Source organism: Dyadobacter sp. SRI_021 (genome assembly GCF_057586235.1).
On record NZ_JBYCZM010000001.1, the window covers coordinates 978,968 to 1,094,310 of the forward strand.

Sequence of the window (115,343 nt, forward strand, 5' to 3'; positions counted from 1 at the left end):
TGAGTACATCTTTCAGTTTCTTATTTCCCTTCTTAAAGTCCCGCCATGCATAAGGAGCCAGGAAAACCGTAGCGAGCAGCATGGGCAGCCACACGGTGAAATAAGGCCCTACCTGATCCTGCGTGAGCTTAATGCACGTAAAATGGAACGACCAGATCAGGTTGCAGAAAAAAAGAATGGTCCACGAAAAGAATGCCTTCTTCATGAATGCGCGGTCAGGGTTTTTCCGGTTTGATATTTTTGGAGTGCCTGCTGGTCGAGCATAATACCCAGCCCGTGACCCTGCGGTACTTTCGCCGCTCCGTTTTCAAATGCAATCGGGTCGGTCAGCAGATCGTTCACCCGCACCAACTCTCCGAAAATATCCGACGGGATGATACAATTAATGCTCGCCGCCGCGATATGCAGGCCCATAGTTTCTGATATGCCCAAATCCACCTCTGACCCTCGCCAGCATAGCTTGCCTTCCAGGTGCGCGATCTCCGCCAGCAGCACGCAATTGTATGCCGAACCATTGAAGTTGTAACCATCGGCCGCATCCGCGCGCACGAACGTGATCATGTCGCGGATGTCCTGCGTGTACGGGAGCGAAATATGGCGGTAGAGTGGTATTCCAAGGTGTTTTTTGAGGTATTTAAAACCTTCAACATCCGCATGCCGGATCGGATCTTCGAGGCCCAGCATCACGTCCATCTCCACCCCTTCCATCAGTTTCATAGTCGTTTTCACATCATTCCAGCGCTGGTTCGGATCGAGCAGGACCTGAATGCCGCTGCCGCATTGCTTTTTGATTTCCTCTGTCCAAAGCCGCACAGGATCCTCATCGGAGCATTTGAATTTGAATACCTTATGGCCTTTCTGCATCGCTTCGAATGCTTTCTGTGCCGCGTCCTCCGGCGTTCGTCGTCCCGTCCAACCCATGCAATCGACCGTATCGCGGTAGCTTCCGCCGAGCAATTGGTACACTGGCACATGCAGCAGCTTTCCCACGAGGTCGAGCACGCAACTTTCGAATGCCTCATAAATGCGCTGGTCGGTTACGGGCAGCCGCCGCCAGTTCAATTTCAACACATCTTTCCCCAGAAACTCGCGCAAAGCTTCGCGGATAAGCTCGCCGGCAGCGCTCCGGTAGGTCTCGCCTACGCCCGTGAGCCCGTTCGCGAGGGTCATTTCGATGATCCATTTGGGCTGGTTCGCAAACTCCGTCCAACTTTCACCCGTCAGGAATTTTTGGGCAAATGCGGTATCCTTATCCAGTACGGTTTCAGAATTAAGACTTCCGGGTTTCGCCGGTACGATTACTTCCGTAGCACGGACCGATACAATTGTTGTCATTTCTGCGCGTATTTTTCAGCCAGTTTCCGGATATCGTAACTGAAATCGATAAATGCTTTTTCCCAGGCTTCGGCGCTCTCCGGCGTATAAGGGTAAAATCCGTGCGCATTGCTCACGCCTTTCGCACCCGCAGCTACGAGTCGCTCCATCATTTCGGGGGGCGTCTGCCGGTTGTCGAGATCCGGGAACAGATCCTTCATCACGGTCAGATAGGCGGGAATGCCGGTCAGGTCCATAAAGCGAAACGGGCCGGCGAATGTGATCCAATACCCCAGGTCATTGCGCAGCGAACGGTCGACATCCTCGACCGTCGCATAGCCGTTTTCCACCAGATTGAATGCCTCCCGAAGCATGGCGTACATGATACGGTTGGTGATAAACCCGCGGATATCCTTTCGCAGCAGCGATGGCTCCTTGCCCCAGCTTTCGGCCAGTTCCACGATTCGCGCTGCATATTTCAGGTCCGAGTCTTTCCCGCAAATCACCTCCATAAACCGGGTAATGTGGGCCGGCTCAGCCCAGTGAATGCCCAGGAGCCTTTCGGGATGCCACAAGCCGGCCTGCAAAACCGACACCGGTATCGCCGACGTATTGCTGCCGATAATGGCGGTGTTGGAAAGTACAGTTTCCAATGCATTATAAACGGCCTTTTTTGCCTCCACATCCTCGGTAATCGACTCGATCACCACCTCATGGCCGACCAGTTCCGCGATATTGGTCGTAATAATGATGCGCCCGGCTACCGTTTCAGGCGATTCTTTCAACATGCCTTCATCGTGAAGTTCCCTGAGATAGGCCAGAATCCGTTCGCGGGCAGGTTTGGCCTCACTTGCATCTTTTACCAGCGCAGTAACCTCGTGTCCGGCCGCCAGCACGCAGGTAGCGATGCTGCATCCCATCAAACCAAGACCAACGGTACCGATACGTTCTTTTAATGTCATTGTTATGGTGCAAAAACCGGGTGCTTAAATTAACCTATCAATGCAATGGCGTCGATCTCGATCTTGATGCCCTCCGACAATACCGATTGCACGGTGGTGCGGGCTGGCAGAGTGCCTTTGAAAAACGAAGCATAAGCCGCATTGTAGCGGTCAAAATCATGGATATCCGCCAAATGCACCGTGCATTTCATAATATCGTCAATGGTTCCGCCCGCCGCTTCCACAACCTTCTTTACGTGGTCGAGCGTGAGCAATGTCTCTTCTTCGATGGTACCATGCTTCACCTCGCCCGTAGCGAGGTCCAGTGGCCCCTGTCCGCTCACGAACAATAAGCCGTTCTTCAAAACACCGGCAGAATAGGCGCCTGTGCTCACACTTTTATCGGGATGCTTGATTTCCTGTTTGGGCATATGGAATGGAGCAATAAGCAATAAGCAATAAGCTTTAAGCATTAGGCTTTAAGCAACTGATTATAATAATTGAACAATTCTATTTCTAGAGACTTAATGCTTATAGCTTATAGCCTAAAGCCTCTTGCCAATCCCCCACCCCGCAAATGCATCCAGGAACGCTACCAACGCCTCCGTCGCTTTACCGATCAAATGCGCTCCTTTTTCGGCGGTTGCCTTTTGCGGCTCGCCGCTGCTACCGTTGCTGGAAATGTAGGCTGTCTGTTTAAAAAGCGTTACGCCGCGACTGGGCTCGTCATCTTCCCAGGGGATGTAGCCGTTGCTGGCCGGGCGTTTGGCGCGTGCTGCTTTTTCCAGCCAAACCTTTTCCGGGAAAAGGTGAAGCATCATACTCGTTTCGTACTCGCAGGCGTGGCTCAGCGCGGGGCTTTCCATGGGCGCTTCGCCTGCAAACGGCTTTCCACCTAGCTCCCAATAGGTTACCAGTGCTATATTGGCCGCATTAGCCCGATCAAGATCACTACTGAGCACCGCTAGCGCCTGCTTCACCGGCGTGATGTTACCCCCATGGCCATTTAGCAGTACGATCCGCCGAAAACCGTTTTGCAGCAACGAGTCGACCACATCCACAATGACCTGTGTGTATAATGCCGGTTTGATACTGATAGTCCCGCCGAATGACAGATGGTGATGACTTGAACCGAATGGCAACGTCGGGCACAATAGCACCCGCCCGGACAGGGATGCCTCCGCGGCGCCCGCGAGGTGCTTCACAATATCCGTATCCGTCGACACTGCCAGATGCGGCCCGTGCTGTTCCGTCGCACCGAGCGGGAGTACCGCTACTGCGTCTTGTGCGGATGCACAGATCGATGGATAGTTCAAATTGGCGAATAACATAGCTGGGTTTGGAACAGGTATTGATCAAAAGTATTAATTAATTTTTTGTTTACAAAATTTAAGGAAAATAGTTTACAAAATTCGAGGCAATAATTTTCTATACTAACTGTTCTCAAAAAGATCTTAGAACGAATTCCGGAAGCGGCTGCTTTTTTCTGCTAAAAAGATTTAAAAATCCGGCTTAAACAACGCTTCAAACGACTGATCAGCCACATGATCGGACTTGTTTTCAATGCGGTAACCGATCACTTTCAACGAGAGCTTCTGCCAAAGCCCATTCTCGACATCGAACCTGCCCAGCATGGTATTGAGCCTATAAGACATATATTCCGAACGCCAGGCTTCCGAATAAGCGGTTTTCAGCTCACCGGCCTCGTCCATAACATCCACGAGCAGGCCGTGGCATGGATAAACGAGGTCATAAGCCACAAAATCGTTTTTCTTCCTGCCCAACATCGACTCGTTCCAGCGGTCGCAAATGGTTTTTGCCCACAAAAAGCGCGTCGCCGAAAAATGCATCAGCCTCGCGGTAACGATCATCGAATGGATGAATGCCGTATCCTTCGGACTGCATTTGACCAATGCGTTGATCAGCTCAGCCTGAGCAGATTCGCTTAGCCTGCGCGCATTCCGGAACTCGGCCGCATGTTCATCGGTATTTTTGAGATAATAAGGCAAAAAAGGGTTCGACCAGCTTTCGATAATCGTTCCGCGCGGCATACCATTGGTATTCCTGCCAAGACATTTATCCAGGGCCTCATTGGAAGCCGCCAGGTCATCGAATGCTTTTTGCATTTCTCCCGCCACCTGCGGGTACATCACACGGCTGTACATCTCCGTAAAACGCTTTTTATCAGGCACCTGTCCCTGCCAGGCCCCAATGCAGCCATAAGCCATAAAAAGCCACGACGCCCGCACAAACGGCTCCACGGGATCCGTCCATACCGAATGTATGAATCCAAGAGCCCTATGCTTCACACCGGCTTGGAGGCAGAGGTCGATATTATTGTAGGTATAATCGGCGTCAGGGTAAATGTGGCCCCAGCCCGATACGGCTGGTTGTATGAAAAACGGCTTCTGTTCCTTTAAAATCGGATTTAAATATCTATTAATCTCTACCGTATCAGGCTTATACTCCCACAAAACCGGGATTACTTCCGCAGGGATCTTTTGGATGATATCGGGATAATAATTGTTCATATCGGTCCAGGCCAGCACAGTTTTACCGTACTTTTTCAGTTCCGCCTGAACGAAACCAAGCTGCTGCACCCAAAGCTCTTCCGAGTTAATGCGGGCATCCTTCTCATCTGCAATGCGCTTGGTCTCCCAGGTTTCATCAAAACCAACATGGATGAACGGACCATGAAAAAGGCTCGCATACTGGCTAATCCAATCTTTCAGCAGAGCATTCGTCTCCGGCTTGCGCGGATCGAGCTCGTGGCCATATTGCCCGATCGCCAGACCAGCATATTGCTCATTCCGCAGCAGTTCATGCAAATGCCCGTACAAATTCAGGAACGGCACCACATCCATGTGGCGTTGTTTGCCATATGCGATAATCTCCCGCACCTGCGCCTGCGTGTAACCCGAGCGGTACGCGATGTTTGGAAAACCCTTCAGCTGAATACTAACTTCATTATAAAAGTAATACTGATTGGTTTTCCACCGGGCCAGGAAGTCGATCTGCCGTTTGATTTCCGCGACGGTCGGCAAGCCTCCGTGTGCGAAATCCATCATCACGCCGCGATAGGTCAATGCGGGCTTGTCTTCAACAATTACTCCCGGAATAAATGCAGTTTTACCCTGCCCCGTTATCAGTTGCCGCAATGTCTGCACGGCATAATACAATCCTGCGGACGTCTCCGCTTCCACGCGCACACCGTTGCCCGAGACCGTCAGCTTGTAATGCTCGCGGTTGCTCTTGCCATCCCGCTCAGAAACTTCCGGCAATGCCCCTCCTTCCTTTCGTACCGCCCATTGAAAGGTCGCCGAAGCGGAAGGAGATGCATTTTTAATACCCATTCCCGTACGCTCGAACACGGTGCTTTTTAATTCCTGTAATGCAAACCGCACCTCCGCATTGGCCGCCGTCGGCACCGCGACGGTCAGCAACGATACCGGAAATTTATCTTCCGAATAGCGCACCATTTGCGGCTGCGGAAACAACACAGGCACATTTTGAGCAAAGACAGATGTCGCAAACAGGCAGGCAATCAGCAGGCGAAGAAGCATCTTTCTAAATTTTTGAACAATGAGTAAACTAGTCAGGACGTCAGGGAGTCAGGTATTGTGATGCTTTCCTCCAAATAACTACAAATGACTGCCCTCGACTACAAATGACCACTCCTGACCACAATGACCACAAATAACCAACCTTGACCACAAATGACCATTCCTGACTACAAATGACCATCTCCTGACCACAAATGAATACACCTGACAATATTAATTCTTGTCCCACCAAAGCGGCGTAGCGGCATTATCAGGCCCGCCAAGCATTTTCACAGCCTTTGCCACCTCGTCGGCATTGGTTTGCTTTTCGGTATCCAGGAAAGGCATCCGGCGAATGAATGTACCTTCCGGCAGGTCAGGATTTTCGCTGTGGACAATCGGATAGAGCTTTGGAAGGCCCGTTCTGCGCACCTCAGCCCAACCTTCCATACCATCCGGGAATAATGCGAGCCATTTCTGCTGCGCCACCTGCTTACGCTGCATGCTTTCAGAACCACTCCATTTTACAGGATAATCGTTTACCGCAGGCGAATTCATACCATCTTTTGGCGCTATTGGAACCGCAGTATTGGCAATATATTTAGCGATAGCCGCCTGGTCGGTCACGCCCCACTGGGCCATCGAAGCCTGAATGCCTTTCTTATAGAAATCCTCGGCAGTACCACCCATATTCCAGCCATTGAGCGCACCTTCCGCACGGAGGAAATAGGCCTCTGCCGCATGGAGGATATTCTGGGGCACATTATAAGTGGTTTTCCAATCGCTCCCTACCCAGGTAGCCCAGCGTGTGCCCATATTGGAATTGAACAACCTGGAATTGATGTCGATGATTTTTTCCGAAGTGAACAACCCATTCCGCACGCCCTCGTAAGTACCTGTCGAGACCGACGGCTGGAAGTAAATTGGTAGCCGCGGGTCTTCATAACCCTTCAAAATCGACTCCATGGAAGCACTCATGCGTACATCGTCCCAGCCCGCCGTCACGGCCAGTCCGTTGTATTCGGCATAGGTTGTGGTTGATTTCGGCATATAGGCATCGTCGGCAATGTCGGTAATCACCCCTGCCGCCACCGCCGCCTCGGCCTGCTGCTTCGCCATCTCCGGGTTCACTTTGGATATCCGCAATGCCAGGCGCAGGCGGAGGGTATTGGCAAACTTCATCCAGGCCGTTGCGGGTGCTGCATTCTTGTTATAAACCAGGTCATAAGTACCAAACGGTTTTTCGCCGGAATGTGATTTAAGGACCGTCGAGGCCGCATCGAGCCGTTTGAAAAAATCATAATAAATAGAATCCTGGGGCGTGTAGGAAATATACCGTTTGCCCGAAGCTGCGTCGGAATACGGGATCGGGCCGAAATAATCGGTGATCCGGTGGAACATCCACACCCACCAGATATTCGCCAATGCATTCTCGGCACTTTGTGTTTCGGTACCAGCCATGATCGTTTTCAGTTGTGGTGCGGCAGCGGTGTACACCGGGTTCCAGCAGGCAGGCATCCAGTCCTGCCGGATCACGTACCGGTCTGTCGGAAAGGAGTGCGCGGCTTGCGATAAAAACTGGGAGTATACCGATGCAATTGTACCTTCCCCGACCTCGAAATTGTCGGGGCTGAGTGTAGGCGTCATCAGCGCATAGGCGAACATGAACGGGTATTCCTTGCTGCCGACACTGCTGATCTTGGTCGCATCGGTGTTTAGCGAATCGAAATTGTCGGTACAGCTTGTGAGAATGGCCGCTACTAGGACCAGCGACAACATTTTCGTTAGTACTGTGCTTATATTTTTTATCCTCGTCAACATAATAAGTTCTTTTTAGAATGATAGTTTGAGGTTCAATCCGATGTTTCGGGTCGATGGCAAATTGAAATACTCGATCCCCTGGTAATTGCTGTTACCGAGGCTCATTTCAGGGTCGAAATCCATTTTCCGCTTTCCTATCCCGGGGATGTCGAGGATCGCATTGCCGCGGTACAGGAAGAAAAGGTTGCGCGCAACGACCGACAGCCGCGCCGCACTCAGGAAACCAGGCAGATTTTTGAAATCATAACCCAGGGACACCTCGCGCACACGCACATTTGTAGCATGATAGGTAAAAAACTCACCCCATGAATAATCACCCTGTGCCACGGTTTGCCAGAATGTCTCGGCGTTGATCGCCTTGGTATTCGGCGCTCCTTCGGCAGTCACACCCTCTACCACCCATGAGCCTGCGTCACGGTATTTTTCGGTGTCGATACCGGTACCATTGTAGGCCATTTGGGCAGCTGTACCCGAGGTGATCACACCTCCGAACTTACCATCCACAAGGATATTCAATGCCCAGTTTTTGTAATTGAAGTTATTGCTGAAACCGGCCGAGAATTTCGGGTTATAGTTTCCCAGCTTTTCATCGCTTTCCGTTTTCACGGGGACACCTTTATCACTGACTACATACTTACCATTTAGCGTCTTCCATTTATATCCATACAAATCCCCGAAAGAACCACCTTCCACTATCAGTGGGGTCGCTGTCCGAAGGCTTGTAGTCGAACCAAGATACAGTCGCTTAACTCCGTCGTACAACGCAACCACTTTACTTTTATTCAATGCATAATTAAGCCCTACGTTCCAGGTAAAATTCTTTGCAGCAACCGGCTTTACACTCAATACCGCTTCAAATCCCTGATTCTGAATATTTCCGGCGTTCACATTCAATGTGGAGTAGCCAGACGACGCCGGCGATGCGACCCTGATCAGCTGGTTTTTAGAATTGGTTTTGTAATAGGTCAAATCAACACCCAAACGGTTGTTATAAAACCGCCATTCTGTGCCAAATTCTACGGATTGGGTCAATTCGGGCTTCAAATCCGCAATCGCTTTGGTACTACTGCTCGCGATATAACCCCCAAAACCGCCACGGATATAAGTATACGTCTGACCCAACAGGTAAGGATCGGCGTCATTACCCACTTTCGTGAACGACCCACGCACTTTACCCAGATTTACCCACTGCGGCAATTTGACCATCTCGGAAATCACCGCCGACAAACCGACGGAGGGGTAAAAATACGAATACGGCGACGGCAGCGTACTCGACCAGTCGTTCCGCGCAGTGAGATCGAGGAAGAGGTAGTCGCGGTAGCCGAACTGCACCGTTCCATAGACCGACTGCAATTGTCGTTTCGCCGTCGCAGTTTCGGTTTTGAGCGTTGTGGCGTAACTCAGGTCGTATTTGTTAGCAAAACCGAGCCCGTCGGCCGCATTGATCCGGTGCCGCATGCTCCGGTTCAGTATTGAACCACCCAGGTTATACGTCACCTTCAAATCCGGCGCAATGTTGTTCGTACCGGTCAGCAACAGGTCCGCATTTCGTTCGGCGATGTAGTCATTTCCCTCCGAATAATACCCACCGGGTTGACGAGCGTAGTTGACGGTATTATTGGCATACTTCTGTGTGATAAAATCATTATAGCTATCCGAGCTCACCCGTCCCTGAACATTCAGCCAGTCGGTCAGTTTGTATCTCAAAACAAACAATCCGGTAACGCGGCTGCGGTTTTCGTCGCGATGCGTATTGTTGATCGTCCAGTAAGGGTTCATGTACACGGCATCAGGACTTGTCCAGAAAGTGGGCGTTTCCACGCCTGTAACGTCCACTTTCTTATACGATTTAAGTGTTTCAGGATCAACACTCCGTGGCATTCGGTAAGCATTTGCAACCACCATGCCATCGCCTCCCACACCCGGCTTGTTGAAAATATTCTGCAACATATAAGTCACCTTCGCATCCGCTGATAGCCGGCTGGTAATGTCATAGCTGAGCCGCGCATTGAAGGTGTTCCGCGACAGCCGGTTATGCGGCACAATACCGTTGATGTAGCTGTTGGCATAGGAAAAATAGGACTGTACCTTTTCCGAGCCGCCACTTACGCCTACGGAGTTGTTGGTCGAAATCGCAGTCTTGAAGAAATCCTTGATATTGTCGGGATAAGCTTTGAGTGAAACAGTATTACCCGCCCAGTCCTTCACACTCTGGCCAGCAATGCGGGCACCCCAGCTTCCGTTGGTGAGCGTGGAATAAGTGCCGTCGGACCCCTGGCTGTAAGTATTCTGCAACGACGGCGTCACCAGCGCCTTATCAAACGTGACACCGGAATTCACATTCACATTGATTTTACCGCTTTTCCCTTTTTTGGTCGTGATCATAATGACGCCATTGGCAGCGCGGCTGCCGTAAAGTGCCGCGCCCGCCGCGCCTTTCAGCACGTTAATCGACTCGATATCATCGGGATTGACACTCGACGCACCATCGCTCCCGCTATGCCCGCCCGCGTCGTAGCGTACCTGGCCCGCGGGCGTGGAATTATCGATCGCCACGCCGTCTACGACGATCAGCGCATTGTTTGAGCCCTGGATCGAGCGATTACCCCGCAAAACAATCCTTGTAGCTCCCCCAGGGCCGTTCGCGGACGGTGTGATGGTAAGACCGGCGATTTTCCCGGAAAGTGTATTCGTAAAATTTGCGTCACGGACCTCATTTACCTGGTCGCCGCCTATTTTCTGGGTCGCATACGTGAGTGTTTTCGCAGCCCGTTCGATTCCGAGCGCAGTCACGACGACTTCCTGCAAGCCCATTGCGTCGTCCAGCAATGTAATCTCTCCCAATGCGCTCTGGTTACCGATAAGCACTTCCTGCGTCTTCATTCCGATGTACGAAATAACAATCGCCACAGCACTTTCAGGCACGGTTATATCGAAATTCCCGTCTTTATCAGCGATAGCTCCTAATGTAGAATGCTTTACCACGATAGATGCTCCGGGAACCGGTGCACCTTTCTGATCGATGACTTTCCCTGTAATCTTCTTACTCTGTTGCGCAAAGGTCTGACTGAAATGCGCTGCCAAACACAGCATGCATATCAACAGCAAAAGGGTCTGCAAGCGGTTACGTAAACGAAACCGCAGTAAAGGAATCTCCGAAGGGAGGGATTCCGGGAATTTTAGAGATTTTTTCATAAACAAAGATTTCGGAACAGTAATGGGTTTAATAGGGCAACAGAAACCACCCATCCCGGACGGGATAAGTACACAAGCAGTATTCGAAATAATGTTAACAAATATATTATTTTTTTGTCAACAAAAAAATTTAGAAAAAATTATTGTTCTGCGTTTTCAGCAAATGATCTATCGCAAATGCAGTGACCCGCCGAATGCCTGCCGACAACCACCCTTTTCAGCAGAAAATCCTATGGCGCAAAAAAAGCCGGTCTCCTGTAAAGGAAACCGGCCTAAAGAACTACAATATGCGTTTTGAAGCAACTAGGTCAGGTCGATTGATGCCACTTCGCCACGTATAAGATGTTTCAAAAGCGCCTCTTCCGCACGTTTGATATCGCGATCTTTAATGCCCGCCACAATTTCACGATGCTCCTGATCGGTAAGTTCGTAATCGTCCATATGCGTCTGGGTTTTACCCAGCTTTTGATGAAACAAGGGGATATTACTAGCCTGATATAGCTCCATGAGCCTTTCATTACCAGCACATTCTATCAAAGTTTCATGAAACTTCACATCCGCCTCGCACGCCCCTCCGAAATACCCGCGCTCAACCATGGACGAAAAGTCATCACAAATACGATCCAGTTCTGCGACCTGTTCCGTTGTGACTTTCTGAATGAGCAGCCTCAATGCACCTATCTCCAATATCTCGCGGAGTTCCCGGATCTTGTGGCTGTCTTCAAGGGTAAGGGTCTTCACAAAAAAGCCCCCCTTTTCCCCTTGCACGATCAGTTGCTCACCAAGCAGCCTGGTCAGGGCCTCTCGAATGGCCATCCTATTGACATCCAGCTTTTTAGACCATTCATCCTCTTTCAGTCGCGTCCCTGATGTGAGCTGATTGGAGAGTATCTTCTTCCGCAGTTCCGTATATGCCCTGTTCGAGAGTGAGTCTTCCTTCATTTTAATGTAAACAAAAATTCAAAATTTAGTAAACTAAAACATTTATATAAAGGTAAGCAATATTCATAACTTCTATATGTGCATACAATCTATGTACTTCTATACAGATTTAAGAAACTATTTCTGTTTTAAGCCATTTTTATCGTATTTTACTCATCAGAACTCAGCCTCAGGTTACAACTAAGCCCGACCTTGTCCATCCGTATCCACTCACTATTGCTGTTAGCTTTGACGCTTTCCATGATCTTGTCTGGGTGTCTGCGTGAAAAACGACCAAACAGGTCGGCGAAAGTGTACATCGAGCACAAGAACGGCAGGTACACCGTTATAAGAAACGGAAAACCTTACAACATCAGGGGCGCCGGGGGGGAATCCCATTTCCGCGAACTCCATGAAGCGGGTGGAAATACCCTACGAACCTGGGACACCACGCATCTCGCTCAGATTCTCGACAGTGCACAGGCACATGGCCTGGCGGTTATCGTAGGGCTTCCGCTTCCCAATAGCGGCGACATTTCTTTTTACAACAATCCTGAAATTACTAAAACCAGATATCGGGCATTGCAATCGGTTATCAAACGGTTCAGAAACCATCCTGCGGTACTGATGTGGTGCCTGGGTAACGAGCTCGACTTTCCTTATAAATGGACTTATGGGGACTTTTACGACTCGTTTAACGCGCTTACGGACATGATCCATCGCGAGGATCCGGACCATCCCGTCACCACTACGATCCTGAATTTCAACCCGAAATATATTTTCAACATCGGGCTGCGCTGCCATATCGACGTGATCTCGTTTAATATTTTCAGCAATCTTCCATTGCTTCGTGAAGATCTCGCCGATATGGCCTGGTTCTGGAAAGGTCCGTATATGCTGCTCGAATGGGGGATCAACGGTCCCTGGGAGGGCACCGAACAAACGGCCTGGGGCGCTTACATCGAGGATACCAGCAAAAAGAAAGCTGACATTTACCAGCAACGTTACCGGCAACATATGCCGGTGGAAGATCCCCGGTTTTTGGGAGCCTGCGTCTTCTTTTGGGGAAACAAACAGGAAACTACACACACGTGGTTCAGCATATTCGACGAAGACGGCCATGCTTCAGAGGCGGTCGGTACGATGCAAGGGATCTGGACAGGCCAACCCTCGCCGGTTATTTATCCCGAAATAAAATACATGCTGCTGAACAACCGGGGCGCACGTGACAACATATTGCTCAACCCGTCGGCCTCCGCATCTGCGGAAGTGCTTCTCTTCAAAGGGCACAATCGTATACGGTCGATCCGTTGGCAAGTATTCAGAGAAGATTGGTATCGCGAAAATCGGATCAACAGCACCCGAAAACTGGAACCCATCGCGACGGCCGAGAACTCCGGCCAAAACTTACGGCTTTCGTTTGCAGTCCCGCAGGAGGAAGGCCCGTACCGGCTTTTTGCCACAATTTACGACCACGCCGGAAACTTCGCTTCATGTAACACTCCTTTTTACGTCGTAAGTCCTCCATGAAGCAAGCATTATATGTAAAGCCCCCCACCCGCAAGCAACTGATCATGCTCCGGCTGATGATTTTCTTCGGACTAGTGTCGATGGGATTTTTCCTATCCAGTGTCCTCTCCGAGGCCGTCAGGGGCTACGCGCCATTGTACTGGATGCTCGTGATCACATTTGTTTTCACCTGCCTGAAAGTGTTGCATGAATGGTACCATTACCTGTTCATTACCGTACCGCCCACGCCGCCGCTGACGCGCCGGTATACGGTCGATATTTTCACCACTTTCTGTGCCGGCGAGCCGTATGAAATGATCGTCGAGACACTGACCGCGATCCAGGCCATTACCTACCCGCATGAAACCTATCTGTGCGACGAAGCCGACGACCCTTACCTGCGCGATGTATGCGTACAGCTGGGCGTACACCACGTAACGCGCACCGACAAGCGGAACGCCAAGGCAGGAAACATCAATAATGCATTGAGTATTTCAAAAGGAGAACTTTGTGTCGTCCTCGACCCCGATCACGTCCCGTTTCCCGATTTCCTGGACCCGATCGTCTCCCATTTCGACAACCCCGAAATCGGTTATGTACAAATTGTGCAGGCCTACAAAAACCACGATGAAGGATTGATTGCCAAAGGTGCAGCGCAGCAGACCTACCAGTTTTACGGCCCGATGATGATGACCATGAACCACTATGGAACCGTGCTTGCGATTGGTGCCAACTGCACTTTCCGACGAACGGCGCTGGATTCCATAGGCGGGCATGCGGCCGGGCTCGCCGAAGACATGCACACATCCATGCAGCTGCATGCAAAGGGCTGGAAATCGGTGTACGTTCCGGCGGTGCTCGCGCGGGGATTGGTACCTTCCACACTCTCGGCCTATTATAAACAACAACTCAAATGGTCCCGCGGGGTATTTGACTTGTTTGTCCACGTATATCCGAAACTGTTTTCAAAGTTCACGTGGGCTCAGCGCATTCATTACGGCACCATTCCGCTGCATTACTTGTCGGGCTTCATTTTCCTGATCAACTTCCTGATCCCCATTCTGGCACTGGTGCTGGACGTGAGCCCGATGCATTTCGATCTTACGGATTTCCTTCTGGTCAGTCTGCCGATGGTCTCCTGTGTCATTCTGATCCGGCATTTCGTGCAATGGTGGGTTATGGAGGACGGAGAACGGGGATTCCACGTAGTAGGCGGGCTATTGATGATAGGAACCTGGTGGATATTCATCCTGGGCGTGCTGTATACGATTTCAGGCAAGAAAATCCCTTACGTACCCACACCTAAAGACGGCAATGAGGCCAATAACTGGCCACTGAACGTTCCTAACTTAGCTGTCTTGGGTGTCTCGCTGCTGGCAATCGTATACGGTCTCTATCAGGACCTGAATCCCTACAACCTCATTATGGCCGGCTTCGCAGGCCTGAATTGCTTCTTCATGTGCTTCACGATCGCGGCAAGCCGGCAACAGCAGATCCGCGCATTTTCGGGCTCCTCACCCTCATTGAACACCATGACCAAAGCTATTAAGGAGTTGAAAGGCAATTTCTGGATCCTGCGGCGTCGCATTTACAGCGGCGTCCGAACCTCTGCATTCCTGATCACGGTGCTGCTTATCAGCGTCATCATTTATTTCCGGCGCTTTAATCCCAAACTGGAATATAGTCTGGCGGCAGCCAGGGAAAATCAGGCATATGCACTCAGCCTCACGAAGCAAAAGCCTGGGCGGCTTCCGGATTTACCTGCCCTCTTTCGTGCCATGGGCGTGCGTGAGCCTGATACAAGCGGCACACACTCGCATAAGCCGGTTTTGTTTTTTGAAGGAACGCGGGGTGTGAACTATACCAAAGGACACAATTGGTCGCGGAGATACCCTGCATTTACGAAACATGAACTCCAAGCCGATCTAAGGCAAATGCAGAAAGCGGGTATCCACGCGATCCGGCATTTTGGACCTGGTATTTATGATTACAATGTCCTTATGGCAACTTCCCGCGCGGGGATCGGGGTACACTACACTTTCTGGGTGCCCGAAACGCTCGATTTCGTAGACGATCCCGGTGGTGCCGACGATCTGGCGAATGAAATATTAATGACGGTAAGCCGGCTTCAAAGTCAAAAACACATTGTTTCCTGGAACATCGGCAATGCGGCTATCCAGCGCCACCGGCGCTCGGAGCATACCGGGGAGCAGAAACAGTATTTATATTGGTTAAAAAAGGTCAGTGCTGGGATCAAAAAGATCGACGGCTCGCGCCCTGTGACGGTAGATCTCGAACTGAATCCCGAAACGCAAAATCTGGCATATCTCGTCAAACGGGTTGCCCCGGCCATCGATGCTGTCGGACTTGTTTTGACGGACGTTGAAAAAAAGCCGGATGAGTCCGCATTCCGGGAACTTACAGTGCCATTCTATTTCAGCTACATAGGTGCGAATGCATTTGCTGGTGCCGGAGAACGGCGTGCAGGAACATTCATTTCCAATTGGCAGGATGAGAAGATATCTGAACAAGTAAGTTTTGATGGCCTGCACGACTATGCGGGACGGCCAAAGCGCTCACTTCATGTGCTGGAAGCAATTTGGGGCAACCAAAATATGCCGCAGCCCGCCCCTCATTTCAAAATCCTGAAGCCCGCATTGGGCACCTTCGAGGGCTCCGCACTGGATTACCACGCAATCACCCTGCAAAATGATCAATGGAAAGTCGTCCAGGAGCCTGCAAAGGGCACGCAGTTCGAATGGAAACTTGCCAGAACGGACGGCTTCAATAACCCGGTCGAAATCATGGACGTGGGGAATGGCCCGCGGTTGACCTTGACTATACCTAAGCACCCGTCACTTTACCGGTTGTATTTGTACGTAGTTCAGGCTGGAACTGTCAATGCGATTATTGAATCTCAGCTCAATACGCCATTAGAACCAAAACAAGGGCCTCGGAACCCTTAGCGATTCGAATCCAATGCCTCAACAAAACGATTGAATGTAGATAGGCTGATTCCCCAATCCGGTGCTGGAATATCACCCCATACTTTCGGATTATCAGCGAGATTGAAGTAACATACACCGACCACTTCCTTGTGGTCTGCTAACACGGCCGCGGCTTTTTCCAGCCATTCGGATTGAAAATCTTCCGGCCCTTTCACGCCGAATTCCGTGATAAAGATCGGCTTTGATGCCAGACGCACACGCCATACCTTACGGTTGAAAATCGCTTCAAAGGGCTCCTGTTTCGTAGGGTCAGTAATATTCTTATCCGGCAGGCCGTAAATAGCGATGCTTACCAAATCGACTACGTCGTTACCAGGGTACCACTCCATGGAGCCCCGGTCACCGGCGGGTCCCCACACTTTCTTCACATTTTTAATACCTTTTCCGAATTCCATAAAATACCGGAATGCCCGGATATACAAAGCCGGATCCTGACTTTGCCATGCATACCGATGGATAGGGATTTCCATTTCATGCGCAAAACGAACGTAAACCGGACGGTTAGTCTTTGAAATTGTATTAAACAGTGATTTGAATTCCTCATCATAGACTCCCGAAATCGTATTTTTCAACACCGAAGGATCCTTCCTGACCTTGCCATCCCGCCAGGGCTCCACGCTGACGATCACCTCATGCCCGCGCCTTGTAACTGCTTCAAAGTCCCTGGCAAAAGCACCCGTTTGGATGTTACCCAAATCCACAAACAAATGCTCGACATGCACGTCTTTGGAGCCCGTAAGTGCCAGGCGGGGATCGTACACCCCCAAAAGCGGCATGGCATTCGCTGGCCTCCCCGCCGGCTCGTTTGTCACGTACTTCTGAAAAAGAAATCCGGAATCTGGCTTAATCCCCTTTACAGCTTCTCTCAAATCAACTCGCAACGCATTCACAAGGCTGTCGTCGCCGGAAGCAAAAACCCAAACCGGTTTGCTCATAAACCGGGTCCGGATCAGTTTCCTCCTGAGTGCAGTCCGGCGGTCGGGGTCCGGCGGAAAGGCGGTCGCCGAAAGCTCACTCTCCCCATTGACGGAGATTCCGACGGCATCTATTACGTCATCTCCCGGCCAGTATTCTTCCGTCCCGGGATAACCGGCCGGCGACCACATAACCAGGAGCCCGGGCTTTACATTCCGACAAATCTCGGACACATGCCTAAACGCCTTGATATAGTCAGCCGGAGATTGGTATTGCCAGGAGTGCCTTTGAACCGGCACTTCCATATCCGGATCCCAACGCAGATAAATGCGTTTCTTGTCGGGCAACAGGCTGCATAGCGAACGCAGGGCGTCGTCGAAGTCCCCGTCCCTGACCATACGTAGCGCAGCTTTCTGCCCGGCCACGACAGTCAATAGCAAATCTTTGTCCGCAGCGAGGTCTTTTAATGCGGCTGCCAGTGCCGTATCTGCCGTATTCGGATAGAGCTGAATTGAAATGTGTTGAAGCCCCGGCGTGGTTACGCCCAGTGAGTCGGCCCGGTTGATATAACCTACCGGCTGCTCTGCAAAAGCAGCATTCAATACATCCGAGGAGTATTTGCCGGATTTTGAAAACGGAGAAAATCGCATCCAATAAAACGCGAATGCCCCGATCAATACCAGCCCTGCGGCTGGTAGGAGAACGCCTTTTGCCTTCATGAAACCCTGAAAAAATGCTGCGGGCTTAAGTTAGCAAATTCGCCGGATCGTAAAGCATAAGATAGAGGTAAGTACATAAAAAAGAACCGGACGATGGTCAGCCCCTAGTGTTTCTGACCATGCCCGGTTACCAGTGTGTGTTACTTATTCCCTACTTAGTGCTTTGCATGAAAGCTTAACCGTTTCCTAAACCAGCTCACTTTCATATTGAAAGCCGATGTGTGTTGGCGGATGGCTCAGGATGCGGTTAAATTCGGCAATGGCCTGGTTGATCTGACGCTGGGTGATGCCGCTGTATTCCATCAGAAGAACTTTGGCCTGTTGTGCGCTGGACCGCTTCATTTTCCAGTATTGAGGGTGATTGACCCCGATGGGAGTGCGGAAGTATTTTTCTTTAGGTTCGCGGATTAAAATCTCGCAATCGGTATCACGCTGCGGGCTGTCGTGGAGGAAGTAACTTTTTACAACGACTTTGACCTCCCTGCCGCTTTTTAGTTGGAAAATTTTCTCGTGAATCATGACTTGTCTTTTAAGTATTAAGGATCGATGAATATTGCTGAACTGCTGACGATGTTTGCGGGGCTTCCTTAAAACTTTCATACCAGCAGCGCCTGTAAAACTTTCACAAACTTCGCCGTAGCGAGGGATATTTCAGTAAAATGATTAGTAAACGGTCAATTCAATGATCCTCCGGTAACAACCTGATTAAGAGGCAAGTAAATTTACGTATTTCACTAATCCACAATATGCCCCACAAACTGTGCCGTATTGTCCAGAATCTTCCCGCCCCGCCTGAAGCCGAGTGCGCACGCCTCACCGGCATAGAACACTCCAGCCTGGTAGGTGTAGCCGCCTGCGTCCATCGGAAGAGTGACATATTCCTGGTAAATGCGTGACTGATCGTCGTATTCGCCCGCAGCGGTTTCCAGCACGCCGCCGTTTTCATCATGGATAACCACATTCGCACCCTCACGGCCCAGCAATACCTTGCTCACCGATTTTTTATGCAGCAGCACCTCGCGTTCCGTTTGTAGCAGCAATGGATGGTATGGGTAAAGATCCCACAGGATTTTCAGAATATATTTAGACTGGAACAGCAATGTATAGGCAGGATTCAGCACCACTGCCTTCCTGTTTTCGACGATTTCCGTCAGCATTGCGGCCAATTCCGGTTCATCTGTGCCGATGTGCTCCCAAGGCACCAGTTTGAACCAGAAATCAAACCGTACGAAATGTCCGTGTTGCGGCTCCTGGTAGAATATTCCCTCGCCATTCGAAAACTCCACGTCGTCGATATAGGCGAATTCTACATCGAAGCCGGCTTCTTTCGCCGCTTCCATCAGTACCGCCACATTGGTATCGTCCTCGGGATAGCCGCGCATCGCGGAAAAGAGCATCGATGGCGTCAGATCGCTGTTTTCCTCCTTTAAATAAACAAACTGCCCCACCAGGGTTTCAAACAGCGTGTTAAATTGCTTGGATTCATCCATTCCGTTCATCCGCAAATGCGCCCATTGCACGACGGCCGTTTCGGGAATGCAAGTAGCCGTATCCGCATTGAATTCGATCAGTTTAACCGGTTCGTCGTCAAATCCGCCAGCCAGATCAAAACGGCCATACAGATGTATCTGCCGGTCGTCGCTCCACGAGAATTTGATTAGTTCGACCAGGTTTTCGGGAATACCCATTTCGCGGAAAAGGTTGTGATCAATGGCATATTGTCCCGCTTCGATCAACATATCATATAAGGTACCTGCAGCCTCGTAGTAGCTTTCGGCTTGTTGCTCGGCTACGACCACCATGTCGTTCACTACGTACGGAGCTGTATCCGTGCCAAGCGCCCAATCCCAACCGGCTTTCTGTAACGCAGCTTGCGGCGGATTGGACAATGATTTCAACTTCACCATATTTTAAGTTTAAAGTTTAGAAGTTCATTAGTCTACGAGTAGGATATAAAAGCTCATAAAATTCAATCTCATGAACTTTAAACTCATAAACTCTGAACTCTCCTAGCCGCCACTTCTTCCCGACGACCTTCCGAAGAAACCTTTACGGCCTCCCGAGGGCCTTGTTGTCACTGTCCGTACCGACCGGGAACTTTCGACACCCAGCGTCGCGCTGCGGGAGCTTGCCCACGCGCCCGGGTTGGCGTAAAACGACCTGCTCCGCTCCATATCCATTCTGTCGCGGTAGTTGTTCATATAAGAATAGGACGAGTTACGACCCAGCAAATAACCCATTCCCCCATACAGCAACATGCTCGAAAGTCCGCTGTGATAGCCCATATGCGGGTTCGAGCGGATTTCCTGGTCGATCAACGCCTTGGCTGCCATCGGGTTCAGCGTGTCTTTATGGCCATCGAGGTACGAGACGATCGCCACGGAACTGTCGGCCGGGACGTTTTCTTCACTGATAATCTTAAATTCTCCCGGGCTTACCTCCCTGATATGCGACCGGATGCCTTTACTGTAAGTTGTTTCTTCATAACTATATTCCGATTCATCATCATTCGAAGAACAGGAAACGAGCGCCGTCCCCGACAGCAGCGCCAGCGCCAATGCGCCGCCCATGCCGATGTCTTTTACCTTTTTGATAAAAGAACCCTTTCGTAACTGTGTCATAATGTTGATTTTCTATTGAGGATTTCTCAAAAGTAATGCATGAAAACGGCCGTTGGCTTATGATTCGTGCCAGTGGCGTTTCCGGTGGATATCCTACCCTGTGGACTTACAGGCGGCAAAAAAATGGGAGCATAACCGGCAGCTAACCCAGCTATGCTCCATGCATATTAATGATTAAAAATATCAGGCCTTCTTCGCGATTTTCTCGATAGCGCCTACCAACTTATCCAGGTCGCTGGTTTTTGTGTACACGTGCGGCGTCACGCGCACGCAATGGATGTTTTCCCAATTGATCCCGACGGTATGTATTTGATAGTCCTTCATCAACTTGCCATCGAGTTCCTCGGGTTTCATGCCCTCGATGCTGACGCCGGCGATCGCACAGGAAAATTCCGGTTTCAAAGAGGTGTGGATTTTCACTCCAGGGATTTGCGCAGCTTTCTCAGCCCAATATTTTTTGAGATAATGAATGCGATCCTGCTTACGCTTGTTACCAATGCCTTCCTGGAAGTTAATCGCCTCGCCGATCGCCTGTTCGATCGGGAAGCTGCGCGTGCCGAGCGTTTCAAACTTGCGGATATTACCGCTTTTCGGCTCGCTGTTACAAAGCAGCGGCCATATTTTCTCGATTTTATCCTTTTTGATCCACATCATCCCGCTTCCCACCGGTGCACTGAGGAATTTATGCAGACTGGTGCCGAAGTAGTCGCATTCCAGGTCGGGAATTTTATAATCCAGCAATCCGAATGTATGCGCACCATCGCAAACCACTTCGATCCCCTTGGCATGTGCCATTTGGGAAATCTCCCTGACCGGCATAATCTGCCCGACCCAGTTGATGATATGCGTTACGTGGATGATCTTAGTCCTTGGAGTAATAGCGTCGGCGTATGCTTTTACGATTTGCTCCTTGTTTTCAATGGGAAAATCAAAAGAAAGCTGCTTGTACACGATGCCGTCCCGCATCTGGCGCTGTTTCCAGGCTTGTACCATATTCGGATAATCCTGCAAAGTACCGATCACCTCGTCGCCCTTTTCCAGTGGTAGTCCGAAAATAATGGTATTCAATGCCTCCGTGGCATTGCGATTGATCGCGATTTCCTCGGCATCGGTCCCGGCCAGCTTGGCCAGGCGCTGGCGAAGCGGCTCGCGGCCCTTGTCCATAATGCGCCACATGTAATATGACGGCCCCTGCGCAGCGGCTCTGTTGTATTTGTCTAAAGCTTCCTGCACTACAATCGGCGAGGGAGACACTCCGCCGTTGTTGAGGATAATGATTTCGCTTTTGCTGGCGGTGTAAGCGTCCTGGATCACCGACCAGTATTCTTCATTGCTTTCACTGGCGGGGTTCCAGAGTTGTTCTGCTTCGAGGAATTGCTCGGCGTGGAGCTGATTGAAAAGGCTGTTGATCCCGAAAGCGCCCATACCCAAGGCAGCACTCTTCCGGAAAAAGGAACGGCGGTTGTTCATACAATTTTGTTTAAGGAATAGTAATGGAGTGAAGTACAATATATTGAATATCTACTTCAATCCCAATTACTCAGCCCCTAAACCGTCCCTCACAGCCGCTTCTTTCAGCCATTCGTAGGTATTGGCAGGCATGGGCAGCCCGTCGACGTCGAGTTGCAGGAACATCAGATGCAAATGGGTGGGTGAGCGCTTCTGGTAGGCATTATAGCCGGTGCGCCCCATTTCTGAAATCTTGTCACCGGCATTTACCCATTGCCCCGGCTGGACCTCCACGATATTGTTATGGGCATAATAGAAAAGGCCGTCAAGGCAGGGATCGTAAATCCATATCCAGTTGCCGCCACGGTATTCGCTGTCGTATTTCCAGCTGGTTTCAGTGGCCACTACGAGGCCCGAGGTGAATGCGAGCACGTCGATGGGCTGCCAGGTTCGGTCGTCGAGCACGTCCTGGTCCTTGTCGCGCACAAACAAATCGTGGGCAGGATGGCTGCCGGTCACATTCATATCGAAAAGATCAAAGCTGTTGGGCCGGTAACCACGTCCTCTCGAACCCACCGACTCCCTGGCCGTATAGCCTTTGATCGGATAAACGAAATAGGATGAGTCGATCGACCGGCAGGTGTCTCTTCTGAATTCCGCCCGCAGACTGCGCATAACCGCCCCGAATGCTGCGCGTGCCGAATCGGGTGTGATCACATTATCGCGGATATCCATCTGTATCTGATGGAAAGTCCGGCAGTATTCTGCAATTTTATCGGAAGATTCACTCTGGTTCGTCAAACCAGCCACACAAATCACCAACACAATCCCGGCAATTCTTTTAAATGTCATCAACAATGCGTTAATCAACCCCTTTTTTTTCACTTAAACCCTGTTTTTGAGGAACGATAGCGAGAAGGCTCACTAATAAAAAAGCGCTGCAAAGGTATCCGTTCTATGTTAAATAAATGCAGAGAAGTTCTTTATTGGTCAAACACTAAAATCAGATTACAATGCAAAAACGTCGTTTTGGACGAACTGGCTGGGAAATCAGCGAAGTAGGTTATGGAATGTGGGGACTGGCGGGCTGGACAGGCTCCGACCGCAAGGAAACGGACGATTCCCTCGACCTGGCTGTCGAATCGGGTGTCAATTTCTTCGACACTGCCTGGGGCTACGGCGAAGGCCTGAGCGAGCGCATCCTCGGCGAGCTGATCAAACGCAATCCCGACAAAAAGCTTTACGCCGCTACCAAAATACCGCCCAAAAACCGCCAATGGCCCTCACGCCCCGAATTTGCGCTGAAAGACGTATTTCCGGCCGATTACATTGTGGAATACACCGAAAAAAGCCTTCAAAACCTCGGTACCGAGCAGATCGACCTGCTGCAATTCCACGTCTGGGAAGACGCCTGGGCGGAAGAGGACGAATGGAAAGAAGCCATTCAAAAACTAACCAAAGCAGGAAAAGTAGCGGCCTGGGGTATCAGTATCAACCGCTGGGAGCCGGACAATGCTTTGAAAACGCTCGAAACCGGCCTTATAGATGCCGTACAGGTGATTTACAACATTTTTGACCAGGCGCCGGAGGATAACCTCTTCCCGCTTTGCCGCAAGCTCGATATCGGCGTGATCGCCCGTGTGCCTTTCGATGAAGGAACGCTCACTGGCCTGCTGACCAAGGAAACCAAATTCCCGGCCGACGACTGGCGCTCCACCTATTTCGTACCCGAAAACCTGAATGCCAGTGTGGACCACGCCGAAGCATTACGTGCCGATATTCCAGCAGGCATGACGATGCCCGAACTCGCGTTGCGTTTCATCCTCAATAATCCGGATGTGCACACGACGATTCCGGGCATGCGCAAGCTCCCGCACGTACGCTCGAACGTGGCCGTGAGCGACGGCGTACGGCTCGATGCCGCGGTGGCCGAAAAAATGAAAGCTCACCGCTGGGACCGCCGGCCTACCAAATGGTCGCAATAGTTATTTAAGCAAAAATGCCTTCCCCATAGCAGGAAGGCATTTTTGCTTTTTAACACTTTGAAGACCCTTACCGATACAATTTTGCGTCCACCGAGAACCGCCCCGGACCTGTCAGGAACAATGTAGCATAAGGAAAGAGATACAACAATGCGTGTTCTTTCATATCAAACGGGTCTTTGGCATGCACGATTGTAGCCACCACCACCATCGTAATGATCAGCGGAATGAGCGCCGCGCGGGTCCCCAGCCCGAGGATAATGAGGATCGAGCAGCCGAACTCGGCACAGATTGTCAGGACATAAGACAGTTCCTCGCCTATCCCGATCGGGTCGGCAAATGAATGATCGCCTCCAAGGAAGGTAGTGAGCTTGGCGTAACCATGCGTAAGCATGAGGCACGACACCCCCACCCGCAGGATCAGCACCGCCCAATCCACCGAAGCCGGCAGTTTAGTCGGTTTCAGAAATCGTTTGAGCATAGTGAGTCAAATTGGTTTATAAAGGTTTCCGCAAAGGCAACAACCAATGCCGTGCCGAAGATAGTTTCCCGAACGATTCCCTGTAACCGAATTTTTAATTTTTATATATCAAGTTTTATTTTTAGGTTTGTCTAAATTTATATTCAGATACAAGTAAATTAATAATTCGGCCATACTATGAAGCTACGCTTACTCCTGTTGTTCAGCTGTTTGCCATTCGGTGCCTGGGCGCAGTTTTCGCTTTCGGGGACGATTTCACTCGAAGGCCAGGCCGATCCCGCATTCGGAGCGTCGATTTACATTCAGGAATTAAAAACCGGCACCACGGCCGACACCGCCGGGCATTTCCGGCTTACCGGCATTCCCAGGGGTATTTATACCGTTCGTGTCAGCTACGTTTCATTGCCAACGATCACCGAAAAAAACATTCGGATCGACCGGGACGTGAGAAAGGATTTTATCATGAAATCGGGCGCTAATGCGTTGGAAGAGGTGGTTGTTACCGGTACTATGAAAGAGGTTTCAAAGCTCGACAGCCCGGTGCCGGTCGACATCATTACTTCCAAATTCATTTATAAAAACCCGGTCCCGAGCATTTTTGAAGGGCTGAGTTATGTGAATGGCGTACGGCCGCAACTGAACTGTAACGTCTGCAACACGGGCGATATTCACATTAATGGCCTGGAAGGGCCTTACACCATGGTACTCATCGACGGCATGCCGATGGTAAGCGGGCTTTCCACTGTTTACGGGCTTTCGGGGATTCCCAACAGCTTGATTGAGCGCGTGGAGATTGTGAAAGGGCCTGCGTCTACGCTATACGGTTCAGAAGCTGTGGGCGGTTTGATCAATATTATTACAAAAAACCCGTCCAAAGCGCCGGTATTCTCCGCCGACGCTTTCAGTACCACCTGGCGAGACTACAATGTGGACCTTGGCGTAAAGTTCACTCCCGGCGCTAAAAGCAGTTCTTTGCTGGGTGTCAATTATTTCAATTACCAAAATCCGGTCGATAACAACAAGGACGGCTTCACCGATCTCACCCTTCAGAACCGCATTTCGATCTTCAACAAATGGTCGTTCGACCTGAAAAACAACAAGCAAGCCAATGTGGCCGCGCGCTACTATTACGAAGACCGCTGGGGTGGGCAAATGCAATGGAACCGTTCCTACCGCGGCGGCGATGAAGTTTATGGTGAAAGCATTTACACCAAACGCTTCGAGCTTTTGGGGAACTACCAGCTTCCTTTCAGCGAGAAAATCACGCTCCAGTATTCTTTCAGCTCCCATAACCAGAACTCGGCGTATGGCCACGTGCCGTTTAATGCCGACCAGAAGATCGCATTCGCACAGTTTTTGTGGGATAAGGAGATCGGAAAGCACAGTCTGCTGATGGGAACGCCGTTCCGCTACACCTTTTATAATGACAATACCCCCGCGACCCGCTACTCCGATGGCCAGGACCACGCCGATAAAATATACCTACCGGGCATTTTTATTCAGGACGAGTTCAAAAGCGGCCCGCATTCCATTCTTTTGGGTGCGCGGTACGATTACAACAGCCGGCACGGAAGCATTTTCACGCCAAGGGCTGCTTACAAGTACAAATTCAACCAAACGGACGTAATTCGGTTGAATATCGGCCGTGGTTTCCGGATCGTGAACCTGTTTACCGAAGACCACGCCGCATTAACGGGCTCTCGTGAAGTCGTTTTAAAAGAGGCATTGAAACCCGAACAAAGCTGGAATGCGAACATCAACGTGGTCAAGAAGATCGTAACCGGCAATTCGTTCATCGGAATCGACGCTTCGGTATTCTATACCCATTTTACCAACCGCATCCTGCCTGACTACGACACCAATCCGAACGAAATTATTTATGACAACCTCGATGGCTACGCGGTTTCGAAGGGAATCAGTATGAACCTTGATTTCAATTTCCCTTTCCCGCTGAAAATTATCGCCGGCGGTACTTATATGGATAACTTTCAGCAGGAAAACGGCGTGCGTTTCAGACCGGTACTGACCGAGAAGTTCACCGGAACGTGGTCGGTTTCCTACGAAATCCAGAAAGCAGGACTCTCATTCGACTACACCGGGAACATTTACGGCCCTATGCGCCTGCCACTCCTGAGCGAAGACGATCCCCGCGCTGCAAACTCGCCGGTATGGTCTTTGCAGAATATCCAGGTAACCAAAAAGTTTGACAACGGGCTGGAAATTTACGGGGGTGTTAAGAACCTGCTCAACTTCACTCCGCCTGCCAATTCGATCGCACGCGCGAATGATCCGTTTGACAAAAATGTAAAATTTGACGAGCAAGGACAAGTAATTGCAACACCCGACAACCCCTACCGGCTAACGTTCGATCCATCGTACGTATATGCGCCAAATCAGGGCATCAGAGCGTTTTTAGGGCTGAGATATACGCTCAGATAGATTGATAGTATGACATTAAAAAATGTCGCATGAAATGTTATTATATAACTTTTCAAAGATTAAAAACATTTAGAATATTGATATTCATTGATTTGAATAATTTTTGATTGTATCTTTGAGCCATCAACCAATTAACACTACAAGTTATGGCATTAACAAAACAGTTTGTAAAAAGTAAGTCTGTTTACAAAGTGACGTTTACAGTTCCTGCCGAGGCGGCCTCTGACGCAAAGAAAATTGCCCTCGTAGGAGAGTTCAATGGCTGGAACCCCGAAGAAGCGATCGCATTGAAAAAACAAAAAGACGGTTCATTCAAAACCAGCCTCGAACTGGGAGCCGGAGAATATCAGTTCCGCTACATCCTAGACGGCGAGAAGTGGGAAAACGACTGGGCAGCCGACAAATATGTTCCTGCCGGCGTAGATGCTACCGAGAATTCGGTGGTGGTACTTTAAAATTGGCTGTCGGCTGAAAGCAAAAAACGCGACGAGTAGCTTCTACTTGCCGCGTTTTTTATTTTAGTGCTTAACATTAAGTCTGATAGCCGACGGCCGAAAGCCGAAGTCCCTATATCGCAAAACTATCACTCTCCACATAAGCCCTGATCAGCGCTTCCTCGCCTTCTTTTCCTTGCTTGGAGTTTCCGTGTTCCATACCCATGATGAACGACTTGCCTTCTTTCTTGCTGCGGTCGTAGATGTATTTGAACACGTTTTTGTAGTTGATCTCACCGGTTGTCGGCTCTTTACGGCCAGGCTCGTCGCCGATCTGGAAGTAGTCGATTTCACTCCATGTGCGGTCGATGTTGTAAATCAGGCGACCTTCGTTTTTCTGCATGTGGTAAATATCGTACAGGATCTTGCACGACTTGCTGTTCACCCCGCGGCAGATTTCGTAAGTCTGGTCCGAAGTTCTCAGGAAGAGGTTGGGCGAATCGCTCAGCGGTTCGAGCACCATTACCAGCCCGTGTGGTTCCAGGATTTCCGCACCACGGCGCAATGCGTCGATAACGTTGCCTGTCTGCACGCCGATCGGCAGGTTTCTTTCAAAATCACCCGGAACGACCGTCATCCATTTCGCATTCACACGCTTTGCTACCTCTACCGCTTTTTTACAGCCATTGAGAAATATATCGATATATTCCTGCTTGCCTGCGGCCAGAGTATTGGCCCCATTCCCTCCTTTATCTACTACAAACACGCCCATTTCCATTCCCAGACGGCTCATTTCTTTGGCAATGGCTTCCTGCTGCTCCACCGGACGGCCCATCATACCGTTATCTTCCAATGCCATGAAACCCTGGTCTGCCATAAATTTAAGCTGGTCGATCAGGTCCTTTCCGGCGCTGTTCTGAAACATCCCGAAATGGGAAGCATATTTGAGCTTAAACTTGTTTTTGGCCGTAGGAGCGGCGCCCAATGCATCTCCTGCTGCGATTGCGGCACCAGCCAAACCAAGGGTAGATTTTACAAAATTTCTGCGGAGCATAAATGTTTCGATGTTTTTGTTACAGATTGTAAAGATGTACAGTCCGGAAATATACCCCAAAATTGCCTCTCAATCTTCGTTCTACTGGTTTTTTCTGCGTTTCCGTCGCTCCTTTTTACCACTTTTCGGCTCCTCCGCCGGGGCGGCTACCGCTTCTTCCACAGGCGGTTTGGGTAAATAAAGGGCCAACTGCGCCTTGATCTCTTCCCGGAACGCATTCTTCACACCTTCCAATGCTGCTTCTTTCACCTCACCGTCGATCTGTTCGTTCCTCAGCAGCTTTACTACCGCTTCCTCTCCCGGCCAGCTCGCGCCCAGGTAGCGCGCCGCATTCTTCCGCACGCTCATCGGTTCGCCGGCATTCAGCAATGTCGATCGTAACAGGTATACCGACTCCGAGCTACCGACCGTCTGTATCGAAGCCAATAATGCCGACTTCTTTTCGTCATTCATACCGGCCAACTTTTGGGTGACATACGAAATCCCGGCCTGTTCGAGTAACAGCGCGCCCGCATCACGGCCGATCACTTCGTCGGATTTACTCAAAGCCAGTTTCAGCAACCGGTCATTTTCCGACTCCAGCTCGTAGCGGGTCATGAGGTCAATGTAATGCTCGGTTCCGTAAGTTTCGTCGAGAAGCTTGTTCAGCGCGGTCAGTCCCTGTTGCGAGTTGGTTACAAATGATTTATCCAAATGCAGCAACGCCAGCTTACTCACTTCGATCCGATCGGAAGAGGGGACATTCAAAACACTGAGCAGGGCCTGCGTTTTCTCATAACCCGCGTGAAAAAAGTCGAACGAGCGGAAATAGCGCAGCCTGCTTTTGAAACTCACGGATGTATCGGCAGCCAGCTCGCTCAAATACGGAATAGCCTTGCGGGTACGTGCGAGCCAGATAATGTCCTTTCCAGCGTCGCTCAACCAGGGTTTCGCTCCCTGCCTTTCGAGCCAGGCGGGAAATATTCGTTCCCATTGATCGTAAGCACCAATGCTCAGCGCTTCCACGGTCCAGCGGTCGTTACCTTTATATTGCTTGGCCAGTTGAAGCCATACGTCCAATGCTTCGTAGGTGTGGTTATGGTTAATGGCCAATGCGCATTCACGGCGCACCTGCGGATCGCGGTCGGAGGTGAGACGCTTGATATACTCTGTCGGATCGCTGTTGCGCTGGCGTACGGCGCGTAATGCGGTAATGCGCAGGTTCGGGTTCAGCTCACGGAAAGCGATATCAAGGTTACGGTAGTTGAAACCTTCGATGCGGTTCAACACCCATAATGCGCGGGCCCGTAGCTTTGGATTACCATTATATAATCTAAAAAGTTCTTCCAGAAATGGTTCTGCCGCCCAGCCGTGCTTCACACAGGCATTCCAGGCCAGGTAACGCTGCGATAAGTTGGGGCTTTGCAATGCTTTTACCGCCTGCTCGGGGATCGACAAGTCGTATACCGGTATTTTGTAAGGTATGCCCGCCGGCGCCACACGGTAAATGCGCCCCCGGCTACGGTCTTTCATCTTGTTAGAACCCATTACCGGATCGTACCAGTCGGAAATGATCAGGGAGCCATCCGGAGCTACGCAGACGTCCGTAGGCCGGAACCATTTGTCACGCTTGCCTTCCAGCACGGGCAAGATGCCGGTCGATTTATAACCTGCCCCCTCATTCTGCACCGGAAACGCGCTCACGTAACCCTGACCGGCATCGGCAAGTAAAATCTGGTCCCAATAGCGCCGTGGCAGCAAATCGCCTTCATAAATCGTCATGCCCATTGGAAAACCCGAACCGGTTTCCAGCAAATCGGGCACTACGCCGGGATCATTCTGATGCCAGTGGCGGCGCGGGATTTCATCTTCGAGGTTGGTACGGTTAAGGCGCCAGCTTGCACCGGTCATTTCATCGATATACCCGAAATTACCATTCTCCATCACATAGGAGACCCTATCGGCCCCATTACCGGGTTCCTCCTGGTCCGACTGCCACATGGTACCGTAGCTGTCCACCGCCACTTCCCAGCCATTCCGGAAGTTTTCGGCCATGATCTCCACCTTGGTAAAATCCTGTTCGCAGCGGAAAACCACACCTTGTTTATATTGCCTGAAATCAATTGGCCTTTCGTATTTATCGAGCAGCGGGCGATCCTGCCCGTCTACCAGTTGCCGTCCTGCATTACCAAAGTTGAAATAGAACTTACCATCCGGGCCGAACACAAATGCATGCACACCCGCGTCATTTTGCAAGCCGCCAATGCCTTTGAAAAGAATCTCTTTCGTATCGGCCTTATCATCGCCGTTGGTATCCGTGAAAAGCCACACATATGGGCTTTGTGAAACAATCGCCTTATTGCCCATGACCCAAATTCCCAGCGGCGCATTGAGCTCCGGGCCCTGGTAAAAGACCTTGGTAACATCCGCTTTACCGTCGCCATCCTTATCCTCCAAAATCACAATCCGGTCGCCCTGCCCGAGTTCCGATTTGCCGTTTACAGCAGGCCGGTAATTGTACGCCTCGCACGCCCACACACGCCCACGATGGTCGACGTCGATATTGATTGGATTAATCACATTAGGCTCCGAAGCAAAGAGTGTCGCTTCCAGCCCTTCGGCCGCTTGTACACCCGCAACCGCGTTACGCGAGAAGCGCCGCTCCGTCTCTGATAATGCCGCATAGGCACTATCGGGATTAACAACTACTAGTGAATCAGCAACTTGACTAAAACCTTGAAATGAAAGGGAGGTAAAAAGAACCGCAGCACACCACGCAGATCTCACGATAAGAAATTGTTTCAAAACGAATTTTTGATGATGCAGATAATTTCAAAAAACGTTATAAAAATACCTCCTATTTCGGGAAATAAGAAATGCAGTTTCGGAAAAATGTAACCTTTCGGCGATTTGAAGTAGCTTGATTTAAAACTGGAAGGTGAGTAAATTACGTTACGATTTACATGCACTATCAGTATTTATGAAAGAAAAAATCAGGCATTTGATTGCCGAGAAGCTTCTAAAAAAAGGCGAGGCTAAAATGTCACTTCGTCGCCTGATCCAGATCGATGGCGCCACGAACGAGAGAGTCAACCGGCTTCTGGATTATATTAGAAGCCTTGAAGAAGACATTGAAATTCTGGAAAAGATATTAAAGCAATTAAAACAATGACCGAAAAGCGATGAAAAAGGAACAGATTATACAGGCATTGTACGATGCAAACACACTGGACGCAATCGAAAAAGCAGGCGATGATTGGTCAGCTTTCTATCAAAATGCGTCCCCGGAAGACAAGGAGTATCTTGCCAATGGCATGAGGCAATTCGCCGACGATGTAATTGAAAAGTCAAAACAATCAAGCTTCGAGGTGCAAAAGGTCCTCGCCGAATTCGAAGCCATGAAACTGGCAGAATCCCAACACCAATAATCGAAAATAGGAGCCTTCCGGCTCCTATTTTCGATTTATCACTTCTTCTTTAAATTACTCAGATAATCTACCAAACTCACCAACTCTTCCGTACTCATCGCATCCTGCAAGCCGGACGGCATCATCGAATCTTTGAGCTGCTTGATTGACTTCACTTGCGACATTTTGTATTCCTGCGTCGAGCCGCCCGGGAATTTGAGGATCAGGTCGGTTTCGGTTTTACTGGAAATGATACCGGAAACAACGGTACCATCCTTCAAAGTCACTTCAAAGCCTTCGTAGCCAAAACCAATACCCGCACTCGGGTCTAAGATGGCTGCATATTGGGCCTCTTTCGGGAGCTTGCTTCCGATTTCAGAGAGTTTTGGGCCGAAATCCATACCTTCGCCATTCACCTGGTGGCATACCGAGCAATAGGATGTAAATACTTGCCTGCCTTTCGTCAGATCGCCTTTCATTGCTACCAGCTCTTTCACTTCCGGGTGTTTCTTGGCCGCTACGGCCGCGCCGTCCAGATATTTGGCGGCTTCCAGTTTGACGGATTTCCGCCAGGCACCGTTAAGGCCTTGTACGGCAGCAGTTTTTGCTTCGCCGGTCAGTTTTCCTTCTTTGAGCAACACCAGCACCTGGTCTTCACCGCTCATGGTACCGCCTAACGATTTCGCTGCAGTTATCTTTTGGTTTTCCGAAAAGCCGCCTTCGGTAGCTACCTTCCTGAGTATATCAAGCGCGTCTTTACTTCCGACAGATTTCAATGCGGTCAAAACGGCGATACTTTTGGACTCGTCCTGCCCTTTTACCACCTTCCAAAGCATCGGCGTTCCGCCTTGCTTAATCAGCTGCGACGCCGCTGCCGATCCGGCACGGCTATTCGATTGCTCCTCGGTCATCGCCAAAAGCCGCTGATTTTCGGATGAAAGCTCATATTTCGCAACGAGTTCGAGGTAAGCCTGTGTTCCATAAGTAGCATCGAGCATTTTTTTCAATGCGGCCATTGCTTCCGGTGTCTGCTTCACAAAGGCGGGGTCGAGGTGGCGCATCACGAGTTCGTTCACCTTATCCTGCTCTTTGCCGGTTCCATTCGTAAGTTTCAGCAGTGCCATCGACTTTTCGCGACCCGCCGAATTGAAGTCGAACGCACGGAAGTAGCGTAATCTGCTTTTCAAATCGACCGTAGGATCACCCGCCAGCGAAGCCAGCAGCTGCACAGATTCTTTCCCGCGCGAGCGCCATACAATATCCTTGCCCGCCTGCGTGGCGATCGGGTTAGCACCTGCTTTGCCGAGCCATGCCTTGAAAAACGAATCCCATTGCCCGTCGGCACCAATCCCGAGGGCTTCGAGGTACCAGCGGTCCTTTCCGTCATATTGCTGCGCAATGGTAGCCCACAATGCAGGGGCTTCTGGTGATGGGTTATGGTGCAAAAGCAATGCGCATTCGCGGCGAACCTGCGGTTCCGCGTCTTTTACCAATACCTTGATATATGGCAGCAAATCGAGATGCTTCGACTCAGAAGCGGCACGAAGGCCGGCAATACGGATATCGGCATTGGGATCCTTAATGGCCTTGTCGACGGCTTTCTTCGCGGTAAATGGCCATTTACTAAGCAACCACAACGCCCGCGCACGCATGCGGGGCTCCGCATCTTTGTCCGCAAAAAGTTTTTCCAATGTCGGCGCAGCCTTAACACCCATTCCATTCAAAGCTGTCCATGCATGGAAGCGAACGGACAGGTTGGGGCTTTGCAATGCTTCCACGGCGCCTGCTATTGTCGTGAAATCGGATTTCGGGATACGGTAAGGTGTATTCACGGGGGCAATCCGATAAATGCGGCCTTTACCCTGGTCACCCGCCTGGTGACCTCCTACCGCCGGATCGTACCAATCGGCAACGAGTAGGGAGCCGTCCGGCGCTACGCAAACATCCGACGGACGGAACCATTGGTCGCGCTTGCCGTCCACAATGTTCACGATTTTAGCCGAATAACCTGCTCCGGCCTTTTTTACAGGGTACGAACGGACTACATTATGCCCGGGCTCGCAGTGGATCATCTGACCCCAGAATTCCTTGGGAAGTAATTTTCCTTCATAAACGATCATACCCGTCGGCGAACCAGATCCGGTTTGCAGCAGGTTCGGCACCACGCCCGGGTCATTCAAATGCCAGTGACGGTAAGGAATCGAGTCTTCCATATTCGTGCGGTTGGCGCGCCAGCCTGCACCGGTCATTTCATCGGTATAGCCATAATTGCCGTATTGCATTACGTAGTTGATACGGACACCTTTGTTGCCGTCGTCGTCATTGTCCGACTGCCACATGGTACCGTAACTGTCGACCGCCACTTCGAAATTATTACGGAAGTTATTTCCGAGTACTTCAATATTGGTAAAATCAGGATCGCAGCGGAAAACCATTCCTTGTCTCAACTTCGAGAAATCAATCGGCTTGCCATCCTTGCCCACCACGGGATTACCCTTGCCGTCGAGCAAGTGGTCGCCTTCATTTCCAAAATTGAAATACAACTTACCATCCGGCCCGAATACGAATGCGTGCATGCCGTGGTCGTGCTGGTCACCACCAATACCTTCAAAAATGACTTCTTTTTTATCAGCTTTCAAATCGCCGTCCTCGTCCGTGAAAAGCCACACGTATGGGCTTTGCGAAACAATCACCTTGTTACCCATTACCCAAATACCCAGCGGCGCATTGATTTCCGCCCCCTGATAAAAGACCGTGGATTTATCGGACTTGCCATCGCCATTGGTATCTTCCAGCACCATAATGCGGTCGCCCTCATTTTTGGTGGGGTTACCATTGATCGCCGGACGATAGTTATACGCTTCACAAACCCAGACCCTCCCCAAGTGGTCTACATCGATATTCGTCGGATTCGTGATCGTCGGCTCTGATGTAAAAAGCGTTGCTTCCAGGCCATTTGCCGTCGTAAGCCCCGCTACGGCATATTTCGACGAACGCTTTTGGGCATCCGTAAGATCTTTGTAAAGCGTGTCGGCCGAAGCGGCGTCAATCGTACTGGGGTTCGAACGCTGATAAGAGGCGACCATCAGACCGGCCAGCAAGCAACCAGTTGGAAAGAGGATAAGCGATTTTTTGAAGTTCATAGGTAAATCAAGCACTTTTCGGCCTTGAATCAGAAAGCATTAGCCTGATCAAAACCTATACGTGTCATTTTTACAATAATAATTTTAATTACGTCTATAAGGGACCACCTACTTATATTTACTATCATGAAAACGACTTTTTTTTCCTGCCTGGCGCTGTGCGTCGCCGCTGAAATTTCAGCTCAGAATATCCTTCCTGCAGAAGTGCAAATCAAGACGGCCGTCATGGCTGCGCCGTCCGACAAGCAGGCAGGGGCTAAAGTGTACGGCTACGCGGCAGACGGCACATTTAAAATCCTGCGTGAAGGCAGCAACGACTTCGTTTGCCTGGCCGACGATCCCAAAAAAGAGGACATTAGCGTATCGTGCTACCTCGCCGACCTCGATCCTTTCATGGAGCGCGGGCGTGCACTGGCAAAAGAGGGTAAAAATCAGAAGGAAATTTTCGACATCCGCGAGAAGGAGGTGAAGGAAGGAAAACTGAAAATGCCGAAGCAATCGTCTACATTATACGTCTTATCCGGCTCAAAGGATAATTACGACGCAGCCGCCGGCACCCTCAAAAATGGTTACCTGCGATACGTGGTCTACATCCCGTTTGCGACCGCCGAAAGTACCGGCCTGCCACTGAAACCGGATGTTCCGGGTATGCCCTGGATTATGGACCCGGGCACACACAGGGCACACATTATGATCAATCCGCCAAAACCCTGAAACAGGGCTCGTGAGCACCGTTAAATAACCAGTTTCAAGAGATTGTTAATTAGCGGCACTGTAAGTGTTGTTTATATCGATTTTCTAAATTTACTTTGAAACACAAAGTACTTTTAAATATCGAAATAATGGAACCGTTTACAGTACATGACTCGCAGGGACCGAACCTGCCCGAAACGGCCAGCAATACCGGAACGCAAGGTATCCGCCGCTATGATCCTGACTACGGAATAGGGCTGGGCTGCCTGGTGCTGGACTTCCTGGTATTCTATTATACGGTCGTAGATTCCTTGCTGGATGGGGCCTTTATCATTCCATGGAGTGTGGCTGTGCTTTATTCAATTTGGCTCATGAATGCCGGAAAACTGCGTTGGTTCTGGAAAAAACAACGCATCGAATACCTGCATCACCGCCTGCTGCTGGGATATGTGTGGCTCGTTAGCTGTTTTGCCTTAAACCGGGTTATGCCCATTTTCAGCCCCTCGGCCACCTGGTTGATGTTCGCCATCGTCATTGCAGCGGCATCGGCTATCCTGCTTACCTGGGAAGAGTACCTGCCTCTCCGGCTCAAATTCGTGCTTTTCGCATTAGTGGGCTGTTCCACGGTAATTTGGGGGTATTATGCCTTCATCCTCACCCCCTACAATGTGCTGGGTGTACCCGGTTTGCTCCTGCTGGGAATATCCATACACTGCTTTGTACCGCTGCTGCTTGCAATCAGCTATCTCCGTCTAATTCGCCACCGATGGCAAACATTCAAGCCGGCAATATTAACCGGCATCATGATACCCATAGCTATTACCGTTTATTTCTCAATGCGCTGGCATCGGATCAGCATCTCACTTCAACACCAAGCTAATGTTGTAACCACACGACCAACGGGCGATCTGCCCGACTGGATAATACTTGCCCGGCACATACAGGATGACTGGATAACACGTCGGGTGGTCATGGGCAAAATGGTTTACCAAACCGCTCCGACCACCCTGTTCTCAGTGCGCCCTGCTACCGATATTCTGGTGAGACATGATCCGCTCGTCCTGATAGCCTCTTTGTTTACCCCGAATCTCGATTTAGGAAACGCCGAACGAGTAAACATCCTGAATGTGCTCTACGATACCCGCCACGAAACCCAGGAAAGATTATGGTCTGGTAGCGAACTCCGCACGGCCAATGTGCTCACGCAGGTACGCATTTACCCGCGCACGCGGGTCGCTTATACCGAAAAGACGATCAGCATAGTCAATCATTCCAGCTCATCGTTCCAACAGGAGGAAGCTTTGTATACATTTTATCTGCCGGAGGGGTCGGTGATCAGCTCTCTTTCATTGTGGATCAATGGTGTGGAGGAAAAAGGTTTGCTGGCCTCGCAAAGCAAAGCAGATTCCGCCTACAAAACGGTCGTTGGGGTGGAATCACGCGACCCATCGGTAGTACACTGGCAGGAAGGCAATATCGTGAAAGTGAAGGTTTTCCCTTGCACGGCCAAAGAGCACCGTAAATTTAAAATTGGTATAACGACTCCCCTGAAATTGGATGGATCACAGCTGGTTTATGAGAATATCTGGTTCAAAGGTCCGGGGGCGGAAAATGCTGCTGAAACCGTTCGGTTTGACTATCCAAAGGAAACACGTGCTCTTCGCCTTCCATTCGAGCCAAGCAGCGCCTTTCCGGGCGTTGTCATTCATCAGGGGAAATACCAGCCGTCGTGGCGGGCCGGTTTCGAAATAACACCGGTTGCGAGGGAGAGTTTCGCATTCGGCGGGAAGACCTACACGGTGGAGCCACTTCATAAAACAATGGAAAAATTCAATGCAAAAGCTTACTATCTCGATATTAACCAGGCGTGGAGCAAGGAAGAACTGGACATGCTATGGGCGTTACTAAAAAAACGTCCTGTTTTTGTAGCCAATGAAAGTCTTATCAGGCTCTCCGAAGCGAATAAAGACGAGCAGTTTAAGGTATTATCCCAATTCAATTTTTCCTTATTCCCGGTGCAGGACATTCCCGATCCGGAAAATGCATTGCTGATCACCAAATCATCGGTGGTGTCGCCTAGGCTGCGCGACCTCGCAAATACGCCATTTTCAAAAAAACTGAGCGAGTATGGCCCACGCGGCCTGCGCACTTTTGTTATCGGCGGCGATGCTTCTCTTTACATGAAATCGCTGAATGAACTGGGCATAATCCGTGCCGAACAAACCGATTGGAAAGCAGTGCAGCGGATGATTTCGCAAAACCAGTTCCCTTCCGATCCCGAATCAGATTCTTCGGTTGTTGCTATCGAACGATCCGGCATCCTGATCCGCGAAACTGATGGCCGGGCATTAGGCCAGGCTCCTGATCATTTACTCAGGCTCTTTGCCTATAACCACATCATGAAACAATTAGGCGGCCGATACCTCGACCATTCTTTTCAAACCGACTCTGTTTTCAATGCAAAACTGATCCGAGAGGCCGAAACTGCGCATATTGTAACCCCGGTTTCCAGTATGATTGTGCTTGAAACCCAACAGGATTACGACCGATTCGACATCCGGAAGAGCAAGAACAGTCTTGACAACGCTACCTTGAAAATGGCAGGAGCGGTGCCTGAGCCGCACGAATGGCTGCTCATCATTCTGTTCTGCACGATTGTCGGCTATTTTACATTCCGCCATTATGTTCACTAATCAATATACCAGGGCCGCTTTTCCAATGGCCTACCTGTGCATTTTCAGCACCTTCTTTATGCATGGCTATCTCAACGGGGATGCCACATTCTGGATGGGCTTTCTGCTTATTCTGCTGCTGTTGCGTAGCACTCCACCCGGCGAAAAGAGCTGGCGGCTTGCACCCCTGGTTGCCGTAATGGTTTTGATTTGCTGCATTCGACAGGAACTTTCATGGCGCTTTCTATTATTGGTTCTGGCATCGCTTTTTGCCATCGAAAGCCTCTTCGGAAAACTGAATGGGCAGTTCTTCATGGTCTTGCTCATTATCTCCCCGATTTTCAAATATGTGTCGGAGATTTTCACTTTTCCGATTCGTTTACAAATTTCCGCCCTGGCCGGCCGGATATTGAGGGCGGCACACTTCCCGGTCACGGTGGACGGGAACAGCATTCAGCTTAACGGCTCCGAGTTCACAGTCGATCCTGCCTGCATGGGCCTTCAAATGACGGGTTTCGCCTTGCTGGTGGTCATTTTCCTCACGGTTCATTATCAGACGCAGGTCCGCCGGTCCCTGCCTCCTCTATATCAGGTACTGCTAGTGCTCCTCGCATTTGTGTTGAACACCGCAGGTAACTTTATGCGCATCATCCTGCTTGTAGCATTGCACATTGCCCCAGCCAAAGCTCTTCATGACGTTACCGGTGTCGTTTGCCTGGCAGTTTATGTAGTAGTTCCGTTGGTCTTAATTGTCCGGCACACACACAGGCGCTGGGGTAAACCGGTTTTTGCAGAGCATACAACCAAGGAAAATCATTCGCGATTGCTGATACCAGGCCATTGGGCACTGCTGGTTATCTGTGCATTCTTTTGTTTTCAGAAACCAGTCGTGAATATCAGATCATCCAAAGCCTCCCAAGCAGTTGCCCGCGAGGGTTACGCGATGCAGCAACTCCAAACGGGCGTCACGCAGTTCAGAAACGAACACGCACTTGTTTACATTAAACCAATTCCTGCATTCTACTCCACAGAACACAGCCCTGTAACGTGTTGGACGGGCTCCGGCTACCATCTGAGCCGCATCTCCAAGAAACAGATCGCGGGCACGGTAGTGTATGTAGGTAGGTTGAAAAAAGGTAATGACGAGCTGCTTACCGCCTGGTGGCTATCCGACGGGCAATATGCAACAATCAGCCAGGTGGATTGGCGCTGGAAAAGCCTGACCGAAAACAGCCATTTTCAACTGGTCAATGTAACGGCTGACGATCCGACCCAACTCGATACGGAACTAAAACGATGGTTACCGGCGATTTGAGGGTATATTGACCCGAAAAACGTCTTTTCGAGAAAAAAAGTCAGGACAATCAATGAAAAAAACAGCACGTATCCTTACCGTTTTCAGCCTGCTCGCATTATCAGTTCCATCTATGGCGCAAACAGAAACCATGAATCTTTGGCCGGAAGGCAAAGTCCCCAATTTTAAAAAGAGTGATATAGAAGAGAAATCAGTTACCGACGCACAAGGTATCCTGCGCATCAGCGGCGTAACGGTCCCTACGATTGCAGCATACATTGCCCCCAAAGAGAAAGCGACGGGAGCAGCAGTGATGATCTGTCCCGGCGGCGGTTACGGCATACTGGCCGCTTCGCACGAAGGCAGTGATTTTGCCAAATGGTTCAATGAGCGCGGCATTTCAGCATTTGTGCTGAAATATCGTCTGCCCAATGAAAAAGCAATGGCCCACCAACACGAAGTCCCGTTGATGGACGCTATGCAGGCTATGAAACTAATCCGCCAAAATGCAGCCAAATGGGGCATCGACGTAAACAAGATCGGTGTAATGGGTTTCTCTGCGGGCGGTCACCTGGCAGCTACGCTTTCGACGCATCACAATATGGGCGAAAAAGCATCTGCGGATGGCAAGCCAAACTTTTCGATATTGATTTACCCCGTGATCTCGCTCACACCCGCCCTCGCGCACGGAGGTTCGCGCGATAACCTGCTCGGACCTGAAAAATCGGACGAGCTAATCAAATATTACTCAAACGAATTGCAGGTTTCGGATCAGACACCGCCCGCGTTCCTCGTTCACGCCATGGACGATACGGGCGTACCGGTCGAAAACAGCATCGAATATTACCTGGCGCTGAAAAAGAAGAAGATTCCTGCCGAAATACATTTGTACCCGAAAGGCGGCCACGGCTACGGCATGCGTACCGAAGGTAAAGGCTCTCTTGCCAACTGGCCTGCTGCCATGGAAGGCTGGCTGAAAGCGATGGGATACCAGAAAAATTGACCTCGGCGACGAATTAATCCCTAGTTTTGAAGAAAAATCAACGCTAGGGATTATTCAGTTTATGAATGCTTTCAACCGCCTGGTGATCAGCAAGCGATCACTCCTCTTTATTGTACTGGCCATTGCCGTCTTTGCTACGCTTCAATCGGTATTCTCCCATCCCAAAACCTTTGCGAACCAACCGCAACTTTACACTACCTACAACAACTACGTCATTTTCAAGCAGTCCTTCTTTCACTTGATCGAGGGAAAAAACCTGTACAGATGGCATGTCGACGAGCACTGGGACCTGTTCAAATACAGCCCGGCATTCGCACTCGTTTTTGGCATACTTTCTATTATGCCCACATTTGTCGGCCTGTTTTTCTGGAACCTGATCAATGTATCGGTGCTTTTCTTTTCGGTTTATTTTCTTCCCAAAATCGATTTACGGACAAAGGGACTGATGGTTTCTTTTATGCTCGTAGAACTCCTTACCGCCACGCAAAACGAACAAAGTAACGCCCTGATCGCCGGCTTGCTGCTTTTTGCATTCGGTTTTCTGGAAAGGGATAAATACTGGATGGCCTCGCTGTGCATCGTGTCGACGATCTTTATCAAACTATTCGGCATTGTTGCCCTGGCATTGTACCTGCTCTATCCGAACAAACTCAAACTGGCCTACACGACCGCCGCATGGGTTATTTTGCTTACCATATTACCGATCGTCGCTGTAACGCCCGAGCAATTTGTGGTGCTGTATAAAACCTGGTGGAAGCTCCTCGCCGCCGACCGCGACTTTTCCGACGGCCTCTCCGTAATAGGCTGGTTAAAAATCTGGTTCTCGCTGAATGTGAATAAAACTTACGTCAATCTCGCCGGAATGGTTCTGTTCTGCCTGCCGCTACTCAAAATCAAATCATACGGCAACTTTGTTTTCCGCGCATTAATGTTGGCTTCGGTACTGGTGTGGGTAGTGATTTTCAACCACCGCGCCGAATCGCCGACATTTATCATTGCCATTGCGGGCGTGGCGGTATGGTACTACATGCAGGCGCCAACGAGACTAAACTATGCGCTGCTCGTGCTGGCATTTGTATTCACCACTTTATCGCCTACCGATCTGTTTCCACCATTTATCCGAAACACGTACTTCTGGCCGTATGTCGTGAAGGCCGTGCCCTGCATTCTTATCTGGGGAAAGATTATCTATGATCTGCTCTTTACCGAACTGCTTCCCCGGCCAATAGAAGCGGAGTTGACATCATGAGGTAATTACAAAAAAGCGTTACAGGAACGCTGCGGCGACATCCTGTAACGCTAAACTAGGGTGACTTGAATTAATTCACACCTAAAAGCGTGCGGTTTACTTCACGCACTTCTTTCGTAGACAGATAAATGCTCTTAACGATTTTCTCGTAGTCGTTGGAAATTTCGAGCGTATAAACGCCATCACTCATTTCATCAAACTTTATTTTCCGGCCGGTTTTCGTAATATACTTCGGCACGAATTCCTCGTGAAGCAGATTTCCCTTGCTGTCCATCAGGCGAATCGCCACTTTTTCACCTTTCTCTTTTTCCATCATCACATTCATCGACATCGTGTCGCGCACGCGGTACATCCCTACGCGAAACTTTTCACAAGTGTTGTTTTTACATTCCGCTTTCGGCGAAACAATCGGATCGGCCTGCACCTGGGCAGCGACGGTAAATAATGCGAACGTAGCAGCAACGGCGGTTTTTAAGATGTTTGGCATGGCTCTTGAAGGTTAACAGATTGGTAAGTTGATTTCGAACCAATGAGGTAACCGATCAGGCCATTGTTGCATACAAAGTTTAGACGGTAAAATAGGAGGTTAAGCGGTACTATCCTCCAATTGCAGCGTCCCGGAGAATCATTGAGGAGTTCTTTGTGAAAATATCCGTTCCTATGGGTATTGGTTTTTAGTATATTTGGAAAAGCCAAACATTCCAGACCATGTCGATAACCTATCATATCAGGATCAAAAAGGAATATGCTGCTTCGGTCATCGAGGACTTGCAGAAGATGGACGCGGTTGAGATTATAAAAGAGACCAACAAAGAAATTGTCCAGGATTGGCAAAAGACCGAAGTAGAGCAACGCATTGAAAAGTATCGCAACAATCCCGAACTTCTGATTGATGAACAAGAAGTCTTTAAAATGTTGGACGCCGACTAAATGGCTTTTTACAGACTGAAATTTACCCCGGAAGCATTGCAAGACATTACCAACGCCTCGGAATATTACGAGAAACAAAAGATAGGCCTTGGAAAACGGTTCCGCATGCTCTTAAAAGACAAATTGATGATGATTAGAGAGTCGCCATTAATTTATGCATTGAGATATGCAGACGTGAGATTTGCCTTGGTTGACTTCTTCCCTTACAGCATTCATTTTAGCGTTAATCAGCGAAATAATATTGTCCAAGTTCACGCGGTATTGTGCCAGTATCGCGATCCTATGAAATTTTGGAAAGGATTTGGGGATTAGCCCCCAATCGCAATCATCTCCCTATTCTGCTCATATTCCGTCTTGGCTTGCTGTTCGGAAAAGCTGGCGTGGCCGCCGTGGGCGAAGTGCTTTTTTTGGAAATGTGTGTAAATGAGCTGGCGAACATCTTCGCCCTTGCGTAATGGTGTCAGGAGATCCACCTCGGATGTGTCGAAAAGGCAGTTTTTGAGCTTTCCGTCGGCGGTGAGACGGATGCGGTTGCAACCTTCGCAGAACGGGTGGGTTACAGTGCCAATAATGCCGAAAGTACCGGCGCCGCCATTTGCCTGAAATCGACGGGCAGTATCGTGCAACTCACCAGCGACTGGCTGGAATTCAAACTCCTGACCAATACTGGCGAGCAGATCCGCATAAGAAACGATTTTGGACAAATCCCATTGATTACCCTTGAAAGGCATGAATTCGATAAAACGGACGTGCAGGTTAGGTTCCGTGAGCGTCATCCGCACAAAATCATTGACCTCATCATCATTCGTTCCCCGCATAACCACCATATTCAATTTCACCACAAAGCCTTCATCGAGGAGCAAGCGGATGTGGTCCAATGTTTTGCCAAAATGATCACGCTTGGTAATGGACCGAAATCGCTCTTCTTGCAGCGTATCCAGGCTCACGTTCAACGAAGTAGCCCCGGCTGCTTTCAATTCCGGTATGTACTGATCTATATAAACGGCGTTGGTAGTCAGCGTGAGTGAAGCAGGAAGCTTGCCGAGATCAGAAATGATTTCACCGGCATCCTTGCGGACCAGCGGCTCCCCCCCGGTAAGCCGGATTTTCTCTACGCCCATTTCCACAAACAGGCCTGCCAGATAAGCGATTTCATCAGCCTGCATGAGCCATTTGGAAGGCATGAATTGCATATCCTCCTGTGGCATACAATAGGTACAACGAAGATTGCACTTATCCGTCAGTGAAATGCGCAGATAAGTATGCTTGCGACCAAATGTATCTACAATAGGCAATGCCATCGGTTGTTGCTAATCGTGTTTTTTACCTTCTAAAACATTAAAAACGTGCAAAACATGCGGAAAGAGCGCATCAATGTATTCTGTTACGCCGCCGGTGCTGCCAGGCATGGTAATGACGAGCATTTCACCAATAAAACCGGCCGCTGACCGCGACAGCATCGAAGTCGGGACGCGCTCCTGCCCATACTGGCGTGCGGTTTCGGCAATACCCGGGATTTCCCGGTCAAGCAGCTCCGAAACTGCCTCCGGCGTTACATCGCGGGGCGACAAACCGGTACCGCCGGTAATGAGTACCATATCATATCCTGCGCCTTGCAATGCATGTAATTTATTCTGAATGCCCGCTTTGTCGTCGGCGATGATGCTGTAATCGCTAACTTCCAGTTTGAAGGCTTTTAGTTTTTCGATAATCCTCTTGCCGGATCTGTCTTCGCCGATGCCATTTGAAATACTGTCGGAGCAAACTACCACCGCGGTTTTCAAGCCTTCCGGCGCGGGTTTGCGGTCGCTTTTCCCTCCCTTTTTTTCCAATAACCGGATATTCCGTATTTCCACACCTTTATCAATCGGTTTGAGCATATCGTACATCGTAAGTGCCACTACTGACGCCCCGTGCATGGCTTCCACCTCAACGCCCGTTTTGTATATTGTTTTAACTGTCAATTCAATAACGATTGTCAAATCTTCAATCCGATATTGAACTCCGGTATATTCGACGGGAATCGGATGACAGTCAGGCAGCAAATCGGGCGTTTTCTTGACGGCCAAAAAGCCCGCCGCCTTGGCCATTTCAAAAACATCGCCTTTCGGCACACTCCGGTTTTGAATCGCCTCCACAGTCTCCGGCTTGCTCACCTGCACAATAGCTTGCGCTGTGGCAATGCGGAGTGTGTTGGTTTTATGGGTAATGTCGACCATTTATGATTTTGAATGATTGAATGATCGAATGATTGAATGATTAAATTCCTTTTATTCGGTCATTCAATCATTCAGTCATCCAATCATTAATTAGTATTCTCCTTCCAGACATGCTGCCCCTCGCCCACCAGCTCCTTCCCAAAAATGGGCACATTGGCTTTAATTTCTTCCACAATATATTCCGAAGCCTCGAATGCCGCCTTGCGGTGCGGGGATGATACGAACACAAAAAGGCTGATCTCGCCCGTGGGCACAAGGCCCAGGCTGTGGTATATGTGCATACACGTGAGCTCAAATCTGGCAAATGCTGCCTCACGGATGTCGTGGAATGCCTGCTCTGCCATTTCTTCGTAGGCCGTGTAGTCGATGCCCGTTACGGCACCGCCTTCCTTCTGGTCTGCGCGAATTTGCCCAAGAAAGATCGCGTGCGCACCAATACCCGTTTTGGACTGGTGGCTCGCTATCGACTTCGCGACAAAATCGGGGCTGATCGGCCCCTGAACAAAGACCTTTTTGGTTTTATGTGCTTTTTCCATGTCCTGCTGTTATCCTCCCGCAAACGGTGGGAGCAATGCGATCTCCGCCGGGGTTTCTATTAAAACAAAATCCTCCGAAATTTTCTGGTTGACCGCGATCTTGAATTTTTTATCGCGCATAGCGGGGTACTTGTCCAGCACTTGCGCACGGAATTGTCCTACCGTCAAACCGCCAGCCGTATTCCAGACTTCGTCCGACAGCCCGGCAGTCTCCGCCAGCATTCCAAAATATTTGACTTGAAAACTCATTGGTACCTTATATCCATTCGATTCAATAACCCGTATCCGGTTCGCAGGGTTCAGAGCGGAAGTAAATGTACCTCCACCAGCTCGTCCGCTTCGACCCTATTTTGTGACACAGGTAGGTAAATAATTGCATTCGCAACCGCAAACGAGCCTATTACGAATGATTCCTGCCCATCGAGCGATACCACTTCGCCACCTTCCACCCGCGCTTTCAAAAACTCATCACGCTCGCCGTCGAAACGGTAAGCGTGCCGTAAAGGCAGTCTTACCGACCTTAGGAACGGCTCTTTACTGCCCATTATTTTCTTCAATGCAGGTAATACATACTCATAATAACAAACCAGCGACGACGCAGGGTTACCGGGCAATGCGAAAATCAGCTTTTCACCTTTTTTACCAAACAAAAGTGGCTTACCGGGCTTTTGTCTTACTTTGTAAAAAATCGTCTCGGCTCCCAACGCTTCCAATGCTTTACCAACAAAATCGTAATCGCCTACCGAAATCCCGCCCGAAGCGAGAATGACATCGTATTCTTCCAGCAACGCTCCCAATGCCGCTACCGTAGCATCAAGGTCGTCCGAAGCGTAGCTTATCGCAACCTCGACAATCCCCGCTTGCTCCAATGCAGCTTGCAGCATCGCGGAATTGGACTCATATATCTTCCCGGGGACCAATGCTTCCCCGGCTCTCAGCAATTCATCACCGGTAACCAATAAACCAATCCGCGGCTTGGCGTGTACAGTTACCTCATTCACATTCATTCCCTTCAAAAAACCGACGGCACCTGGTGAAATGAGCGTCCCCGTGCGCAATGCGACCGCTCCCTGAGCTATCTGCTGCCCTGCCCGGCGGACATTTTTGCCTTCGGCAACCGGAAATTCATGGATTTGTACGGAACCGCTCGCCAACGAGGTATTTTCCTGCATCACCACCGCGGTTGCACCATCGGGTACGGGCGCCCCTGTGAATATGCGCACGGCAGTACCTGCGTTCACAGCCGGCAAATCGGCCTGACCAGCCTTCGATTCCCCCACGAGACGCAGCGATGTCCCGGCTTCGGTTACATCGGAATGCACAATTGCGTATCCGTCCATCGACGACTGCCTGAACGGCGGAAGCGCTATCGGCGAAACCACATCAGCCGCCAGATAACTGCCTATGGCCTGTTCCAATGGTATTTGCACCGCTGGCAGCGTTACGGTATTTGCAATAATTCTCTCTTTTGCCTCGTTGACTGTGACCATATTTCAAAAAATACCATACAGAAAATGCAAGTTAACACATTAGCGAGTGCAAATGGAACAGTTTGAAATTGTCGTCCGAAACGCGACTTTGCCCAACAATTGGCGACATTTTCTACAATAATACCATTATCCCCACAGAATGCAGCTTTGTAACCAACTGACCATCAATAGGTAAAACTTATACTAAAAAGCCAGCCTCTTGCTATAATTACATTCAAAGCAGAAGTTTGCGTTTTGTGCTAAGCGCCTTTTACCAATTAAAATTTTACGTTCTGTCCGCCTGGCGCAGTTTTTATTCAGGATCACTTGCCGGAGACAAAACGTGACGTTCTTATTTTTGTCCTAGAATTACTTTCATCAAACCCCTATAAATCAGTTTTTTACCCCAGATTAAAATTTTATTTATTCAATACCGTTATCTTTGCACTTCGGCCCAGTGCCTAAAATGATGTTTCACGAAATACAAAATGCATGATTAGACTTATCTTTATGGCCTTCTCAATCGCGATATTCGGCAAGGGTCCGGTGAGCGAGGTGGAGGTGGAAAAGAAGGAGCTGAAAGAAACAACCATCATTGATTCAGATCTTCTTGCTATTGACTTCTGTGGCGAAGCCGTTCCTTTATCAGAGCTTCGAATCGCCGAGCGATATCAAAACATGATCAGAAATTACGACAATCCCACTTTTCGTAAGCTGATGACCACAACGAAAAAGAGGATGCGGATCATCGAACCCATTCTCGAGAAGTACGGAGTACCAGCCGATTTTAAGTATATTCCTTTGATAGAGAGCGCTATGAAAGATGAGGTCACTTCTCATCGCGGCGCAGCCGGATACTGGCAACTGATGCCTTCTACGGCAAAGTCTCTCGGGCTGGTTGTAAACGAAACCAGGGACGACCGCAAACATTTGGTCAAATCGACCCACGCGGCAGGCAAATACCTCCGCGACCTGTATAAACAACTGGGTTCCTGGACATTGGTAGCTGCTGCTTACAACGCAGGCCCGACGCACATCCAAAACCGGATGGATTCGCAGAATAAAGATGATTATTTCAAACTCCGCCTCAATTCGGAGACTGCGCGGTACCTCTATAAAATCCTCGCTGTAAAAGAATGGTTCTCCAACCCCGAAAGAAGCCGCGAATGGGGCAGCGGTGATGTGGTCGACCGACTTTCTGCCTTCAAGATCGAGCAGAAAAAAGCGGCAGCATTGGCAAAGGCCGAAACTGAGCCCAAGGCAGGGTCATAACCTCCGTTATTTTATTTGAAAGTTCATAAGAAGAAAAGGATACATTATCCTTTTCTTTGTGTTAGTATAGGAAGGGCACAAAGCTGCCCTGCTTATTTTTCATACCTCTTTAATACTCACTTTTGACATGACAAAAGCGGAAATGATCACTGACAAGGGCACAATGCTCATCGAATTCTACGATGAAGATGCTCCTAACACTGTGAAAAACTTTGTTGATCTCTCTAAAAAAGGCTTTTATGACGGTGTTATTTTTCACCGTGTAATTCCTGACTTCGTGATCCAGGGCGGCGACCCTACCGGTACCGGCCGTGGAGGTCCTGGCTACAAAATCGATTGCGAACTCACCGGCGGCAACCAGTACCACGACCGTGGCGTGCTTTCCATGGCACACGCTGGCCGCAACACCGGCGGTTCACAATTCTTCATCTGCCACAGTCGCAATAACACTGCGCACCTCGACAGGAACCACACCTGCTTCGGTCGCGTGGTAGAAGGCATTGAAACGGTTGACCTGATCCGTCAGGGTGACAAGATCCAGAAAATCACGATCATCGAAGAGGCGTAAGCACTCGATGATTACTAACAAAAAGGGGGCGGAATTGACTTCCGGCCCCTTTTTATGCTACATGACGGCTATCTCACCAAAAATGGCCGTACAGGTAAGAAATAATCGCAATGACCACGATAGCACCGGTAACGAAGCCGCGATGCGGCATAAACATCGATGCATCGATAGCGAGCCCTTTTTTCTCGTCAGGCAGTAGCAGACCGAGAATAACCATTACCACTACACATATCAGGAATACAAGACCCATCCGGTCGAGGAACGGAACTTGCGTCCAGTCGGCAAACGGGAAATAGTTGTTGTGCATCGCGAGTGCGATCAGGAACCCGCCCACGATCGCGAACAATGCGCCCGCGGAATTGGTACGTTTCCAGAAGAAGCCCATAATGAACGATGCGAAAATCCCCGGCGACAGCAGACCTGTCATCTCCTGGATAAATTGGAAACCACCTTTTTTATCGATGCCCATATATGGCGACACGACGATCGCGAGGATCATCGAGATCACTACCACCGCACGACCAATGCGTACGAGGGTCTTCTCGTCGGCGTTTTTACCAATGTAGTTTTTGAAAATATCCAGGGTAAAAATCGTCGAAATGCTATTCGCTTTACCGGCCAGGGACGCCACTACGGCAGCTGTCAATGCGGCGAACGACAGACCTTTCAAACCGGTTGGAAGCAAGTTCAAGAGCACCGGATAAGCCTTGTCTGCATTAATCACGCCATCTTCACCGAGCATTTCCGCCTGGAACATGCCCTTGCTGTACAATGCATAAGCTGCAATACCGGGCAATACCACGATCACCGGCATCAACAATTTCAGGAAAGCAGCGAAAAGGATACCGTTACGGGCTGTCTTCAAATCTGCTCCCAGGGCGCGCTGGGTAATGTATTGGTTACAACCCCAGTAGTTCAGGTTCACGATCCACATCCCACCGAGCAATACTGCCAGGCCAGGCAGCTGCATATAGAATGGGCTGGATTTAGGAAAAATCATGTGAAAGTGATCGTCGTGATTTTCACGCATTACTTTGAAACCCTGCGCGATACCTTCCACACCTGCATTGTCAGACACCAGGTTAATCGCGAGATAGGTCGTAGCCAGACCACCGATCACAAGGAAGAAAACCTGAATTACGTCTGTAAAACCGATCACCTTCATCCCGCCGATTGTAATTATAATGGCGAAAACCGCGAGGGCGATCATACAAAACTGGAAATCAAGCCCCGAAATCCCTGAAACGGCCAACGCTCCCAAATACAGGATCGACGTGAGATTCACAAGGATGTATAATGCCAGCCAAAACACCGCCATAATCAAGCTCACCGATTGGTTATATCGCTGGCTAAGGAACTGGGGCATGGTGTAAATCTTGTTTTTGAGATAGATAGGCATAAAAAAGACGGCCACTATAATCAGTGTTGCCGCCGCCATCCATTCATAAGTCGAAATTCCAAGACCCATCGAAAAGCCGTTTCCTGACATCCCGATAAACTGCTCAGCCGAAATATTCGAAGCGATCAACGACGCGCCGATCGCCCACCAGGTGAGGGAGCCTTCTGCCAGAAAGAAGTCCTTTGTTGATTCAACCTTTGATTTTTTCCGCTGATAAATCCAATAACCGTAACCGGAGACTACAATGAAGTAAAAGAAGAAAACGACATAATCCAGTGTTTGTAATTGTTGCATTTCAAATAATAAAATAGATGAATGAATGAGATTGATCAGTTTAGATTGAAACGTACATTATTTTCAAAAAAAAGTGCAAAATCCGAACGGGCGTGCCAATATTCCATCCCGTTTTAAAAAGGAGCGCATAAATATAGCCTGTAAGCACCTATTCGTAATGCTTTACTCTGATATTTTCTTTGAATCTTTAAAATGGTGTGGACTCATCAGCCCGTATGCTTCTTCAAAAGGGGCTCCGTTTTGCATTTTTGTGATAAAACACTGCAAACCAGCTTCTCTGCGCAGCAACAGCCAGTAGGAAACTTCCATTCCGGCGGTCATGTAGGCACTCATGACGTGCTTTTGTCCTCCTCCAAAAAACTCCCGCATGGTGGAAATGTCTTTAAGTAAAAGCAGGTCGCGACCATTGCGCGTATAGTAACGCCACTCGTACCTATACGCGCGGTAACGATCACGCGGCTCAGTTTCGCTCACAAAGCGTCGGTCGAGCATCAATGCCAGGCCTTCGTTGAACCATTGGGGAATGTCGTTCGTCGTACGCCACCAGCCGATGCGTTTCAGCAATTCGATATGGCTCATTTCGTGGGCAATCACGTCGGTATTCATGCCCTGAGCACTCAGGATCACATAGGAACTGCCCCACGGTGTGCCGATGCTGCACCCGGCGCCTTCGGTGCTGCTGCAATATTTCTGGTATTGCTGCGGGGTTTGGCAAATGATGATTTTCGGACTGGACTTTCTGCCTTGATAAAAGGAATCAATGCGAGCTTCGGCGAGCGCGATAGTGCTTTTGAGAGTTTTGTGTTTTTTCGGATTGATATCCGGGCTGAAATAAACCTTTTTATCTGTTGACTTGAAGTTGGAAAATGCGATGAGCTCGCAGTGGAAGATTTGCGGATAGAGGAAAAAGAGGCTACCCAACAGGATGATGAATCCGGTCAGAAGGAATCTGATGAGTTTCCGGAGTGGGTTCAAGGGGTATGTTTTTTTGCCACGAAGAACACGAACCTACACGAAGGACAATTCGTGCCTTTTTCGTGCCTTCGTGGCAATTTAATTCTTAATGCTTAAAGTGACGAACCCCGGTAGTTACCATCGCAAGCCCATTCGCATTGCAATAATCCACCGAATCCTTGTCACGAATAGAACCGCCCGGCTGAACCACCGCAGTAATACCTGCATGATGCGCGATCTCCACGCAGTCTGCAAATGGGAAGAATGCGTCCGAAGCCATCACCGCCCCGTTCAGATCAAAGCCAAATGCCTTGGCCTTCTCGATCGCCTGGCGCAATGCGTCCACACGTGAAGTTTGGCCGGTACCGCTAGCGAGCAATTGGTTTTCTTTTGCCAGAACGATGGTATTCGACTTGGTATGCTTGCAAACTTTCAATGCAAATTCAAGGGCAGTAACCTCGCTGGCAGTAGGCGCCTTCTCGGTAACCGTCGTAAACTGCGCCGCAACTTCGGTTGCAAGGTCTTTATCTTGTACCAACACCCCATTCAAAATAGTTTTGAACATAATTTGTGGCAATACCACATTATTACGCTTCAACAAAATGCGGTTCTTTTTCGATTTCAAAAGCGTTAATGCCTCTTCATCGTAAGCCGGGGCGATCAGGATTTCCATAAACAGCTTGTTCAGCTCCTCAGCAGTCGCCAGATCAACTTTTGTATTGGTAATAACCACACCACCAAATGCAGAAACCGGATCGCAGGCCAGCGCGTTGTCATAAGCTTCTTTCGCAGTTGGCGCGGTGGCGATACCACAGGCATTGGTATGCTTAATGATCGCGAATGTCGGCTGAGCGTCAGCGAACTCGTCGATCAGGCTTACGCACGCATCCACGTCCACGAGGTTGTTGTATGAAAGTTCTTTTCCGTGCAGTTTGTCGAAAATGCCTTCCAGGTCGCCATAGTACTTAGCGCTCTGGTGCGGGTTTTCGCCGTAACGGAGTGTTTGCGAAGTAAGTTTAGTGAAATCGAAGAGTTCCTTATCCGTTGTTTCTTTTCCGGATGTGAAGAAGCTGTTGATCGCGCCATCGTAATGCGACGAAACTCCAAATGCCAGACCTGCATAGTAACGCCGGTCTTCGATATCGGTAGCGCCTGCTTTTGCATTCAAAAGCTCCACTACCTCCGCGTACTGACTGCGGGATGATACGATGAGTGTATCTTTAAAATTTTTCGCCGTTGCGCGGATCAGGGAGATACCGCCTATGTCAATCTTCTCGATAATGTCCTCCTCGCTCGCGCCGGATGCCACCGTTTCCTCGAAAGGATAGAGGTCCACCACCACCATGTCGATGGCAGGGATGTTGTATTGCGCTGCCTGTGCTACATCGCCTGCGTCGTCGCGGCGGTATAAAATACCACCCATAATAGCAGGGTGAAGCGTTTTAACACGCCCGCCGAAAATCGAGGGATAACCGGTCAGCTCTTCGGCAGCGGTCACGGGAATGTTGAGATTTTCAATGAAAGTCTGAGTTCCCCCGGTGGAGTACAGCTTTACGCCGTTATTATGCAGGAGGCGGACCAAAGGCTCAAGTCCGTCTTTGTAATAAACAGAAATAAGCGCGGATTGGATTTTTTTAGACATTGTGCAACGTTTGCTCTAAGATTACAAATTCGGGATTTTGCTTACATTCGGCATTTCGGCTCGTCCCATGTTGAAAAATAAACCGCAAAGATAGCCGAAAAATCAACGAAACCGGCAGCGGAACAGACGAAAATCAAAACGTTATCATTCTGAAACCAAGTTTAAAAAGCCAACACTATGAACCTAGACCTGACCGGAAAAACAGCACTGGTATGCGGGAGCACACAGGGCATCGGGCTCGCAGCCGCCGTTGAAATTGCATTACTGGGCGCAAATGTGACCCTCGTGGCCCGGAACGAAGAAAAACTGCGCGAAGCCGTCGAAGACCTGGACACCTCGCTCGGCCAGCTCCACCGGTATGTGGTAGCCGATTTCGCTGACCATGAGGCCGTGAAATCCGCCATCGAAAACTACCTCCGCCTCTGCCCGGATGTCCATATTCTCGTTAACAACACCGGTGGCCCCTCAGGCGGTCCAATCATTGAAGCGGAAGCCGACCAATTCCTGAAAACTTTTCAAATGCACGTGATCAACAACCAGTTTCTGGCACAATCGGTGGTGCCGTCGATGAAAAAGGAAGGTTTTGGCCGCATAGTCAACATCATTAGCACCTCGGTAAAGCAGCCAATCATCGGTCTCGGGGTCTCCAACACCATCCGAGGTGCCGTCGCGAGCTGGGCCAAAACGTTATCGCTCGAACTCGGGCAATATGGCATTACCGTCAACAATGTATTACCCGGCTACACTGAAACAGCACGGCTCGACTCGGTGCTGGAAATGCGAAGCAAAAATCAAGGCAAAACCAGAGAGCAAGTCGCCGAAGAACTGAAAGCCGGCATTCCGATCCGGCGGTTTAGTGAGGCTAAAGAAGTTGCCGCGGCTGTGGCGTTTCTGGCCAGTCCGGCAGCGGCGAGCATTAGCGGGGTGAGTCTGGCGGTGGATGGGGGAAGGACGGAAAGTTTGTAACTATCCAAGATGATTTAGTATTTAAGTATACTTTAATATATTTGAATGCTAAATCTCCCCTTATGACTCGACCTCTTCTCTTAATCTTAACTGTATTGCTGTCAATCAATGCTTTATGCCAGACAGATTCCGTATTTCTGCATGAAAATCCTGAACCTGTTTTAGGCAAAGTCTTAATTAACCATAAAAGCGGGAAAGCAAGTGTAAAAGGTGCCGGTCACACGACTGCTACATTTCTTTTCAATGAGATCCGCAGAATCAGGCTGGGCAATGGCGGAACCTATATAAGTGAGAACCCGAAATCCCAGGTGCAGCTGCTGCTATTGCTTGTTGAAGGAAAGTTCAGCCTGCTTTTTAACGAGAAGGAGCGGTTGTACTATGTGCGCACAAATGATTCGCTGCTTGTCATTTCACAGGCACATTTCAAGCGGGCATTACCGCTAATTTTTGGGAAGGAGCTAACCGACGGATATTACATCAAATCCAACACTGCGCCCAACTACACCGCTAAATATCTTAAAAAGTTGACTTCCTACGCGAACATGCTAAGCCATTCATCGGAAGTCATCCATGAACAAACCATCAATCAATTTAAGGTACGGGTGAGCTTAGGGCTCCTTGCCGGATTTGGCTACAACAGGACGGCATTTGATGTGAGGGCAGGCGACATCGGCGGCAGAGTAGTTTACAAAAAGTCTCCCTATATGTCTGGAACTTCAATGCCTCTCGGGCTGAGCCTGGATATTGCGCTGGCCAAAAGGATGAGCATTCGGTTCGACGGGTATCGGAACAATCTTTCGATCCAAAACCTGAATATTAACGACTTTGGAGATGCTCGAATCGCTTTTCCAAATTATCTGCTGCACCCCGAACTCTACGACCCCAGCCTGCAACTGACTGAGTTATCTTACAAAACCTGGCAGATTGATATTGCCGGAAGCTATACAATTATCCGCCCCGACAGAAGCAAATTAACACCATACTTGTTCGCAGGCCCAAGCATTGTCAGGCTGAAGAGTGCGGAAATGGGGCTTTCCACACGTTACCGCGAGACAGAAGATGCGCCGTATAACAGGATAACAGGTTATGTTTTACTCGACCGGCCTGTTCATATGATTGGATTCAACGCCGGCCTGGGTGCACAATACCATACGGGCAAACGATGGACATTCCGATTGGCGGTCAAATTCGTCGGCGGTATTTACACGAAGATTTCTCATACCAGGATGTCTCCAAAAGTCAAAAATGAGACTACCAAACCCGACAATACCTGGAACTTCGGGGGTAACGTTTTTTCGAATGTATATGATCAATACACCCGAAACCTCAGCGTCAACGGAGGCGCTTATTTCCGGTTATAGATATTATTTTTTCTCCTTAATCACCATCAACCTGTCATCGTTACGCGCGGCCACAACCGCCGTACCAGTTTTCAGTTGAATGCGCTTTGACCGCTTCACTTGCCCACGAACTTGCAGGCCATTAAGCGGCTCGGGGGCAAAGTTGCAGTTCCCTTTGTTGATAAGCACCGTGCCGTAGTCTGCATCGTAACGGCCCATTTGAATATTGCAGTCGTAAAAATTACCCATCAGCAGTACGTCCGGCAGTTTGTCGCCGTTGGCGTCGATGATCTGTGCATCGTAGAATGGCCCCCATTGCGCACGCCCGGGCAATGCGCTCATCGTGAAATTTCCTTTACCGTCGTTTACGAGAATCGCATTATGAAAATAATCGGCCGCGAGAATTTGGGATTTCTCAAGTTTATCAGCTCCGACAATATCAGCGAGACTGGCTTTTGCAAACTCGGTAGCATAAATGTACTTTTTCCGGATTACAGGCATTTGCTTCTCCATTTCCATTTTCGTGGGAAAAAGCGCCTCCTTACCATTCAGAAACGTGGTCAATAAAGGTTCCTTACGACCGTTGCCATCAAAATCATTGATGTACATTTTCACTGGTTCCTGTGCCGAGGCTTTCAAACGACTGTTAAGGCCCAGGTTACCCGCCAGAATATCCAGGTCGCCATCGCCGTTAAAGTCATAAGGCATCGCGAAATTCCACCAGCCTTTACGGTCGGTGAGCACTTTCTTCTCAAATGCATTACCGCTTCTTTCAAAAACACAAATGCCGTCCCATTCCAGTGCTAACACAATGTCCTGCTTACCATCTTTATTCATATCCGCGAGTCGCGCGCTGCGTACATAGCCGATTGTCGCCAATTCGGGTGCATACCGGGCAGTGACGTCAGAAAACTTACCGGTACCATCGTTTTGAAGCAGGTAGGAACGTGGTTTTTCTCCGTAATTAAGCGGGACAGCCCTCCCACCGATGAAAAGATCGACGCGACCGTCGCCCGTAAAATCAAAGGGGACAATGCAAGAGGCGGTCACGAAAATGTTGGTAAATGCATCCTCTTTCGGCGTGAGGTTCCCTTTACCATCGTTTAGGTAAATGCGCGGCCTCTGGTAGGGTGAGTTGTTGCTGAACTCGTTCCCCCCTGTTGCCACCACAAGGTCGGGGTGCCCGTCTTTATTCACATCGGCCCACTCTGCATCCACCTCCTCATAAGTGCTATCGCTGATGAATGCAGGCTGCTGCAATTCCGTGAATCTCCCGGCAACATTCTGGACAAACAAATGGCTCCGCAGCATTTTCGACGAGCCGACATAAATATCTTCGAGGCCGTCGTGATTAATATCTGCAACTGCTATCGCCGGGCCTTCGGCCGTTACTTCGAACGGGATCAGTGAATTCCGGTCAAACTCAATGAAATTATTCTCTTCGTGCCGGAAATCCAGTCCTAGCTTACCTGAAATGTCTTCAAATGCAAAAGCCTTGCTTTCCTTGCTCTGCCTGAATGCGGCGTAGTCAAAAACAGGCAATCCTTGTCTATAAGTAATGGATAACGAATCGGTCAAATCCTCTGTCTTAAGAACCTGATAACGATTATCCGGCCAGATCACTACCATGGAATCAATCTCCGCCTTCTCACCGAGCCCTATGTTCAAGGGCACTTCCATGCTCGACTGAAACCCGCGCACCGGAAATTTCTCGTAGCTCAGCACATTATCCTTTTTAAACACAAGACATTTCGCCCCGATCGCATTCAGATTTCCTTCTTTGCCTTTAAGATACAGGCGCAGAAAGTCGTGCTTCAACTTCTTGCTGTTCAGATTTTCGTAAACAAAAGCCTTCTCATTGATATTGTTCGTCACAATATCCAGATCGCCATCGTTGTCCAGGTCTGCATAAACAGCTCCGTTGGAATACGATATTTTATCATTTTTGATATTTGGGGCCAAATCATCAAACGAAAGCGCTCCTTTGTTACGAAAGAACTTATTGGGCAACTTGATTTCCGGCAGCTTGTCGGCCAGGCCGGGGTCATTTTCATCGAAATTTTTGTTGCGGATCTTTTCCTGTACCACGTCGTCGGATACGAACTTGATGTAGTCTGTGTCGTTCATCCGCTTCGGAATGCCATTCGAAATGAATAGATCCTTCAAGCCATCATTGTCAAAATCCGCGAACAGCGCCGCCCATGACCAGTCCGTCGCATGCATGCCTGCGAAGGCTCCAATCTCGCTGAAAGTGCCGTTTCCGTTGTTGAATTGCAGGTTATTCCGCGCAAACTGGTAGTTATATCCCTGTCGAATCTTATATTTGAAAATACTGTAACTATCCTCCCCTTCTGATTTTTTCAGGATTTCGTAGTCGGAAGGAAGCATATCCAACGACACGATTTCCGGCAACGCATCATTATTCAGATCGCCAATATCGACGCCCATCGAAAACTGGCTCGTGTGCATCAAAGCTGAATCCGTTTGATCGCTGAAACGACCATTTTTCTGATTGATATACAAATAGTCATTCTCGTGGAAATCGTTGCCAATGTACATATCCGGATAGCCATCAAAATTGATGTCGCCTACCCCGAGACCCAACCCATAGCCCAAAGCTGAGCTGTGAATGCCCGCCTCCTTCGTGATTTCTACGAACTTGCCGTTCTCGTTGCGGAACAATTTATCGCCCGCGAGCGGATGTACAGTGTCTTTGAATAGATCGCGCCGCCCGAACGTGCCGTTCTGATGGACCGAATGGTTGAGTTGGAACATATCCAGGTCGCCGTCCAGGTCATAGTCGAAAAACAATGCCTGTGTGCCGAAAACAACCAGATCGAGGCCGTATTCCTTGGATCTTTCCTCGTAAACAGGAATGCCTTCCGGCGTGATTCTCTGGCATTCAAATAGCAGGTTATGGCCTTTCATATTCTCAAAATCGCCAACCTGACTAATGTAAATGTCCAGCAAACCGTCCTGGTTAATGTCCACCACGGAAACCCCGTTGGACCATCCCTTATCCGCCGAAAAATGGGCTTTTGCCGTTACATCCTCGAATTTCAAGCCCGAGCGGTTCAGGTAAATGCGGTTAGGTTCCTGATTGCCGGTAAAGCACAGGTCTATCAAGCCGTCGTTGTTCAGGTCACCGGCACCGACACCCCCTCCATTATAGAAGTACATATAATAGAAGATATTGAAATCCTTCGTCGGTTTGAGGGTGTTGGAAAAATCGATCCCCGTGCGCTCGGCAGTATGCAGCTCAAAATCATAATCAACCGGTTCCTCTTTTCCACCGCAGGCGAATGCTAGCGCCGCTAAAAAGACCATCCGGCACTTTTTCAATATCGAATCAAATGAATGAGGATTCAGCAAAACGAATTACAGTTTGTTGATTTTAAATAAAACCGGCGCGGCATTGTTGACAAGATTAATGAGGTAAGGCTGTCCCGCGATTCGGATCGGGCTGATTTGCTTCACTTCGCCATCCAGTGCGTAACCGCTCTGAACGGCCTGTAAAACCTCGAATTGCATATTGCCCTTGTTGATCAGCACATTGCCCCGGCATGCATCGAGGCTTCCAAGCTGCGGAATAAAATGCGTGAAATTGCCCCCCACAATGAGGTCAGGCTTACCATCATGGTTTACATCTTCGCTTTGAATCGCATTCAGGCACGAAAACTGCGCCATATAAGGCAATGCAACGAGCTTAAACTGCCCCTTGCCATTATTCATTGCGACGGCAGATTGCAGGTAAGTCACCGATTTTTCCACCGCTGATTTCAGCAGATCTGCCGGGAAAAGTTCTTGCACAGTGAGCACTGCGTACTCCGAATGTTTAATGCTCTTCTTTTTCAGAAACGGAAACTGGGTAGTCATTTCACGTTTCAGTAACACAGGCAGGTCTTTGGAATCGACCGTTTTGGAAATGACTTTCTCGATCGTACCATTTTTGTTAAAGTCGTTAATCCAGATTTTCAGGGGCGCATCCGCGTTCGCTTTGAGTGAAAAGTTCTCACCTATGTTGCCCAGGACCAGATCCTGGTAACCATCGCCGTTGAAATCACCCGTTTTGAGCGCGCCCCAGAAGCCCGAATAACCTTCAAGGCCAGTGGCAATCTTCTTAAATGCACCGTTTGAAAACTTGAATGCCGCAGGCGCCATCCAGTCGCCTACTACCACCAGTTCCTTCTGTCCGTCTCCATCGACATCGACCCATGCTGCGTCGCGCACCATTCCCACTTTGGCCAGTTCAGGCGCGATCGCTTTTGCTACTTCTTTAAAAACACCATTCCCATCGTTCTGATAAATGTAGCTCCGGGGACTGGAACCATATTCACGCGGGACGCTCCGACTGCCGACAAACAAATCGATATCACCGTCGCGGTCGTAGTCTTCGGCGACGATTACCGCCGTGTTCATCGCATTAGGCGGTAATGCGCGGTTATTAAGCGTAAAATTACCTTTTCCGTCGTTCAGGTACAGGCGTGTGGGTAGGTCGGGGCTTGACACAAGGCTTTCATTGCCTCCGCTTCCGACCACGAGATCACGGTCGCCATCGCCATCCGCATCGAAAAACAACGCGGCAGTGTCCTCAAATCCGGCCAGGTCGCTGAATACCTTTTGCGGTGATTTTATAAACTGCCCCCCTTTTTGGAAATACAATTGCCCACCCTGGCCTTTACCACCGCACACATAAATATCATCCAGTCCGTCGCCATTCACATCACCAATTGCCGCCTTCGGGCCCTCCTGCGACAGCATAACGGGGATATTCCGCTCATTATAAAAATCCTCGTAGCGATTTTCCTGGTGTGGCAGAAGCCCTAGTTCCGCAACATTGGTGAGCAATAATGGCCGAAAAACGGGTGGCATTCCGGATCCAAGTGATGCATCTTTAATTGAAAAGGCATATGTTGTATCCACCGACAGACTAACCTTACGAGTAGTTTTCCGATCAGGCCAGACGACGCGAACAGAGTCCACCACATTAATTTGTCCTAAACCAATAGTCAGCGGATATTCGGTACTTGACTGGAAACCACGTGCAGGGTTCAGCTGCTTGCTAAAAATCTGGTGCCCGGCGTACACTTCAATTTTTGAACCGATCGCATACGTATTTTTCCCTTCTCCGCTAAGCTTGAATTTAATGTAATGATGATTTTTCTTTTTAGTTTCAGACTTATTCCGATAAACAAAACACGTCTGATTCACATTATTCACCACGAGATCAAGATCTCCATCATTGTCAAGATCTGCATACGCAGCACCATTGGAAAAAGACTTTGTACCAAAACCAAATTCTTCTGCTCTTTCCTTAAATCGCAGATTTCCCTCGTTATGAAAAAAATTGTTCGCAATCGGAGTGGAGGGCATTCTATCGATGATGTTCTGCATTTGTTGCCGCTCGCCGGATAACACCATTTTTTGAGTTACTTCATTTGCAAAAAAATCGATAAAGTCCTGATCAATTACATCATGTAAAATTCCATTACTTACGAATATGTCAGTTTTGGAGTCATTATCGGCATCAAACATCAATGCACCCCAGCTCCAATCGCTTGCAGCCAGTCCTGAGTAATGAGCAATTTCGCTGAATGTCCCGTCCTGGTTATTGAATTGCAGGCTATTTTGCATGAATTGGTTATGAAACCCCTTCTCCTTTTTTAAATTCAGGATATAATGGTTTTCAAAAGACGTAGTGGTTCTAAGCCTGTATTCATCCAGCGGAAGCATATCCGTAACAAAAATCTCGGGATAGCCATCGTTATTGATATCGGCCATATCCGCTCCCATGGACGCCATGCTCGTATGTTTAATCCTTTTTTCCAGTTCTTCCGAAAATGTCCCGTTCTTTTGATTAATGTATAAATAGTCTCTTTCAAAAAAATCATTGGAAATGTATATATCAGGATAATTATCCCCATTTATATCACCCACAGTTACACCCAGTCCGAAACCAATCAGGCTACCATATATTCCCGCTTCTTCACTTACGTCCGTAAAGTTTCCATTGTCGTTGCGTAGTAGCTTATCACCTCCGCCTTTCAGATAATCTTTTACAGGCCAATCCTTCGCCCTCAAGGCTCGATTATTGGCATAGTTGAGAGTATTCACCGGAATAAAACTATTGTTCAAAATGTAGGCATCTAAGTCTCCATCCAAATCATAGTCAAAAAAGGCTGCATGTGTTGTATAACCGGTTTCATTAAGTCCGTACTTCTCCGCGCACTCAGTAAAAGTCAAATCGCCATTATTAATATAAAGCGCATTCCCTTGTTGGTTAACAAATTTGCGGTAACCTGCATTACAAACATAAATATCAAGCAAACCATCCGCATTAACATCCACCATTACAACACCTGTACTCCATTTTGATGGCTCCGCAACACCTGCCTTCTCGGTAATATCTTCAAATTTCCAGCCTCCTTTATTCAGATAGAGCTTATTCTCGCCCATATTTGCTGTAAAGTAAATATCTTGTAGGCCATCGTTATTAATATCACCGACAGCCACCCCTCCCCCGTTGTAAAAATTGCGATAATTGAAAATATTTACTTCCTCAGAATCCTCGACGGAGTTTTCAAAATCGATTCCCGTATCAGACTTCGGGACCAATTCAAAAAGTACTTGATCATTTTTTTCTTTACATGAAACTAATGTCAGTGAGATCGGCAGGAACAGTCGAACAAAAAATTTACTCAACGGATGCATCAGAGAATGAAATATCATTAAAAAAACAACAAATACTGTTGAAAACCTGAATTACTGAAAGTCCTCCCATTTCATGTCGAGGAACAAAACATTTGGTTGTTTAAATACGATTGAGCCGCTAATATCCATAAGATTCCTATCAAGCTCGAATCCATTGTACTTTCCGCACTTTCCGTTAATCTTCATAATCAGCCCATCTTTGGTCAGCTCCGTAATTTCAATTGTCCCGCTCGACATCAAATAACCCTCACCAATTCTGTTTTGTTTGTCAATAATTCTACCAATCATGAAGCGGCAATCATTCCGGTTAGCCTCCAATACTTCATATTTCATCGGAAATTGCTTGTACCACTGCGGGGCATAAAAACCAAGCATGATTTGCCCTTCAAACTGATCGGAGATATTGAGACTAAACCGATCTCTTTCTACTTGAATGTTTCCGCCGAACAAGCTCTCATTGGAATAAAACCACTTTCCACCGATTTGAATAGAAACCTTCGCCTGATTTCCTTTCAAAGTACCTAATACTTGCTTCTCGTCAGGCGCGCTCCCAACATTACCAGAGCATGAAGCAATAAAGGCAATAAAAATGCAAAGACTTAATAACTGAATCCTCATATATAAAAAATGAAAGCAAAAATACTCACAGAGAGTATTTTTGCTTCTTATTTATTAACCTGACCAGCTTACTATCCTAGTTATAACCTGGATTCTGAGTAAAATTCGGGTTTGAGATAATGGCGGTAGATGGGATCGGGAAAAGCACTGTGTGCGGCTCCTTTACGATAGCCCCTTCACCATTAATATACTTTTCAAATCTAATTTCGACTGTTCTTTTGCCACCCTCCCAGTACATCTCTCTTCCGATTTCATCAAAAAGACCGTCTAACGTCAAAGTAGTCAAAGCTTTTGCACCTCTCGCAGTTCTCAGTTCGTTAATCAATTTCAACGCTCCGGCAACATCACCGCTTCTGAACATCGCTTCCGCCTTCGCGAGATATACTTCTGCATAGCGGAGCAAAACGTATTCGCCCGCAGTTGCCGGGTGATATTTAATTACACGAATACCTTTTTCCGTGGCTGCGCCAGTTAAAGGAACATCTCTTGTAAACACCAACGGTTTTTGCGATCTGGTATCGATCACATCCTGGATTTTTATCTTGCCAGCAGCATCTTTCACATAAACACCGTCGGCGTCTTTAACAGGCCCCCTTTGTTGACCGATCAAAAACCCTTTTCCAAGCCATGAATACTGAGAACCATCCTCCGTCGGCTTTACACCTTTCCGGACATCGCCATCCTCAAATTTATCATAGAAGTCCGCGAGCGTCGTAAACCCGTTCCATCCGCTGGGATCCTGGCTGTAATGCAGTGTCATCATCCAACGGTTTTCCGGTGTACCTTCGATACTCACGAAAATCACTTCCGAAGCCGCCGTTTTTGAAAAGTTATTGAAATAATCCTTTTCGAGAGCATAGCCATCTGCCGTAACGGCGTCGGCATACTTGATTACTTTTTCCATATCCGCTTTATCGAAAGCATATGGCCCCTCAGGTTTCGCCGATTTGTACACTGCTTTATTAAGATACAGCCTGGCCAGCAGTGTATTTGCAGCAGCCTTCGACGCAACGCCATTTGTGGCAGACGGACCTCGCTTCGACAAATTGGGAAGCGCTTCTTCCAGATCCTTAACGATAAAATCGAATGCTTCCGACCGCGTCATTACTTTGGGATTCACATCTACTCCATCCGTTACATTTCTGAATGGAACTTGTCCCCAGAAATCCATAACATGAAACATGTGAAACGCCCTCAAAAATTTAGCCTCAGCCGCCTGAGCCGGTGTGGGATTTGATGCTATAATTTCAGTTGCCTTGTAAGCACGCTGGTTAAGCAAATTCCAAGATTCTCTGATCGCCTGGTGAGTAGCGTCCCACGAGTGAGAATCCAACGTCCTCCATACCCCGTTATCTCCCCAGTCGACTCCCCGGGTCGGCGGGATCATCTCTGCCGACGTGTGCTCGCCAAGCGCATAGATGTTATTTTGGTCGGGATACGTACCAAGATCCTTGTAAGCAGACACCAACAAAATCGCAGGATCACCGGGAGTAAAACCGGCCCCGGTTGCTTGGAGAATGGAATCTTTTTCTTCCGTAACCAAATCGGTGCAAGAGGCAAAAGACAGGGCTGCAATGCCGGCAAGTACTAATCTATATTTTTTACTTTTCATAAGAACTGACATTAAAATGAGATGTTAGCACCAATAGTCCACGTTCTGGCCCTTGGATAGGAAGTGTAATCGATTCCAAAGGAAGGAATGTCATTCAACTGTTTGTTTGTGCTTACTTCCGGGTCCTGCCCACTGTATTTAGTAAATACCAGTAAATTCTGACCCGTAATATACAATCTTAGGCTTGAGAAAATTTTGTTTCCCGACAACGCTGGCAATCGATACCCCAGCGTCAGGTTTTGCAACCGAACAAAGTCCCCTTTTTCCAAGAAACGTGTTGACACATCGGGATTATTTGAACCGCTCTCTCCATTTCCTATCACATCTTTCGTCACATTACGTCCACCTTGGAATGAACCGGCAGTGAAAAAGGCATTGGCAGTATTGGAATAAATATAGTTGCCGAACACGCCGTTGAAAAACAGACTTAAGTCGAAGTTCTTATATCTCAAATTATTAGTCAAACCACCAGTAACTTTCGGCAGGGGGCTTTTTCCATTTTGAAATTTTTGAACATCGCCCGAGGGAGGAACGATATTGATCCCATTCTCGTCAAAGCCTACAAAGTCTCTGACGAAGAAAGCGAACAGCGGCTGACCTTCCGCGATGCGTTGGGCAAATGCGCCCGAAAGCCCTTGTCCGTTAATCTCACCTGTATCGTAGGTACCCTTAAGGTTCTTCACAAGGTTCTTATTGTAAGCAACATTAAATAGAACTTCCCAGGAAAAATCCTTTTGATCCACGACCGCCGCGTTAAGGCTCAGTTCTACTCCCCTATTGAGGATATCCGTATCAAGATTGGACCATGTAAATGGAGTAGACGCCGGCTGAGCTGCAACAACTTTAAATAGGAGATCACTTGTATGCTTTTCATAAAAATCGATACTTCCGGACAATCTGCTTTTCAGAACCGCAAAGTCGAGACCTATATTAAGTGCTTTGGTAGTTTCCCATTTCAAGTCAGGATTTCTGAACGAAACATCATTAACCCCACCACCATTGATGTCGCCACTCGTATTAAATGACCAATCTCCGTATCGCTTTCTCAGGTCATACAAGTTATGAGGAATCTCCTGATTACCTGTTATGCCATAACCAACTCGCAACGCCAAGTCGGTGAATACCTCTTTGGGTGCGAAACTCTCCTCTATCAACTTCCATTTAAAGGCTCCTGATGGGAAGTAACCGTATTTATTATTTCCCCCGAACTTGGTGGAGCCGTCTACACGAAGTGTACCGGTAAACAAATATTTATTACTGAAACCCAAGTTGACACGTCCAAAGTAAGATTGCAGTTCATCCTTGGTTGACGATGAATTTTGGATAAGTGTTCCGTCTTTCCCGCTGACAACAGAAGCAAGGTTATTAATCATCAAATCCAGGTCACTGGTTTGAAAATTATACGCCGCAACATTCTTGGTTGCCTTCTCGAAACTCTGGTAAGAATATCCTGCCAGTGCATTCAAAGACATCGAACCAAATTCCTTATCGTAAGTAAAGTAGTTTTCCCACAATCTGTTGTTTGTTTCTATATCCCGCACATAAGCACGACCCTTACCCGCGTTTCCTTCAATAATCAAGTCTCTCGAATACGCTGATTTCCTGCTGGAAAATGATTGATCGAAACCTAGAACCGTTTTGAATTTCAATCCTTTCACGATTTCAAGTTCCGCGTTAATGTTGCCCAACGCACGCAAAGTATTGGTGTTATCCCTGGACATATTCAGGAACGCCAATGGGTTCGGTTCTGTCTGGCCGGGCTGGTAATATTTACCATCCTTCATGATGGGATTCGTGGGATTCGTTTTGATCATCCCTCCGAGCAGATCCCCCGTAAATCCGGAATTTTCAGAGATGGGAACTCCCTTGTCCTGCGTATTTGCCAAATTAAGATTACTCCCAATCGTAAGACGATCCTGAATAAATTTTTTTGTACCGTTAAATCCTATACTATATCTTTTAATCCCTGACTTCTCAATTATCCCGTTCTGGTTGAAGTAGCCAAGAGAAAAACGGTAGTTTCCACTCGCATCTCCCCCTCCGTAAGAAAGATTATGCTGATTAGTGAATGCAGTCCTTAGCAGTTCCTTCTGCCAATCGGTTGCCCCCCCCGCGTTTTGACCGCCCGCAGCCACGTATTCCTCGGCAGAAAGCAAATCATATTTTTTGGTTATTGTACTTACTCCCAGAGAGTAGCCATAATCCAGCGTCCCTTTACCTTTACCTTTTTTGGTTGTTATAAGTACAACCCCGTTTGCTCCTCTCGAACCATAAATCGCTGTGGCCGACGCATCCTTGAGAATGTCTATACTTGCAATATCGTCTGGATTCAGAAAATTCAGCGGGTTTTTGGCAGCCTGCCGTCCAACCCCTGCTGCATCTCCACCTCCCGAAACATCATCTCCGCTCAAAGGGACACCATCTATCACGAACAGCGGATTGTTTCCTCCGCGCACGGATGTCGTTCCCCGAATCCTGACGTTGATCCCCCCGCCCGGCTCTCCGCTTGACTGGGATATCTGCACCCCGGCCACGCGCCCCTGCATCAGTTGTTCAGGAGATGTCACGATACCTTTCTGAAAGTCTTTCGAACCCAATGCCGAAACCGCACCGGTCGCATCTTTCTTCTTCACAGTTCCGTACCCAACCACCACAACTTCCTCCAACGCTTTCACGTCTTCCGAAAGCACCACGTCCACCACCGATTTGTTGCCTACCTGCACATCCTTCGTTTCGTAGCCAATAGCGCTGAAAGTGAGGGTTGCATTGCCGGGAACGCTGATCTGGTAGTTTCCTTCTACGTCAGTATTGGTACCTTTTGTGGTTCCCTTTACCGTAATTGTCACACCGGGAATACCTCCGGTTTTTGCGTCAGTAACTTTGCCGGACACATTTACGTCCTGTGCCAGCACTTTTCCGCCGATACCCACTATGGCGAACAGCAAGGCAAAAATTCCGACATTGAAATAGAATGGTCTTGTCTTGCCGCGGGGGATACGTACACCCGGGAGCTCATGCTGACGAAGTACATGAAAGGATAAATTCATCATAGGTTAGATATTAATTAGGTCAGATTGCTAGCCGCTTTGTATTATTTTGACATCACTTCCATTTTTAGCTCGGTAAATCCTCTTAGAAGCCTCAAAAGGTACTTTTACTGAACTTTTGTTTGAAATAATATAAAATAAACATCGCCACTTGTACAAAATAATATAAAATGCTCGGATAATGCAATACAAACCAAGCAGATATCCACCCCGAAAATGATTTAATTTCGAACAATAGTTACATATCTGTTTTAAGTCCAAATTAAGTATTTGAGAAGTACAAATACAGGCACATATGCAGCTATTTTTAATTCCGATTTAACCGCTTCACGCCACTTAGCCAACATTTTGCTGGACTTCCTTCACGGTTGTGCGTAACTTTGAGTCCGTTATTTTTCCAGTTAATTGCATTTATGACATCCCCGTCTCCAATATCAGATGCAGATCTGAGTTTGCTTGCACAAAGCCTCGAGGGTGACCTCTTCTACGACAATACCATGCGGACGTTATATGCAACCGACGCATCTGCCTATCGTGAAATGCCGCTTGCCGTCGCTATCCCTCAATCGATCGGCGATCTCAAGACCCTCATCTCGTATGCCACGGAAAAGAAAGTTTCGCTGGTTCCCCGTACTGCAGGCACCTCGCTCGCGGGCCAGGTAGTAGGTAACGGTATAATAGTAGACGTTTCGAAAAATTTCAATAAGATCCTTGAAATAAACGCGGAGGAACGCTGGGTACGCGTGCAGCCGGGCGTCGTGCGCGACGAGCTGAACATGGCCCTCAAACCCTATGGACTGTATTTTGGGCCTGAAACCTCCACCGCCAACCGTGCGATGATCGGCGGGATGGTTGGAAACAATTCGTGCGGTTCTAACTCGATCGTATACGGAAGCACGCGCGAGCATTTGCTGGAAGTAAAGGCGATACTGGCTGACGGCAGCGATGCGGAGTTCAAGAAGGTGAGTAGCAGCGAATTGCAGTCGCTCCTGAGCGATGCCCGCCAGAAAAACGGCAGCGCTTCGCTCCTGGATAAAATATACCTCAAAACGGATGCCATCCTGAACTCGCCGGAAAACCAGGCCGAGATCCGGAAAAACTTCCCTAAGCCTTCGGTAGAGCGCCGTAATACAGGTTATGCCCTCGACATGCTCCTGAACATGGAGCCTTACACGACGGGCACAGGTGCCGACAAGCCATTTAATATGTGCAGTCTGATCGCCGGGTCGGAAGGTACACTGTGTTTTCTTACGGAAATTAAGGTGAACCTGGTGCCGCTGCCACCGAAAACGCAGGGCCTCGTGTGCGTGCATTGCGACACGATCGACGAGGCGTTACGGGCGACCATCCTAACACTCAAATACGGCCCGCAGGCAGTGGAACTGATCGATGAATATGTCCTGGAATGCGCCGCTACCAACGTGGAACAGCGGAAAAATGCATTCTTCGTCAAGAACAAGCCTGACGGAAAGTTTCCCGCGATCCTGGTCGTAGACCTTTCCCGCGAGACAAAGGAGGAAGTGGAACAGCTGGCTGCCGATCTGGAAAAAGAATTCAGAGCAGCAGGTATTGGCTTTCACTATCCGTTACTGTTCGGTGATGATACCAAAAAGATATGGACGCTGCGGAAAGCCGGGCTGGGCTTGCTGGGCAATATCCCCGGCGACGAAAAGGCGGTTGCCGTAATCGAAGACACGGCGATCGACGTCTACGATCAGCCCGAATATATCCGTGAATTCAACGAGATATTGAAAAAACACGGGATGTCGGCGGTGCATTATGCGCACGCAGGCTCGGGAGAACTGCATTTGAGGCCGATTATCAACCTCAAAACCAGTGAAGGACACCGCCAGTTCAGGATGATTGCGGAAGAGATTGCGGATTTGGTGAAGAAATATGATGGCTCGCTCTCCGGCGAACATGGCGACGGCCGCCTACGCGGGGAGTTTATCCCTAAAATGGTGGGCCAGCATAACTACCAGCTTTTCAAGGACATCAAGAAAACCTGGGACCCCAACAACATTTTCAACCCGGGCAAGATCGTCGACACAGCGCCGATGGACACGTTTCTCCGGTACGAGGCCGATCAGAAAACGCCCGCATTCAAAACGAACTTTCGTTTCTACGACCAGGATATCCTGCAACACGCCGAGCAATGTAATGGCTCTGGCGACTGCCGGAAAACGCATTTGAGCGGCGGCACCATGTGTCCGAGCTTCATGGCAACGCGCAACGAAAAGGACACCACCCGCGCCCGTGCGAACATCCTGCGTGAGATGCTCACGCGCTCACCTAAGGAGAACCGTTTCGACAACAAGGAGATCAAGGAAGTCTACGACCTCTGCCTCGCTTGCAAGGGCTGCAAAGGAGAATGTCCTTCGAATGTGGACGTTGCGAAACTGAAAATGGAGTTTTTACAGCAATATCATGACGCCAACGGTATCCCCCTGCGCTCATGGCTCGTTGGCAACTTCTCCAAAATGACCGGCCTCGCCAGCTACGTTCCATGGGCATACAACCTGATTTTCAAGAATGCGCCACTCCGTAAAATTGCAAATACGATCGTAGGTTTCCACCCCGAACGCACCATGCCGCTGCTGCACAGCACGACATTGAAAAAATGGTATGACCAACGGAAGAAAAGCGCTCCAAAATCGGAGCGGAAAGTCTACCTTTTCTGCGATGAGTTTACCAATTATAATGATGTAGAAATTGGCAAAACGGCTATTCTCGCATTGGAAAAGCTCGGTTATGAGGTAACTATCCCAAATCATGGGCCTTCCGGGCGGCCGCAGCTATCCAAAGGCTTGCTGAGAGACGCAAAGAAAATCGCCGAAGAGAATATCCGCATGCTGAAAGACCTTATCTCACACGACACGCCGCTGGTCGGCATCGAACCGTCGGCGATCCTCACATTCCGCGACGAATATCCCGATCTGGTCAGCGATGAACTGGTGGAAGACACGAAAAAGGTCGCTCAGAATGCATTGCAGTTCGACGAGTTCATAGCCCGTGAAATCGAGCTCAAAAACATTACGAAAAATCAATTCACAAAAGAAAAACGGCTCATCAAGCTGCATGGACATTGTCAGCAAAAAGCCATTTCGAGCGTAATACCGACGAAAAAAATGCTTTCGCTGCCCGAAAACTACACCGTACAACTCATTCCATCGGGATGCTGCGGTATGGCCGGCTCATTCGGATATGAAAAAGAGCATTTCGACATTTCCATGCAAATCGGTGAGCTCGTACTCTTCCCGACCGTGCGGCAGCAGCCGGAGGAAGTGATTATCGCCGCCCCCGGTACCAGCTGCCGCCACCAGATTCACGACGGAACCGGCCGCAAGGCACTGCACCCGGCGGAAATCCTTTGGAATGCATTGGTTTAACATATTTGGAATGCATATAGCAAATGGCCGGCAGACGTAATTTGCCGGCCATTGCTTTTAGTTGGAGATAAACGGCGCTTTCCGCAGCCAGGTATCATCTGTTAACTGATCGATCATAAAACCGGCAATATCCGCGGCGTCGATCCTGGATCCGGGCGAATCGGTTGCGCTTACCCTCACTTCTGCGCGGTTTCCATTGAATTCAATGTACGGCACCCGCACCATGATCCATTCGACGCTACTTTCCGCCAACACCGAATAGGATTTCTGGCGATCATTATGAATGGCCGGAAACGTAGTACGCATCCACTCGGTCGCTTTCGCCGTTTCTTTACTCTTCCGGTCTGTTGGCGTATCGACATTCAGTCCAGCCAGCACAACATACCGCACCGGTCGCGTGCCTATGGCATTCAGTACATTAATACTCGCCTGGCTCGCGACTAGCGGCTCGTCCTGTCGCTGTCCCGCTGTGTTCAAAACAGCGTCGCAGCCTTCCAGCAGTGCGTCCACAGCCACCGGATTGAGTACGTCGCCGTGCACGATTTCAATCAAAGGACTTTGAATTGTAAATCGCTCAGGATGCCTGAGTAACAATTTCAGCGAATAACCCTTTTCAAGGAGTTGATTGACAAGATATTGACCTGTACGGCCTCCGCCGCCAATCACCGCTATTTTTTGTATTCTTTCCATTTCTCTCTGATAAAATTTGGATGTAGCAAACTACCCCGAACGAACAGCCCGGGAGGATCACAGAAGAGCGGGGCTCAATTCTGTGTTGAAGCGGTATTTTATCAGGAGATTTTAATGTGGCAAAGGTAAGTCACAGGCCGAAACAAGCTGAAAAATACAACTAGAACTTTTCAAAATACGACTTTTTAGGAATAGATTCCCAAAAAGTCGTATTTTTTTAGGAATACATTCCCAAAAAGTTGTTATTTTAAGAAAACACAATGCCGCTATGGTCACACGAAATCTTCAAACCATACTTGAAAAAAAGTTATATGACGGCAAAGCCATTATCCTGACAGGTGCCAGGCAGGTGGGCAAAACAACATTACTGCAAAGCCTTTTCGGCAACACCGACGACACACTTTGGCTAAACGGTGACGAAGCGGATGTACGGGCGTTGTTTGACAATGCTACCTCTACCCGACTTAAAAACCTGTTTGCCGGAAAGAAAAACATCGTCATCGACGAAGCTCAGCGTATTGCTGACATTGGTGTAAAATTAAAACAGATCACCGATAATATTCCCGGAGTTCAATTGGTGGCTACCGGAAGTTCTTCTTTTGAACTTGCCAATAAAATCAACGAACCGCTTACCGGTCGGAAATGGGAGTACCAAATGTTCCCGCTTTCGTTCGGTGAAATGGTAAATCACCACGGCCTGATTGATGAACGGAGGCTGCTGCCTCAACGGCTACTTTACGGGTACTATCCTGATATCGTCAATAACCCTGGCGAGGAAAAGGAGATTTTGAAACAACTCTCGGATAGCTATTTGTACAAAGACATATTGACTTGGGAGAACATTCAGAAACCCGAAAAGCTGTTGCGTCTGTTGCAAGCACTCGCATTCCAGGTAGGATCTCAGGTTTCTTACAATGAACTGGGAACAATGTGCGGTCTCGATAATAAGACAGTTGAAAAATACATTAGCCTGCTCGAACAGGTTTTCATCATTTTTCGTCTCAGCTCATTCAGTCGAAATTTGCGTAACGAGCTCAAAAGCAGTCGAAAAATCTACTTTTATGACAACGGTATCAGAAATGCTCTGATCGCCAATTTCAGCCAGCCAGAGCTGAGAACCGACATTGGAGCGTTATGGGAAAACTTCATTATTTCGGAACGAATAAAGTTTGTCAACTACAATGGAATTTGGGCAAATCAATATTACTGGCGCACCAAGGAACAAAATGAAATCGATTATCTGGAAGATATCGATGGTAAGCTGCATGCCTACGAATTCAAGTGGAGCTCCAAAGCGAAGGCTTTTTTATCCAAAACATTCAGTAATGCCTATCCCGGCAGCGAGTTTAAAATTATCCATCCCGGCAACTTCGACGAATTTATTCTCTAATTCCTCCCCCAATTAATATTCATCGTAGTCCCTATCCGAAAAGCAGTATGTTTATACTTAAACCCTTCAAAACTATTTACCACTTCCAAGCGAAGGGGAAAGCGGATGCCAATATCCAGCCCATACCCTAGCTCCCCATAATTATCGGAATCCGGCGTGGCGAGATAGTGCAGCAAGAAGTTCTCCTTCACGCCCAGAATGCGGAACCAGGGAATTTGGGTTAGCAGAAACTGACGCAGTTCGGTGAGTAGATGGGCTTCAAAAAAATTATGAGAGGTGCTGTATTTGTAATAATCCAGCATCCGGAATGTACCAACAGGATCGCCAAACTGGAAGAAAAAGCGGTTGCCTGCAAAATGCTGGTAATCGGGAAACTGCAGACTGTCCCGGTTGAGAAAACTCCCCGCGGCAAGCTTATAACGCAGGCGGCTTCGGACACCGATGTCGAAGCCATGCTCAATGCCGACGCGGACAAAATCGAAATCGACATCACTGCCCAATACATTGCGGATACCCTTCCGGTAACCAACCGACAGTTTCGGCGAATCGTCGTCATAATACGAGGTCTTGCCACCGCGGGTGCGGTACTTTTGCCAGGGCTTGTAGGAAGCCGCAATGCCGACGGTCAATGCCTGGTGGGGACGCATGGGCGTAGGCAGAGTTTTCGCATCCATCTCCGTCTCGACGTTGTAGGGAGCGTTGGAAGTATATTCGCGCCGTTTCCAGTCGATCCACCGGTACGGCGACGTCTTTTCGAGGTTCGGTAAAGCCGAGCGGTCCGCGTACTCAACGCTCGCTTTTATTTCGAAATGCTCATTTTCCCGGCCGTTTTTGAAATCGATCCGCAAGAAATCCTTTTGATACTCTTTAATAAAATTTTGCTCCAGAAACAGCGTCGTGAATGTGTTCAGCAGCGGATGCATCGGGCTCTCTCCATTAAACTGCGCAATACCCCGGCCGCCTGAAACGCTGATAGTGTTACGGGCCCAGCTATAATCGCCCACTCCGGTCACGAGCAGCTTATTGCGCCCAAACGAATACCGAGTCAACCCTCCCAGTGACCATTCCTGATCACTCTTGACAACTTCTGACTTCCCACCACCATTACCACCAGTCTTGTTGCGCCCGCCCGAATGCCGCAGCTTCAGTCCTGCCCCATTCAGCACCAGTCCCTCTACCGTATTCACCTGCACACCCGGCAATGGCCCGATGTAATCCAGTCGGTAAGGACTCTCCTTTCCGAAGCGGAAATTATGCCCGGCAAGCAGATCCCCGACACCAAATTTACCCTCTTTCTTCGGTTTAAGCGTATCACCCTTGCTCGCTTTTAAGCTATCTTTCTGTTTTTCGGAACCTTCATTCACAATCACCAGACTATCCAGCCGTGTATAGCTCTTCACCTCCGATACGGTAAGCGGTACGGTCCGGAGGGAATCCCAAAAAGCCATACTCCGTTTATTAGCCATGGAATCCACCTGCGTAGAATCCTCGCGACTCATTTTCAAGTCTACATCCTGGCCTTTCTTCTTCTTTTCTTTGAGCTCCTGCTTTTCATATTCCTTCATCATTTTTCGCAGGTTTTTAGCCGAAAACTCCTTCTGCCTGCTCACTATCTGCTCCATATTCTGCGCTTTGATCTCCCGCCCGGTCAATCGCACCTTTCTTGCTTCCTCAGCATATTTCTTGTCGTCGATCACGACAATATCAGGCTTGAAGGTAGGGTTAATTTTGACATTCGTGAACGACTGCGAAATGACGAAATCACCTTTCCCCTTGAAACCATAAATACCTCCCTCCACATGAAACTGTTGGTTAACCGGCATCCAGACACCCTGCACGGGGCTGTATACCTGCTTTATATTGAGCCGAAAACCTGTATTCACCGTCTGCAAATCCAGACTGTAAATGCTCCATTCACCTTCGATGATCTGGATTGTGCCACGGTACACCCCCTCCCCCCAATTGCGGGGTGTCACTTTGATTTTATTCACTTCAATGCCATTCTCGCGGAATGCGCCCAGGTATTCGAATTTATAATAGGCAAATGCACGCGGCGAGAGCGGCGAAACAGCTTTCACCACTTCCGGCTGATAGAAGCTCGCCAGCAAGTACATATTCGGATCGGCGATGTTCTTATCCATGCTGCTGCGCGTGGCGATTACCCGCTGTTTGTACACGTTAGGCTGCCGGAACGTGACCTCTGAGACCGTCTCATTCAGCATCGGAACGCCCTTTTTGAAATTGGCCTCCTTCTCCATTTCCTTCAACTCCTTTTTATAGAGGAACTCCATGGGCAAATCCGTGACTACAAACGACGATTTGGAATACACTTTGGCCGTGTAGGCATCCACTTGGAGGAAATGGTAACGGCTTTTAGCAATAGCGCTCCGCATAATCGTGTACGCCGGGTCCTCATCCCGGGCACCAATGCGCACTTCGCCCAGGCTGAGTGCCTGCTCCTCCATCGTCAGGTCGAAGGTTAGCATTTTATCCTCGACGGTAAAGCCCTTTTGCCCGGTTTTGTAACCCAGGTATTGAAAGATTACCTCATAATATCCGGGCTTCAAATCGAGCTGATAACGGCCTTCCTCATTCGAAATCGTGCTGATGCTCGTGCCTTTGACAATGATGGCAGCAAAGGGAAGCGGCTCCCCTTTTTTGGTTTTGATAATACCCTTCACCCCGCTGGCGGGCGCCTGTGCGAAGGCAGTAAGGGATGTTGTGATGACCAGATAAAACGTGAGCAGGTACTGTTTGAGCATACGGTTTTCAGCAAGTCGGATGAATGTCTTTGTATCGGCTAGATGCTTTTAAAGATAATCCGGTTGCTTTGAAAAGAAAATCCGCTCATCACATAGTTACAAATCCGAAAACTCCCAGGCGCTTTGGTAGGCGTTCAGCCCTTCGGCATAGGCGACGAAATCTTCGTAAAAAGGCAATACCGAAAGCGTTGCGCTATCGCCGATCACGACGAGTTTCTTGCGCGCTCGGGTCATGGCCACGTTCATCCGGCGAATGTCCGCGAGGAAGCCGATCTGCCCTTCGGTATTGCTGCGGGTCATGCTGATGTACACCACATCCCGCTCCTGGCCCTGGAAGCTATCGATGGTATTGACGGCTATTTTATCCAAATAAGGTTTCAGATCGGGTGCGTGTGCGAGCTGGTCTTTGAGAATATTGATCTGCTCTTTGTAAGGCGAAATAATGGCTATACTGGGAAAATCCTCTGTTTTAGCATTACGCTGCACAAATTCCATCGCCAGTTGCGACAAATGCCTGAAAAGAAACGCAGCCTCTTCCGGGTTCGTCGAGCTCGTACCTTCCATCTTTTCATCAAAACCACACCCGGCGGTATCGATAAACGCCAGCGGTGCCTCGCCGTCGAACAGCCCACGGCTCGCCACCGATTCGTGGGCTTTCAGTTGATTATTATAAAACACTTTGGAAGAATAACCCATGATCGCCTCGTTCATCCGGTACTGCTCTTCCAGCAGCACCACGGATTCGGGGTGCAAGGCGACGCATTTTTCAAGCAAAGTAGTGGCCAAACCTCCCTTCGCGGCGTCTTCCGATTTAATGGTCGGAGGCAGCTGCAAATGGTCGCCAGCGAATACCACTTTCTCGGCTTTCAGGATCGGGATCCAGCAGGCAGGTTCCAAAGCCTGCCCGGCCTCGTCGATCACGACGGTTCGGTACTTCATATTCCGGACAGTGAAATGGTTCGATCCCACCAACGTCGCTGTCACCACCTGCGTTTTGGTCAGGAGGTCGTCGATGATGTATTGCTCCATGTTCGCGACGTCCTTCATAATGCGATGCGCCTCGTCGAACAATGCCTTCCGCTGGTCACGCTCGGCTTTCCCGAAATGGCGCTTGTACTTATGCGCCATGTTTTTGTATTCGTTGGCCTGCTTTTTCAATGCCTTAATATCCTTCACACTCGCATGTGAGGACATTTTGTTATCCAAAGTCAGCGCCGATAACCGCTCCGAAACACGCACCGGATTTCCCACCCGAAGCACATTCAAGCCTTCCTCGCTCAACTTCTCACTCAGCAAATCCACCGCGGTATTGCTCGGCGCGACCACCAAAACAGGCCTGTTATCCTTTTTGACCAATGCCTTGACCGCCTGTACCAAAGTAGTGGTTTTCCCCGTGCCCGGGGGCCCGTGCACGATCGCGAGCTCCTGCGCGGAAAGGATATTCTGAACGGCGCGCTGCTGCGATGGGTTCAATTTCGGGAGGTGAACAGGGTAAATGTCCTTATCAAAGGCCGGAGCTTTCTCCCCCGTCAATACTTTAATCAAATGCCCCTCTTTTTCCGACGAACCAATGGAATCTGCCGCCTTCAATGCGGCCTGCATTTCGTCATAACTATTATCATCGAAAAGCAGGTCGATCCCCAGCTTACCTTCGCGTGACCATTCGGGCAATTCGTCGGTTCGCAATGTGATTTTCAACCTGTTACCTCCCTGGTGCGAGATCACCCCCTCGACCCGGTCTTTTTTGGGCTCATGATTACTGAACAAAACGGCCGGCATTCCGAAACGCAGTTGGTGCGGCAAATCCTGGTGCGTAGTACGTTCCACTTCTACGGTGAGGTAATCACCGCGGCTCATTTCCTGGCCGCGAATGGCAATCGGGTACCATGCCAACCCGGCGGCACGGCGTTCGGAGACGGAAGAACGTTCGATCAATCGCTGGTACGATTGCTTGTCTTCTTCCCTTTCTATTTTGAGTAATTCGAGTAGTCGCTTGAAGTAATCCATTTACAAATTAAATAAACCGGCCGCTTAATGCATCACACCGGCATCTGCCCCCTGCTGCACGTCCACTTTGTTGGTGATAAACCGCCTGCCCACTACCAGCACGATCAGCGCCAGCGTAGCCGACCCGGCCATAGCACCTACCATCGGAATGATCGAAGGCTCTTCGAACAGACTGATCCCAATGGAAATCAATGTACCTGCTCCCATTTGAAATGCGCCCATCAATGCCGACGCACTACCCGCATTACGTGTGAAGGGCGCGAGCGAAAGCGCGGCCGCATTCGGGTACGTGTAACCCACACAGCAAAGGAAAAGGAACAAAAATACGAGTGTGGAAGTAAGCGTCAATGCCCCGTTTAAAGCTGCGGCAAGAAAGGCAAATCCAATCACAGCCTGGCATATCAACGCCACATTGATAACCTGCTCGGAGGAAAATCTTCTCAACATGAGCGTATTAACCTGCCCCGAACCGATAAAACCAACAGACAGGAACGCGAAAATCCAGCCATACACCTTGCCATCCACGTGAAATACCTCCATGAACACGATCGGCGAACCTGAAACATAGGCAAACAAACCTGCGAATGCTACGGCACCGGTAATAGAATAGGTGTAAAACTGCGGCTCCCGGAGCACTTCCAGGAAGTTCATAATAATCGGCCTCGGTTTGAGCGAAAGCGTTTTGTCGGGCTTGTAGCTATCGGGCAGCCATAATGCAGTGGCGGCGAAAATGGCTACGCCCATAACGGTCAATATCACAAACACGGCATGCCAGCCGAATGCGTCGGTAACATAACCCCCGACGGTCGGTGCGATCATCGGGGAAAAACCTACAACCAGCAGCAAGAGCGAGAACACCTTGGCATTTTCACTCACAGGGAAAAGGTCGCGTACCATGGCTACTGAAGCCACAGTCGCTGCACAACTGCCAATAGCCTGGATGATGCGTAAAACAATCAGTTGTTCTACACTCGTAGCGACCGCGCACCCGGCAGATGCCAGAATGTAAACGGCCAAACCGATAAACAGCGGCTTCTTCCGCCCGAACCGGTCAAGTAACGGCCCGTATAGCAGCTGCCCCAGCGATATTCCGACAAAATATCCCGACAATGTCTGCGAAACTTTGGCAGCGGTGGTATTTAGATCACGCGCAATAGCCGGAAACCCCGGCAGGTACATATCGATTGAAAAAGGGCCAAGCGCAGTCAGGCTCCCCAGAATGAGGATCAGAAAAAAATAAGTCTTTTTGGACATGAAATTTTGTGGTGTGGAGAAATTCGGTGTCTGGGTAACACGTAACGGCGCGGGAGGGTTCGGCCACAGCCCACAAAAAAGGCCCCGGTATGTGCCGGGACCCTGCTTTTATTTTCATGGCAACAGACCGGAGATCATGCTGCGACCCAATTGAGTTTCTTCTGCACCTCTTTTTCGCTTTCGCTTACCGCATAGGGCACCTTGTTTTTCAGGTAAATGATGCAGCCTTGCCCTTTTTTATTGGGAGTAATTTTAAGAACGTCTTCTCTATGGATGATAATATTAATGAGCTTTTGCCCAAGCAATTTGAAAGTACCTTTCTGTACCATGTCCTTCTAAATGAAAAAAGTTAATGCTTATGCAATTCCACTAATCGAATCTCCCGATTTCAGATAGAGCAGGAAATAGTCCTTTGAAATAGGGAAATAGCCAAGGTCGGTTCGGTTACTTAATTGTAGAAAATCAGCCACTTCTCTCTGCGCTTCCGATTCAGATCTGGCACCTGTAACGGTAAGCACTGCGCCGGGTTTCAAGCTTTTCGCTGGGTTGTTACCTAGTGTCGCTACCATAGTTATATCCGATTTAAGAGTTAGTCTTGTTGTGAAATTGTTTCGGGAAGCAGCTATTAAAAAGACATGCCAGATTCCCGGGCACAACTAACGTATAAGGATAACTTGGAGAGGCCTGCGTGGTAACTTTCAAGGAATATAGAAATACAAACGATTGATTACAAGCATTTTGTAAATTTCTACAAAAAATTTATACAAGCTATCGAAATAGTCCCATCAAGAATGTGCCGGCTGTCCGTTTTTGAGGAAATGTTATCAATTTGATCGTACCCGTTATCGGCATTTCGTACCAGGCTTCGGAGAAGTTGCCTGATTATAGAATCGTTTCAGTTAGCACGCACCAGGCTTCGAAGAAGCCAACTGTTTATAGAATCATTGTAGGTCATGGCTCCCTCGGAGCCTCCTGCATACAACCACGGTATTGCGGACACTAAAGGAGGCTCCGATGGAGCCGGACAAATGCATTAAATCCAGATTTGCTATAAACAGGAGGCTTCTCCGAAGCGCGATTTCCGAATTGCCGGTACTTGCCACGCTGCCAAGGCACGGATTTTGCTCTTACCGCATTTTCAATCAGTAAGCATTATGAGAGCAATATGGTCCGGGGCCATCGGGTTCGGCTTGGTGAATATCCCCGTCAAACTTTTCAGCGCTGTCCAGGCGAGCGAACTCGACCTCGATATGCTCGACAAAAAAGACCACGCGAACATCCATTTCCAGCGCGTCAATGCCAATACAGGCCGTGAGGTGAAATGGGAAAACATCGTCCGTGGCTATAAGGTTGAGGACAACTATGTAGTGCTCGACGAATCTGATTTTGAAAAGGCGAGCCCTGAAAAATCCAAGATCATCGAAATCGCCGAGTTTGTTGAGGAAAAGGAGATCGACAGCATTTACTATGAAACACCCTATTATCTCCAACCCGAAAAATCGGGCGCGAAACCGTACGCATTGCTGCGCGATGCTTTAAAGAAAACGGGTAAATGCGGGTTGGGCACGTACGTCCTGCGGAACCGAGAGAGCCTCGTGCTCATCAAACCCCAGGACGATTTGCTGATCCTCAACAAAATCCGGTTCGCCGAAGAAATCCGCGACCCCGATGAGCTGAATATCCCCGACGTAAAGATCAAACCTGCCGAAATGAATATGGCTGTGCAACTCATTGAGCAGCTCACGACTGAATTCGACATTACACGCTACAAGGACACTTACAATGAAAAGCTGCTGAAACTGATTATGGCCAAAGCCAAAGGCAAAAAACCGGCTGCTACCAGAATGAAGGTCGTGCATTCGAAAAGCCGTGACCTGATGGCTCAGTTGAAGGAAAGCCTGGCCGCACCTAAAAGAAAAGCATCATGAAAAAGAAAGCGGAGATCACCCACCCCGAGAAAATTTACTGGCCCGACGAGCATATTACGAAAGGCGAACTCATCGACTACTACCGGAATATCGCGCCGTATATTCTACCTTATATGAAAAACCGACCGTTATCGCTGCGCCGGCAGCCCAATGGCATCAGGGATAACGGCTTTTTTCAGAAAGACGCCGGCGATTCGGTGCCGGATTGGATCAAAACGGTTGAAATACTGGCCGAGTCGACCGGAAAAATGGTGAATTACCACGTTGTGAACGACGTGGAAAGCCTACTGTACGTCGCCAATCTGGGCTGCATAGAAATGAACCCGTGGAACTCGACGGTCAACAAACTCGATAACCCGGATTGGGTGGTAATGGACATCGACCCATCGGACAAGAATACGTTCGACGACGTTATCGACGTGGCATTAACTATCAGGCAGATCCTCGACGAAATGGGTATCGAAGGCTTTTGCAAAACCTCCGGTGCCAGCGGAATGCACGTTTATATCCCATTCGGCAAGAAATACGATTACGACCAGGCGCGTGACTTTGCCGAAATGCTCGCGCACATGGTAATTGAGCGCCTGCCCCAAATTACCACGCTCGAAAGGTCGCTTTCGAAACGTAAAAAGAACCAGATTTACGTCGATTACCTGCAAAACCGCATCGGGCAGACGCTCGCCTGTGCGTACAGCGCCCGCCCGAAACCCGGAGCGACGGTCTCCGCACCACTGGAATGGCGTGAGGTTCAGCACGGTCTGAGCCCAAAGGACTTTACGATTAAGAACATCTTCGACCGGCTGGAACAAAAGGGTGACCTGTTCAAGGGAGTGCTGGGCAAGGGCGTCAACCTCAATAAGGTATTGCAAAAATTGTCGGTACCCGCGCAGGATTAGGAGATGATTTGAAGGTGTGCTTATTTTAACCCTTCAAATCAAAACCAATACCATGCGCCTAATCCCTACTCAAAAGAACCTCGGCACGGCGTTGCTGATTGTACTCCTCATTGCCCCATTGTTATTTCTGAATGGCTGCTCGTCCGGAAAAAAGGACGGAGACGACGCCGACTCTACCAGACGGCCGGTCGTGATCGGCTATGTAGGCGGCTTCCACGGCTTGCTGAATACCAGTAATATCGAGGCCAAAATGCTGACGCATATCAATTATGCATTCATTGATATTAAAAATGGAAAGGCGTTTTTGAGCAATGAGAAAACCGACACGACCAATTTCCGGCAGCTTAACCTCCTCAAAGCCGACAATCCCGATCTGAAAATCCTGATCTCGATCGGCGGCTGGGCATGGAGCGAGAATTTCTCCGACGCTGTACTGACCGACTCCTCCCGCAAAGTATTTGCCAAAAGCAGTGTTGAAATCATCAAAAAATACAATCTCGACGGTGTGGATATCGACTGGGAATATCCTGGTCTGCCAGGTGAAGACGGCAACGTTTTCCGTCTCGAAGACAAGCAGAACTACACCGAAATGTTCCACGCGATCCGTAATGAGCTGGATCTGCTGGAAGAGGAAACAGGCAAGAAAAAGCTGCTTACCACTGCTGTGGCCGGTTGGGTGGAGTTCCTGAATGCTACCGAAATGGGTAAAGCCCAGCGTTACCTGGATTACGTAAACCTGATGACCTACGACCTCTTCCAGGGCGACACTGCTGTTCATCATGCGAGCTTGTACCCTTCCAAAATCTACAAAACGGCCAAATCGGTGGATAATGCTGTAAAAGGCTTCCATGCGGCGGGGGTTCCGATGGAAAAACTCGTGGTAGGTCTTCCATTCTACGGCAGGATGTTTACGGTTGCCAAGTTGGAAAAAGGACTGGGACAGAAACAGATCAAACAGCAATACATCGACGGCTATACCTACATCAAAGACAGCCTGGTTAACAAAAAAGGCTACAAAGAATACCGCGACACTGTGGCGAAAGCACCTTACCTGCTGAATGCGGAAACCGGCGATGTACTAAGCTACGATGACGAGGAGTCGGTAAGGGAAAAATGCAAATATGTGCTGGCCAACAAGTTGGGCGGGGTGATGTTCTGGGAGTATGATTCGGATCCCAAAAAGTACTTGCTTAACGAGATTGACAAGTCATTAAAGTAACATCTTGCACCTGGCTAGCTGAGCCGGCCAGTCAGGTGGCCATCTTGCCGCTTGGCTAGCTGAGCTGGCTAGTCAGGCGGCCATCTTGCCGCTTGGCCAGGGGTTGAAACCCCTGGTTGGAGGATATCGTGCGTGCCGCTGGCACTGCCTTTTTTGTGTTTGATGTTTTTTGTTCTAAAAGAGCGTCCAGCTGTTGATTTCGTGATATCCTTCGGTTAATGCGCCTATTCGGAACCGGTTCACATACTCATGTGCGTAGCGTGTGGGCTCGGGTAGGCGATGCTTTCTCATGCATTGGAGCGCGAGGGCGAGGCTGTCTTCGAGACTCATTTGATGGCCTGGCGAAATGAACACCGGCTTTACGTTATCTTTCGTCCTTACCGCGTAGCCGATCACATCTCCCTTATCGGTTACGGGCGTGTATTCGCCCTTGAAATTGCCCGGCTCGGCGTATTTCCCAGCGAGTTTTTTCTTGGCGCAGCCCATGGTGACTGCGCCAGTAATGACACCGAAATGCGAAGCGATACCCATTCTGCGGGCGTGGAGAATGCCGTTTCCGTCAAACATGATAACATCAGGTTTCACTGGAAGTTGCTCATAGGCTTTCAGAATCGACGGAATTTCCCGGAATGCGAGATAACCGGGTACATAGGGAAATATCGTGCTGCTTTTCACCAGCGAATAGGCAATGGGCCGAAGTTCAGGGTAGTTGAGCACCACTAATCCGGCGTAGACGGTTTCACTATAAAGTGCAAGGGAAATGTCAGCGCCTGCGATCGTTTTGATGTCTTTTCGAAATGGTTCCAGGTTTAATTGCCCGCGAAGCTGCTGCTGAACAAGCGTCGCTTCGGAAATAGTAAGCTGATCGTAATTTAGCTCCGGCGTGATCACCATACGGTTCAGTGAGTCTGGCATGATGCTTCGTGGTTGTATCCAAAATCTATTTTCCATGGCGTTCAAAAACCACGCCACCTTCATTTGGAAACAGAACAGCCCATTATCGTGCCGACTTTTTGCTCACGCTGGTCAGCGTCAGATAACCCAGTACACCTGAGAGGATCGAACCGGTGAGGATCGAGAATTTCGCCTCCGCCAAAACCAGAGCCTCGCCAGGGAACGACAGCAAGGCGATAAACACCGACATCGTAAAGCCGATGCCGCCCAGCATTCCTACACCGATAATATGCGCCCACCCTGCCCGGCTCGGCATGCTGCTGATACCCAATTTCACCGTCAGCCAGGAAAGCAAACTGATACCCAACGGCTTACCCACTACCAATCCGAGAATAATCCCCAGCCCAAGTTTAGTAGTAAGCCCTTCAAGCATGCCCGATTCGAAGGTAATGTTGGTATTGGCCAATGCAAAAACCGGCATGATTACAAAATTCACCGGCTTCATCAGGGCATGCTCCAGTTTTTCGAGTGGCGACTCCTGGGCGTCGGGTGTGGTCGGAATTGCGAAGGCTGTGAGCACGCCAGCGATTGTGGCATGTACACCCGAGTGATGCACAAAATACCAGATAAACACGCCCGGAATAAGGTAGGCCGCCAGGCTCTTGACGCCTGCACGATTCATCACCAGCAATCCGCCGAAAATAGCCCCCGCGTAAAGCAGGTAGTTATAATGCAGCTCGGAGGAATAGAAAATGGCGATCACCAGAATGGCCATAAGGTCGTCGACAATAGCGAGAGCTGCGAGGAAAATTTTGAGCGAAGGCGGCACCTTGTTCCCCAGCATGGTGATAATCGCAATGGCAAAAGCAATGTCCGTCGCCATGGGAATACCCCAGCCGGCAGCGGTGGGCTCGCCCTGATTGGTTAAAAAGTAGATCGCCGCCGGAGCCAACACCCCTCCTAATGCCGCAAAAATGGGTAACGCCGCCTTTTTAAACGACGATAACTCACCCTCGACGAGCTCCCGCTTGATCTCCAATCCCACAAGCAGAAAGAAAATGGCCATCAGCCCGTCGTTGATCCACAAAAGCGCGGGATAGCGCAAATGGATGCTTTCGGTATGAAAACCCAACTCCGTGTTGAGCAGGTTTCCGAGCGCGTCCGCAAGGGATGAATTGGCGATTATGAGCGAGATGATCACGCAAATGATCAGTATCGCGCCGCCCAGCGACTCCGACTGTACAAATTCCTTGAAAGGTTTGAGGTTGATGATTTTAGCCATACCGGCAATATAGCAAATTGCGGCAAAACGTAATTAAACAAAATATTGTATTTTTCAAATAAAAACCATCTTATTAACATGTTGGATAATATTTGAATATTTCAAAATACAAGTAGACCACAAACGCCATTAAATCACTCATCAACAATAAAAACCATTCACATAACCGTTTGATCATTCATTGAATAAATATAGAGTCATTCATAAAATACCATTTATATTTGCATCATCAAATAAGACAAAGACAAGAATAAAAAATAAATAGAGCTATGAAAACTTTGATCACGACCTTCGTTAGCGTTGTCGCATTGACCAGTTCAGTTGCATTTGCAGACGACAATAAATCAGCTAATACAATCAAGAATGCGTTGCCAGCGTCAACCCCGGTTATAGAGACACCGGCACCACCGAAAGCGACTAAAGTGAACCCATATAATACGCAAACACCGGCTCAGAAAGCAGCCATCGTGGAGCTTAAAACGACAAAATAGGTTTTAGTAAAAATTGAAAGGTGAAATTGAGATGTTAAAAAGGAGGGCACTTGCACCTCCTTTTTTTTATGCCCTTTCAGCAATAATCAGGCCGCAGCAAACGGCGTACCGACTTTGGAAGCCGAACGCCCCGACCGGTATTTATCGAAGTAGATATTGCTGGCAGCGAGCAACAACAGCCCGAGACAGAATTGCAGGTATGAAAACTGCATCAACACCCGCGACCAGCTCAGGTCTTTCATGAAAAATTCCTTGTAAAGCAGCAGTCCTACGCTGCCCATATAGCCGATACTTTCGCAGATGTATACAAAATACCCTGCATTCGCTTTGATGCGATACAATGCGATCATCCGCTCGAAAACGACTGTCTGCAGCACAGTATAAGCCAGGAACAAGCCCAAACCCACCATCAGCATCCAGTCGAAACCACTAATCACCGACTTTTCGAACAGCAACGTCCCTACGCCGATCAGGGTAATCCCTGCAAAGAGAATGAGGTAGGTGAGCTTGAAGCCCGTGAGGTTGTCCCGCACAAATGCCAGTCCGCCAATGATTACCAGCACTACGATACCCGTGATCATTTCGGTGGTGGTGAGCACACTGCTACCCCAATGCGAATCGATCTCGTTCCAGATTTCGATGGTAAAATTGTCGCGGAAATCGCGCACTACTACCAGTGTGGCGTAGAAAATGACGAGACAAATAATCGGGAAGCCAAATTGCCGCATCACGAGCCGCTTGTCCGCGCTCGTCATAGGGACGCGCTCTGTACGCAAGGCAATGTCTTCGGCTGTCGGCTTGGGGATCACCGAAAGCATCCATACGAACATCAGAAACAGCGGCAGGAAAAGCAGTCCCATAAAAAACGGCATCCAGAACTCCGAGATACCGGGAAATAAGCCGTGGACTTCAATATAGGTCGTTTTGAGAATCCCCGACGCCACCACTACACTTATATTCAACCCCATTGCCAGCATTTCGGTAAACCGACGCCCCTCCAGAAAGCTGAACACCACGCCATAAACCATCCCGAGCGGCAAGCCATTCATGAACATAAAAACGAAATTGTAGGGATACGGGACCAACCCGAAACAGAGCAATGCAAGCTCGGCAATGAGGATCAGCCCGATCACCAGCTTGACCCGCGCATTATGCTTTAATTCAGAAATCACTTTAATCCCCGCAAATTTGGAGAGCGTGTACCCCGCCACTTGCGAAATGATCAGAATTGCCTTGTAACTCACCTCGCCGAGTTCGAGCCCCTGGTAAAGTCCCGCATTAAACGGCTTGCGAAAAGCGTACATGCAGAAATAAGTCCCAAAGGAAGCGACAACCGCCCAACTGACAAAAAACGTATTCGATCGCGTAAGTGCTTCTTTCAGGCGCATATGGTTAAGTGTTGAGTTTTCTATACCAAAACCGAAGCCGTTTCGATGGCTTTTTCCAGAATCTGCAATGCTTCTCTCAGTTGCTCGCGGGTGATAATGAGCGGCGGCGAAAGCTGCACCACATTCCCTTGCGACACCTTGAAGCTCAAACCGTTTTTCAGGCATTCGTACATCACCGTTTCGGCTTCCTGCACAGCCTTTTCCTTCGTCCCGCGGTCTTTCACCAGTTCCACGCCCCATAGTAGACCGATACCGCGCACCTCGCCGATAAGCGGATATTTGTCTTTCAGTTTTTCCAGCTCCACACGCATAAATTCCTCATCGGCATTCACTTTGGCAAGCAGGTCGTTTTGCTCGATAAAATCCAGCATTGCCAATGCCGCCACGCTCCCCAGCGGGCTTTTCTCATGCGTGAAATGTCCCAACGAAACACTCTGCGCCACATTATAGCTATCACGCGCCACGATGGCGGCCATCGGCATCACACCACCTCCCAACCCTTTACCCAGGCACACAATATCCGGCTCAAAGCCGTAATGCTCGAAGGCAAACATCTTTCCCGTCCGCCCGAATGCGATCGGAATTTCGTCCAGAATCAGGAGCACTTTATGTTTGGTGCAAATCTCCCGTACACGCTGCCAATAGGCTTGCGAAGGGATCTGTACATCGGTATTACGGATAGTTTCAACCACAAAAGCACCGATATCACCTTCTTTTTCAATGACATATTCGAGATAGTCGGCATAAGGAACGTCGCCGTTTCCGGCCGCAGCAAACGGACCGCGGTAAGTCATTGGCGGCGGAATGCGCTCCACACCGGGCATCAGCGGCCCCATATCTTTCCGGAAATCGAGTTCGCCACCTGCAGAAATGGCATCCAGCGAAGCGCCATGAAACGAATCCCAGAGCGACACTACCTTATGCCTGCCCGTCACGATGCGGGCCAGTTTCAAAGCCATGCTGATCGCCGATGTGCCTCCCGGTGCAAAAAGTACTCGATTGAGATCTCCGGGCATGAGATTACCAAGCTTTTTGGCCAACTCAATGGCCGGAATATTGGTATACCTGCGCGGTGAAAACGGGAGGATATCCATTTGCGCTTTCAGCTTTTCGATCACATAAGGATGCCGGTAACCAAGCTGGTGCACATTATTACCGTGAAAATCCATGTAGCGCTTGCCCTGCACGTCGGTCAGGTAAATGCCTTCGCAGGAAACGAGCACATCCAGGCAGGGCGTCGAAAGCGACTGATGGAGAAAATACTCCGCATCTTCGTGCAGGTAGCCCGACGTTTCGGAGTCGCTGATGACCGCATACCAGTCCTGACGCGCGGATGATAAATTAATGTCGCCTTCCGTTCGGTTGTGTACAGCTGCCATGCGCAGGGTTCAGGGTTTTATGCTTTGAGCCAATTTACGGTTTTTCGCCGAGCCAGAGGTTTTTAGGTTCATCAAACCCATTTAAACCCGGCTTCACCGGACGACCGATCCACGCATAAGGCTGCTCTACTCCCAGCACAAATGCGATCGTCGAAGCAAGGTCGTAAGTATAAACTTGCTGTTGAATGGAATAGCCTTTCTTTACACCGGCCCCATAAAATACTCCTGCTATCTCCGCCTCCTGCGGTGTTGCGCCGCCATGACCTTTGCCTATTCCGCCGTGGTCGGCCCAGAGGATTACCAGCGTCTTTTCGGCAATGCCGGCATCCTTAATGCCCGCCAGAATTTTACCGATCAATGAATCCGCCTTCGTAACGGACTGATAATACGGCACTGAACCATGGCCGTCGTGATGGCCGGCGTGGTCTACGTGATCGAAATGCACGAAACCCAATACCGGCTTTTTGTTTTTGATATACTGAATAAAATCAGTTGCAGTAGAATCTTCGGTTGAGAAGTGCTTGTCGTAATTCACCGCATTCTTCTGGAATAATCTCCCGAAACCACTCCAATGGTATACTGCACCAATTTCAGCATTGGGCTTTGCTTTGTGTAAAATGCTGAAAATCGTCGGGAAGCGGCCGTCGGCCTCCTGCACGATGGGCGGGAGCGTATGTTTGTCCAACTCCCAGTCATTATTGATAATCCCGTGCTGCTCCGGGCCTGCGCCCATGATCATCGACGCCCAGTTCTGGCTGCTTGCAGAGGTAAGCACCGTCCGCACGTTCCATTTCACCGCACCGTTGGCCACCATCCGGTCGATATTCGGCGTTTCCGCCTTTTTGATACCATCGGGACTCAATCCATCGACACCAATCACAATGACGTGTTCAATACCCGTCGGCTTTTCGTCAGACCCGGCCTGTCCCGACGAAGCTTCTTCGAACCGGGGATGAAATGCAGTCAGCAGCAATGTGGCCGCCAGCGCACAGGAAATTTTTGCAAGCATATATCGGAATTTAGGATTGGTAAGTTCCACCAACAACTTCATCGCAAAGTCCAAACGAAAGGGTCATGCCGTTTCCACCGAGGCCATTGATGATCGTCACGCCGCTTTCCGGCTTTAAAACAATCTCCGTGGCACCATTCGTCATCTTAGGATAGATCCCGTGCCAGCTCTGGAACACTTTCGGCGATTTAAACTGCGCGAATGTACCCAGGTAGTCGAGGATCATAGTATTGATAAACTCCCGGTCGAAAGGATCGAAAGTGAGCGCATATTCATGCGAATCACCTACCGTGATCTCACCCAGACCGTTTTGCGACGCCATGACATGAATACCCCATTTGAGGTATTCGGCATATTCGCTTTCATACCGGGCCTTCAGGCCGGGCAGTGACGCCGCCGCTTTGAACCCATGATAGTGAATGAAAGACAATCCCCCGCATAGCGCAGGGCCAATGCGCCAGTCGTCAGGCTGCGCTTCAAGGCGCATCATCTGCAACTTGCATTTGATCAGCGGTGCCGCCGAAAACTGTTCGGGGTAAAGCGTTTCAAAATCCTGGCCGCTGCAAACGAAGATCTCGTCAGCAGACCAGCTTTTCGAACCCGAAAACACAGCAGGATAGGTCACCTTCGAAATCGCTGTATTCCAGGTAAATGTAACACCTAATGCGGCAGTAAGGTAACCGGGAATTGCCGCAATGGCTTCACGCGGGTCGACGATCATTTCATCCGCCGAATACAACGACCCCAGCAATCCGTCAGGATTCACAGCCGGCGATTTCGCGAGCGTTTGTTCTGCATTCAGGAAACTCACAGGACGATAAGGGCTAACCTCCACAAACTGCTGGATCACTTCCAACTCATCCTGTTGGTAGGCCATATGCAGGCTTCCCGCTTCTTGTGACCAGCATTTCGCGCCTTCCAGCACCTCTTTCCAGATGCTTTTAGCGTGCAAGGCCCTCTCATATAATGTACCTTCCGGCTGGCCGATCGGCCATACCATCCCAAAATTGCGGATGGATGCCCCCACGGCTTGCGAAGAACGCTCGATAACTGTTACCTGGTAACCCCTTGTGGCCAAAGCCCTTGCCGTCGCCAACCCTACTATCCCCGCGCCGATGACAATCGCAGATTTGCTCATGCTTTTAAATCTGATATGAATGTGAGTGAATGAATCTTAGACAGCCATTTCGTGACTGGCCGAGATGATGCCCGGCACTTCGGCGATATCGTCAATGATATGCGTAGGCTTGTAAGGCAGCAGTTCCTCGCGGGTAAATGCGCCGGTCGTAACTCCGATCACATACTTGCAGCCTGCATTAATCCCTTCGTTGATATCTACTTCGGTATCACCTACTTTGGCAACACACTCGGCCGATGTAACTCCCAATTCAGCCATGATTTTACGGATCATGTCAGGGTAAGGGCGCCCGTAAGGCACTTCATCGCTGGCTACGAGGCAATCGATTTTATCTTTCCAACCTAGCCGGCTCACGATCACATCCGCAATGTCGCGGGAGAAACCGGTATTCAGTGCAATTTTAACACCTCGCCCGCGGAGCGCGGCAAAAGTCTCTTCCACATGCGGCAGCGGTGCAATTTCGGTGGTCGTTTGATAGAACGCGATCATCCCGTTCACAAAATGGGTATGAATGGTATCCACCAGTTCCGCCGTAATCTTCGACTTGTCGGACTCGCGCACTTCGAGCATCATTTTAATTGCCAGCGGCTTCTCGTAACCCATCAGCGGGTTCACATGCTCGATCGCGATCTCATATCCCTGCGATCGCATCGCCTGCTGAAATGCAATCCCTACAAAATTTTTATCCTTGACAGTCGTACCTGCCATATCGAAAACTACCAGTTCTATCGACATCTTACTTGGTATAATTGGTGAACTAATACTAAACTTTGTCATAAGCCATGTCTGCCTTTTGGCGGGAAGGCTATTCAAGCCAAAATGTTTAGCAGAATTTAACTTTCATATTCCACCGACCCCAAAGCAACATTGGTTTACAGCTGAAAAATACCGCAAATCCCTTTAACGAACAAGCAAAAGTTAACTAATATTTAAAATTAGGCATAACAAAACCTCGAACACCGCAAAGCTAGTGAACTAACCCCGATTAAAAGTTAAGTAAATGTTAATTAATATTTAACAAGAAGAATATCCTGAAAAGGCTATTGAGCCTCGTTGAAGAAGTAAATAACGAGCAGTACCGCCTCGTCACAGTCACTGCATTTGAGGTTGTGCAGTTCGTTCGCATCAAAAAACATGGAATCGCCCTGATTCAGGATGTATTTATTTTTCCCAACGGTATATTCCACCGCGCCTGAAAGCACATACTTAAATTCGAATGCATTGGTACGCACCATCGGCCGCTTCGCGTCCTTTTCGAGGCGCAGCAGCACCACGTCGATATGATTATCCTTGAATTGCTTGCTAAAAATGCGCTGATAGAAGTACCCTTTTGCGTTTTCTTTAGTAAAAGGTTGGTACTCCTCCTTCCGTCGGACCAGCACATTTTCGCCCGGCGCAGTGGAAATGATATCCTTGAAAAACACGTTCAGGTCAATATCCAATGCCTTGATCAACCCCAGCATCACCGGTAGCGATGGAATCGTCCGGCTGTTTTCAATCTGGGACACAAGGCTTTTCGTCACGCCCGCTTCGTCGGCAATCTCCTGAAGGGTAACTCCCTTACTTTTCCTGATTTCCTTTAATTTGTTGCTGATCTGAAAAAGAATGTCCTCCTGCATAGTGCTGAGCGTGATAAGGGATTAAGTTCGTTGGATACAGGTACAAAGTAAATCCTAATTTTGATCTAAAAATAGAAAATCTCCCGGTTGCGGCCTCCGGGAGATTTCCATACTATACGTAAAAAGCCATCATCGCGTCACATGAGCAAGTCCGTAACCGGTTTATGGCTGAGACTTTCCTTTACCTCTTTCATCAACGCCTCCATCGACAACAGCGTCGCCCGATGCAAGTTCGGACCGAAGCTCACACGTGCTACACCGAGTGTTTGAAGCACATCCAAATCAGGCGCATCACTTTTGGCAATTACATTGATAGGTACCTTCAATGCATTCACCAACGTCTTGAGCGTCTCTTCCCCCGTCGCGAAGATCGGGTAAATGCCGTCAGCACCCGCTTCCAGGTACGCCCGCCCGCGCTCGATCGCCAGTGCCAGCTTTTGGTCTTCCGACAATTCGGGATTCACGAGAAAAATATCCGTACGGGCATTGATAAACAGCCTCGTATTTTCCCTTTCTGCTACCCGCCCGATCACTTTCAGCTTCTCCACCTGCTCACCCACCGGCAGCAGTTCATGCGTACGCACATCGGAATCCTCGATATTGATACCCGCGACACCAGCGGCGATGAGGCGACGAATATTCGACCTCAGCATTTCGTTGTCGGCTGCATAACCCGCTTCGATATCTACCGTAACCGGCACGTTTACCGTTTTTACGATTTGAGCTACAATGCCCAGCAGGAAATCAAACGGGATCCGCTCGCCATCCTCGTAGCCATGGGCACGCGCAATGGCGGCACTAGCCGTAGCCACTGCCGGATAGCCCAGTTTTTCGAGCAATACTGCGCCGGCAGCGTCCCAAATATTAGGCAGCACGAGCATTCTCCCACTATGATGCAGCTTTTTGAGCAAATCGGCTTTTTCCGACTGGCTGCTCATCTGGATAGGGCGACTGTTAAACATAACTCTCCTGAGGATTAACCGCCACCTGGTCGGTGATCATGATACGATTCCAGGCGCTGATCGCCACCACACCCATTACCACAGCTTTGGTATATTCTTCCCCGAGCAGGGCTACTGCCCGCCCATAGACCTCGTCGCTCACACCCTGGCTGATGAGCGTCACTTGTTCGGTGAGTGCCAGAATTGCCTTTTCTTCTTCCGTGTAAATATTCGCCTCTCGCCAGGCGCTTAACATATAGATACGCTGCTCGCTCACGCCCATTTCGCGGGCCTGACGTGCATGCATGTCCAGGCAAAACCCGCACCCATTAATCTGCGAGGCGCGGATTTTGATCAGTTTGTAATGCACTTTGTCGAGACTTGTGGAAGCCACGTACTTTTCAAGTTCCCGCACGGCCGCGAAGGCCTTTGGGGTTAGTTCACTGGTTGGTTTGCGGTGGGACATAGCTAATGTTGAATGAGTGAATGAGTGAATGATTGGATGACTGAATGAGGGAGTATAATATTCAGTCATTCAGCCATTCAGTCATTCAAAATTAAAATCCACCCGGACTACCTCTGTGATCCATTCTAACATATTTTGAATAGTCCAATATCCGTCAAAAGCCGGTCGCTTCGAAATTAAAAAGCGATTAATTCGAGCTCCCCGGAAACTTTCACCGTCGCATCTGTTATTTGAATTTTATAATATTACACTATGAGCCATACTGAATCAATCCAGGAATTCTACCGTCGCGTACCACAAGCCAATCCAACGGACTTGTCGCTGAACAATGCCGGCATCGGACATTTCAATGTATTTGAGAGGAATTCGTGCTATAAAAAGACGCCGTACAGCCGCCGCGACTTTTATAAAGTTTCGTTCATTATAGGCACGGGCCGCCTGCATTATGCCGACAAATGGATCGAGATAGACCGTCCCGCATTGCTTTTTTCTAACCCGATGGTGCCCTACTCGTGGGAAGCGATCTCGGAATCGCAGCTGGGCTGGTTTACCTTATTTACCGAAACGTTCGTCCATCCCACTGAGCGCAAAGACTTTTTACAGGATTCACCGCTATTCAAAATCGGAGCGAATCCGGTGTATTTTGTGAATGAACTGCAGCAAAAAGAGCTTTCCCTGATCTTCAAAAAGATGATGGCAGAAATCGAATCGGATTACCAGCATAAATACGGCATGCTGCGTAACTACCTGCACCTGATCATCCATGAAGCCATGAAAATGCAGCCGGCCGAGACATTTGAGCGACAAATCAATGCTTCGGCCAGGATCACTTCATTATTTATGGAGCTGCTCGAACGTCAATTCCCGATCGACACCCCCGAGAATGCATTGCGCCTGAAAACCGCCAATGATTATGCCCAAAGCCTCTCGATACATGCCAACCATTTGAACCGCTCGGTTAAGGAAATTACCGGAAAGACCACCACGGAGCACATTTCGGCACGCATTACCAAGGAAGCCCAGGCGCTGCTCAACCATACCAACTGGAACGTGTCGGAAATCGCTTACAGCCTGGGCTTCGAATACCCTGCCTATTTCAACATTTTCTTTAAAAAACAGACCGGCCTCACCCCTGGAAACGTACGCGCAAAGGCTGTGTGATTTTTATAAAGATCTGTTTGAAAACTATAAAGCGACACCCGCCGCTCAAGAGTAGCTTTGTACCATCAGGATTATCCTGAATACTGCATTATCCACCCGGCCATAAGCCAATAGCCAACAAACAAATGCAATACAGAAGCCTTGGAAAAACAGAAGAAAAATTATCAGCCATCGGATTAGGCTGCATGGGCATGAGCTTCGCTTATGGCCCCACCGACGACACCGAGAGCATTGCCACGCTGCACCGCGCCCTCGACCTCGGCATCAATTTTTGGGACACCGCCGACATGTACGCCGACGGTGAAAACGAGAAACTGATATCACAAGTGTTGGTACCGAACCGCGACAAGATTTTCATAGCCACCAAATTCGGGTTCCGCTACGGCGACAAGACTGGCACACCCCGCAACTCCGCCGGCGCCTACTTCGACGGTTCACCCGCCTGGATGAAGGTCGCCGTGGAAAACAGCCTGAAAAGGCTGAAAATTGACACCATCGACCTTTATTACGCCCACCGCGTTGATCCGAATGTGCCTGTGGAAGAAATGGTTGGTGCCATGGCCGAGCTGGTGAAGGAAGGCAAAGTCCGTTACCTGGGTCTGAGTGAAGCTTCCGCGGCATCCATTCGCAAAGCCCATGCCGTGCATCCGATCGCCGCATTGCAAAGCGAATATTCGGTCATTACCCGCGATGTGGAAGGAACGATCCTCGATACAATCCGCGAGTTGGGCATTTCGCTGGTCCCTTATTCACCATTGGCCAGAGGGCTCGTCACCAATACACTGAATACAGAAACACTTGCAGAAAGCGACTTCCGCCGCACCTTGCCACGGTACCAGGGAGATGTAGCCGATAATAATGCCAAACTTGTAAGCGGCTTTGCCGAAATCGCTGCGGACAAGCAATGCACGCCTGCGCAACTCGCGCTTGCATGGGTGCTCGCACAAGGCGACGACATTATCCCGATCCCAGGTACTAAAAAACGCAAATACCTGGAAGAGAACGCCGGCGCACTCGAGGTAAGCCTTTCAGCCGAAGACCTGAAAACCATCGACGCCCTCATTGCCCGCTACCCCGACACCGGAGCAAGGTACAGTGAAGGCGCCCTGAAAATGGTTAATCATTAAATAGTTTTCAATGAAGGATCGTAAAAGGTTCTCCAAAGCGCTACGGCTTCCTCGACCGTCTCGGGCGGGGAAGCCAGGTAGCTTTTAATCTTAGCCAGGTTCTCGGAGTGCGCTTCCTTCGCTGAATATTTAACCAAATTCACCAGCAGCTTATCGATCTCGGTAGTATCGTTCCGCCAGTTTTTGCTGTATTTCCCGAACCATTCTTCGTTCAGAAAAACCACTCCTGAATACCGGTAAACGTCCGAAAAGCCGAACGCATCAATCACAATCGGCTCAGTGGGCCATTCTGCATTCAATTCTTTGTCGCTGTATCGCTCGCGACCGTCGCCGAGGAGGGCGATAAACCTGTATGTTTTTACCATGGTGACAATTATTTCCGCTCAATATATTTCGCCGGATTTACTGCAACAAGTGATCGTGTAAAAATTGTTATACCTGTCCCGTGCTCTTTTCGGGGATGATTGTGACAATGGGAATGTTAGCTAATTTTACGCCCATACCAAGGAATAATTGTCAGATGATCCGAATTTCCCAGCTCCCGCTCATACAGAACCCCGGCCAGTTTTATGCCACGGAACATATCCTGCTCGTGGATGTCCTCCTCGTAGGCGACGCACCACGACAGATGCGGGAATATATCAAAAACACCCACGGAGGATTTATTTACGATAAAAAGACCTACATCCCGATCACATTGACGGGTACGCCCGAGAGCCTACTTGCTAACGCGGGCAAACCGATCGTTTTCAAATTTGACCGTGGCTTTGAGAACCATTACCATTTCGACGGTAACCTCAATGCCCTGCTCTGGCATAAAAAGTTGTACAACATTTCATCGCTTATCGACCAGTCCTCAGTCCAGTTCGAACGGGAAGAAGATTTCATCATACAACGCTACCTGACCGGCTACCGTGAATACGTCGAACCCGAAACCGAAGAAAAGCTCCTGTCCATTCCGGTGCAAAGCCCTGCTATCGGGTTAAAAGCAATGAGGGGCTTGAAGCCTGTCAGGAAGGATTCCGCCGGTGCTTAAAGCACCTTCTTTTTAATCGCTTTCCCCCAAAACTCGCCCAGTACAGCGACACCATCTACGTTGGGATGCAGGTAAAACACGCCCTGCTGTCCATTTTCGGGCTTGAAGAGTTTGAGGTAATGTTTTTTGAAGTATTTAAATGCTTTGGTATCCCCTTTGAAAACACGTCCGGGTTCGGTGGTTTTGTATTCCCTGATCAACGCATCGAGCTCCGGAACATACGTTTGAAGCCGCTCCAACCCCTCCGCCAGATATTTTGACCGATTATAGGTATTGGTGCTGTACCAGATCGGGTGATGAATGATGACTTTGCTTCCCGGATACCGTTTCAGCAGCTCTGAAACGATTGTCTGCATATTCTTTTTATAGCTTTCCTTTGAAACCGGCGAGCCGTTTGGACCTTGTATCGCACTGTCATTAGTCCCGAGCTTCATCGAGAACAATAGCTGATGGTCTTTTTTGAGATACAAACTATCGGCAGCGGTAGTGGCTAGCGTGAAATACTTGCCTGTCTCCGGGAGCCAGTCTACCGTAGTGGAACCGCTGCGCCCGACGTTCGCGTACAAGACGTCGTCGATGCCCTTTTGTGCTTTCAAATAGTTGACGGCGTGTGTAGGTGGAGGAAAACCGTTGTCTCCGCCCTTACCTTGAGTAATGCTATTGCCGATAAAGACAATGCTCAGCTTGGCCTGGGAGAAAACGTTGAGGGAAGTCAGGAGAAATACAGCAGCAAGTGTTAGAATCTTCATTGAATATGCCGGATTGAGACTTATAAACTTTTCGGATATGTTTAAGAAAAGACCGGCACCGCAAATACTACCGAAAAAAACGGCTATCATTTTACCAGCACTTTCATGAGTTCTGTCAGGCTGACGGAGAACGGCAGGCCGGATGCCCGGTTGGCGCGGTAGCCGGGAAGCCGTGTCACATCCCAGCGCATCCCCGCAAACTCCGGCTCAACTTCCGGATCTGTGGCATACACCAGATACAATTCCCGGGAGGGCGCCGGATATCCCTTTTGTATCAAATCTTGTTTAGAAAACAACCTCGGCGCCCTGTTATGCAGCTTGAAGAGCATACCCGACAGCGGCTGGCCCGGTCCGTGCAGCAGCAGATACCGCGCATTCACTTCGGCTACGCCCAGTGACAGCGACCCGCTTCTGGCGCCGGTGCGGAAATTGTACAGATTGTGCGTTCGGATCCAGTTGAGATGCTCGCCGTTCTTGTAATATCCGACCAACACAAAAGTTTCGTCGGGAATCAGATCACGGTTTTTACCAAACGCTTCCGGCAGCAGCTCTCTCATATCCGCCGATGCCTGATTGTTGTAAATATCAAAACTACGGAACGCAACTTTTTCACGTTGCGAAGCCCGGTTCTGAAAATGCGCTACGACGTCGAGCAGAAAGCGTTTCAGTTCCTCGCGGCCACTATCGGTTTTAGAGGGCCGTATCGCGAATGCGCCCAGGCCCGGAATCAGTTCATGGAACCCTTTTCTCTTGTAAACCTTCCCATCTGCGCCCGGGTAGAGCACATATGCGCCCGCAGTCCGGCGTATGGCGTCCTTATAGCTATGCATTTTTAACAGATCGTCCCGCGTGTGATCAGGTTGAGGCTCACCCGAAGCGAGCCGTACCTCATCTTCTCCAAATACGCCCGCCACCGATTCTACCTTATATTTGGCATCAAAATGAATGTGCACGATTAGTTCCTCGGTTTCGGCCTGGGCCTGCGTAACGCCGGCGGGCCAGATCGACAATGTAAAATCCGGCCGCATTCCGGTGGTCCAGCTGCCGGCCTGCGGATAATCGTTGTGCCCGGAAAAAGACCTGTTGAAACTGAATTCCACATTGAGCTTCCGGGAACCAGCATCGAAAACACCACTGACCGGCAAATGATGACCTTGTTTGAGTTGCAACCCCAATCCATTTTTCGTTGGCTTCACCAGATTACCTATATGCGCCGGTTCTATGGCAAATACACTTTTTACAATATCAAGCAGTTCGAAAAACAGCCAGTACTCGTACAGCACGGCAACATCCTTTTTCCCTGCATGATACACATCGTCGCCACCGCGCCAAACCAGTCGCGCAGCCAGATCGAACATCAGCCACACCCGCAGGATTTGTTTATACCCTTCTTTCCGGACCAGGCCAGGACCATTCAATACAAGTCGGACCGGCTTTCCTATCTCTTTAAACAACGGGGCCGAAAGCATCTGATTCAAATGGTTTTCCAATACGGCAGCCTCGTGCCAGAAGCGGCTACGCTCCGGCGCAATCCGCTTAATATGGTTCACAAAGCCCGCAAAAACCTCCAACGCGTGCTTTACGAAGCGGTTTTCGGGCGTATCCAAGGAGTCGGTTTTCGAACCGACCGTTATCCGGGAGGGTATCGAAACCATTCGTTTTTTAAGGATATGGTGATCCGAAAGCACAATGCGATTGCCTCTTTTTCTCAGCTGATTTAGAGTACTCCGATCAGCGCGCCCAGCGTTTCGGATATCCTTTTCTGCTTCTTGCCCCTGCCATTTCATGATCGGATTCCGCACTATTTTCTGAAATGCTATTTCAAACCTCCGGCTCATGAGCACGGCATTCACGAATGCAAACCGCTGGTAGAGCGTCTGCGGATCGGTCTGGTAGTCGGGTGTGAAGGGATGAGTAACGGGCGCGTTGTAGTAGAACAACAAATCGGTGCAGTGCTCGGTGATTCCTTCCAGCATCAGGCGATAGTCGGTTCGATAGCTGGCTTTTTTAGAGCGGATTTCTACTTTTATTTCTCCGCAACAGGCGTTATCCGAAAGCCGCAGCACTTCGATCGTCAGCGTACCTACATAAACATGCGGTGTAAGCCGTCCCATTGCCAGATTGATGCGGGAAGGTACCACGGCTGGTGACGACCGAAGCACAAAATCACCCAGCACCTCATATTCATAAAAACAACCTTCCAGCAATTGGATACGTGCCTCGCCATGCTCAAATGCTTCCCATTCGTCCAGTTCAAAAATGGTCGGTTCATTGCGTTCTTCGGCGATAATGTGCACCGAAACAACCCCGTCGGTCGTTTCGGCGCTTATCAGGAGCTCATTCCCCTCCATCAGGCTTCCGCAAAACTGGCGAAGCCATGATCGATCAGGTTTCTGTAAATGCGCCTGATTTTCTCCAATGCCGCCGGGTAATACACCTCTTCCGGACCCAATAAATCTTTCTTACCCGCCAGGTAGTCGTCCAGCAGGTCCGGATCAGCCAAACAACGCTTGCCTAACGCTTTCAACACGGGTTCCAGCTTCCTGCGGGAGCCGTAGATTTTAGGTAAAAGCTTTTGCATCAAAGCCGCGTCCATCACTTTCTGCACCGGCCATTTGGCCCCAAGTTGGTGGATCACCCCCGCGAACCGCAGGATTTCGGCAGCACTCCGGTAGCCGAATTCTGCTCCCGCCGGCTTTAGTATTTCAAACAATGCCAGCAATTCATCGGAGAGCTGCGCCCGAACCGGGCTTTCCGGCACACTGTTGCGCGCCATAGCCACGAATGCCTCGGCCACATCTGCCCCATTTCCCGCGAGGCTGCCGGCGGCAGGGATTGGCCCGGATTTCAGAAATTTCTGCATTTCCTCTTTCAGGATACTGAACTCGATCACACTGGCCCGGTCGAGTACCTTGGGACTGAACATGTAAGTCGTTTCATCAATATTCACCGTTCCAACGATAAACAAATTGGGCGTTACCCGAACGCGCGGCGGCACCCCACCGGCAGTTTCATTATGCAGACGGATGGGCTCACCCGACTCCATTCCGCTCAGAAAATCGGCAAAATACCGTTCGACATGGCTCAGGTTCATTTCATCGAGGATCAGGAAATACGGTTTATCCGCATTGATTTCGGCGGATATCAGCAGATCTACGACGCCGCTTTCGGGCTTTACGTATTGTCCAGGTTCGAGCGCATTCGGAAAGCCCAGGAGTGGCTCACGGTTGGTCCAATCGGCTCCTACCGGCACCAGACAGATCTGATCTTCCGTTTCACAAATCCATTGTGCAAATGCATGCGCCAACCGCGTCTTTCCGGCACCTGAAAGGCCCGTCAGGATTACAAATGGCTTTGCTATGAGTGCCGCTGTAAACCGAAGTACGAGCTCCGGATCGATTTGCAGGCCGCATTCCAACGCCATTTGATGAAATGCCTGATAGTCAAACTGCGGGTGCCCGGTTATGCTGCCCGAAAGGGTAGCCTTATAAATACCCAACATCTCCTGTAAATCCGCCTCAACTTGCTGTTTATCCAGATCCGCAACTTCATAAACCCGGAATACGAACGAGCCGCCGTATCTTGCCGGCTTGCCCAGCCCATGCCTTTTAAAATAACTATTGATCGTTTCCGCGTCGGATTGCTGCCACGGTATTTCGGGAGAAAGTGTTTCGCTTACGCCAAAGGCCAATACCAATAACTGTTGGCTTTTGTAAAAAAGATAGAATGGATAAATGCCATTGCTGATGTGCTGCCCGGGCGCCAGAAATGCGATCCACGGCACCCGCGCAGGATTGCCTTTTCCAAAACTGATCTTGATTTTGAGCCCTTCCAGCTTGCCAGCGAAGTGAGAGGTTTTGAGGTTTTCGGTCTGGCATTGCGCCAGAAAGCGGGTGAGCTGTTCGAAAAATTCCATGAAATAGTGTGTTAGGGAACCAATCATTCAAGTGGCTTAAAGATGAATGATATTTTGTTCTCTCCCAAACGCATCCGCCCTTTCAGACGAATTTATAACCCTGGTTATTAAGCTGATAGAGAATCAGTCACACTAATTCATGAATTTCCGGAAAAGCCAGATCAGCAGGTTCAGCAAACCGCTGAGGAGTAACATGGTGGTAATCGGGAAGTAGAACCGAAAATTTTCCTTTTCAACACGAATGTCGCCCGGCAACCGGCCAAGCCAATGCAGTTTGTCGCTGAGAAAATACACGACAACACCCACCAGTATCACCAACAGGCCAATGATAATGAGATATTTACCCGTTACCTGAGACATTTTATTCGATATTACCCAACGCCAGATCAATATGCGCCAGGTGATGTTTCACATGCCATACCGACATCGCCAGTGCCTGCCTCTGATCGAGCCAGAACCCGCGGACGGGGTGCAAATAACGACGCGCGAATTGTTCGTCGTTTAACGTTCCCGCAAGGTAGGCGTAACGGGCATGCGTTCCTTCCAAAATGGCCAAAGAGGCCTCGATGGGCACATTCAGGGAATCGGGTGTAAAGGCCCAGGCGTTCATATCGATGAGTGTTACCTCATTATAATCCGGTTCGGTGATCGCCTTTTTCATCCGCAGGTAATGCACAAACTGCAAGTCGGCCACGTGGTGAACAAGCTGCCGGATATTCCAACTTCCCTCCCGATATGTTTTCAACAAATCCTCATCCGAGAGGTTCCCGACCCGCTTTCGGTATTCTTCCGGAATTTCGGCAATAATGCGTATGAATTCGCGGACTTCGTCGCCGGAATAAGCCTCTTTCAACGCAACAGGGCCAATAGGATAGCGGCGATCGGTCATACGCTCTTCTTTCTTTTCGATTCAACAAAGAGGGCACCCGCGATCAACCCTATAAGCAATAGCGAGCTCACAAGGTCGATTTTACTACCCACGGCCACTGATACTGGCTCGAAACGGAACTTGATCGTGTGTTTGCCCGCAGGTACACGCAGCGCACGCAACACGTAATTGGCCCGCAACATATCCGCAGGTTTGTCGTCGATCGTCACTTTCCATTCGTTGCGGACATTGTAATAAATCTCCGAAAACACTGCCAATCCTTCCGCGTTTGAGTTGGTTTCATACACCAGTTCGTTCGGTTTGTAGGATACCAGGCTGATTTTAGCCGTCGAGTCGGCACCTGCTTTAAGGCCTTCCAGTTTGGATGCAAAACGCTGGTCGATCACGGCTTCCGTACGCAGGTTCACCGTGCGCAACGCGGCCATTTCGGCATCCGCATTCGGCACAACTTTAAAGGACTTCACAAACCACGCGTGGCCGTAGGCCTGCGGGTTGGGCTGCGCAACTTTGTTACCTTGCTGGTCCGGCGTGATGAAATACTTGGCATTCAGCATATTCAGCACTTCCATATTGGGCTTTTCGGTAAAGAACTGATTTTCAAAAAGCTCCTGGTAGCGGCGCATTTTGGCAGCATGATACCCGCCCAGCGATTTATGAAAATAAGATGCCTGTGCGCTGTTGAACGGCCCTCCCTGAGAAGCCACGTCATACACCCGATAGTCCGGATCGGTATCGCGGAGGATTTGCTCGTCGGCCGGCGACGGGGTAGTAACACTCTGAGCCACGTAAGCGCTTACAAAGTCATCGTTGTTGAGGTACCTCTTATCCACTCCGAATAAATCAAAAATAACCAGCACAAGCAGCACGCCGTAAAATACTGTCGATTTGAGCTTATCCTGGGCATAGAACCATACCAGCCCTGCGGCCAATGCTATGAATATCAATCCACGGATCGCATCGCCCTTCATGAGGCCTTCACGGTCCTGGATGACAGCATTCATGATCTGTTGACCAAATGCCTGATCTTGTGCCATTTGTGCAAACTGCTGTGAGAACTGCGCATCGTTAAGCCCTTTGAAGCTGAAAAACAACCCCGGCAATAATGCCATAATCAGCATCAGCCCTCCGGTAATGGCTGTTGATATCAGGAAAGGCTTCTGTAATTCTTTTGCAGTAATCTTTTTTTGAGCTATGGTCACCAATGCTAAAACGCCTACGAGCACCATCAGAAGTTGTGCCAGCGAGATCACCATCGTCATCGCCCGGAACTTGTTGAACATTGGGAAGTAATCGAAAAACAGGTAATTGATACCAGCCAAACTCTTTCCAAGCGCCCAGATCACGTAAAGCACAATCACCCCCGCAGCCCAGTATTTCAATGGGCTTTTAACAATAAACAACCCAAGCACAAACAGGAAGAATACAATAGCGCCAATGTAGTTGGGGCCACCCATAATCGGCTGATCACCCCAGTAGAGCGGCAATTGCTGAACTATGTTCTGAGCAGTAGCAGCGTCAACACCGCGACCTGTAAGCGTTTTGTAAGTTTCGGATGTATTCGACAGCGGACCGTACGAAGCACCTCCGTACGCGTTCGGAATCACCAGGGTAAGCAATTCCCCCACGCCATAGCTGTACGTGAATGCGTATTCTTTATCCAGCCCGGTGCCCTTTTTAGCAGCAGCATCCTTGCCCGTTGTCGTAAGCTCCGATTTCCCGCGGATCGTTTCCTTGGTATAGTCATAAGCGTTCCAGAGCCTCGTCGTGTGCGTGCCAACGGCAACAACCGCCGCCAGGGCAAGCCCTCCCAGGATCATCACCAGGTCTTTTGCAAGGCCTTTTTTAATCAGGGTGATACTTTCCATGATTACCAGGATTATGATACCAATCCCGAGATAGTAGGTAATCTGCACGTGGTTGGCATACAGTTCCAGCGAAAGGAAAAATGCGGTAAGCGCCGCTCCTGCCAGCCAATTACGGCGAAATGCCAGTATCACACCGGCAAGCACGCCCGGCGCATACATGATCGCGATCACCTGCGAAATGTGCCCTGCTTCCAGGTTAATGACGTTAAAACAGGAGAATGAGAATGCCACCGCGCCTATTGCCGCGAGCCAGCCGCCCGCCCCGAGTACCAGGAACAGCACATAAGCGCTCACCATGCCGATCAGGAAATAGTTGGCCGGTGCCGGGAGCAATTTGTTCACCGCCTGCCCGATTTTGGTGGGAATACTGGTAGGATAGTCGGCCGAGACAAGGTAGGCCGGCATCCCGGCGAACATGCCGTTGGTCCACCACGACCGTTCACGGGTTTGCTTATAGTAATCCATTACCTCCCGCGCACCGCCCAGCGCCTGGATCTCGTCGGTTGCGCTGAGTTTCTTGCCTTGCAGCACCGGTGAAACGTAAGCGACGGACAAGATCATAAAACCGATGACAGCTACCAGGTGTGGCCAGAGACGTTGCCACGAGAACAGATTTTTCATTTTGGTAATATTAAGCTACGGGTTGATTTCGGATGAAAGCGGTACCGCACACGGCCCGCCTTAAATATGACTTTTCAAACAGTAATAGTAGCAACGAACGTCGGTTAAGGGATATTAAATTTCCATTAACCGGCGCAAATATAGGAGTATTGGTATATGTTTGAGATGCTAAAAACGAATCTTGTTCCGGCATTTTTTTAACATAATTAAGAATCAAGGCATATATTTTAAGAAAATACCGGATAAATTTGCGGAAATTGTGCCTTTAAGGTTCAATACGGAGCTGTACATAGAAAGATTAGAAGTAACCCGAAATTATTAAATGAAACGAATTGGAGTTTTTACCTCAGGAGGAGATGCCCCTGGTATGAACGCCTGCATCCGGGCGGTAGTACGCGGAGCATGCTACCATGGTATTGAAGTATTTGGAATCAGAAGAGGATATAGCGGAATGATCGCAGGAGATGTCTACAAGATGGAGTCTCATTCGGTCAGCAATATAGTTCAAAGAGGAGGTACCATCCTTAAATCAGCAAGAAGCAAGGAATTTATGACTCCCGAAGGCCGCAAGAAGGCATACGACAACTTGCAGGCACTCGGAATCGAAGGACTGATCGCCATTGGCGGTAACGGTACGTTCACCGGCGCGATGATCTTTGGCAACGAGTACGGTATCCCTACCGTAGGCGCTCCCGGAACGATCGACAACGATTTGTACGGAACCGACTATACCATTGGTTTCGATACCGCCGTGAACACCGCATTGGACGCGATCGACCGTATCCGTGATACTGCCAGCTCACACGACCGTATCTTCTTCATCGAAGTAATGGGCCGTGACTCGGGTTATATCGCTATCCAGTCGGGCATTGCAGGTGGTGCGGAACTTGTGATGGTTCCCGAAGTCCTGACCCCGATCTCGCAGGTTGTGGAAACTCTGAAACAGGGATGGAGCCGTTCGAAATCATCATCCATCATTATCGTGGCGGAAGGCGATGAAGAAGGCAGCGCGCAGGAAGTAGCCGATAAAATTAAGGTGCAGGTGGATGAGAACGCGGACATCCGTGTAACCACACTGGGTCATACCCAGCGCGGAGGAACACCGTCTGCTTACGACCGTATCCTGGCAAGCCGCCTCGGATTGGGTGCATTGGAAGGCCTCATCGCAGGACAAAAGAATGTAATGGCCGGCATCATCAACAATGAGCTGGTTTATACGCCTTTCGAAGATACTATCAGACTTCCCAAGCCGATCAACGAGGATTTGTTGAGAATGGTGAAGATCCTGAGTGTATAACACAGGTAAGATCTAGCAGTAACCCACTGCTTTGTAGGCTACATACCCTACGATTTCATGCCATAGCATGCAAAAGTAGGCAAAAGCCTCGGGGTCCGGCACCAGTTTATGGATGAAGAACCGGTTATATCCCCCACGAAAGTCGGCCGGGAAGGGGTCAGTTTTGATCCCCATTTTTTCGAAACACCCGGCCGACCGGCGCATGTGAAATGCGGAGGTAATCAGCAGGTATTTTCCGGAAGGAAACATTTTATTCAGGATTCGCCCCGAGTACATGGCATTCTCACGCGTGTTGCGCGCTTTTTCCTCGAACAGGATATCTTTTGCCGGCACTCCCCAGCTTACAAGCAGCGACGCCGCCTGGCGTGTCTCGCCCAGCCTCCGGGTCATCAGCATTTCGCCGCTCGTTCCCGTAATCAATATCTTTCTGATCTTGCCGTGCTTGTAGAGCAGGTAGGTTTGCAGGAGCCGGTCACCATGGTTACCCATTGCCGGGTGGTCCTGCCTTGGTGTGCTCATCGTGATCAGCCCGCCGGACAGCAGAATCCCGACGTCATAAGTCTTCTTCACCTCAGCCAAATTGACGAATTTGGGCTCCCACGCATTGATAGCCTTCGTAACCAGGTACGAGTTGGATGCCAGCGCAAACGCCACGATCACGAAACCCAACGCCAGCTTCCGGCGCCGGTTGCTTTTGGTTAAAAATGAATAGATAAGTATAAAAAACACAATGCTGAGTGGCATTATGAGAAAGTCGATCGCTTTGGACAGAAAATAAAACATTTGAATAAGAACCCTGCCGATGTTAACGTTTTGAAGTTAATTTTACAGACTTCAAACTTTGAAATAATCCAATAAACAGCTTTAAAGCAAACTTTTCATAGCCTGATGAGAGATTATACCCGCACTTACCTTCTGCTGCTGCTGGCCGTTTTCGGCCTTTTTTCCTCCGCTTACTCCCAGGGCTACCGCATCGAGGCTACCATTAAGGGATTCCGTGACTCGTCGTTTGTGATCGGGCATTATAATCGGAATGCCACACAATTCGTACCCAAAGACACGGCCAAGGCGGATGCCAATGGAAAAATCGTGTTCGAAGGAAAAACAGCGCTACCCGGTGGCCTTTACGTGATCCTTTTCCCCGGGAACCAAAAAATGATCGAACTAATCTATTCCGGTAAGGAAAACAATATCGCGCTCGAAGCCGACTCTGCCGATGTGAATACCTCCATCAAAATAACCGGCTCCAAAGAAAACGAGCTTTTTTACAACTATCGAAAAGAATTAGCCAAAGGCAGCAAGGAGATCGAAGCGCTCAGCAAGCAAACGACACCAGAGGCACAGGCGCGTATCAAGGCAATCCAGGAGGGATTTGGCACTTATCGTAAGAAACTGCTGTCCGAAAACGCCGGAACTTTCACATCGCAGCTGCTCAAAATGTCGGCCGACCCCGAAATCCCCACGGCTCCGAAATTAGCCAACGGTAAAACCGACTCGATGTGGGTTTTCAACTACTACAAGGCGCACTACTGGGATGCATTCGATTTTTCGGACCCGCGGATCGTGAATACCCCCTTCTTCGAGCCTAAAATAGAGCGGTACTTTAAAAATCTGGTAGTCCAGGTGCCCGATTCGATTATCAAAGATGCCGACCTGATGGTGAAGAAGGTTTCGCCTAACAAGGACCTGAAAGCCTGGACAGTATTTTACATTACCAACCAGTACGAAAATCCCAAAACCGTAGGTACGGAGGCAGTTTGGGTATATATGGCCAATAAATATTACCTCTCCGGCGAAATGGGCGTTTCGGAAGATGTAAAAAAACGCATTGCCGAAAAAGTAGCAACGATGAAGGACTTGCTGGTAAATAAAACTTTCCCGGCCCTGACCCTCACCGATCCTAACGGCAAAAAAGTTAGTGTCCAGAGCATTGATGCCAATTACACCGTGCTATTCTTCTTCGCCCCTACCTGCGGGCACTGCAAGGAAGCGTCCCCAGTGCTGAAAGCGTTCTACGACAAAAACAAGGCCAATGGTATCAAGGTAATGACCATTTCGACGGAACATAATATCGAGGAATGGAAGTCCTTCGTGAAAACGTATCACCTGGAAGAGCTCATCAACGGCTACGATGCCTTGAACCAGATCGACTTCAACCGGAAATTCGATGTCGTGACAACGCCGACGATCTATATTCTGGATAAAAACAAAAAGATCATCGCCCGCAAAATGCCTGTTGAGCAGCTGGAAGACTTTTTGAATTACTACCAAAACAAAATGGCCAGAAAACTCTGACCATTTTGTTAAGCTCCGATTTCCATATCACTTAAAGGAATGCTACGCAAATGGGCAATTTCACGGCAATGCTTTCGTGCTTGAACGTGAATTTGCCCGTTGCTGCATTTACATCATACACCACTAGGTTGTCCGATCCCTGATTGGCCACGATCAGGTATTTGCCTGTCGGGTCTATATTGAAATCACGTGGCGTAGCGATGGATTTCGTTTGCTGGTCCACCATCTCCAGCTCACCATTGCCCAGTATCCTGAATGCAGTGATCGAGTTATGGCCGCGGTTGGAAACGTAGACAAACTTTCCGTTCGGGTGCAGATGCACGGCAGCGCTTGTGTTCATAGGTCCCGAATAATCCGCGGGGATCGTGGGATAAGTTTTGATTGCTTTAATCACCCCTTTTTTATCGATCGAGCAGGCCGTTACAGTAGCATCGAGCTCGTTGAGCAGGAACAATCGCTTGCCCGAAGGGTGAATGACGAGATGGCGCGGCCCGGCGCCTGGCTTACCTGAAAAAAACGGCTGTGCCGCATTAGGCGTAAGCTTTCCGGCATTAGGATCGATGCTGTAATTCATCACCTTGTCGCTTCCCAAATCGGTTACATACACAAATTTACCATCCGGAGTCGCTGTTGCGAAATGTGCGTGCGCCTTTTCCTGGCGTTTGGCATTCGGGCCAGTGCCGGTATATTGCTCTTTATAAACGGGCGCGCTCAATTTCCCATCGTCACTAATGTTGTAAGCCGAAAAACTTCCGCCGCCATAGTTGGAAACAAAAGCCATTTTGCCTGCCGGATGCACCGACACGTGGCATGGCCCCATTCCTTCCGAGGGCTGGCTATTCAGAAATGTTAACTTTCGGTCGGGCGCTATGGCATATGCCGAGACTTTGTTATCTGACCCGATCGCGTAAATGTGCCGCTTGTTGGGTGAAATGGCTACATAACCCGGCGCGACAGACTTGTTGACGGTATCGATGAGCGTAATCTGACCCGAGGCAAGGTTCAGCTCGCAGCGGGTGATCGAAGAATTCGCTCCCTTATCCTGCGTACCTACGTAAAAAGTAATGTTTCTGTCCTGTGCAAAAGCTTTGAGGCCCGCCGAAAATAATATAACGGATAACAGCAGTTTTTTCATCGTTTGAGTTTAAATGAATCCCTTCAATGCTTGGGAAAGAGTACCCAAAGGCTTTTTTAATGTTAATTTGCCGGATAAGTATCATTAAAATCAAACCAGAAGCCATGAGCACAATTACCTGGCAGGAATTTGAGCAGGTCGACCTGCGCGCCGGAACGATCATTCAGGCCGACGATTTCCCGAAAGCGAGAAAGCCGGCGTACAAGCTACATATCGACCTCGGCCCTGAAATCGGTATTAAACCAAGTTCTGCACAAATTACGAAACGGTACACCAAAGAACAGCTAATAGGCAAACAGGTGCTTTGCGTGGTGAACTTTCCTCCGAAACAAATCGCCGATTTCCGTTCCGAGGTCCTTACAACCGGCTACGTGCTACCCGATGGCGAAGTGATCCTCACAAGCCCCGATTTCCCTGTCCCAAACGGCACACGCCTCGCGTAGAGGCCTGTTTCCATGAATCTTGTAAATCACAGCCAGAATTGTGTAATGCGGCCGGCAGCGTTGGATTTTATTTTTGTATACCAATTCTGAAAGACTATGGAAACGATAACAGATATAAAAAAAGTGACACTCCCGGTCACCGGCATGTCGTGTGCGGCATGTGCCGTGAGCGTGGAGTCTATGCTGGGTCACACTAAAGGGATCACAAATGCGGCGGTAAATTACGCCAATCAGTCGGTATCGGTATCCTACGATCCCGATCTCGTCGACCTTCCCGATATGGACCGTGTGCTGCAAAGCATCGGTTACGGACTTATCATCGAAGAAAATGAGGAAGACGCGATTGCGGAACAGGAGAAAATTCAGCAGGAGCATTACCAGAAACTGAAAAACAAGGCCATCTATACCGGCATACTCACAGCGCCGGTGGTAGTATTGGGGATGTTCCTCATGGACTGGAAATACGCCAACTACATCATGCTGGCCCTGACAATCCCGGTCCTGTTCATTTTTGGTCGGGATTTCTTCGTGAATGCATGGAAACAGGCGCAGCACGGCAAAGCCAATATGGATACGCTTGTTGCACTCAGTACCGGCGTTGCATTTCTTTTCAGCACATTCAATACATTCTTTCCTGCTTTCTGGCACGCACGCGGCCTACACCCGCACGTGTATTTCGAAGCCGCGGCGGTCATTATCTTCTTCATTTTGCTGGGTAAGCTCATGGAAGAGCGCGCCAAGTCGAATACTTCCGATGCGTTGAAGAAACTGATCGGCTTGCAGCCCAAGACCGTCAGGGTATACCGCGATGGCGCCGAAATAGAAATCCCGGCGCGTGAGGTAATCCTGGGCGACGAAATCATCATCCGGTCCGGGGAAAAAATCCCCGTCGACGGTAAAGTTTTCAGTGGCAGCTCCTTCGTCGACGAGAGCCTCATGACCGGCGAACCGATCCCCGCCGAAAAGAAACCCGGCGACAGCGTCTTTGCAGGAACAATCAACCAAACCGGCAGCTTCACATTCATTGCCGAAAAAGTGGGCAAACAGACGGTTCTGGCGCAAATCATCAAAACCGTGCAAGCCGCTCAGGGCAGCAAGGCACCGGTTCAGCGCCTCGCCGACCGCATTGCCGGGGTGTTCGTACCTGTCGTGATCGGTATTGCGATCCTTACCTTCATTGTGTGGATGGTGTTGGGAGGCGAGAATGCCATTACGCAAGCGATGCTCACGGCGGTCTCTGTGCTGGTAATAGCTTGCCCATGTGCGCTCGGCCTTGCTACACCTACGGCTATGATGGTAGGGGTTGGTAAAGGTGCTGAAAACAATATCCTGATCCGCGACGCCGAAAGTCTGGAAAAGGCTTACAAAGTAGATGCCGTAATCCTCGATAAAACAGGTACGCTCACCGAGGGACGTCCTCAGGTAACCGACTGGCAATGGGTAAGTTCGCTCGTTGATCCACAGACACATCTGGCAGCTGTGAAGGCACTTGAAGCACGTTCTGAGCACCCGCTCGCGCAAGCTATCGTGCAGTACATTGAAAACGATGCAAAAATCGATGTCTCTGACTTCCAATCCATGACGGGAAGCGGGATACGCGGCACCGCAGGCGGTCGCGAATACATCATCGGCACGCTCAAATTTCTCGAAAAAGAGCACGTTCGCATTGCCTCCGAGCTTCAACCTGCCTATGAACTACTCACAGCGCAAGCTAAAACCGTGATCGGAATCGCGATCGACGGGCAACACGCCGGGCTCGTCGCCATCGCCGACCAATTGAAACCGACCTCACGCGAAGCCGTTGAAAAACTACATGCACAGGGCATTGAGGTGCATATGCTCACAGGCGACAATGCGCAGACAGCCGCAGCTGTGGCTGCACAAGTCGGGATCGACAGCTATCAGGCGGAAGTGAAGCCGGATGATAAAATGCAGTTTGTCAAAAAGTTGCAAGCGCAAGGCAAGACCGTTGCAATGGTCGGTGACGGCATCAACGACTCCCAGGCCCTCGCGCAGGCGGACGTGAGCGTAGCCATGGGTAAAGGTTCCGACATTGCCATGGACGTAGCCAAAATGACGCTTATCACCTCGGATCTGCTGGCATTGCCCAAAGCCTTGCGGCTATCCCACAAGACCGTGGTAACGATCAAACAAAACCTCTTCTGGGCGTTTATTTACAATGTTATAGGTATTCCGATCGCCGCCGGTGTCCTCTATCCTATCAATGGCTTCCTCCTCGATCCGATGATCGCCGGCGGTGCCATGGCCCTGAGCTCTGTATCGGTGGTAATGAATAGCTTGCGGTTGAAGGGCGCACGACTGTAAATTTTCTGGGTGGTGAGTCTAATTGTTTTGATTGATCAGGCTTACCACCACCTTTACCATCATATCTTTCTCCATCGGGTTACTTTCAGCGATCATCAGTGTAAGCGCTACCAAAGCGTTGTCAGCCAGCCGTTTTGAACCATCCGATTTGTAAAGGATACTGTTTCGTTCCAGGAACCACACAAAAATCAAAGCCGCAATTCTCTTATTACCATCAGTAAACGAGTGGTTTTTGATGATAAAATAAAGCAGATTCGCGGCCTTCTCTTCGATACTTGGATACAGCTCTACGCCATCGAATGTCTGGTAAATTGTACTGATGGAACTCTTAAAAGAATCATCCTTTTCGTTGCCGAAAAAGGTATGATCTCCGAATTTGCTACGCAAGCCATGGATGGCCGAAATAGCCTCCTCATAAGTGATTACGTAAAGCTGCTTTTCAGATACACGTTCAATCCCTAATGCCTGCTGATCGTATTTTTCAAGTATATCAAGTGCATAGGCATAATCCGTAACCACCTGAATAAGCCCGGTCGCTTCACCAGCCGTCAGTTCTTTGTTGTGAATGACATTCGCGAGTAGGGCGACTGTTTTTTTCAGATTTTCCAGCTGACTCAGCTTTAATTTTTCCTGCGTAGCGAAGCCTTTGATCAGGTAATCTTTCAAAATCCGGTTAGCCCAAATCCGGAACTGCGTTCCCTGCTTCGATTTGACGCGGTAACCAACGGAAATGATTGTATCCAGGCTATAAAAGGCGGTTGGCTTGTCAGAAAAAGGAATGTGCATTTTTTGCACATTCCTTTTTTCATCGAGTTCTCCCTCTTTAAAAACATTGAATATATGCTTCGAGATAACTGATCTCTCCTTTCCAAACAGCTCGGCCATTTGCATCTGCGTAAGCCAGACCGTCTCATTTTGAAGTTGTACCTGAATGGCGAGCTGTCCTTCCTCTGATTCATAGAGCAGAATTTCACCATGCGGTGCGGGAGTGGTTGCGTTCATACGGTGTTTTGTTTAAAATTTCACCATTGATACGCTAACCCACAGATCTGGTAACAGCTTGTAGAACTCTCCCAACTCAACCCAAAAACTCTGTAACACCTCCCCACAATTCTGTAACAAACCCCAAACCGGCACTGCCGATATTTGTAAAACAATTTAACACATAACCTATCCCGCGGGAAACGGGAGATTTTAGTAAACATGGAAACCTTGCAATTCAAAACCAATATCAAATGCGGCGGGTGTGTCGCTTCTGTCACACCGTTCCTGAATGGAGATGAAAATGTTGAAACCTGGGCAGTCGATCTGGAAAGTCCGGACCGTGTGCTGAAAGTCGAAACGAGCCATTCGCCGGAAGAAATTCAGGAGTTGATTAAAAAGGCTGGATATGTAGCCGAAGAAATTGCCTGATAATTAGTATTTTTGGCCCGGAATCTGAATTTCGGGCCAATTCAATAGCCTTTGCCAGCATTCAAATGAAAAACAAACTGCACCAATCGATCACCATCCTGATGGCCTTCCTCGTCCTGCTAAGCAGTACCGGGTTTGTGCTGACAGAGCGCCATTGCGCTGTGATGGGAGGCAAATCGGTGCAGCTCGTAGGCAAGTCCACAGAAACCTCCTCCAAGCCCAAAGTTGCTTCCTCCTGCTGTGCCAAACGCGCGGCATTGAAAATGGCTAAAGGCACATTCTTCGAAAAGGCAGCCTGCTGCAAGGAAAGTAAGAAGCTCGAAAAACTGGAAGTAGCGTCAGTTGATTCGCAATTGCTCGCGAAGTTGCTCAAATCGGTGGCGACAGGGGTCACCTGGGCGGTTACGCGTTACCAGTTTATCCAGGCCGAATGGACGCTTCCTGCCCCCTTCTTTTCCCCCGACATATCCTTCACTTCCCGCCTTCATGGGAGAAGTATGCTCGCATTTATCCAATCGTTCCTGATTTGATATCATTGAATAACAGCCGTTTAATGCAAGATCGCCGCATTTATGTCGACGATTCGGGCAATGAGTCTTTTATTCCAATGAATCCATGTAATCATGAACAAATACCTTCTGGGAGGGTTACTTCTACTCATAACCTCTTCCATCTATGCACAACGTATAACCGGTTCGGTCAACGAACAGGAACCGCAAACCAGGAACCTGAAACCCATCACCGGTGCCAATGTATACTGGTCGGGCACCACGCAGGCTACGGCTACCGATGAAAACGGCCGGTTCAGCATTCCACGTTCGGCGCAATCGGCCTTGCTGGTCGTCAGCTTCGTCGGATTTCGGAACGATACCATCAAAATTGGCCAGGAAAGCGACTTGCAGGTTGTACTGCAAAGCGATCAGACGCTCGACGAAGTGGTAGTCAGGGCTGGAAATACGTCTATCGACAGGCTTTCTCCCCACCAAACAGAAATCATCACAACCCGGGCGTTGGCCAAGGCAGCGTGCTGCAATCTTTCCGAGAGTTTTGAAACCAATGCATCTGTTTCCGTCTCATACAGCGATGCGGTGACAGGCTCCAAACAGATCCAGATGCTTGGACTGAACGGTACTTACATTCAGACCAACGTCGAGAACATTCCTTCCATCCGCGGGCTAGCATCTACATTCGGACTCAATTTCGTTCCCGGAACCTGGATCCAGTCGATTGATGTCGGCAAAGGTGCCGGCTCGGTCGTGAATGGCTATGAATCGATGACCGGGCAGATCAATGTCGAGCTTCAAAAACCGGATACACAGGAAAAACTATATCTGAATACCTACGTCAACAATTTCGGACGCGGGGAAGTGAACCTGAACCTCGCGCACCAGCTGAACAAAAAATGGAGCACCGGACTGCTTACACACGGTAGTACGCTGCGTAACCGCGTCGACAAAAACAACGACGGCTTCCTCGACCTGCCCCTTTACACGCAATACAATGCCGTGAACCGCTGGAAGTATCAGGGCGATAAATTAATGGCCCAATTTGGGGTAAAAGCACTTTA

The 115,343-nt window shown here is 49.3% G+C and carries 93 protein-coding genes (2 of these 93 running past the window's edge); 34 read left to right on the forward strand and 59 right to left on the reverse strand.

All coding sequences use genetic code 11. The features are described 5' to 3' along the window. The 9 genes from AC2YIT_RS04100 to AC2YIT_RS04140 form a co-directional block, all read right to left on the reverse strand. On the reverse strand, positions 1–205 hold the start of the coding sequence (locus AC2YIT_RS04100; protein ID WP_487278309.1) for a DMT family transporter. 734 nt of this gene lie to the left of the window's left edge; only the first 205 of its 939 coding nucleotides appear in the window; its start codon is at positions 203–205; the stop codon falls past the left edge of the window. Further along, positions 202–1,335, reverse strand: coding sequence for a mandelate racemase/muconate lactonizing enzyme family protein (locus tag AC2YIT_RS04105; RefSeq protein WP_487278310.1), 1,134 nt, complete (start codon positions 1,333–1,335; stop codon positions 202–204). Before AC2YIT_RS04105 ends, AC2YIT_RS04100 begins: the two co-directional genes overlap by 4 nt. Beyond that, positions 1,332–2,276 carry a 3-hydroxyacyl-CoA dehydrogenase family protein gene (locus AC2YIT_RS04110; RefSeq protein ID WP_430842162.1) on the reverse strand — a complete coding sequence of 315 codons (945 nt, stop codon included), beginning with the start codon at positions 2,274–2,276 and terminating at the stop codon, positions 1,332–1,334. The genes AC2YIT_RS04105 and AC2YIT_RS04110 overlap by 4 nt, the downstream gene beginning before the upstream one ends. Before the next feature lie 29 nt (positions 2,277–2,305). Next, the gene (locus tag AC2YIT_RS04115) at positions 2,306–2,686 is read right to left on the reverse strand and encodes a RidA family protein (protein WP_487278311.1); all 381 of its coding nucleotides are present in this window, start codon (positions 2,684–2,686) and stop codon (positions 2,306–2,308) included. A 114-nt stretch (positions 2,687–2,800) separates the two neighbouring features. Beyond that, positions 2,801–3,586, reverse strand: coding sequence for a creatininase family protein (locus AC2YIT_RS04120; RefSeq protein WP_430842159.1), 786 nt, complete (start codon positions 3,584–3,586; stop codon positions 2,801–2,803). A gap of 168 nt (positions 3,587–3,754) precedes the next feature. After that, on the reverse strand, positions 3,755–5,818 hold the full coding sequence (locus AC2YIT_RS04125; RefSeq protein ID WP_487278312.1) for a glycoside hydrolase family 20 zincin-like fold domain-containing protein: 2,064 nt from the start codon (positions 5,816–5,818) through the stop codon (positions 3,755–3,757). Between the two features lie 213 nt (positions 5,819–6,031). Further along, complete coding sequence (locus AC2YIT_RS04130) at positions 6,032–7,576, reverse strand: SusD/RagB family nutrient-binding outer membrane lipoprotein (RefSeq protein ID WP_430842156.1); 1,545 nt, start codon at positions 7,574–7,576, stop codon at positions 6,032–6,034. A 54-nt stretch (positions 7,577–7,630) separates the two neighbouring features. After that, the gene (locus AC2YIT_RS04135) at positions 7,631–10,813 is read right to left on the reverse strand and encodes a SusC/RagA family TonB-linked outer membrane protein (protein ID WP_487278313.1); all 3,183 of its coding nucleotides are present in this window, start codon (positions 10,811–10,813) and stop codon (positions 7,631–7,633) included. A 303-nt stretch (positions 10,814–11,116) separates the two neighbouring features. Further along, complete coding sequence (locus AC2YIT_RS04140; protein ID WP_487278314.1) at positions 11,117–11,755, reverse strand: GntR family transcriptional regulator; 639 nt, start codon at positions 11,753–11,755, stop codon at positions 11,117–11,119. Positions 11,756–12,046: 291 nt separating this feature from the next. Here AC2YIT_RS04140 and AC2YIT_RS04145 point away from each other — a divergent pair, with 291 nt between their 5' ends. Beyond that, entirely contained in the window at positions 12,047–13,264 is a 1,218-nt protein-coding gene (locus AC2YIT_RS04145) for a glycoside hydrolase family 2 TIM barrel-domain containing protein (RefSeq protein WP_430842150.1), read from the forward strand. Further along, on the forward strand, positions 13,261–16,209 hold the full coding sequence (locus AC2YIT_RS04150) for a glycosyltransferase family 2 protein (RefSeq protein ID WP_487278315.1): 2,949 nt from the start codon (positions 13,261–13,263) through the stop codon (positions 16,207–16,209). The genes AC2YIT_RS04145 and AC2YIT_RS04150 overlap by 4 nt, the downstream gene beginning before the upstream one ends. Here AC2YIT_RS04150 and AC2YIT_RS04155 read toward each other — a convergent pair. From AC2YIT_RS04155 to AC2YIT_RS04180, 6 genes are all read right to left on the reverse strand, one after another. Then, the gene (locus tag AC2YIT_RS04155; protein WP_487278316.1) at positions 16,206–17,885 is read right to left on the reverse strand and encodes a glycosyl hydrolase; all 1,680 of its coding nucleotides are present in this window, start codon (positions 17,883–17,885) and stop codon (positions 16,206–16,208) included. The two genes, AC2YIT_RS04150 and AC2YIT_RS04155, sit on opposite strands and share 4 nt — an antisense overlap. Positions 17,886–18,071: 186 nt before the next feature. Next, complete coding sequence (locus AC2YIT_RS04160) at positions 18,072–18,404, reverse strand: hypothetical protein (RefSeq protein ID WP_487278317.1); 333 nt, start codon at positions 18,402–18,404, stop codon at positions 18,072–18,074. Between the two features lie 215 nt (positions 18,405–18,619). After that, complete coding sequence (locus AC2YIT_RS04165; protein ID WP_487278318.1) at positions 18,620–19,792, reverse strand: glutathionylspermidine synthase family protein; 1,173 nt, start codon at positions 19,790–19,792, stop codon at positions 18,620–18,622. A 102-nt stretch (positions 19,793–19,894) separates the two neighbouring features. Further along, positions 19,895–20,506 (reverse strand): Cj0371 family chemotaxis-regulating polar lipoprotein, encoded by a 612-nt coding sequence (locus tag AC2YIT_RS04170; RefSeq protein WP_487278319.1) that lies wholly within the window; start codon positions 20,504–20,506, stop codon positions 19,895–19,897. A 183-nt stretch (positions 20,507–20,689) separates the two neighbouring features. Then, complete coding sequence (locus AC2YIT_RS04175) at positions 20,690–21,976, reverse strand: aminotransferase class V-fold PLP-dependent enzyme (protein ID WP_487278320.1); 1,287 nt, start codon at positions 21,974–21,976, stop codon at positions 20,690–20,692. A gap of 66 nt (positions 21,977–22,042) precedes the next feature. Beyond that, positions 22,043–22,807, reverse strand: a complete 765-nt coding sequence (locus tag AC2YIT_RS04180) for a M23 family metallopeptidase (protein ID WP_487278321.1) — start codon at positions 22,805–22,807, stop codon at positions 22,043–22,045. Between the two features lie 161 nt (positions 22,808–22,968). Between AC2YIT_RS04180 and AC2YIT_RS04185 the strand changes: the two genes are divergently transcribed. Beyond that, positions 22,969–23,940, forward strand: a complete 972-nt coding sequence (locus AC2YIT_RS04185) for an aldo/keto reductase (protein ID WP_487278322.1) — start codon at positions 22,969–22,971, stop codon at positions 23,938–23,940. Between the two features lie 67 nt (positions 23,941–24,007). Here the strand turns inward: AC2YIT_RS04185 and AC2YIT_RS04190 are convergent, their stop codons facing one another. Continuing rightward, entirely contained in the window at positions 24,008–24,418 is a 411-nt protein-coding gene (locus AC2YIT_RS04190; protein WP_487278323.1) for a DoxX family protein, read from the reverse strand. Between the two features lie 177 nt (positions 24,419–24,595). Between AC2YIT_RS04190 and AC2YIT_RS04195 the strand changes: the two genes are divergently transcribed. Both AC2YIT_RS04195 and AC2YIT_RS04200 read left to right on the forward strand, forming a co-directional pair. Further along, on the forward strand, positions 24,596–26,857 hold the full coding sequence (locus AC2YIT_RS04195) for a TonB-dependent receptor (protein WP_487278324.1): 2,262 nt from the start codon (positions 24,596–24,598) through the stop codon (positions 26,855–26,857). Positions 26,858–27,003: 146 nt separating this feature from the next. Then, positions 27,004–27,312, forward strand: coding sequence for an isoamylase early set domain-containing protein (locus tag AC2YIT_RS04200; RefSeq protein ID WP_487278325.1), 309 nt, complete (start codon positions 27,004–27,006; stop codon positions 27,310–27,312). Between the two features lie 112 nt (positions 27,313–27,424). On the opposite strand, the gene AC2YIT_RS04205 is transcribed toward AC2YIT_RS04200, so the two are convergent. Both AC2YIT_RS04205 and AC2YIT_RS04210 read right to left on the reverse strand, forming a co-directional pair. Further along, on the reverse strand, positions 27,425–28,345 hold the full coding sequence (locus AC2YIT_RS04205) for a hydroxypyruvate isomerase family protein (protein WP_430842126.1): 921 nt from the start codon (positions 28,343–28,345) through the stop codon (positions 27,425–27,427). Between the two features lie 81 nt (positions 28,346–28,426). After that, entirely contained in the window at positions 28,427–31,129 is a 2,703-nt protein-coding gene (locus AC2YIT_RS04210) for a PVC-type heme-binding CxxCH protein (RefSeq protein WP_487278326.1), read from the reverse strand. 175 nt (positions 31,130–31,304) lie between these two features. Here AC2YIT_RS04210 and AC2YIT_RS04215 point away from each other — a divergent pair, with 175 nt between their 5' ends. Then, complete coding sequence (locus tag AC2YIT_RS04215; RefSeq protein WP_430842122.1) at positions 31,305–31,496, forward strand: hypothetical protein; 192 nt, start codon at positions 31,305–31,307, stop codon at positions 31,494–31,496. A gap of 10 nt (positions 31,497–31,506) precedes the next feature. Continuing rightward, on the forward strand, positions 31,507–31,752 hold the full coding sequence (locus AC2YIT_RS04220) for a hypothetical protein (protein ID WP_430842120.1): 246 nt from the start codon (positions 31,507–31,509) through the stop codon (positions 31,750–31,752). A gap of 38 nt (positions 31,753–31,790) precedes the next feature. On the opposite strand, the gene AC2YIT_RS04225 is transcribed toward AC2YIT_RS04220, so the two are convergent. Then, positions 31,791–34,874 carry a PVC-type heme-binding CxxCH protein gene (locus tag AC2YIT_RS04225; protein ID WP_487278327.1) on the reverse strand — a complete coding sequence of 1,028 codons (3,084 nt, stop codon included), beginning with the start codon at positions 34,872–34,874 and terminating at the stop codon, positions 31,791–31,793. A 126-nt stretch (positions 34,875–35,000) separates the two neighbouring features. Between AC2YIT_RS04225 and AC2YIT_RS04230 the strand changes: the two genes are divergently transcribed. The 5 genes from AC2YIT_RS04230 to AC2YIT_RS04250 all read left to right on the forward strand — a co-directional run bounded on the left by AC2YIT_RS04230 (position 35,001) and on the right by AC2YIT_RS04250 (position 41,785). After that, complete coding sequence (locus tag AC2YIT_RS04230; RefSeq protein ID WP_430842116.1) at positions 35,001–35,588, forward strand: hypothetical protein; 588 nt, start codon at positions 35,001–35,003, stop codon at positions 35,586–35,588. A gap of 128 nt (positions 35,589–35,716) precedes the next feature. Then, the gene (locus AC2YIT_RS04235) at positions 35,717–38,260 is read left to right on the forward strand and encodes an XrtN system VIT domain-containing protein (protein ID WP_487278328.1); all 2,544 of its coding nucleotides are present in this window, start codon (positions 35,717–35,719) and stop codon (positions 38,258–38,260) included. Then, complete coding sequence (gene xrtN, locus AC2YIT_RS04240) at positions 38,250–39,554, forward strand: exosortase N (protein WP_487278329.1); 1,305 nt, start codon at positions 38,250–38,252, stop codon at positions 39,552–39,554. Before AC2YIT_RS04235 ends, xrtN begins: the two co-directional genes overlap by 11 nt. 52 nt (positions 39,555–39,606) lie before the next feature. Continuing rightward, positions 39,607–40,536, forward strand: coding sequence for an alpha/beta hydrolase (locus tag AC2YIT_RS04245; protein WP_487278330.1), 930 nt, complete (start codon positions 39,607–39,609; stop codon positions 40,534–40,536). 61 nt (positions 40,537–40,597) lie between these two features. Further along, a complete protein-coding gene (locus AC2YIT_RS04250; protein ID WP_430842108.1) occupies positions 40,598–41,785 on the forward strand; it encodes a glycosyltransferase family 87 protein in 1,188 nt (395 codons plus the stop codon). 70 nt (positions 41,786–41,855) lie between these two features. On the opposite strand, the gene AC2YIT_RS04255 is transcribed toward AC2YIT_RS04250, so the two are convergent. Beyond that, complete coding sequence (locus AC2YIT_RS04255; RefSeq protein WP_487278331.1) at positions 41,856–42,272, reverse strand: T9SS type A sorting domain-containing protein; 417 nt, start codon at positions 42,270–42,272, stop codon at positions 41,856–41,858. Between the two features lie 221 nt (positions 42,273–42,493). Here AC2YIT_RS04255 and AC2YIT_RS04260 point away from each other — a divergent pair, with 221 nt between their 5' ends. Together AC2YIT_RS04260 and AC2YIT_RS04265 are read left to right on the forward strand one after the other, a co-directional pair. Continuing rightward, positions 42,494–42,715 carry an addiction module protein gene (locus AC2YIT_RS04260; RefSeq protein WP_487278332.1) on the forward strand — a complete coding sequence of 74 codons (222 nt, stop codon included), beginning with the start codon at positions 42,494–42,496 and terminating at the stop codon, positions 42,713–42,715. After that, positions 42,716–43,027: a type II toxin-antitoxin system RelE/ParE family toxin gene (locus AC2YIT_RS04265; protein WP_487278333.1), complete on the forward strand. Its 312-nt coding sequence runs from the start codon at positions 42,716–42,718 to the stop codon at positions 43,025–43,027. Here the strand turns inward: AC2YIT_RS04265 and moaA are convergent. From moaA to AC2YIT_RS04290, 5 genes are all read right to left on the reverse strand, one after another. Continuing rightward, on the reverse strand, positions 43,024–44,016 hold the full coding sequence (gene moaA / locus AC2YIT_RS04270; protein WP_487278334.1) for a GTP 3',8-cyclase MoaA: 993 nt from the start codon (positions 44,014–44,016) through the stop codon (positions 43,024–43,026). The two genes, AC2YIT_RS04265 and moaA, sit on opposite strands and share 4 nt — an antisense overlap. Before the next feature lie 9 nt (positions 44,017–44,025). Continuing rightward, the gene (moaCB, locus tag AC2YIT_RS04275) at positions 44,026–44,934 is read right to left on the reverse strand and encodes a bifunctional molybdenum cofactor biosynthesis protein MoaC/MoaB (protein ID WP_487278335.1); all 909 of its coding nucleotides are present in this window, start codon (positions 44,932–44,934) and stop codon (positions 44,026–44,028) included. 86 nt (positions 44,935–45,020) lie between these two features. Continuing rightward, the gene (locus tag AC2YIT_RS04280; protein ID WP_430842096.1) at positions 45,021–45,470 is read right to left on the reverse strand and encodes a molybdenum cofactor biosynthesis protein MoaE; all 450 of its coding nucleotides are present in this window, start codon (positions 45,468–45,470) and stop codon (positions 45,021–45,023) included. Positions 45,471–45,479: 9 nt separating this feature from the next. Then, a complete protein-coding gene (locus tag AC2YIT_RS04285) occupies positions 45,480–45,719 on the reverse strand; it encodes a MoaD/ThiS family protein (protein WP_487278336.1) in 240 nt (79 codons plus the stop codon). 50 nt (positions 45,720–45,769) lie between these two features. Continuing rightward, entirely contained in the window at positions 45,770–46,960 is a 1,191-nt protein-coding gene (locus AC2YIT_RS04290; protein WP_487278337.1) for a molybdopterin molybdotransferase MoeA, read from the reverse strand. Between the two features lie 471 nt (positions 46,961–47,431). On the opposite strand from AC2YIT_RS04290, the gene AC2YIT_RS04295 reads away from it, so the two are divergent. Both AC2YIT_RS04295 and AC2YIT_RS04300 read left to right on the forward strand, forming a co-directional pair. After that, positions 47,432–48,211 carry a lytic transglycosylase domain-containing protein gene (locus AC2YIT_RS04295; RefSeq protein WP_487278338.1) on the forward strand — a complete coding sequence of 260 codons (780 nt, stop codon included), beginning with the start codon at positions 47,432–47,434 and terminating at the stop codon, positions 48,209–48,211. 127 nt (positions 48,212–48,338) lie between these two features. Further along, positions 48,339–48,779, forward strand: a complete 441-nt coding sequence (locus AC2YIT_RS04300) for a peptidylprolyl isomerase (protein WP_430842088.1) — start codon at positions 48,339–48,341, stop codon at positions 48,777–48,779. A 73-nt stretch (positions 48,780–48,852) separates the two neighbouring features. Here the strand turns inward: AC2YIT_RS04300 and AC2YIT_RS04305 are convergent, their stop codons facing one another. The 3 genes from AC2YIT_RS04305 to purH all read right to left on the reverse strand — a co-directional run bounded on the left by AC2YIT_RS04305 (position 48,853) and on the right by purH (position 53,068). Further along, a complete protein-coding gene (locus tag AC2YIT_RS04305) occupies positions 48,853–50,472 on the reverse strand; it encodes a sodium:solute symporter family transporter (RefSeq protein WP_430842085.1) in 1,620 nt (539 codons plus the stop codon). A gap of 162 nt (positions 50,473–50,634) precedes the next feature. Beyond that, positions 50,635–51,447: a hypothetical protein gene (locus tag AC2YIT_RS04310; RefSeq protein ID WP_430842082.1), complete on the reverse strand. Its 813-nt coding sequence runs from the start codon at positions 51,445–51,447 to the stop codon at positions 50,635–50,637. An 85-nt stretch (positions 51,448–51,532) separates the two neighbouring features. Continuing rightward, on the reverse strand, positions 51,533–53,068 hold the full coding sequence (purH, locus tag AC2YIT_RS04315) for a bifunctional phosphoribosylaminoimidazolecarboxamide formyltransferase/IMP cyclohydrolase (RefSeq protein ID WP_487278339.1): 1,536 nt from the start codon (positions 53,066–53,068) through the stop codon (positions 51,533–51,535). Between the two features lie 177 nt (positions 53,069–53,245). On the opposite strand from purH, the gene AC2YIT_RS04320 reads away from it, so the two are divergent. Beyond that, positions 53,246–54,034 (forward strand): SDR family oxidoreductase, encoded by a 789-nt coding sequence (locus tag AC2YIT_RS04320; protein WP_430842078.1) that lies wholly within the window; start codon positions 53,246–53,248, stop codon positions 54,032–54,034. A gap of 95 nt (positions 54,035–54,129) precedes the next feature. Then, entirely contained in the window at positions 54,130–55,395 is a 1,266-nt protein-coding gene (locus AC2YIT_RS04325; protein WP_487278340.1) for a hypothetical protein, read from the forward strand. A 3-nt stretch (positions 55,396–55,398) separates the two neighbouring features. Here AC2YIT_RS04325 and AC2YIT_RS04330 read toward each other — a convergent pair whose 3' ends face one another. From AC2YIT_RS04330 to AC2YIT_RS04350, 5 genes are all read right to left on the reverse strand, one after another. Beyond that, positions 55,399–58,701, reverse strand: coding sequence for a VCBS repeat-containing protein (locus tag AC2YIT_RS04330; RefSeq protein ID WP_487278341.1), 3,303 nt, complete (start codon positions 58,699–58,701; stop codon positions 55,399–55,401). 51 nt (positions 58,702–58,752) lie between these two features. Next, complete coding sequence (locus AC2YIT_RS04335) at positions 58,753–61,989, reverse strand: VCBS repeat-containing protein (RefSeq protein ID WP_487278342.1); 3,237 nt, start codon at positions 61,987–61,989, stop codon at positions 58,753–58,755. Between the two features lie 147 nt (positions 61,990–62,136). Further along, a complete protein-coding gene (locus tag AC2YIT_RS04340; protein ID WP_487278343.1) occupies positions 62,137–62,703 on the reverse strand; it encodes a hypothetical protein in 567 nt (188 codons plus the stop codon). A gap of 76 nt (positions 62,704–62,779) precedes the next feature. After that, a complete protein-coding gene (locus AC2YIT_RS04345) occupies positions 62,780–64,315 on the reverse strand; it encodes a RagB/SusD family nutrient uptake outer membrane protein (protein ID WP_487278344.1) in 1,536 nt (511 codons plus the stop codon). A gap of 11 nt (positions 64,316–64,326) precedes the next feature. Further along, the gene (locus AC2YIT_RS04350; RefSeq protein WP_487278345.1) at positions 64,327–67,365 is read right to left on the reverse strand and encodes a SusC/RagA family TonB-linked outer membrane protein; all 3,039 of its coding nucleotides are present in this window, start codon (positions 67,363–67,365) and stop codon (positions 64,327–64,329) included. A gap of 410 nt (positions 67,366–67,775) precedes the next feature. Between AC2YIT_RS04350 and AC2YIT_RS04355 the strand changes: the two genes are divergently transcribed. Next, positions 67,776–70,751: an FAD-binding and (Fe-S)-binding domain-containing protein gene (locus AC2YIT_RS04355; RefSeq protein WP_487278346.1), complete on the forward strand. Its 2,976-nt coding sequence runs from the start codon at positions 67,776–67,778 to the stop codon at positions 70,749–70,751. A 57-nt stretch (positions 70,752–70,808) separates the two neighbouring features. Here the strand turns inward: AC2YIT_RS04355 and AC2YIT_RS04360 are convergent, their stop codons facing one another. Next, the gene (locus tag AC2YIT_RS04360; RefSeq protein WP_487278347.1) at positions 70,809–71,441 is read right to left on the reverse strand and encodes an NAD(P)-dependent oxidoreductase; all 633 of its coding nucleotides are present in this window, start codon (positions 71,439–71,441) and stop codon (positions 70,809–70,811) included. Positions 71,442–71,709: 268 nt separating this feature from the next. On the opposite strand from AC2YIT_RS04360, the gene AC2YIT_RS04365 reads away from it, so the two are divergent. Next, a complete protein-coding gene (locus tag AC2YIT_RS04365; RefSeq protein WP_487278348.1) occupies positions 71,710–72,831 on the forward strand; it encodes an ATP-binding protein in 1,122 nt (373 codons plus the stop codon). On the opposite strand, the gene AC2YIT_RS04370 is transcribed toward AC2YIT_RS04365, so the two are convergent. From AC2YIT_RS04370 to AC2YIT_RS04390, 5 genes are all read right to left on the reverse strand, one after another. Next, positions 72,828–75,593 (reverse strand): DUF5686 and carboxypeptidase regulatory-like domain-containing protein, encoded by a 2,766-nt coding sequence (locus AC2YIT_RS04370; protein WP_487278349.1) that lies wholly within the window; start codon positions 75,591–75,593, stop codon positions 72,828–72,830. The genes AC2YIT_RS04365 and AC2YIT_RS04370 overlap by 4 nt on opposite strands. Before the next feature lie 96 nt (positions 75,594–75,689). Next, complete coding sequence (locus AC2YIT_RS04375) at positions 75,690–77,600, reverse strand: AAA domain-containing protein (RefSeq protein WP_430842056.1); 1,911 nt, start codon at positions 77,598–77,600, stop codon at positions 75,690–75,692. A 24-nt stretch (positions 77,601–77,624) separates the two neighbouring features. Continuing rightward, complete coding sequence (locus AC2YIT_RS04380; RefSeq protein WP_487278350.1) at positions 77,625–78,854, reverse strand: multidrug effflux MFS transporter; 1,230 nt, start codon at positions 78,852–78,854, stop codon at positions 77,625–77,627. A 134-nt stretch (positions 78,855–78,988) separates the two neighbouring features. After that, the gene (locus AC2YIT_RS04385; protein WP_430842052.1) at positions 78,989–79,183 is read right to left on the reverse strand and encodes a hypothetical protein; all 195 of its coding nucleotides are present in this window, start codon (positions 79,181–79,183) and stop codon (positions 78,989–78,991) included. A gap of 27 nt (positions 79,184–79,210) precedes the next feature. Further along, complete coding sequence (locus tag AC2YIT_RS04390; protein WP_430842050.1) at positions 79,211–79,423, reverse strand: hypothetical protein; 213 nt, start codon at positions 79,421–79,423, stop codon at positions 79,211–79,213. A gap of 585 nt (positions 79,424–80,008) precedes the next feature. Here AC2YIT_RS04390 and ku point away from each other — a divergent pair. Genes ku through AC2YIT_RS04405 form a run of 3 tightly spaced genes read left to right on the forward strand, consistent with a single transcriptional unit; the run spans position 80,009 to position 82,897 of the window. Next, positions 80,009–80,782 carry a non-homologous end joining protein Ku gene (gene ku / locus AC2YIT_RS04395; RefSeq protein WP_430842048.1) on the forward strand — a complete coding sequence of 258 codons (774 nt, stop codon included), beginning with the start codon at positions 80,009–80,011 and terminating at the stop codon, positions 80,780–80,782. Then, complete coding sequence (gene ligD / locus AC2YIT_RS04400; protein WP_487278351.1) at positions 80,779–81,678, forward strand: non-homologous end-joining DNA ligase; 900 nt, start codon at positions 80,779–80,781, stop codon at positions 81,676–81,678. Before ku ends, ligD begins: the two co-directional genes overlap by 4 nt. A 52-nt stretch (positions 81,679–81,730) precedes the next feature. Beyond that, positions 81,731–82,897 carry a glycoside hydrolase family 18 protein gene (locus AC2YIT_RS04405; protein WP_487278352.1) on the forward strand — a complete coding sequence of 389 codons (1,167 nt, stop codon included), beginning with the start codon at positions 81,731–81,733 and terminating at the stop codon, positions 82,895–82,897. Positions 82,898–83,071: 174 nt separating this feature from the next. Here AC2YIT_RS04405 and nfi read toward each other — a convergent pair whose 3' ends face one another. Beyond that, on the reverse strand, positions 83,072–83,812 hold the full coding sequence (nfi, locus tag AC2YIT_RS04410; protein WP_430842042.1) for a deoxyribonuclease V: 741 nt from the start codon (positions 83,810–83,812) through the stop codon (positions 83,072–83,074). Between the two features lie 82 nt (positions 83,813–83,894). Beyond that, entirely contained in the window at positions 83,895–85,073 is a 1,179-nt protein-coding gene (gene nhaA / locus AC2YIT_RS04415) for a Na+/H+ antiporter NhaA (protein WP_430842040.1), read from the reverse strand. 269 nt (positions 85,074–85,342) lie between these two features. Between nhaA and AC2YIT_RS04420 the strand changes: the two genes are divergently transcribed. After that, positions 85,343–85,564, forward strand: coding sequence for a hypothetical protein (locus AC2YIT_RS04420; protein ID WP_430842038.1), 222 nt, complete (start codon positions 85,343–85,345; stop codon positions 85,562–85,564). An 86-nt stretch (positions 85,565–85,650) separates the two neighbouring features. Here AC2YIT_RS04420 and AC2YIT_RS04425 read toward each other — a convergent pair whose 3' ends face one another. From AC2YIT_RS04425 to AC2YIT_RS04460, 8 genes are all read right to left on the reverse strand, one after another. Then, positions 85,651–86,952, reverse strand: coding sequence for a DUF5690 family protein (locus AC2YIT_RS04425; RefSeq protein ID WP_487278353.1), 1,302 nt, complete (start codon positions 86,950–86,952; stop codon positions 85,651–85,653). 20 nt (positions 86,953–86,972) lie between these two features. Further along, positions 86,973–88,331: an aspartate aminotransferase family protein gene (locus AC2YIT_RS04430; protein ID WP_487278354.1), complete on the reverse strand. Its 1,359-nt coding sequence runs from the start codon at positions 88,329–88,331 to the stop codon at positions 86,973–86,975. A 34-nt stretch (positions 88,332–88,365) separates the two neighbouring features. Next, positions 88,366–89,340 (reverse strand): alkaline phosphatase family protein, encoded by a 975-nt coding sequence (locus tag AC2YIT_RS04435; protein ID WP_487278355.1) that lies wholly within the window; start codon positions 89,338–89,340, stop codon positions 88,366–88,368. 10 nt (positions 89,341–89,350) lie between these two features. After that, positions 89,351–90,499: a TIGR03364 family FAD-dependent oxidoreductase gene (locus AC2YIT_RS04440; RefSeq protein ID WP_487278489.1), complete on the reverse strand. Its 1,149-nt coding sequence runs from the start codon at positions 90,497–90,499 to the stop codon at positions 89,351–89,353. A 15-nt stretch (positions 90,500–90,514) separates the two neighbouring features. Continuing rightward, positions 90,515–91,213, reverse strand: a complete 699-nt coding sequence (locus AC2YIT_RS04445) for an HAD-IA family hydrolase (protein WP_430842030.1) — start codon at positions 91,211–91,213, stop codon at positions 90,515–90,517. Between the two features lie 305 nt (positions 91,214–91,518). Next, positions 91,519–92,097, reverse strand: coding sequence for a helix-turn-helix domain-containing protein (locus AC2YIT_RS04450; protein WP_430842028.1), 579 nt, complete (start codon positions 92,095–92,097; stop codon positions 91,519–91,521). Between the two features lie 137 nt (positions 92,098–92,234). After that, positions 92,235–93,059, reverse strand: a complete 825-nt coding sequence (locus AC2YIT_RS04455) for an isocitrate lyase/PEP mutase family protein (RefSeq protein WP_487278356.1) — start codon at positions 93,057–93,059, stop codon at positions 92,235–92,237. After that, on the reverse strand, positions 93,052–93,504 hold the full coding sequence (locus tag AC2YIT_RS04460) for a carboxymuconolactone decarboxylase family protein (RefSeq protein WP_430842024.1): 453 nt from the start codon (positions 93,502–93,504) through the stop codon (positions 93,052–93,054). The genes AC2YIT_RS04455 and AC2YIT_RS04460 overlap by 8 nt, the downstream gene beginning before the upstream one ends. Positions 93,505–93,756: 252 nt before the next feature. On the opposite strand from AC2YIT_RS04460, the gene AC2YIT_RS04465 reads away from it, so the two are divergent. Both AC2YIT_RS04465 and AC2YIT_RS04470 read left to right on the forward strand, forming a co-directional pair. Then, complete coding sequence (locus AC2YIT_RS04465; RefSeq protein WP_430842022.1) at positions 93,757–94,665, forward strand: helix-turn-helix domain-containing protein; 909 nt, start codon at positions 93,757–93,759, stop codon at positions 94,663–94,665. 125 nt (positions 94,666–94,790) lie between these two features. Continuing rightward, positions 94,791–95,792: an aldo/keto reductase gene (locus AC2YIT_RS04470; protein ID WP_430842020.1), complete on the forward strand. Its 1,002-nt coding sequence runs from the start codon at positions 94,791–94,793 to the stop codon at positions 95,790–95,792. On the opposite strand, the gene AC2YIT_RS04475 is transcribed toward AC2YIT_RS04470, so the two are convergent. After that, positions 95,789–96,157, reverse strand: a complete 369-nt coding sequence (locus tag AC2YIT_RS04475; protein WP_487278357.1) for a hypothetical protein — start codon at positions 96,155–96,157, stop codon at positions 95,789–95,791. The genes AC2YIT_RS04470 and AC2YIT_RS04475 overlap by 4 nt on opposite strands. Before the next feature lie 155 nt (positions 96,158–96,312). On the opposite strand from AC2YIT_RS04475, the gene AC2YIT_RS04480 reads away from it, so the two are divergent. Further along, complete coding sequence (locus AC2YIT_RS04480) at positions 96,313–96,828, forward strand: hypothetical protein (RefSeq protein WP_430842018.1); 516 nt, start codon at positions 96,313–96,315, stop codon at positions 96,826–96,828. Here the strand turns inward: AC2YIT_RS04480 and AC2YIT_RS04485 are convergent. From AC2YIT_RS04485 to AC2YIT_RS04510, 6 genes are all read right to left on the reverse strand, one after another. Further along, positions 96,825–97,577, reverse strand: a complete 753-nt coding sequence (locus AC2YIT_RS04485) for a GDSL-type esterase/lipase family protein (RefSeq protein ID WP_487278358.1) — start codon at positions 97,575–97,577, stop codon at positions 96,825–96,827. The genes AC2YIT_RS04480 and AC2YIT_RS04485 overlap by 4 nt on opposite strands. 86 nt (positions 97,578–97,663) lie before the next feature. Further along, positions 97,664–99,928, reverse strand: a complete 2,265-nt coding sequence (locus tag AC2YIT_RS04490; RefSeq protein ID WP_487278359.1) for a DUF2357 domain-containing protein — start codon at positions 99,926–99,928, stop codon at positions 97,664–97,666. After that, positions 99,928–101,493, reverse strand: a complete 1,566-nt coding sequence (locus tag AC2YIT_RS04495; protein ID WP_487278360.1) for an MrcB family domain-containing protein — start codon at positions 101,491–101,493, stop codon at positions 99,928–99,930. Before AC2YIT_RS04495 ends, AC2YIT_RS04490 begins: the two co-directional genes overlap by 1 nt. 132 nt (positions 101,494–101,625) lie before the next feature. Further along, positions 101,626–101,853: a DUF2905 domain-containing protein gene (locus AC2YIT_RS04500; RefSeq protein ID WP_430842010.1), complete on the reverse strand. Its 228-nt coding sequence runs from the start codon at positions 101,851–101,853 to the stop codon at positions 101,626–101,628. 1 nt (position 101,854) lies between these two features. Continuing rightward, positions 101,855–102,382, reverse strand: coding sequence for a YfiT family bacillithiol transferase (locus AC2YIT_RS04505; RefSeq protein WP_430842008.1), 528 nt, complete (start codon positions 102,380–102,382; stop codon positions 101,855–101,857). Continuing rightward, the gene (locus AC2YIT_RS04510; RefSeq protein WP_487278361.1) at positions 102,379–104,868 is read right to left on the reverse strand and encodes a hypothetical protein; all 2,490 of its coding nucleotides are present in this window, start codon (positions 104,866–104,868) and stop codon (positions 102,379–102,381) included. The genes AC2YIT_RS04505 and AC2YIT_RS04510 overlap by 4 nt, the downstream gene beginning before the upstream one ends. A gap of 322 nt (positions 104,869–105,190) precedes the next feature. Here AC2YIT_RS04510 and pfkA point away from each other — a divergent pair, with 322 nt between their 5' ends. After that, positions 105,191–106,165: a 6-phosphofructokinase gene (gene pfkA, locus AC2YIT_RS04515; RefSeq protein ID WP_106597640.1), complete on the forward strand. Its 975-nt coding sequence runs from the start codon at positions 105,191–105,193 to the stop codon at positions 106,163–106,165. Between the two features lie 12 nt (positions 106,166–106,177). On the opposite strand, the gene AC2YIT_RS04520 is transcribed toward pfkA, so the two are convergent. Then, entirely contained in the window at positions 106,178–106,948 is a 771-nt protein-coding gene (locus AC2YIT_RS04520) for a YdcF family protein (RefSeq protein ID WP_487278362.1), read from the reverse strand. 105 nt (positions 106,949–107,053) lie between these two features. Between AC2YIT_RS04520 and AC2YIT_RS04525 the strand changes: the two genes are divergently transcribed. After that, positions 107,054–108,460 (forward strand): DUF4369 domain-containing protein, encoded by a 1,407-nt coding sequence (locus AC2YIT_RS04525; RefSeq protein WP_487278363.1) that lies wholly within the window; start codon positions 107,054–107,056, stop codon positions 108,458–108,460. Between the two features lie 31 nt (positions 108,461–108,491). Here the strand turns inward: AC2YIT_RS04525 and AC2YIT_RS04530 are convergent, their stop codons facing one another. Beyond that, complete coding sequence (locus AC2YIT_RS04530; protein ID WP_487278364.1) at positions 108,492–109,595, reverse strand: lactonase family protein; 1,104 nt, start codon at positions 109,593–109,595, stop codon at positions 108,492–108,494. A 104-nt stretch (positions 109,596–109,699) separates the two neighbouring features. Between AC2YIT_RS04530 and AC2YIT_RS04535 the strand changes: the two genes are divergently transcribed. Together AC2YIT_RS04535 and AC2YIT_RS04540 are read left to right on the forward strand one after the other, a co-directional pair. Next, on the forward strand, positions 109,700–110,038 hold the full coding sequence (locus AC2YIT_RS04535; RefSeq protein ID WP_430841998.1) for a tRNA-binding protein: 339 nt from the start codon (positions 109,700–109,702) through the stop codon (positions 110,036–110,038). A gap of 96 nt (positions 110,039–110,134) precedes the next feature. Then, positions 110,135–112,363: a heavy metal translocating P-type ATPase gene (locus tag AC2YIT_RS04540; protein ID WP_430841996.1), complete on the forward strand. Its 2,229-nt coding sequence runs from the start codon at positions 110,135–110,137 to the stop codon at positions 112,361–112,363. 18 nt (positions 112,364–112,381) lie between these two features. Here the strand turns inward: AC2YIT_RS04540 and AC2YIT_RS04545 are convergent, their stop codons facing one another. After that, complete coding sequence (locus tag AC2YIT_RS04545; RefSeq protein ID WP_487278365.1) at positions 112,382–113,365, reverse strand: virulence RhuM family protein/type II toxin-antitoxin system death-on-curing family toxin; 984 nt, start codon at positions 113,363–113,365, stop codon at positions 112,382–112,384. Between the two features lie 201 nt (positions 113,366–113,566). Here AC2YIT_RS04545 and AC2YIT_RS04550 point away from each other — a divergent pair, with 201 nt between their 5' ends. The 3 genes from AC2YIT_RS04550 to AC2YIT_RS04560 all read left to right on the forward strand — a co-directional run. Next, on the forward strand, positions 113,567–113,776 hold the full coding sequence (locus tag AC2YIT_RS04550) for a heavy-metal-associated domain-containing protein (protein ID WP_430841992.1): 210 nt from the start codon (positions 113,567–113,569) through the stop codon (positions 113,774–113,776). Between the two features lie 65 nt (positions 113,777–113,841). After that, complete coding sequence (locus tag AC2YIT_RS04555) at positions 113,842–114,306, forward strand: hypothetical protein (RefSeq protein ID WP_430841990.1); 465 nt, start codon at positions 113,842–113,844, stop codon at positions 114,304–114,306. A 93-nt stretch (positions 114,307–114,399) separates the two neighbouring features. Then, positions 114,400–115,343, forward strand: partial view of a TonB-dependent receptor gene (locus tag AC2YIT_RS04560; RefSeq protein WP_487278366.1) — the start only. 1,282 nt of this gene lie beyond the right edge of the window; only the first 944 of its 2,226 coding nucleotides appear in the window; it begins with the start codon at positions 114,400–114,402; its stop codon lies beyond the right edge, outside the window.

What these genes read in the sequence shown, in the direction of transcription:
- AC2YIT_RS04105 (WP_487278310.1), bottom strand. Translation starts at nt 1,335, where the DNA reads ATGACAACAATTGTATCGGTCCGTGCTACGGAAGTAATCGTACCGGCG.
- AC2YIT_RS04110 (WP_430842162.1), bottom strand. Translation starts at nt 2,276, where the DNA reads ATGACATTAAAAGAACGTATCGGTACCGTTGGTCTTGGTTTGATGGGA.
- AC2YIT_RS04115 (WP_487278311.1), bottom strand. Translation starts at nt 2,686, where the DNA reads ATGCCCAAACAGGAAATCAAGCATCCCGATAAAAGTGTGAGCACAGGC.
- AC2YIT_RS04120 (WP_430842159.1), bottom strand. Translation starts at nt 3,586, where the DNA reads ATGTTATTCGCCAATTTGAACTATCCATCGATCTGTGCATCCGCACAA.
- AC2YIT_RS04125 (WP_487278312.1), bottom strand. Translation starts at nt 5,818, where the DNA reads ATGCTTCTTCGCCTGCTGATTGCCTGCCTGTTTGCGACATCTGTCTTT.
- AC2YIT_RS04130 (WP_430842156.1), bottom strand. Translation starts at nt 7,576, where the DNA reads ATGTTGTCGCTGGTCCTAGTAGCGGCCATTCTCACAAGCTGTACCGAC.
- AC2YIT_RS04135 (WP_487278313.1), bottom strand. Translation starts at nt 10,813, where the DNA reads ATGAAAAAATCTCTAAAATTCCCGGAATCCCTCCCTTCGGAGATTCCT.
- AC2YIT_RS04140 (WP_487278314.1), bottom strand. Translation starts at nt 11,755, where the DNA reads ATGAAGGAAGACTCACTCTCGAACAGGGCATATACGGAACTGCGGAAG.
- AC2YIT_RS04150 (WP_487278315.1), top strand. Translation starts at nt 13,261, where the DNA reads ATGAAGCAAGCATTATATGTAAAGCCCCCCACCCGCAAGCAACTGATC.
- AC2YIT_RS04155 (WP_487278316.1), bottom strand. Translation starts at nt 17,885, where the DNA reads ATGAAGGCAAAAGGCGTTCTCCTACCAGCCGCAGGGCTGGTATTGATC.
- AC2YIT_RS04160 (WP_487278317.1), bottom strand. Translation starts at nt 18,404, where the DNA reads ATGATTCACGAGAAAATTTTCCAACTAAAAAGCGGCAGGGAGGTCAAA.
- AC2YIT_RS04165 (WP_487278318.1), bottom strand. Translation starts at nt 19,792, where the DNA reads ATGGTGAAGTTGAAATCATTGTCCAATCCGCCGCAAGCTGCGTTACAG.
- AC2YIT_RS04170 (WP_487278319.1), bottom strand. Translation starts at nt 20,506, where the DNA reads ATGACACAGTTACGAAAGGGTTCTTTTATCAAAAAGGTAAAAGACATC.
- AC2YIT_RS04175 (WP_487278320.1), bottom strand. Translation starts at nt 21,976, where the DNA reads ATGAACAACCGCCGTTCCTTTTTCCGGAAGAGTGCTGCCTTGGGTATG.
- AC2YIT_RS04180 (WP_487278321.1), bottom strand. Translation starts at nt 22,807, where the DNA reads ATGACATTTAAAAGAATTGCCGGGATTGTGTTGGTGATTTGTGTGGCT.
- AC2YIT_RS04185 (WP_487278322.1), top strand. Translation starts at nt 22,969, where the DNA reads ATGCAAAAACGTCGTTTTGGACGAACTGGCTGGGAAATCAGCGAAGTA.
- AC2YIT_RS04190 (WP_487278323.1), bottom strand. Translation starts at nt 24,418, where the DNA reads ATGCTCAAACGATTTCTGAAACCGACTAAACTGCCGGCTTCGGTGGAT.
- AC2YIT_RS04195 (WP_487278324.1), top strand. Translation starts at nt 24,596, where the DNA reads ATGAAGCTACGCTTACTCCTGTTGTTCAGCTGTTTGCCATTCGGTGCC.
- AC2YIT_RS04200 (WP_487278325.1), top strand. Translation starts at nt 27,004, where the DNA reads ATGGCATTAACAAAACAGTTTGTAAAAAGTAAGTCTGTTTACAAAGTG.
- AC2YIT_RS04205 (WP_430842126.1), bottom strand. Translation starts at nt 28,345, where the DNA reads ATGCTCCGCAGAAATTTTGTAAAATCTACCCTTGGTTTGGCTGGTGCC.
- AC2YIT_RS04215 (WP_430842122.1), top strand. Translation starts at nt 31,305, where the DNA reads ATGAAAGAAAAAATCAGGCATTTGATTGCCGAGAAGCTTCTAAAAAAA.
- AC2YIT_RS04220 (WP_430842120.1), top strand. Translation starts at nt 31,507, where the DNA reads ATGAAAAAGGAACAGATTATACAGGCATTGTACGATGCAAACACACTG.
- AC2YIT_RS04225 (WP_487278327.1), bottom strand. Translation starts at nt 34,874, where the DNA reads ATGAACTTCAAAAAATCGCTTATCCTCTTTCCAACTGGTTGCTTGCTG.
- AC2YIT_RS04230 (WP_430842116.1), top strand. Translation starts at nt 35,001, where the DNA reads ATGAAAACGACTTTTTTTTCCTGCCTGGCGCTGTGCGTCGCCGCTGAA.
- AC2YIT_RS04235 (WP_487278328.1), top strand. Translation starts at nt 35,717, where the DNA reads ATGGAACCGTTTACAGTACATGACTCGCAGGGACCGAACCTGCCCGAA.
- xrtN (WP_487278329.1), top strand. Translation starts at nt 38,250, where the DNA reads ATGTTCACTAATCAATATACCAGGGCCGCTTTTCCAATGGCCTACCTG.
- AC2YIT_RS04245 (WP_487278330.1), top strand. Translation starts at nt 39,607, where the DNA reads ATGAAAAAAACAGCACGTATCCTTACCGTTTTCAGCCTGCTCGCATTA.
- AC2YIT_RS04250 (WP_430842108.1), top strand. Translation starts at nt 40,598, where the DNA reads ATGAATGCTTTCAACCGCCTGGTGATCAGCAAGCGATCACTCCTCTTT.
- AC2YIT_RS04255 (WP_487278331.1), bottom strand. Translation starts at nt 42,272, where the DNA reads ATGCCAAACATCTTAAAAACCGCCGTTGCTGCTACGTTCGCATTATTT.
- AC2YIT_RS04260 (WP_487278332.1), top strand. Translation starts at nt 42,494, where the DNA reads ATGTCGATAACCTATCATATCAGGATCAAAAAGGAATATGCTGCTTCG.
- AC2YIT_RS04265 (WP_487278333.1), top strand. Translation starts at nt 42,716, where the DNA reads ATGGCTTTTTACAGACTGAAATTTACCCCGGAAGCATTGCAAGACATT.
- moaA (WP_487278334.1), bottom strand. Translation starts at nt 44,016, where the DNA reads ATGGCATTGCCTATTGTAGATACATTTGGTCGCAAGCATACTTATCTG.
- moaCB (WP_487278335.1), bottom strand. Translation starts at nt 44,934, where the DNA reads ATGGTCGACATTACCCATAAAACCAACACACTCCGCATTGCCACAGCG.
- AC2YIT_RS04280 (WP_430842096.1), bottom strand. Translation starts at nt 45,470, where the DNA reads ATGGAAAAAGCACATAAAACCAAAAAGGTCTTTGTTCAGGGGCCGATC.
- AC2YIT_RS04285 (WP_487278336.1), bottom strand. Translation starts at nt 45,719, where the DNA reads ATGAGTTTTCAAGTCAAATATTTTGGAATGCTGGCGGAGACTGCCGGG.
- AC2YIT_RS04290 (WP_487278337.1), bottom strand. Translation starts at nt 46,960, where the DNA reads ATGGTCACAGTCAACGAGGCAAAAGAGAGAATTATTGCAAATACCGTA.
- AC2YIT_RS04295 (WP_487278338.1), top strand. Translation starts at nt 47,432, where the DNA reads ATGATTAGACTTATCTTTATGGCCTTCTCAATCGCGATATTCGGCAAG.
- AC2YIT_RS04300 (WP_430842088.1), top strand. Translation starts at nt 48,339, where the DNA reads ATGACAAAAGCGGAAATGATCACTGACAAGGGCACAATGCTCATCGAA.
- AC2YIT_RS04305 (WP_430842085.1), bottom strand. Translation starts at nt 50,472, where the DNA reads ATGCAACAATTACAAACACTGGATTATGTCGTTTTCTTCTTTTACTTC.
- purH (WP_487278339.1), bottom strand. Translation starts at nt 53,068, where the DNA reads ATGTCTAAAAAAATCCAATCCGCGCTTATTTCTGTTTATTACAAAGAC.
- AC2YIT_RS04320 (WP_430842078.1), top strand. Translation starts at nt 53,246, where the DNA reads ATGAACCTAGACCTGACCGGAAAAACAGCACTGGTATGCGGGAGCACA.
- AC2YIT_RS04330 (WP_487278341.1), bottom strand. Translation starts at nt 58,701, where the DNA reads ATGGTCTTTTTAGCGGCGCTAGCATTCGCCTGCGGTGGAAAAGAGGAA.
- AC2YIT_RS04340 (WP_487278343.1), bottom strand. Translation starts at nt 62,703, where the DNA reads ATGAGGATTCAGTTATTAAGTCTTTGCATTTTTATTGCCTTTATTGCT.
- AC2YIT_RS04345 (WP_487278344.1), bottom strand. Translation starts at nt 64,315, where the DNA reads ATGAAAAGTAAAAAATATAGATTAGTACTTGCCGGCATTGCAGCCCTG.
- AC2YIT_RS04350 (WP_487278345.1), bottom strand. Translation starts at nt 67,365, where the DNA reads ATGATGAATTTATCCTTTCATGTACTTCGTCAGCATGAGCTCCCGGGT.
- AC2YIT_RS04355 (WP_487278346.1), top strand. Translation starts at nt 67,776, where the DNA reads ATGACATCCCCGTCTCCAATATCAGATGCAGATCTGAGTTTGCTTGCA.
- AC2YIT_RS04360 (WP_487278347.1), bottom strand. Translation starts at nt 71,441, where the DNA reads ATGGAAAGAATACAAAAAATAGCGGTGATTGGCGGCGGAGGCCGTACA.
- AC2YIT_RS04365 (WP_487278348.1), top strand. Translation starts at nt 71,710, where the DNA reads ATGGTCACACGAAATCTTCAAACCATACTTGAAAAAAAGTTATATGAC.
- AC2YIT_RS04370 (WP_487278349.1), bottom strand. Translation starts at nt 75,593, where the DNA reads ATGCTCAAACAGTACCTGCTCACGTTTTATCTGGTCATCACAACATCC.
- AC2YIT_RS04375 (WP_430842056.1), bottom strand. Translation starts at nt 77,600, where the DNA reads ATGGATTACTTCAAGCGACTACTCGAATTACTCAAAATAGAAAGGGAA.
- AC2YIT_RS04380 (WP_487278350.1), bottom strand. Translation starts at nt 78,854, where the DNA reads ATGTCCAAAAAGACTTATTTTTTTCTGATCCTCATTCTGGGGAGCCTG.
- AC2YIT_RS04385 (WP_430842052.1), bottom strand. Translation starts at nt 79,183, where the DNA reads ATGGTACAGAAAGGTACTTTCAAATTGCTTGGGCAAAAGCTCATTAAT.
- AC2YIT_RS04390 (WP_430842050.1), bottom strand. Translation starts at nt 79,423, where the DNA reads ATGGTAGCGACACTAGGTAACAACCCAGCGAAAAGCTTGAAACCCGGC.
- ku (WP_430842048.1), top strand. Translation starts at nt 80,009, where the DNA reads ATGAGAGCAATATGGTCCGGGGCCATCGGGTTCGGCTTGGTGAATATC.
- ligD (WP_487278351.1), top strand. Translation starts at nt 80,779, where the DNA reads ATGAAAAAGAAAGCGGAGATCACCCACCCCGAGAAAATTTACTGGCCC.
- AC2YIT_RS04405 (WP_487278352.1), top strand. Translation starts at nt 81,731, where the DNA reads ATGCGCCTAATCCCTACTCAAAAGAACCTCGGCACGGCGTTGCTGATT.
- nfi (WP_430842042.1), bottom strand. Translation starts at nt 83,812, where the DNA reads ATGCCAGACTCACTGAACCGTATGGTGATCACGCCGGAGCTAAATTAC.
- nhaA (WP_430842040.1), bottom strand. Translation starts at nt 85,073, where the DNA reads ATGGCTAAAATCATCAACCTCAAACCTTTCAAGGAATTTGTACAGTCG.
- AC2YIT_RS04420 (WP_430842038.1), top strand. Translation starts at nt 85,343, where the DNA reads ATGAAAACTTTGATCACGACCTTCGTTAGCGTTGTCGCATTGACCAGT.
- AC2YIT_RS04425 (WP_487278353.1), bottom strand. Translation starts at nt 86,952, where the DNA reads ATGCGCCTGAAAGAAGCACTTACGCGATCGAATACGTTTTTTGTCAGT.
- AC2YIT_RS04430 (WP_487278354.1), bottom strand. Translation starts at nt 88,331, where the DNA reads ATGGCAGCTGTACACAACCGAACGGAAGGCGACATTAATTTATCATCC.
- AC2YIT_RS04435 (WP_487278355.1), bottom strand. Translation starts at nt 89,340, where the DNA reads ATGCTTGCAAAAATTTCCTGTGCGCTGGCGGCCACATTGCTGCTGACT.
- AC2YIT_RS04445 (WP_430842030.1), bottom strand. Translation starts at nt 91,213, where the DNA reads ATGTCGATAGAACTGGTAGTTTTCGATATGGCAGGTACGACTGTCAAG.
- AC2YIT_RS04450 (WP_430842028.1), bottom strand. Translation starts at nt 92,097, where the DNA reads ATGCAGGAGGACATTCTTTTTCAGATCAGCAACAAATTAAAGGAAATC.
- AC2YIT_RS04455 (WP_487278356.1), bottom strand. Translation starts at nt 93,059, where the DNA reads ATGTTTAACAGTCGCCCTATCCAGATGAGCAGCCAGTCGGAAAAAGCC.
- AC2YIT_RS04460 (WP_430842024.1), bottom strand. Translation starts at nt 93,504, where the DNA reads ATGTCCCACCGCAAACCAACCAGTGAACTAACCCCAAAGGCCTTCGCG.
- AC2YIT_RS04465 (WP_430842022.1), top strand. Translation starts at nt 93,757, where the DNA reads ATGAGCCATACTGAATCAATCCAGGAATTCTACCGTCGCGTACCACAA.
- AC2YIT_RS04470 (WP_430842020.1), top strand. Translation starts at nt 94,791, where the DNA reads ATGCAATACAGAAGCCTTGGAAAAACAGAAGAAAAATTATCAGCCATC.
- AC2YIT_RS04475 (WP_487278357.1), bottom strand. Translation starts at nt 96,157, where the DNA reads ATGGTAAAAACATACAGGTTTATCGCCCTCCTCGGCGACGGTCGCGAG.
- AC2YIT_RS04480 (WP_430842018.1), top strand. Translation starts at nt 96,313, where the DNA reads ATGATCCGAATTTCCCAGCTCCCGCTCATACAGAACCCCGGCCAGTTT.
- AC2YIT_RS04485 (WP_487278358.1), bottom strand. Translation starts at nt 97,577, where the DNA reads ATGAAGATTCTAACACTTGCTGCTGTATTTCTCCTGACTTCCCTCAAC.
- AC2YIT_RS04490 (WP_487278359.1), bottom strand. Translation starts at nt 99,928, where the DNA reads ATGGAGGGGAATGAGCTCCTGATAAGCGCCGAAACGACCGACGGGGTT.
- AC2YIT_RS04495 (WP_487278360.1), bottom strand. Translation starts at nt 101,493, where the DNA reads ATGGAATTTTTCGAACAGCTCACCCGCTTTCTGGCGCAATGCCAGACC.
- AC2YIT_RS04500 (WP_430842010.1), bottom strand. Translation starts at nt 101,853, where the DNA reads ATGTCTCAGGTAACGGGTAAATATCTCATTATCATTGGCCTGTTGGTG.
- AC2YIT_RS04505 (WP_430842008.1), bottom strand. Translation starts at nt 102,382, where the DNA reads ATGACCGATCGCCGCTATCCTATTGGCCCTGTTGCGTTGAAAGAGGCT.
- AC2YIT_RS04510 (WP_487278361.1), bottom strand. Translation starts at nt 104,868, where the DNA reads ATGAAAAATCTGTTCTCGTGGCAACGTCTCTGGCCACACCTGGTAGCT.
- pfkA (WP_106597640.1), top strand. Translation starts at nt 105,191, where the DNA reads ATGAAACGAATTGGAGTTTTTACCTCAGGAGGAGATGCCCCTGGTATG.
- AC2YIT_RS04520 (WP_487278362.1), bottom strand. Translation starts at nt 106,948, where the DNA reads ATGTTTTATTTTCTGTCCAAAGCGATCGACTTTCTCATAATGCCACTC.
- AC2YIT_RS04525 (WP_487278363.1), top strand. Translation starts at nt 107,054, where the DNA reads ATGAGAGATTATACCCGCACTTACCTTCTGCTGCTGCTGGCCGTTTTC.
- AC2YIT_RS04530 (WP_487278364.1), bottom strand. Translation starts at nt 109,595, where the DNA reads ATGAAAAAACTGCTGTTATCCGTTATATTATTTTCGGCGGGCCTCAAA.
- AC2YIT_RS04535 (WP_430841998.1), top strand. Translation starts at nt 109,700, where the DNA reads ATGAGCACAATTACCTGGCAGGAATTTGAGCAGGTCGACCTGCGCGCC.
- AC2YIT_RS04540 (WP_430841996.1), top strand. Translation starts at nt 110,135, where the DNA reads ATGGAAACGATAACAGATATAAAAAAAGTGACACTCCCGGTCACCGGC.
- AC2YIT_RS04545 (WP_487278365.1), bottom strand. Translation starts at nt 113,365, where the DNA reads ATGAACGCAACCACTCCCGCACCGCATGGTGAAATTCTGCTCTATGAA.
- AC2YIT_RS04550 (WP_430841992.1), top strand. Translation starts at nt 113,567, where the DNA reads ATGGAAACCTTGCAATTCAAAACCAATATCAAATGCGGCGGGTGTGTC.
- AC2YIT_RS04555 (WP_430841990.1), top strand. Translation starts at nt 113,842, where the DNA reads ATGAAAAACAAACTGCACCAATCGATCACCATCCTGATGGCCTTCCTC.